We start from the raw sequence: 115,343 nt of genomic DNA on the forward strand, positions 1-115,343 counted from the left end.
AGTTTATAAATGTTTCAAATTATGCTATTTGGAATACAGAAACTGGTGAAATTCAGCTTAAAGCCTTGAAGTACGATTTGAATTTCTTAATATCTAAAATGAAGAGTCTAAAATATCCTAAGGAGTGTGTGGAATATTATACAAATAAATCAACTATTTAATGAAATTTAAAATTGGAATAACAGGAACTGGCAGTTTAGTAGGACAGGGAATCATTAAAAGCATTATAAGAAGTGAATATGCTAATTCTTATACATTAGTTGGATTCGACTATTTTAAAGATACAGTCGGTTCATTTTGGTGTGAGAAGAATTTTATTCTACCTGACATACTTAACCCTAATATTTCAACTGAAGATTGGTTGAAAGTTTTAATTGAAGTAATAACGAAAGAGTCATTACAAGTTCTATTTATTGGAGTTGACTTTGAACTACCTATATTGGCAATTGAGAGAGAAAAGATTAAGGAAGCAACTGGTTGTATAGTAATGGTAAGTGATGATAAGGTTGTAGAAATCGGAAATGATAAATATCTGACATATAAGTTTCTAAAAGAAAGCGGTCTAAATTATCCAAAAACGTACTTACCACATGAAGTGGATTTTAGTGAGTTAGAATACCCAATAATTATTAAACCAAGAATCGGAGCGAGGAGTGTTGGAGTTTATAAAATTAAATCCCAAAGTGAGCTTGAAGAAAAACTTAGATTGGTAGATGGACCCATTATTCAAGAGCTTGTTGGAGATGATGATACAGAATATACATGTGGTATATTAGTTTTAGATGGGCTATTAAAGGGTGATATAGTTCTTAGAAGGAGCCTTAAAGCTGGAAATACTCATACATCTGAATATAAAGAAGACTTCTCAGATAAGATTACTGAATATATTAAAGAAATCGCTGAAAAATTACAACCATTTGGGTCTTGCAACCTTCAGTTGAGAGTTGATGAACTAGGTGTTCCTAAACTTTTCGAGATCAATCCTAGACATTCAGGAACAACGTACATGCGAACTTTATTTGGATATAATGAAGTGATTTTTATCCTTAAATCCATATTGGAAGACGTTGAAGTTCCTTTCAATTTAAAGGAAGGTAAAGCATTAAGGTTTTATGATGAAACACTAGTATAATGAAAATATTAATAACAGGAATATCTGGATTTATTGGGAAAGAACTTTATTCTGAATTATCAAAAGCAAATGAAGTTTTCGGTCTGTCGCGCACAGAAGTTAATTTACCAAATTGTTCCACAATCGATTTTTTGAACAAGAGTCTTTTGGTAGATTATTTTAAAGAAAATGATTTTGAAGTTGTTATACATTTAGCCTCAGTTATGGCAAACGCTAATAACAGCAAGAAAATGACATTATTACTTGAAAATATAGAAATCAATAGTAATCTTATTGAAGCACTTCAAAACCATAAATCTGGAATTTTTGTTTATTTTTCAAGTTCAGCCGTGTATCCCAATGTCGACGGTGAATTTTCTGAAAACAGTCCTACTAATACATTTGAGAATACTGACTGTTTGTATGGGTTGTCTAAAATAAATGGAGAAAATCTTTTTCAATTTTTATTACCATCTACATTTAAGATAATTAATCTGCGAGTAGGATATGTATACGGGGAGAAAATGAATGAAAATCGAATTCATAAAACTTTTGAGAAGGAATTACTCGAAACTAATGTAATTTCAGTCTTTGGCAATGGAGAGAGGGTAATACCACAGATAAATATAAAGAAATTATGCTTCATAATTTCAAAATTTATCGAAAACCCTGTTCAAGGGACTTACAACGTAGCTGAAGAGAATGTGTCTTTGGCAGAAATTGCGCGGAGAATCATTTCAGAGAAAGGGAATTCTGGAAGTAAAATACAAATCGTTGATAAAGGAAATAGAACTAAATTTAAGTTGAATTTTGAAAAATTAGATAATTTTCTTAATGATTAAGCATTTAAAGTTCATATTGTCATATCCTAAGATTGGACCGGACATGTACCTGACGCATTGGTTATTGTATTTTAAACCGTTTAGAATATTATTTCAACATTATAAAATTCCCCATCTTTCAAAATCTTCTGAGATTCGACCTTTTTGTACAATTTTAGGGACCGATAATGTGGTTATCGGTGATAGGGTTATCATCCCTCCATATACTTTGTTATCAAATTATCCCGGGAATATTGAATCAACTATCACATTGGAGGATGATGTGCTTTTAGGACCAAATGTGTCGATATATAGTAGTACACATTTATTTTCAGACTATACCAAACCAATAAAAGATCAGGGATATTCATGTAAACCTGTATTGTTAAAAAAGGGTTGCTGGATTGGGATTAATTGTGTCATTCTACCTGGAGTTACTATAGGTGAAAATGCTGTAATTGGTGCTAACTCAGTGGTAACTAAAGATATTCCTGATTTTGCCATTGCTGTTGGTTCACCAGCAAAGGTTATTAAATATTCAAAACAAATACAAGAAGATGAAAAATAAAGTTTTAATTATTGCTGAGGCTGGTGTAAATCATAATGGTAGTGTTGAAAATGCTTTTAAACTTATCGATGTAGCAGTTGATTCAGGTGTTGATATTGTGAAATTTCAAACGTTTAAAACAGAAAATGTAATTTCCAAAAATGCAAAGAAGGCTGCGTACCAAATTGAAAACACACAGAATGCGAATGAAACTCAATTCGAGATGGTCAAAAAATTGGAACTTAATCATGATCAGCACGAAGAAATAATACAATATTGTAAAAAGAAAGGTATTCAATTTTTTTCCACAGCGTTTGACTTGGATTCTTTAGATTATCTTAAATCTATAGGATTAAATTTAGTTAAGATACCTTCTGGTGAAATAACTAATTTACCATATTTAAGAAAGGCCGCTAAATTATTTGACAAAGTAATTTTATCTACAGGTATGTCAACGATGGATGACATTGCTTCAGCAGTATCCGTTTTTCATCAAAATGCAGTTACCGATATAACCATCTTACATTGCAATACTGAATACCCGACTCCAATGGAAGATGTTAATCTTAAGGCAATGCTACATATTCAAAAAGAGTTTGGAACTGAAATCGGTTATTCTGATCATACTTTGGGAATTGAGGTTCCAATCGCAGCGGTTTCACTGGGGGCAAGTATAATTGAAAAACATTATACTTTGGATAACAATATGGAAGGTCCAGATCACGCGGCTTCTCTTGAACCAAACCAATTAAAAGAAATGGTACGAGCAATTAGAAATATTGAAAAGGCTATTTCCGGGGATGGTTTGAAAACTCCAAGTGATTCTGAGAGAAAAAATATTGAGATTGCTAGAAAAAGTATAGTTGCGGCTAAACCAATCAAAAAAGGTGAAACGCTGTCTGAGCATAATTTAACAGTCAAGCGACCTGGGAATGGCATTTCTCCTATGAAATGGGATGAAATTATTGGAAAAACAGCTGTTAAAGATTTTAATGAAGATGATTTAATTTCAATATGAGAATAGGTGTTCTGACAAGTTCAAGATCTGACTTTGGTATATATTTTCCTTTATTAATGGGGCTAAATGATGATTCATTTTTCGAATTGGAAATTATTGCTTTTGGCACTCATCTGTCTAAAAATCATGGATATACAATTACTGAGATTAAAAATAATAATTTTTCCAAAATCCATGAAATAGAAACTCCAGTTGAAAACCATAGCGCGGTAGATATTTCATTAAATATAGGATCGACAATTAAAATATTCGCAGATTTTTGGTCTAAAAATGAATTTGATTATATCTTCGCTTTCGGAGATAGATATGAAATGTTTGCGGCGGTTACAGCAGCCTCACCGTTTAATAGAAATATAATCCATTATTCTGCAGGCGAGACAACATTGGGCGCAATAGATAATATGTATCGTCACGCAATTAGTTTGATGTCTAAGATTCTTTTTGTATCTGCGAAAGAATATTATGAGAAAGGTTTGAAAATAAATTCAGATGCAAAAGTTTATAATGTCGGAGCGTTAAGCATTGACAATTTAAAAAAGATAAAATATTTATCTATTGAAGAGTTCAAGAATAAATTTGAGATAGATATGTCAATTCCAAGTATTTTATCCACTTTTCATCCGGAAACTATCAATTTAGAAAAGAATATAGACTATATCGCTGAACTAATAAATACTTTTAAGGATTTATCAAATAAATATCAAATAATTCTAACTCTCCCTAATGCGGATACAAAAGGTGATGAGATACGTAAAATCATATTTGATAAATGTTCTAATAATCCACGAATAAAAATAATCGAATCATTTGGAATGGTGGGTTATTTGTCATGTATGAAGTATAGCAAACTAATGATAGGCAATACATCTAGTGGTTTTGTAGAAGCATCATTTTTTCCTAAATGGGTAATAAACATTGGGGAGAGACAACAAGGGAGGATAGTTACGGATAATATTTTAAATGTACCAATATTAAAAGATGAAATCTTAAATGCTGTATCTTACATTGAACAAAATGAAAGTAAAAACTTTTCTACTATTTATGGAGAAGGAGATACAACAAATAAAATAATGGAGGTATTGAAAAAAGAAATGTAAAAGTATGGAAAATAGCATTCAAAAACATATCATAAATCAACTGAGCTCAGTTCGCGATGCCTTGATGAAATTAGATGAGTTAGGGTCTGACGCAATTTTATTTGTTGTTGATGAACAAAATAGGCTTTTAGGTTCGCTAACCGATGGGGATTTAAGGAGAGGTTTTATCAAAGGTTTAGGATTTGATAATAAATTAGAAGAGTTCATTCAAATGAACCCAAAATATATTAAATACAATGAATATAGCTTGGATAAGTTGGAAGAGTATAGGAATAATAATTTTAAAATACTTCCTATTCTAGATGATTCAAATATTGTTATCGATATACTAAATTTTAGAACTAGAAGTACTTTAATTCCAGCTGATGCGGTATTAATGGCTGGTGGAGAAGGGAAAAGATTACGTCCTTTAACAGAAACCATACCAAAGCCTCTTTTAAGGGTTGGTGATAAACCTATTATTGAATACAATATTGATAGACTTAAAAAGGTTGGCATAAGTAATATCCATTTAAGTGTGAACTATTTAGCAGAGCAACTTGTAACGTATTTTGGTGATGGATCAAATAAGTCTCTAAACATTAAATATGTTAAGGAAGATAAGCCTTTAGGTACAATAGGATCTATACTATTGGTTGAAAACTTTGCGCATGACGATATTATTGTTATGAATTCTGATTTACTAACTAATATTGACTATGCAGATTTTTTCAAAACATATAAAGATTCAGATGCAGACATGGCAGTAGCAGCTACGTCGTATCATGTAGATGTACCTTATGCTGTCCTGGAAGTTAATGATTCCAATGCCGTCAAGTCATTAAAGGAAAAACCCAGATATACTTATTATTCAAATGCAGGAATCTATATCCTTAAAAAAGAAGTATTAAAAATGATTCCTGAAGATCAATTTTATGATATTACCGATTTGATGGAAAAGATTCTAGAAATGAATTTAAAATTGATTACTTATCCAATTAATGGTTATTGGCTTGATATTGGTAAGCATGAAGATTTTAAAAAGGCACAAGAAGATATTAAACATATAAAGCTTTAGAAATATGTTAGCAATTATTCCGGCGAGAGGAGGGTCTAAGAGATTACCAGGGAAGAATATTAAATTATTAGCAGGTAAACCTTTAATTGCATATACAATAGAGGCTGCATTAGCATCACCTTCAATAAATAAAGTTGTAGTGAGTACTGATGATTTAGATATTGCTGATATAGCGCAAGAATATGGAGCTGATGTTCCAGGGTTGAGGCCAGAATATTTAGCTACCGATACTGCTAGCTCAAATGATGTAATAAAGTATAGCCTAGAAACTGCTAATAAGCAATATAATGAAGATTTTCAATCCTGTGTGTTATTGCAACCTACCTCCCCATTGAGAACTAGTAATAATATTGAAGAGGCTATTTCAATATACACGCAGATGAAGGCCGATTCCGTAATTTCACTTAACGTAGAAAATCATCCACTAAGTTGGAATAAATATATTGATGAGGATGGAATTATGCAAAGTATAGAAAATATTGAAAATAGAATTTCTTATTATCCAAATGGAGCAATTTACGTGTTGTCAAAAAAAGTAATTATGACAGGCAATTATTACACACCAAAATCGTATGCCTATATAATGAAACGTAAATTTTCAATTGACATTGATTCGCAGGATGATTGGGATTACGCAGAGTATGTGATTAAGAACCTTAATAATTAAATGTAAGTTTGATATGAAAACATTTAATATTAGATTCTCACTTCCTTTGATAATAATATATTATTGGTTATTAATTAATGTTTTATCCTTAAAGGAACTTGATCAATTGAGACTGTTTATTTTCGTTCAATTTCCAGTTCTATTATATTGTTTTTATCTATTGATCAATGGAAGAAATCTTTTTGTTAAGCGTTCAATTTGGTTTTGGGTATATTTTATTTTAGTCATTTTAGTAAATGTCATTCGAGGGGATTTTAATTTAATTTCATCTACACTGATTGATCTTCTGCCAATAATATTCATTCTGACATGTTATAAAGATAATTTGTCTTTAAAAGGCTTAAATTATTTGTTTTTAATTCAAATTGTTATTGGTCTCATAACGTATTTAAATGGCACAAATTTGTACGGGATAATTCCCTTTTTGGGTAAACTATCAGGTTCTGAATGGAAAGTGAATTTATTTGCATTTTTAACGCCTCCTTTTACAGGGGCATTTGCAATGATCGTTTTTTTGGTAAATGATCAATTGGGTTCTACAGTCTATTCAAAGAAAACTACAATTTTATTATTTAAATACTTAAGTCTATTTTTTATAATATTTTCTGGGTCTAGGACTATTTTTTTGATGCTGTTTTTTTATTTCCTGTTTAACTTCTTGAGTAAAAAAATAGATATTAGAAATAATAAATATTTTTATATATTCTTACCAGTTTTAATATTCTTTATTTCATTATTTGGTGTTGAGATTTTTATGTCTAACATTTCAAATAATAGCGTGTTATACGGAATGCTTTTTCGAGACGCTCAGGGAGGAGCTAATTTCGAAGATTCAGATCGTTATCTCATGTGGACTACATATCTTGAGGTCTTTAATTCCAACTTTTTTATTGGAAGGGGTTATTTTTTACCTAAGGAAACTATTACTGATTCAGTAGGTAGTAGTGAGACATTAATCCCTTTACAGCTAGCCTACCAAGGTCTTGTTTATTTTACCTTTTTACTAGGAATATTTAAACTATTGCATGATTCCTTACGTCAAAGGAATAAACTGGGATATTTAGTAATAGTTTTGTTTTTAGTACTCTGCTCCTTTTATGGTTCATTTATGAGAGGATATGGTTTGATATTTCTGTTATTGTTTTTTATTTATTCAAGTTCAAACAATTTATTAAAATTTAATTCAAATGGGTAAAAGATTATTTTTTTTGTTATTCACTCTCTCATTTTGTTCTCAAATTAGTTTTGGGCAAAAATTGATGATTTCTTCAGACAATAGATCAGCATCTGTAATTAATTTTCAAAATAAACATAATATAAATAATGTTATAATAATCTATGGAAAGGATATATACCCTGATGATAATAATAAAGTAAATATATCCACACTAAACAAAGCAATTATTAAAGCTTTCCCAAACAGGAATTCCTCTGGATATGGTGTTTTAGACTGGGAAGGAGAAGCTCTTCATACTCTAGCTTTTAGGCCACAAAGCTTTAAAAATTACAATCATATTTTGTCTCAATTTATCAAGGCTCTTGATTACGCTAAATCACTTCGTCCAAATGTGAAATGGGGATTCTTCAATATACCCTTTCGATATCTTTCGTACAAATCGAAGGAAGATTGGAGACGTCATAATAATAATATTTCAACATTAATAAGAAAATCTGACGTTATATATCCGGTATTTTATTCTAGGTCGCTTTCTGATAGAGTAGATCCTGAATTTGTACAGCTTGTTATTGACTTCAACAGAACTTATAGGAAAGAGATAGTTGCTTTTGTTTGGCATAGGAATGAGGGTAAAATAAATAGAGATAAGAAAATTGATAAAAAGTTATTTGTGAATAATGTGAAGCAATTAATCGCAAATAAAAATATTGATAAGGTGGTTTGGTGGGCAATGGATGAATATTATTATAAAAGGAATAATAAAGTATTGAGAACAGAATCAAAAAATATTAACGAGTTTAATTCAAATTATAACAACCTTATTATTGATTATTCTAAATCTATTTTAAACATAACCAAATAATGGAAATCAAGTTAAATTTATTCAATTCATTACCTCGGTTATTTAAACCCAATGAAGTTTTTGATCAGTTTTGTAAAAGTATAAATAAATTAAAAACTTTTTTGGTTAACACTAAATCATACCTTATATTAATAGTATGTAGTTCGCGATTAGGTGTATATCATAGAATTTTAATTGTGTTTATTTATTTTGGATTAAATTGAGGAATGTGGAATTTGTAGAAGCGAATAAAACTAGAAACTTATTAATAGTGGCATCTCCGTTTCAATTAATAAGTGCCATGGAGGCCATAGATTATTTTTCTGATTCTAAAAATAATCAAATTGTAGTCTTTTTAAGTAAACATGTAGAAACAAATAATATAATGTTGAATTTAATAAATAAATTTCAACTTAAATTAACGTGTGAGATAACTTACGTTAAATATACAAATGAGATATTCTTTTTAATTGCGAAGTTAAAATTCATCGTTTTGAATAGGCATAAGAAGTTTAATCGAATTATGTTAGGACATTTAGGTGAATTCTCTATGAAATTGATTGCTTGTAATTTAAAATTTAAACAATTGTTTTCGATAGATGATGGAGCCTCAACATTAAACTTAAACAAGGAAATTAACAAGAGTAATTACGAAATTTCCTGTTTTACCAAAATTAATACAATCAGAGAAATTTTCAAGTTTTTAATAGTGAAATTTTGTTTTCTCAAAACAAGAGAATATGTTAAGATAAATTGGTTTACAGTGTTCGATTTCCAACCTACTAATCAGGCAGAGATTTTCAGACACAATTTCGAATTTATCAAAAAGCTTTTTAAACTCAATTCTTCAGATAAAACCGGAACCTATTTCATTGGTGCAAGTTTATTTAACGTAGGTGTTATTCAAAACTTCAAGAATTATGAAAATATGTTGAAAAAAGTTTTCAATGAAATTGAAAATTGTATTTATTATGTGCCCCATCGTTATGAAGATTTATCATTATTAGAGGGTCTATTTAAAACATATAACGTACAAGTTCTAGAGACAAATGGAATGATTGAGCTCTTTTTACTTGAAAATAATTTATACCCAGAATTAATAGTTTCATTCTATTCTACGGCATTGTTTACTCTTTCAAAACTTTATCCAAATAGTAATGTATTTTTTATAGAAATTCCTAATTCATACATAAATAAAGTATACCAAAAAAATGTGGCAATTGTTCAGGAGTATTATAGAAAAAGATTTCGATTATTAAATATCCATTAATGAAGTTTTATTTTTTAAAAAATGGGTTGTTTAAATCCGCAATTATTTATACGATTATAAATTTTATAAATAAAAGCTTTCCTTTTTTTTTACTTCCATTATTTACGCGCGTTTTTAGTTTAGAATCTTATGGGACCTTTTCTCTTTATAAAGCTATTATAAACATTTTAATACCAATAATTGGAATAAATGTCTCTGAGGCCGTAGTTAGGAGATTTTATGATAAAAAAAATAGTGATTACGGTGGTTATATATCTCATGCTTTAATAATGAATTTTTTATCAACTGCCATAATAAGCATTTTGGCCTTTCTAATACCAGGGCATTTTTTTCAAGATCTTATTGGTGTACCAAAAAATTTAATTTTAATAGCGATTTTTATTTCATTTTTTACCTGTGTGAATAATATAGAGAGAGGATTATTGAGATGTGAAGACAATAATTCTACATTTGCTATATTAGTCCTTGGGCAATCTATTTTATATTTTTTATTAATATGGACACTTTACGCATTTAACACCCTAAGCGTATATTCTGCAACTATTGTGGAACTTATTTCATATTTCATATATTTTATGGTTAGTTTAACCTTGCTTCATAGAAAATATATTTTAAAATTTATTTTTCAAATTAAAGAAATTAAATCAATATTAATTTATGTCGTACCACTAGCGATTAATAGCATTTTAGCATATTTTTTCGCGTTGTCAGATAGATTCATAATAAGTGATAAATTAGGTAATGACCAAGTTGGATTATACAATGCAACTTTTCAAATAGTCTCTATATTGCAAATTCTAGCTGTTTCATTCAACGCTGCATGGCATCCTTGGGTTTTGAAAAATCTGACAAACGGTATTTCGAAATCTAAGTTTAATAAAATAAGACTATCACTTTTTTTTGCTTTTTGCTTGATTGGGGCAATATCATGGTTGTTCCTATTCAATTATTTAGAAGTTATTCTTGGTGAAAAATTTTCTGATGGAAAAAATTTAATTTTTTGGATGATATTGTCTGTGGTTTTTCAATTTGGTTATTGGTTGTTAGCTCCAGTTGTTCAATTTTATAAACGGAATTGGCTTTTAACTATTGGCTCTTTTCCGGCCTTTCTTTTTAGTATTAGTATGAATTTTTTGTTCCTGGAAAATTCTGGGTTAATTTTTGCTGCGATAGTAGGCGCTATATCATGGGCACTTATTAGTTTTTTTATCTTAATTTGTTCACAAAGATTATTTATAAAATATGGTTAGATATATATATACCTTATTTATTAGAGTGAGAGGTTTATTTTATGTTTCATTGGTTAAAAGAAAAGCAAAAGGAAGTTGTTTAAATCTTAAAGTTTGGGGTAGGTCTAATATAAATAATAACACTTATATTGGGGACTATGTGAATTTTAATGGTTTAACTATTAATGGTTTTGGGAAAGTTGAAATAGGAAATTATTTTCACTCTGGTGTTGATTGCTTATTAATAAGTAGTAATCATAATTATGAAGGTGATAAAATTCCATACGATGAAACTAATGTTCTTAAAGAAATTATTATTAAAGATTTTGTGTGGTTAGGTTCAAGAGTAATTATTTTGGGTGGAGTTACAATTGGTGAAGGAGCTATTATTCAAGCAGGAGCACTCGTGGTAAAAGATGTTCCTCCTTATGCTATAGTAGGAGGAAATCCAGCAAAAATAATAAAAATGAGGGATATAGATAAATTCAATAAATTGAAGTTGGCAAGAAAGTTTCATTAATCACGTATGCAAAAAATATTAATATTTACTGGTTTTTATACCCCAGGATATTTAGGAGGAGGGCCTATTCAAAGTATAGCTAACCTTACGAAGTTATTTTCAGATAATTTTAGTTTTTTTATTCTAACAAGGAATTATGATCTAGGAATGAAAGGAAAGGCTTATGATATACCTACAAACCAATGGATTTTTTTTGATAAAGTTCGAATAAAATATTTAACAGACATCCAATATAAAGTCTTTGTAATTTTTAATTTATTTAATATTAAGCCTGACGTTATTTATTTCAATAGTTTCTTTTCTATTGTTACGCAGCTAAATTTGATTTATGTGCGATTATATCAACTATTAGGAAATAGGGTCAAAGTTATTATCGCTCCGAGGGGAGAATTTGATGAAGGAGCCATGAAACTTTCTAACACAAAGAAGGAAATTTTTTTATTTTTTTTTAAATACATATATCATCGTGATATTGTGTTTCAAGCTACTTCAGAGAAAGAGTTTGAATTTATTAAAAATAGGTTCTCCTCTAATAAGATTCAATTAGCACCAAATATTCCTTCCTTAAATTTGCCTAATACGTCAAAAGTGAAATCATCTGGAAAAAGTAAGTTTATTTTTTATTCTAGAATCACTCCGAAGAAAAATCTGGTTTTTGCATTATCCATTTTAAAAAATCTAATTATTGAAGGGGAATTAATTTTTACAATAGTTGGTCCTGTGGAGGATAAAGAATATTTTGGCAGATGTACGTCTTTGATTCAAAACTTGCCAAGAAATATTAAAGTAGACTTTCAAGGCCCCAAGACTCCTAAAGAAATTGAAGTAATATTAAAAGATCAAGATTTTTTATTTTTACCAACTTTGGGTGAAAACTACGGTCATGTTATTTATGAGTCTTTGTCCAATGGATTACCTGTTTTAATATCTACTGAGACCCCCTGGAAGGGTGCTGAATTTAATAACGGTGTGTTTTCTGGTTCCCTTGACGATGAAAGTTATTTCATAGAAGCACTAAAAACTATGCATTTTATGGGGAATGAAAATTATAAGGAGTTAAGTGCGAATGCTCAAAGTACAGCTAGAGAAAGCTTTGATTTGGAGTTGGTTAGAAAGGGTTACACTGAATTATTTAAATCTATATGAAAATTAAAGATAAAATATTATTAATTACAGGAGGAACGGGGTCTTTTGGTACTGCCGTATTAAATCGTTTTTTGAAAACAGATCATTTCAAAGAGATAAGGATTTTCTCTCGTGACGAGAAAAAGCAAGATGATATGCGCAATCTATATAAAAATGATAAGATTAAATATTATATAGGCGATGTCAGAGATTTTGCATCTGTTGAGCCAGCTACACGTGGTGTAGACTATGTTTTTCATGCAGCTGCATTAAAGCAGGTTCCTTCATGTGAATTTTTTCCAATGCAGGCTGTTAAAACAAATGTAGAGGGAACTCAGAACGTAATTCGTGCTGCAGCATCGAATGGTGTTAAGAAGGTTATTTGTTTAAGTACGGATAAAGCCGCATATCCAATTAATGCAATGGGTATTTCCAAAGCGATGATGGAAAAAGTTGCGGTAGCAGAGGCGAGGAATCTTAAGGAAACTGTCGTTTGTCTTACTAGATATGGAAACGTAATGGCCTCTAGGGGATCAGTAATCCCATTATTTTTAAATCAGATTCAAAAAGGAGAAGCAATAACAATTACAGATCCGAACATGTCTAGATTCTTCATGTCATTGGAAGATGCTGTTGATTTAGTATTATTTGCTTTTGAACATGCGAATCCAGGAGACTTATTTGTGAATAAAGCTCCGGCTGGAAGTATTGGAGATTTGGCAAAAGCGCTTATGGATTTGACTGGTAAAGATGTGCCAGTTAAGATCATTGGTACTCGTCATGGTGAAAAATTATACGAAACGTTATGTACTCGTGAAGAGATGTTGAAAGCAGAAGATATGGGTGACTTCTACAGGGTACCTGCTGACAACCGTGATTTAAATTATGCGAAGTATTTTTCAGAAGGGGAAGAAGATGTTTCCAAAGTAGAGGATTATCATTCTCATAATACACATCAGCAAGGAGTAGATGGGCTTAAAAAATTGATTTCAAATCTACCTTTAATTCGCAAAGAAGTATTTGGCGAAGACGTAATGCAGTATCCCTATTAGTTTTGCGCAAATGATAGAAAATATACGAGGAGGAATAGCCAAAGATCATAGGGGCCAAATTCGTTTTGTAAACGATTTTGACATGTCTTTAGTGAAACGATTTTATATCATAAAGAATACCGATCTGGAATTAGTTCGTGGATGGAGGGCTCATAAAATGGAACAACGATGGTTTTATGTTTTAAATGGTTCTTTCGCTATTGATATTGTTAAAATTGATAATTGGGAAAAACCTGCAATAAACTTGAACGTTCAAAAGGAAGTGTTGAAATCTGAAGAAAATAGGGTTTTCCATTTGTCTGCAGGATACGGAACCGCTTTCCAGGCATTAGAAGAAAACAGTGAAATATTAGTGTTTTCTGATTATGGTATTGAAAATGCTGTAAATGATGATTTTACGTATCCATTAGATTATTTTATAAATAAGCAATAAAAAATGAAAGTTGGAATTACTGGCCAAAATGGATTCGTAGGTAAACACCTTTATAACAATATTTGTCTATTTCCTGATCAATTTCAGTTAATTTATTTTGATAAGAGTTGGTTTAATAACTCAGATTTACTTGATGATTTTGTAGCTAAATGTGATGTAATTGTACATTTAGCAGCTATGAATAGACATGAGAGTGATCAAGTTATCTATGACACCAATGTTGAATTGGTAAATAATCTGGTTTCTTCTTTGCTGAGAACTGATTCAAAAGCTCATGTTATTATTTCTTCGTCTACGCAAGAAGAGCGGGATAATTTATATGGACGTTCCAAAAAAGAAGGTAGAGAAATATTAACTCAATGGGCAGAAAAGAATGGTGGTAAAGTGACGGGTTTACTTATTCCAAATGTTTTTGGTTCATTTGGCAAACCATTTTATAATTCTTTTGTTGCCACTTTTTGCCATCAACTTACGCATAGTGAAACCCCAACAATAGCTACTGATGGTACTGTAAACTTGGTTTACGTCCAAGAACTAGTTGATTCAATACTGAATTTAATTAGAAATGATGAGCATCAACCATTTTACATTGTCGAACCAACTTCAAGTAAAAAGGTATCAGAGGTACTGGACCTTTTGATGGTTTTTAAAACCTTGTATCTTGATAAAGGAGAGGTGCCAATATTGAAAGATCAATTCGAGCTGAATTTATTCAATACTTTTCGCTCCTATATAGATTATAAAGATATATATCCAAGGAAATTTCAAATGCATACCGATCCTAGGGGATCTTTTGTCGAAATAATAAGGATGGGAATTGGTGGACAGTCTTCTTATTCGACAACTGTACCCGGTATTACTAGGGGCAACCATTTTCATACGCGGAAAATTGAACGTTTTGCCGTAATTAAAGGAAAGGCATTGATTCAGCTTCGCAAGATGGATTCTGATGAAAGAATGGATTTTTATCTCGATGGTACTGAACCAGCATATGTTGATATGCCGATCTGGTATACACATAATATTAAGAATATTGGTGATGAAGAATTAATAACCATGTTTTGGATAAATGAACCGTATGATGCAAACGACCCAGATACATATTTTCTGGAGGTCTAACAATTTTGGATGTTAAATAGGAATAGATTTTTATGAAAAAAATGAAAGTAATGACGGTCGTAGGTACCCGACCAGAGATTATTAGATTATCGCGAGTATTAACAGCATTGGATTCCTCTGAGGCTATTGACCATATTATTGTCCATACCGGACAGAATTATGATTATGAATTAAATCAGATCTTTTTTGAAGATTTGGGACTAAGAAAACCTGATTATTTTTTGGAGGCCGCTGGTAAAACAGCAACAGAAACTGTTGGTAATATATTAATAAAAATTGATCCGTTACTTGAGGAAGTAAACCCTGAGGCTTTTTTAGTATTAGGAGATACTAATTCATGTCTCTGTGCCATTCCTGCTAAGAAAAGACATATTCCCATTTTTCATATGGAAGCTGGGAATAGGTGCTTTGATCAAAGGGTGCCAGAGGAAACTAATCGTAAGATTGTAGATCACACTTCTGACGTTAACCTTACTTATTCAGATATTGCAAGAGAGTATCTTTTAAGAGAAGGTTTGCCGGCTGACCGAATAATAAAAACAGGATCACCTATGTATGAGGTTTTAAATCATTATTTGCCTAATATTAAAGCATCTAATGTATTAGAAAAACTAGAACTGAAGGAAAGAGAGTTTTTTGTTGTTTCTTCACATAGAGAAGAAAATATCAATAGTGAAAAAAACTTTAGAGGATTGATGGAGTCATTAAATACAATAGCTGATACCTATAAATTTCCAATCATTGTTTCAACTCACCCCAGAACGAAAAATATGATTGAGAAAATGAAAATTGAAATGCGTCCTGAAATTCAGTTCTTGAAGCCATTAGGTTTCCATGATTATAATGCTTTGCAAATGAGATCATATGCCTGTTTGTCTGATTCTGGAACCATCTCTGAAGAATCATCAATATTAAATTTCAGAGCATTAAACATACGTCAAGCTCATGAGCGTCCTGAGGCAATGGAAGAGGCTTCTGTTATGATGGTAGGCTTGTCACCGGAAAGAATATTACAAGGATTAAAACAAGTCCTTAAACAGAAAGTTGGAGAAGAAAGAAATTTCAGACCTGTTGCAGATTATTCAATGCCTAATGTTTCTGAGAAAGTTGTAAGAATAATTTTATCTTATACTGACTATATTAAACGCGTAGTTTGGTCTGAGGAGATTTAAGAAGATGAAGAATATTTTTTTGCTTTCAGAGTTGTTTTACCCTAATAAGACATCGACGGCTTATATAATGACTGAAATTGCCAAATATTTATCAAAAGATAGTAGTGTATCAGTAATTTGTTCAGATATAGCCTATGATGATAATATTAGTCTAAATTCTAATACATCGATTGAAGGCATTAATTTATTGCATGTCAAAGCACCGAAAATTAACAAAAACAGAATAATAAGTAGACTTCTTGGTAGTGTTTTTACTGCATTTGCTTTTGCGAGTAAGGTAACTACGCATGTATCTAAAAATGATGTTGTGTTTGCCGTAACAAATCCTTTTTTATTGGTTTTGACATTAGGAGTAATTAGGTCTTTTAAGAAATTTGAATATGTATTACTTGTTCATGATGTGTTTCCAGAAAATTCAATTCCTGCAGGAATGGTAAGTAAACAAAGTCTAGTATTCAAGTTAACTAAAGTAATTTTCGATTGGGCATATGCTAAAGCTGATAAGCTAATTGTGCTTGGTAGGGATATGCAAAATATCATCGAAGCGAAGATTTCAAATAAAAAATCTGTTACTGTTGTAGAAAACTGGTATGATGAAGATCTAAAAGAAATAGAAGGGTTTAATAGAAATTTATATTTGAACAAGGATTTAACAGACAAAATTATAATTGGATTTGCAGGGAATATTGGTAGAGTTCAGAACCTAACAAATTTTGTAACGGAGTTTTCAAATGTTTCAAATGATAAATTAGTATTAGTGATTGTGGGGGATGGAGCATTAAAAGACGATATCGAAGCTTTGATAAACAAAAATAACTTAACTAATGTACATTATGTTGGTCCAAAACCAAGAAATGAACTGTCATTCTTTCTGAATTCATTCGATATTGGATTAATAACATTATCTGAGGGTATGCGTGGATTAGGAGTTCCATCTAAAACATATAACTTGTTAGCTCTTGGAAAGCCAGTACTATATGTTGGAGATAAAGGTTCTGAAATTGATTTATTATTATCGGAAAATAATTTTGGATGGAGCTTTACTTGGGATCAAAAGGATGAGATTAGACTTATGTTAGAAAACCTTCGAGATTTGAACCCGAAAAAAAATCATTCGAGTAATTTTGCAAAAGAAAATTACTCGAATGACATTATACTTTCAAAAATTAAACAGGTCATTTTAAATGAAAATTAAAATCTTAGGAGCTAATGGTTTTATTGGACAACATTTATTAAAAGAGATCCAAGGTGCAACAGCAATTTCTTTGCGAGAACTAAATTGGAAGGAAAAGTTGGTCTCCAGTGATGTGATTGTTAATTTAATAGGCAAGGCACACGATCTTAAAGGTGATGCTAAAGAAGGAGATTTTTTTTATGCGAACTTAGAATTGACAAAACAAATTTTTAAAGAGTTTATTAAATCTGAGGCGCAATTTTTAATCCATATTAGTTCTATAGCTGCAGTGGAAGAATATAATTCAAAAGTTCCACTCACCGAAGACAGCGATTGCAATCCAAGCTCGTGGTATGGGAAATCAAAACGAGAAGCTGAAATTTGGTTACTCAATCAAACACTCCCTTTGACAAAAAAAATAATTGTGCTGAGACCACCAATGGTACATGGGGCTGGTGATAAGGGTAATCTTGGATTATTGTATAAGTTTGTTTCTAAGGGATATCCATACCCTTTGTCATCATTTGAAAATAGTAGATCATTTATTAGTATTGATAATTTGACTTTTATAATTAATAAAATTATTTTAAACCAAGATATAATTCCTTCCGGAATTTATCATGTATCTGATGATGATCCAATTTCAACGAAAGAAGTTTTGGACATTATGGAAAAGGTGGCAGGAAAGAGAACTTTTTATTTGAAAATTCCTAAATGGTTAATTAGCTGGGCAGCAAATTTGGGAGATGTATTGAATTTACCTATTAATACAAAGAGATTAAAGAAATTGACGTCAAATTTAACGTTGTCGAATAATAAAATTAAAAATCAATTGAATATAGATAAAATGCCAATTAATGTTAAGGATGGTTTGGAGAAAACAATTAGGTCCTTTTAATGAGTTTTATTTTTGTTAATTAATTATATAATGATCTATCTAGTTGTTTCTTTACTCTTAATAATTTCTGAGCTTATATATTTTAAGCTTGCTGATAAGTTCAATATTATTGATAAACCTAATCAAAGATCGTCCCATAGCGCGATTACATTAAGAGGTGGGGGAATAGTTTTTTATTTAGGAGCTTTGATTTTTTTTATTTATTCGGGCTTTGATTATCCATGGTTCTTTTTGGGGTTAACACTCATGACAGTTGTTTCATTTTTGGATGATGTATTTACTTTATCGAATAAGATCAGGTTATTAATTCATTTTACTTCTGTTTTGTTAATGGCGTACGAACTTAATGTATTCTCATTACCATGGTATTATTTATTTATTACATTCATCGTCGTGGTTGGAGTAATAAATGCCTATAATTTCATGGATGGAATTAATGGTATTACAGCGTGTTATAGCCTAGCAGTTGGAGGATTATTGATGATAGTTAATAATGAAATGAGCTATATAGATCAGGATTTATTGATTTTCACGATTTTAGGCGTTCTAGTATTTAGTTACTTCAATTTCAGGATAAAAGCGAAAGCCTTCGCGGGTGATGTAGGAGCAATTTCTATTGCATTTATCCTTCTCTTTGCATTAGGATCTTTAATAATTTCAACAGGAAATTTAATTTATATTCTATTTCTCTCAGTATATGGTATAGATGCTGTTTGGACAATAGTTAGAAGGCTATATTTAAAGGAAAATATTTTTGAGGCTCACCGCTCTCATTTATATCAATATTTAGGGAATGAAGCTGGAATGAATAAATTGTTTGTTTCTTTTCTCTATGGTTTTAGTCAATTTATCATTGGGATTGCGGTTATATGGGTAACTTATAAGAGTATTCAATTTCAAATGGTTTTTGCAATATTTTTGTTGTTGATATTGAGTATAATATATATGTTTATCAAAAGTTCAATCGTTAAGAAACATTTAAATTACTAATGAGTATTTTAATTTTTTTAAATAAATTAATTGGTTTTTTTAAATAGGAAAGTTTAAAAATTATTTGTTAATTGGTTTAAAACAGTACTTTTGTTAATTAAATGTAAAACTTGGACTAATTTTTGATTTGTCCTGTTTAAATAAAAAACTATTTATGAGAATATTTCTCTACCTTATTATTATTTTGAGCTTGGTGAGCTCTTGTGCTTCTCGAAAAGATATGGTTTATTTTCAACCTGATTCAACCTTACTTAATACCTCGTATGAATTAAATGCTCCTAAGTTACAACCTGGTGATATTTTAGCAATATCAGTAACTGCAGATGATCTAAGAGCTACCCAACCTTTTAATCAGGTTTCTCCATATCAAGGTACTTCTGGAACTATTCAACCTTCTAATCCATTTATTCCGACATATGCATTAGATGTGAGCGGTGAAATTGATTTTCCAAAATTAGGAAAGATTAAGTTAGCAGGAATGACCAGAACTCAAGCAATGGAATTTTTAAGAAATGAAGTTGCAAAATATATTGTTAATCCTGGAATAAGTATGGAAGTGCGTAATTTTCGAGTAACTGTATTGGGCGAAGTGAGAAATCCTGGCACTTTCCCAGTTAATAATGATAGAATAACCTTATTGGAGGCGATTGGACTTGCTGGTGATTTAACAATAAATGGGGTTCGAAATAATATATTAGTTATTCGTGAACAAGATGGGAAAAAGCAAGAATTCCGAGTTGATCTTACTAAAAGAGAGGCCCTTAATTCTCCGGTTTATTATTTAACTCAGAATGACGTCATTTACGTTGAGCCAAATGGAGCAAAAATTCAATCTTCAAAGTATACACAAAATACCTCTATATTTGTGTCAATTGCAGGAGTGATTATTACTGTTATTTCAGTTTTAACAAGAAATTAAACCTAATAAAGCATTAATTTAAATGAGTAGTCCTGTAAGCACCTATAAATCAGTTGATCCTGTTGACAAGGAGATTAATTTAAAGCAAATTTTTGAACAATATGCTTTTTACTGGAAGTGGTTTTTAATATCTATTATTTTCTGTTTGGTTTTAGCATTCGTTTATCTCAGATATGCAGATAAAATTTATAATGTCGAATCTAAAATTCTTTTACAAGATGAGAGCAAAGCAACAGGTGAATTAGCTGGTCTATCTGAATTAGCAAATTTGGCAGGCGGAAGCCCAGCTTCAGCTTTTGTTTTAGATCAGATTGATGTAATGAAATCAAGAAGAATATTTAGTAAAGTAGTCGAACAGAATCGTTTAAATATTGTCTATTTCAATAAGGGGAATGTCAAAACTTCAGAAATGTTAGAATCTCAATCTCCTTTGAGAATGATATTGTTAGATCCTAATAATCCAAGATTAGACTCAATTAAATATAGTTTCACGATTCAGAAAAATGCTAAACAATTCATTATTGTCGATAATGAAAATGGTACCAGGAATTTTGTTCTTGGGCAAAAAATAAAAAGTCCAATAGGTCCAATTATAATTTTACCTCAAGGTAATAAAAATTTTGATTCTGATTTAATTATATCATATGTTCCTTCAAATCAAATTGTCGATAATTTATTAGCTGCAGTTCAGATTTTACCCAACAAAGAAAAGCAATCCTATGTCGTGAATTTTTCTATGAAATCAGGGAATATTGGTAAAGCTGAATTAATCCTGAACTCAATAATTGAACAATACAATAATGATGTTACAGAAGACAAGACGAAATTAAGTCGAGCTACAACAGAATTTATTAATTCGAGATTAGAGTTAATTTCCAAAAGTCTATCAGATGCCGACTCAAAAGTTGCCGACTATAAAGATCAAAATAATATGGTTGATATGAGTTCTGAAGTTCAACTATATATGCAGAGTGCTTCAGAAAATGAGCGAAAACTTGTTGAATTCCAAACACAGTTACGTTTGGCAGACATGATTAGTGGGTCAGTTGATACAAATGGAGGTGAATTATTACCATCCAATTTAGGCCTTGATGATCCCTCTATTCAAGACAATGTGAGTAATTATAATAAATTGATCCTTGAGCGTCAAGATTTGTTAAAATCTGCTACTCCCGATAATCCGGTAGTTCAAAAATTAACTAGTAATATATATGAATTAAGTAATTCCCTAAAAGCGTCTTTGTCGAATTATAGAAAAATCCTTCAAAGTAATGTAGGTGCTTTAAATGCTCAGAAAAATAAGTTTGAAGGAAAGTTAAATCAATTACCAAACCAAGAGCGAGGATTTAAAGATATTTCAAGAGAACAACAGATCGTTGAGTCTTTGTATTTATTCTTACTACAGAAAAGAGAGGAAACTGAAATTAAAGCATCTGCAACTCCTGCGATTTTGAAGGTAATAGATAATGCATATGGTTCGAATATTCCAGTTTCACCCAAAAAAGCAATGATTCTGTTTGGCGCTTTTATCGCTGGTTTTTTATTACCTTTCGGTATTCTATATATAAAATTCTTACTGGATAATAAAGTTCATTCTCGTAAGGATATTGAAGAGAAATTTAATGCACCAATTCTTGGAGAACTCCCTAGTTCAGAAGATCCGGTTGTTAAGGACAACGATCGGTCATCATTAGCGGAAGCGTTTCGTATTCTTCGAACCAATATCTCCTTTATGTTAGGGGCAAAAAAAGATACATCTTCCGTTATTTATGTTACTTCCACTACCTCAGGTGAGGGAAAATCTTTTGTAGCTACCAACCTTTCTCGGATATTAGCGATGTCCGGTAAGCGAGTAGTATTAATAGGTGCTGATATACGTTCTCCTAAAGTACTAGATTATTTAGGGTTATCACATCTTCAACATACTAATATTGGGATTACTCAATATTTGATTAATCCGGATATGCCTGTGGATAATATCATTATCCATAAACCTGCCCCATATGATTTTGACATCATTTATTCCGGATATATTGCTCCTAATCCTGCGGAATTGTTGATGAATGGACATTTTCAGGAAGTTATTGAATATGCAAGAGAAAATTATGATTTTGTCATTGTAGATACTGCTCCTGTTTCCTTGGTAACAGATACCTTATTAATAGCTGAAAATGCAGACCTAACCATTTATGTAGCTCGTGCAAACTATTTAGATAAACGTTTGTTAAATGTCCCTAAGGAGCTTTACGAGGATGGTAAGTTAAAAAACATGGCTGTAGTTATAAATGATGTTGATTTTGCTCGTGGTTACGGTTATGGATATGGTTACGGCTACGGTTATGGTTATGTTGATGCCAGTTCTGTTTCCTTCAGGGCGAAACTAAAAAAACAGTTTAAAGGTGTTTTTGGGAAAAAGAAAAGATAACCTGAAATAATAAAAAATTTTCAATGCCTTCAAAATGCAACTTGCTATTGTGGGCATTTTTTATTGAATTGTTTTGCGCCTGCATTTTCCTCTTTAATTTTTCATTTTATTTTTTAAAATTAAGATATAATGTCGAATTCTCTTTTTTGTTTCCCTTTTTACCGAATAAATAAAATGGATGTTTTTTTTAGACCAGATGTATATTAACCATTTGTTAATTATAGAAAATGCATAACATAGTGGCATTAACTTTGTATGAACATCCTAAATAAGACCCTGCCTTATTAGTCTTCTAAGTTTAAGAATTAATTTTAAGATACGTTTATATATAAATAATGGATATTACTGGATTGAAAAGATACTTCAGGAAAGATAGCCCGAGGTGGGTTGTTTTTTTAATTGACATGCTCATTGTGTTGTTTTGTTATTTCCTTTCTAATTTCGTGATAAGTAGTTTTAATGGGAAGTTTGCGATTGAACTGATGGTGAAAATGTCGATTATCGTTTCTATAGTCTATTTCTGTTCCTTTTCGTATTTTAAAATTTATCTAGGTATCGTCCGTCAAACCGGTTTTCGAGATGCTTGGACTATTTTTAAAGCGGTTCTAAGTGCATGGGTGGTTTTGACTGCGATTTCATTTTTAATTCGAATTGGTTTTCAAAGCACGGCTTTAATCAGTCAATACCTAAGACTATCTTTTGCTGTATTATTCACTCACGCTTTTTTCACCATGGTGTGTTTGGTTGCTGCAAGAGTGTTTTATCGTACTATTTATGAAAATTTCTTTTTCGGAAGACGTGAAGTTGAACGGGTGCTGATTTTTGGTGCCGGAAACATGGGGATGATAACACTCAATTTACTAAGAAATGAGACCCGTAGGAAAATTAAAGTGGTCGCTTTTGCTGACGATAATCCAAACAGGATCGGAAAGTTTATCAATGGCTATAAGATTTTCAATATGGATAGGCTAACCGATCCTTTTATTAGTGAGATTAAAGTAGACAGTATTATCATTGCCTTGGATGACAACAACAAAGAGCGCCTTTCAAGAATTTCAGCGCAAATAGAACCATTGGCTGTTAAATTGAAGATCATGCCAACTTCAGCTAAATTGTTAAACGGCAAGGTTGCCAGCAGACAATTGCGTACCTTAAAAATCGATGATTTATTAGGCCGGGAATCCATTAAATTAGAAAATCCTGTGGTGCATGAGATGCTTAAAGGAAAAGTCATTATGGTTACAGGTGGCGCCGGATCAATTGGCTCAGAATTGGTTCGTCAAATTAGTTATACTGATTTTGATCAATTGATTGTTATTGATCAAGCAGAATCAGCACTTTATGACCTACAACAAGATCTAAAATGTAATTCAAAAAAGGATGGGATGTATATTGTTGGGAATGTGCGAGACCGTCAATTTATGGAATCTGTTTTTGAGCAGTACCGACCTCAAATCGTATTTCACGCGGCTGCTTATAAACATGTTCCTTTAATGGAGCAAAATCCATATGAAGCAATTTTAACCAATGTTTGGGGTTCCAAGAACATTGCTGACATGTCTGATAAATATGGCGTTCAAAAATTTGTTATGGTTTCGACTGATAAAGCCGTAAATCCAACGAATGTAATGGGTGCTACAAAACGTACTGCTGAAATTTATGTGTCGAGTTTAAACAGGCAAAGCAAAACAAATTTTATTGTAACTCGATTTGGAAATGTATTGGGCTCAAATGGATCGGTAATTCCTTTATTTGAAAAGCAATTAAAAAAGGGCGGACCATTAACAGTAACTCACCAAGATATAACCCGTTATTTCATGACTATTCCTGAGGCTTGTCAGTTGGTTCAGGAAGCAGGGGTAATGGGTTCAGGAGGGGAGGTGTTTGTATTTGATATGGGTAAGCCAGTTAGAATTATGGACTTAGCAATTCGCATGATTCGATTAAAGGGGTTTAATTATCCTGAGGATATTAGTATTGAGATAACCGGACTACGTCCAGGTGAAAAAATTTACGAAGAGCTATTGGCCGATAACGAAAATACAACCAAAACGCATCATGAGAAAATCATGATTGCCAAAGTGAATACTGATGAACTAGAAATTAAAAAGGCTAGAATTGAACATATCTGTAAACAGGTTGTTTCACAAGGAGCTGATCATAATCCAATGGTTTTAGTGGAGTTGATCAAAGAAATTGTACCTGAATATATTTCGAAAAATTCTGTTTTTGAAAGACTGGATAAAGATTTTGTTTAATAATTCCTTTGAAAATTAAATTCTAGAAGACTAAATTTTACAATATTTTAAATTATAATTATTTTAAAAGGGTGATCGTTTTATGTTCCATTTAATTATACAACTTTTTAGTATAATATGTTTTTTCTGCATATTTGAGACATTAATATGAAGTACGACCTGTTTCCCTTATGAATAAATTCGAAAATTTAAATAAACCTTCAACTCAAGCATTTTTAGAGGCTTTAAAAAGTTCACTTTGGGGACGAGATATAAAAGAAGATTATTTTGTGAATTTAAATAGGTCGGACTGGGTTGATATATTCAAACTTTCTTTTGATCATACAGTAGAAGGTATGGTTAGTTATTCTGTTCAAAGTTTACCTGAAGAGTTACTTCCTCCAAGTGATATATTACTCAAATGGGTTGTTCGGTTAGATCGAATTGAGCGGAATAATAAAAAAATGGATACTGTAATTGCTCAGCAATATAATCTTTTCAAAGAAAATAATATCTCTTGCGTCCTGCAAAAAGGAAGAGAAATCTCAAAGTATTATTTACATCCAAGCCATAGGACGAGCGGAGATATCGATTGGTTTTTCCGGACAAAGGAAGACTTTAATGCTGGGAATAAATTAATGGAAAGTTTGAGTAATGATTATCGTATTCAAACACTTTTTACTTCTGATTATTCCTTTAATGATTTTTTTGTTGAGCATCATTGTAAATTTGTTCAAATTAGAAATCCTTTTGTCCAATCATTTTTAGAAGATTTTATTAAGGAGGAATATGCAATTTCTCATTTTGTAAATATCGATGGGAAGGAAATCGAAGGGCCCTCGCCTTTATTTAATATAGTTCAGGTAAATGCTCATATTTTGAGCCATCAAGTTGGTTACGGTATTGGCCTAAGGCAGTTGTGTGATTCCGCTCGATTGTATTATACTTTTGGTAAATCAATTGATGGGAAAGAATTGGAGAGAATCTATACTCGTTTAGGGATCCTTAAATGGGCAAAAATCTTTCATAAGGTATTAAAAGATTTATTAGATCTTCCTGAAGAATTTGTTCCCATAAAAGACACGCAAAAAAGAGATTCATCTTGGATGAAAGATTACTTAATGAGAACGGGTAATTTTGGATTTTATGATGCTGAAAATCCTGATGTTTTGAAACCCGGCGGGAGAGTTAACAGCGCCATTAGACTGTTAAGAAACTTCAAGCAATATCTAGTGATTGCGCCTTTCGAGGCAATTAGTTTTCCATTCTATATGGCCTATATAAAAACATTTTATCAGATCTATCTTAAGGTATTCAAATAATTGATTGCTTTGAGGTGGACATTAAAATTTAATGTTTATACGTTCTTTTGATCAGTGTATCTTATCTTTGTGTATAGCATAGAGGAAAGAGTTTGATTAAAAAGGAAACCATAGAAAAAGTTCTGGACACGGCCCGAATTGAGGATGTCGTGGGCGATTTTGTTGATCTAAAAAAAAGAGGAACATCTTTAATAGGCAATTGCCCTTTCCACAACGAGAAGACCCCATCTTTCCATGTTTCTGTAGCTAAAGGTATCTATAAATGCTTCGGATGTGGTGCGGGGGGTGACTCTTTGAAGTTTGTGATGGAACATGAAAAATATGCCTATCCGGAAGCTATTCGATACCTAGCCGTTAAATATAATATTCCCATCGAGGAGGTTGATCGCTCACCCGCTCAACTGGCTGCCCAGGATAAACGAGAAAGTCTGTATGTCCTAAACCAATGGGCAAGTAAAACTTTCAAGCATTATTTATGGGAATCTGATTTAGGTAAATCAATTGGGCTAAGCTATTTCCGTGAAAGAGGATATCGTGATGAAATAATCAAAAAATTTGATTTGGGTTATTCTCCTGATGCCTGGACGAATTTAATAGATGCTGCTCAAAAAGAAGGATTTTCAAAGGAATACTTAGTCGAGATTGGACTTGCTGTTCAGCGTGATGATAAGTCCCTCTATGATCGGTTTAGAGGTCGTGTTATTTTTCCTATTCATAATCTCACAGGAAGAGTAATTGGATTCGGGGGGCGAACTTTAAAGACCGATAAAAATGTCCCGAAATATGTGAACTCTCCTGAGAGTGAGATATATCATAAATCCAATGTTCTCTATGGGCTGCATCTGGCCAAGAAAGCCATATCAGATAAAGACCTCTGTTATTTGGTTGAAGGATATGCCGATGTACTTTCTTGCCATCAGGCAGGTGTAGAGAATGTTGTGTCCTCCTCTGGAACTTCACTTACTACAGGACAAATCAAACTGATTTCCAGGTATACCAAACAGGTGGTCATTCTTTACGATGGTGACGAGGCCGGAATTAAGGCCTCTTTGAGAGGAACTGATATGCTATTGGAAGAAGGACTAAATGTAAAAGTTCTTTTATTTCCCGATGGCAATGATCCCGATTCTTATATTCAAAGACATGGTTCCTCTGCTTTTATAGAGTATGTTGGAAATCATCAGGAAGATTTTGTGTTTTATAAAACCAAAATTCTTCTTCGCGATGCAAAAGAGGACCCGATTAAAAGAGCTGAGGTTATTCGGGAAGTTGTAAATAGCATTGCTTTGATTCCAGATGAAATTAAGGTTTCCGTTTATATTCGGCAATGTAGTGGACTTTTAGATATAGAGGAACGGGTTTTACTGAGCGAACTCAATAAAATCAGATTAGGCAAGGCAAAGGCAGGAGATAAAAAAGATGCGGCATCAGCTATCCAGTTTTCTCAACCTTCTCCAGATCAGCCAATGGATGATTTCATTCCTGCTGAAATGTTAGCTGCAATGCAGGCTGAGGGCATTTCCCTTCCAAAGACAACCGCTACTCCTGTTTTTAGCTCTGAAGTATTGATGGAAAGAGAGCTTGTACGTGTGCTTCTGAATTATGGTAAAGAGCTTGTTAGCTGGGAGGGTGATGGCGATATTCCTGTTGCACCATTTTTGCTTGGTAGCCTAGATGATATTGATTTTGTCAATATACCATGCCTCATCATTATTAACGAGTTTAAGAGACAAGCTGAACAGTACGAAATTCCAGAAGCAAAATTCTTTTTCTCTCATCAGGATCCTGATGTTTCTAATTTGGCGGTTGATTCTATCGCCTCAAAATATGAAATCAGCCCCAATTGGAATGATGATAAACGAAAAATATTTGTTCCCGGAGAACAGGACCAATTAAAAGAACTGGTAAATCAACTGATTTACCGCATGAAAAAAAATAAAATTGAGGTGCAAATGATCAAGATCAGGGAAGAGCTGAAGATCACTCAAGATGAAGCGGATATTCAGGTATTGATCTCAAAATATCAAAAACTAAAAGAAGGGGAGAAATTACTTGGGGTGTTATTAGGGAACACCATTGTAAAATAGCGTATTCTTTCGCCCTAGTCATATAGACAGAAACAGGTCGCACACCAAAGGAACGAATTTCTCATAAGATGAGAATAAATTTAAATAAATACCTTAAATTGGGGCGTAAAGGTAGGGAATCTGCTGATAGAAGTTTCTTTCTCTCACCCCCATCGGAAAAGTTAATAATGGATACGACGTTTTTTTTAAATAATATGAAAGCTAAATTTAAGATTACGGGATTAATTGTGGCACTTTTGCCCATGTTGTTTATCGCTAGTTGTAAGTCCCAAAAAGGTAAATTCGAATTTGTAACCCCCTCAAAAGATAGTCGTGTATTAAAAGGTGACCGATTGGAATTAAAGCTTAATTTTCCTAATCCAACTATTGATTCAGTTGTATATTCTGTAGACGGTGATATTTTGGAAAGAAAAACAGATACATCATCCGTTGTTTTTGATTCCAATAGTTTTGGTTATGGAAGTAAGAGACTGAGTGCAAAGGTTTACGCTCAAGGAAAAGAAAATATTGCATACAGCGACTTGTTAGTTGTTCCCCCAGCCCCCAAGCCGTATGCGTTCGAAGTTATAAATACTTTTCCTCACGATGAGACAGCCTTTACGCAAGGGTTGTATTACGATAACGGTTCGTTATATGAATCGACTGGAATGGAAGGACGTTCCTCTATTCGTAAAGTTGAATTAGAAACAGGTAAGGTCCTGCAAAAATATGATTTAGACGCGAAGTATTTTGGAGAAGGCATGACGGTAATTGGAGATCAAGTTATCATGCTTACTTGGCAAAATAACATGGGTTTCGTTTTTGATAAAGGTAGCTTTAAGCAAATCAAGACTTTTAATTACCAAAATAGTAAATTGGGATGGGGTCTAACTTTTGATGGCGAACATTTGATTAAATCCGACGGAACAAGCAGACTTTATTTTCTAAATCCAGTAACTTTTGAAGAGACAGGTTCGATCGAAGTTTTTGATAATAATGGCCCTGTAGATAGCATTAATGAAATGGAATTTATCGATGGTAAAATATATGCCAACTTGTACCATGCGGACCGGGATGAGGTGGTTATTATTGACCCAAAAACTGGTGTTGTCGAAGGGAAAGTAAATTTTGTTGGCCTCTATGATGGCAAACGAGCTTCAACAGGTAATGAAATGAATGGCATTGCTTATAAAGCAGATAGCAAAACGTTATTGGTGACAGGAAAAGACTGGAATAAATTGTATGAAATTCGGTTGAAGGAAAGATAAATTTCTAACCAATTTTTTATTTGAAAGGGACTCTCTAAAGTAAATTTGAGCGACCACCTCCAAATAAAATTTTTAAACGTCATTAAAATCCATTGAAAAAGGATCAAATCGTCAAAAATTTGATCCTTTTCGTACTCTATCTGTAATTAATCTCTTAAGAGGGTAATATCCGAATCTGGTGATGGTAGTTGCAGAGCAGCAATTTCAGCATAAACCGATTCGCTCGTTTTAAATCCCCATTTTCTAAAGAAATCGGACAAATCTTTTTGTGTGATCTTACACGATGAAATCATAAAATATCTCATTTTTTCCTCATCAGTAGATAGGGTAGGTCTTTCTTCTCTAGTTGATGTACTTAAGCGAATGAAAAGATCATCGCCAAAAGCAAGTCCCAATTGATAGAACATGATCAATTTCAGATCGTTGTCTCCTGCGTTGTAATTTCTCTCAGCAATGGGTTTTTCGAAGTAAGTGTCAAGTTTGGGCCAAGAGTTATTTGCAGTGATCCGGCTTATTGGTAAACCAAAACCACGTTCATTTGCTAAGGAGTAGACATTAACCGTTGTTTCTGTTAAGCCTCCCCAAGTCCATGCTTTCTGCTGGTAGGTATGTCCCACTTCGTGCCATAGTCCCCATCCGTTGGTGTTAGAAAGATACTTTGGTTGCAACATTCGATACGAGAGTGCTTCTGTATAAAAAATGGCAATACTTGCTGCCATGTAACCTCCCGATGCAGAATCCCTTACTGTGATCAGGTGTTTATTGTAAGGAACGGCGTGTGTACCGCTCGTGCCTTTCAATCCACTTATATAATCAGAAAACTCAATGATAGAATCTAATCGTTCAGTAATAAGTTGTTGATCCTCATCTTTGTATAGTAGCGCTTCATCCATATTGGCGACGAGGATTGTTCGATCTGAAGAGAACATCACGTCTGGTACACTGTTTTGTAAAGAATCTAAGGTCTTAACCCACTGCTGATGGGTTGTTTTACCTTTTTGAAAATAGGGTACGGGAATAAAGCCATCTTTAAAGGAAATTTTAATTTCGCCAGTTGTACTGTAATCATTCGCCGTATAAATCACATACACTAAACCTCCATATTGATCGGTAGTGAATGTATGTGTCCCCTCAGTTAGGTTAAAATATTGCCTTATTGGGCGGATATTATCTCTAAAAGGAGTTCCGATGGCCAATCTGGCGTTTGTTTGTCCCGATTTCAGTTTCACCTTCAGGGTGATGGTACTGTTGGGTAAAACGTAAAAACCAGTCGCTTGCATGTCGTTATGGTTAGCGCGTAGCTGCATTCGATTACTTTCTGTAGCGGCAGAAGGTGTCACCTTAAAAACCTGCGCTGAATCGGCTATTGCCAGGTCTTGCGATTCAGTATTTTCCACTGGATACATTTCAGCATCACTAATTTGACATGCCACTATCAAACCGCAAAGGCAGAATGGTAGTAAATAAAAAAGTACTTTTCTCATCAGATTATAATTTAAGTTTATTAAAGGCTAATACTTATTTTCCAGTTTCCCATCCCGGATTCTGTTCTAGATTCGGGTTTAAGACTAAGTCTTCAATTGGTAAAGGGAAGAAATACATGCGTTCATCAAACGTTCTACCATTAGGCAGCGTTTGAGCATAGGGAAGGATTAATCCTTCTTGATTTAAAAAGATATCGCTTCCTACCTTAATTGTAGGGTAATCGCTTTGATTAAACTTCATGCCTTCTACTGGCATGGAAAGGAGTTTAAGTGCTTTCCAGCGCACCAAATCATCCCAACGAACATTTTCAAAAGCCATCTCAATTCTTCTTTCTCTTCTGATCTCTCTTAAGGTAGGATTTAAAGGATAGCCAACATAGGTCGTGTAGATTTGATCTAATCTGGCATCAGTTGGTTCCTGGCCAAGGAGTAATGCCGGCATCTGAACTCGGGCCCTTAAAACATTTACAGTTTGATCCAATACCCCTTGCGAAATTTGACCTAATTCGGCCTTTGCCTCAGCATAATTTAACAATATCTCAGCGTATCGCATTACAGGAGCAGCTTGCAATCCGTTGGTAGTTCGTGCCCAATCATCTGGATTATCATAGAACCATTTAGCCACTCTGTATCCGGTGACTGCTAGATTTCCATTTGCGGTATTAGAACCTTTAATCCCAGGTAATGGGTTAGCAGTAGCTCCGGTCATACCGATACCTGTTCGTAGAGTATACTCTCCCGGTAAACAAATGGTTTGTCTTAACCTTGGGTCCCGGTTTTCAAATTCCAGTTGCAGCGTGCTTTTTCCTTTATACAAATCGCTTGTACTGATTGACTCTCCATCGATACATAAATAATCGTCTATTAAACTTCGGGTTGCACTTGATCCTCCGTTTCTATTGTTTTGAGTGAAGTAGCGGCTGAATGCTGATCCTAAAGTAAGAGACGCATTGTAGCCCCTCCAATAAACTATTTCTTTATTATCGGCATAGCTTTGCTGGGCAAATAGACTATTGTATACCTGCTCTTTCTCACCTGTTAGGATAGCGTATTTTCCGGAATTGATTAAAGCTTCCGAAGCTTCTATACTTAGCTGAAGATATTTTTCATAATCTTTACCGGCATGGTATTTCCTAAAGGTTCCTTCATAAAGCCCAATTCTTGATTTTAAGAAAAGCGCAATATCTCTATTGATTCGCCCCGAGTTTGTTGAACTCTCTGGCAACAATGTAATGGCCTTATCCAGCACCATTAAGACAGAATCAATCACTTCTTCTCTTGGGTTGCGTTTACCAAACAATTCTTCAGAGTTGGTTTGTAGGTCTTTTGTCAACCAAGGAACATCACCAAATAATTTAACTTTTTGAAAGTATTCCAAGGCTTTAAAAAAGTTAATCTCACCTAAATAAGCGGCATATTCTTCTTCTTTTAGCGGAGTCTTTTTATAATTATTCAGGAAGTAATTAATATGACGTAAATTGGCCCAGTTCCATCCACCCCCACCTGAGGCTGCGGTGAGGTAATCGATGTAATCATTATTGGTAACTTTTGAATAATTGGTTGTTACCGCGTTGTCGGTGATCATATCACCATACACCATTTCGGCTTCATTTATCCCTTTGGGAGCCACATTCGCATCCTGCCACCCAGAACCGAAACCAGCTAAATATTCTGGATATAATGTATTTACAAAGAGTTCAAAATCACTTTTAGAAGACCAAAAATTAGTTTCTGAACGATCAGCATCAGGGTTGCGGTCTAAAAACTCGTCATTACATGCTGAAAGCATCGTTATGCTGAGTAGGGTTATATATATCTTATGATTTAATTTCATGATAGTTGATTAAAATGTTGCTTGAATTCCAAATGCGAAAGATTTCATAATTGGATAACTCATACTTAATAATTCCGGATCAAATGTTTTTGGAACTTTCTTAAATTCAAACAAATTGAAAGCAGATACATTAAGTTTAATCCTTTTAAACTTAATGGCCTCCGTATATTGAGCTGGAATAGTATATCCAAGTGAGATATTTTTAATTCTCAAATAGGCTCCGTTTTCGATAAATCTTGTTTGAACTTGCCTGTTTTTACCGGCATTGTAATAGCCCGGGAACTTGGCGCCAGTATTTTCTGGTGTCCAAGAATCTCTGTAAATATCATAGGTTCCTGTAGCTCCGGCACCCCAGTACAAATTGTTGCCAATCCAGACATCCCTTTTTCCAACTCCCTGTAAGAAGATATTAAAGTCAAATCCTTGATACCTCAAATTACCATTCAACCCATATGAGTAACGTGGCGTGCTATTCCCGATAATCTTACGATCTCCAGGATTATCTAGGGTATTTGTTCCAGTAGTGATTTCTCCGTCACCATCCAAGTCTACATACCTTACATCGCCTGGGTACCATAGCTTATTAAGACTTTTTTGGGATTCAGCTGGATTCGCGGCATCAATTTCAGCCTGGTTTTGAAAAAGACCATAGGTTTCATAGCCCCAAATGTCTCCTACTACAGCTCCGGAAAACAGTTTACTCAACAAGTAGTTGTCATTTCCTTTATAGGTGGTAACTTTTGATTTATAATCTCCAATGGTCAAAGCTATATCGTAGCCCAAGCCCGAAGTGGTTTCGTTTTTGTATTTTGCAATTAACTCCCAGCCTTGAGACTGAATTTCTCCAGTATTACTTACAGGCGCCAGTGCGCCAATCACTGCGGGATAGCTTGCTCCATCTGTTAGGATATCGCTTGTGATTCTTCTGTACCAATCAAAGTTGATTTCAAAGTTTCTGAACAAATTAATATCAGCACCGAAGTTAGTCGTGGTAGCGGTTTCCCAGGTATAATTAGCATCTACTAGATTCGGAGCTTTGATATAACTAGGTCTGACACCACCAAATTCATAGGCAATGTTTTGTTCTTGAGAGAGGGTTGGAATATAATCATAATAACCAACATCCTGATTACCGATACTACCATAAGAACCTCTTAATTTAAAAAATGAAATATATGGATTCCAATCTTTGGCAAAATTTTCCTCAGAGATTATCCAACCCGCTGAAAAGGAGGGAAAAAATTTAAAACGACCTGATTTAGGAAATCTTGAAGAACCGTCGTATCTGCCATTGGATTGAATCAAATATTTGCCTTTATAATCATACGATAATCTATAGAAAAGGCCTCGTACCGCCCAGTCCAAGAAATCGTCATTTCCAGTTAATTGTCCACTCGCGCCATTGATGAAATCAACTCCTTCAGAAATATCTTTTTTGTCAACCCATAAAGCATTGTAGTCATACCATTCCTGATTATACCCTAGTACACCCGAAATACTGTGTCCTGAACTGAAGGATTTACTGTAGTCTGTATAGATGTTTATGGTGTACTGGTTTGAGCGTGATCTAAAATCATAAATACTCGAAGGTGATGTATGAGAATTGACCACCTTCCAACTACCCGGTTCTACTCTGTTTAATAAGGGGATGACACGTTTATTGTGAGAGTTTACTGTTTTATAGGATAAATCAGCCTTAATATTCCACCCTGGTAACGGGGTGATGGTTGGGTTAACTAGGATTAACATATTTTCATCATTGTCTCTATTTGATGAACCATAATCCATAAAAGATAATATGTTATCCGTATACATTTTACCAACAGGGGAATCCTCAGGAGTAAATAATGGCATGTTTACGTTTCTCGATGGTTCGTGAGAGAGCGCTGTCCACCAACCACTTTTTCCTCCTGGACTTACTGGTTCACTGTATTTTTTAAAGGAATAATTGTTCCTTGTATCAATTTTAAACCAATCATTTATTTTAACTCCTAGGTTGGCAACCATGTTATATCGGTTCAACTTATCAGTATTCAATTTATAAATACCTGATTGGTTTTGGTACCCTAGAGAAGTATAATAAGTCACTTTTTCATTACCACCAGAAAAGGAAAGATTGTGTTTCTGCATAGGCGATGATGCGGCTAAAGCCTCTTCATAAGGATTGATGTTCGCAATCCAAATTGGATTCCCTTTGCTATCCAGAAAATAAGGATCTGTGGTCGTAGGATTGGCCATGTATTCCTTGATTTTTTCCAACTTGTCCAATTCCAACTGACCAGCCGTTTGACCGTTTTGAAGCGCAAAACCCTTGATATAGGCATCTTGCAAGTCGTAAGCATTCATGATATCTGGAATCGCTGTAGCTTTACTCCATTGAAAAGAGTTAGAATAGTCGACATTCGTTTGTCCCCTTTTCCCTGTCTTTGTGGTAATCAAGACTACACCAAAGGCTGCTCTTGCTCCGTAAATAGCACTGGCTGATGCATCTTTTAAGGTAGTTACTGACTCGATATCCTCAGGGTTCAAATTATTGAAATCCATTTGAACTCCATCTACCAAGATTAAAGGAGAGCCATTGCTGGATACGTATTTTTTATCATCCGTGCTGTAGCTCAAGGAAGTCGTGCCCCTTACGTTCAAACTTGTAGAGGCATTTGGTGATCCGTTTCCGACTGAAACGTTCAAATTCGGAATTAAGCCTTTTAATGCCTGTCCCAAATTTGCCACCGGCCTGCTCCCGATCTGATCAGCATTTACTTGTGTAATTGAACCGGTTAAATCTTTTTTCTTCTGTGTACCGAAACCCACAACAACGATTTCTTCCAGGACATCCTGTGAGGGTACGAGGGTAATGTTTGCGGCTGAACTGGCGGGTATCTCTCTTGTCTGAAATCCTAACGAGCTAACCGTTAAAATTGCACTTGCTGAGGGAGCCTGGATAGCGAATTCACCAGCTTTATTTGTACTGACTGAAATTGTTGTCCCTTTTACGGAAACCGTTACACCAGCAAGAGGTTGTCCCTTATCGTCTATAATTTTTCCGGTGATTGTTTGCTGTTGACTGTCATAGTTGTAGGTTATTAAATCGGAGTGTTCTATTTTGCTTGCCAGCAAATATTCCGTATTCAACAACAAGGATGACAGTAATGCAAACTTCCAATTAAACCCGATTGATTTAATCGTTAATTTGGCTTGAAAATAGTTCATTTTGTTGGTTATTAATGATTAATAGTATTTGATAAGACTAAATCAAATTCTGATTTCAGATTTATAAATTATTGGTAAATAAACGCCATAAAACAATCACTTTCAATTATTTATTGCATGAAATCGATTGCGTAAACCGTGAAAACGTTTTCGTTACAAACCGTTTTTTTGTAAAATGACCTATAGTTTTGGCTTTCTCAAAAGGGTCATATTGTTTGAGGTTGTATTCTCTTTGAAACCTTAGGTTATTCTTAAATGTTGCGAATATTTTGGCTGATTTTTGTGTTCTGATTCTGGTATGTAGGTCCTTTTGAGAAGGTTAGTTTTTAAAAAAAAATTGTATTAAAAGGGTAGTAGAATCTGGCAATTTTACACCCTTTATGTAAGACTAACAACTGGCTCTAGGACATTAATCTATCTTGTTTATTTATCCCTGAGATCGGCACTATATCTCTAGCGTCTTGCCGCCAAAGTAGCTGCCAAATGTCTACAGAGCAGCGCTCTGAAATAAAAGCAGTTCTAATTGTAATATGGATGCTTTGGAACGTATTACCGGCCCATCCAACCACCATCCACAGTCAGAATAGTCCCATGGACATAATCAGAGGCCTCAGAGGTTAGAAATAAGATTGGACCCTTGAAATCTTTCGGTTCTCCCCATCTAGCTGCAGGGATTCTCTCAAGAATGGAGTTTGAACGATTTTTATCGCCCCGCAGAGCTAGTGTATTGTCCGTTGCGATATACCCTGGTGCAATGGCGTTGACATTCACGCCTTGGCTCGCCCATTCGTTGGCAAAAGCCTTGGTTAAGGAGGCTATAGCACCTTTTGAAGCGGCATAGCCTGGGACATTTATACCCCCTTGGAAAGATAACAATGATGCACTAAATACAATTTTTCCTGATTTTCTAGCAACCATTTCTTTCCCAATCTCGCGCGTTAATATAAATTGTGCATTTTGGTTGATCTCAATAATTTGATCCCAATATTCGTCTGGATGTTCAACGGCGGGTTTGCGAAGAATATTTCCTGCATTATTGATCAGTATGTCAATAATAGGATAATCTTTTTTTACCTGAGCAATAAATCGGTACAAATCCTTTCTGTTTGAAAAATCACACTGATAAGCCGCAAACTTTCGTCCTAAGGATTCGACGGATTTCTCGACAAGGGAGCCTTTCAATTCTAAACTTTGGGATACGCCGATGATATCTGCTCCAGCTTCCGCCAATGCCTCTGCCATAGCCTTACCTATGCCTCGTTTACATCCAGTGACAAGCGCCACTTTCCCAGTTAAATTAAATGAATTGAATATAGTCATATCGTTTATTTTAAGCGAACTTTTAAGGGTTTCTGTAGATTGTTTTTATATTTCTGGACGGTTTGATTCCAAGCCTGCTGGGTCGTTATTTTTGCCGCCCGATCCCAGGCAGCGCCATTGTAGTAGGTCAATGGCTGGCCATTTGTGGATTGGGTAATCAGCAAAATTTGCTCTGCCCGGGTTTGGTCGTATTTCGCCTTACCCGCTGGGAGAATGACAGCCACACCTGTTTTTCCATTGGCATTAATTTCAGGCTCCCAATAAGCGATGGACTCGTTTTTCTTGCCTATGGTTAATAAGGGGTTTGCTTCTTTTCTTAAAACAAGTCCAATAGCGATAGGGGTAGTAGGACTTGCAGAATTTTTAAGATCAATGGTTATTTTATTGAAGTTACTTGCGGCATCCAAGCTGATGGTTTTGCTTAAGGTGATTTCTTGTCCCTGAATCACTTCGGGATCAAAATCTAACTTAAAGGTGGTTCGGATAGGCCCATTGTCTAAAATGGTATAGTGGCGATAATGCTTCGTGTACTGCAAATCGTCGTTTAGGTAGAGTCCAATATCCCCAAGTCCCAAAGTTTGGCCCACCGAATAATAGTCAAGCCCTTGGCCGTGATCTTGGTGATAATCCCCGGTTTTATACCAGTTATTTATAACCAGTTCATCGGTTCTCTTTGCCCAGAAATCTATCCCTTGGGCGTTATCCTTTCTTCCCTCTAGTGCTTTTCCATACATGCGAAAAGCAACAACATCATTTTCCCAAGCAAAATCGTCAAACCGTTCGGGTACATAGCGTGCATACACTTGAGATTCAGAGCCAGGATTGGCAATCTTGGAGACAAGTAATGAGAGGACCTCGTTTGGACTTATCTCGACCAAAATCAACACATTGATTGGATTCCTCCCACCCAATTTTTCCAACTGGTGCGAGAAGATTTTTCCCTGAGCATCCTTAATGGTAAAAATGGTATCAACTTGGAAATGTTTTTTGAATTGTACGAATGGAATAGATACGATTTCTTTTCGAGCATGCTGTGTCGGATTTTTAACCAGTATATGTTTTTGAGCGTATCCGCAAAAGGTGACTACAAATAAAAGTAAACCAACAAAAAATAAGCTTTTCATGCTATTTCAAATCATTTATTGCACACCTATCCATATCATCATAATCCATATTTTCACCTGCCATCCCCCAAATGAAGGTATAATTGCTTGTGCCTGCACCCGAATGTATTGACCAAGGAGGGGAAATTACGGCTTGTTCATTCTTTAACCAAATGTGACGTGTTTCATCAATTGGCCCCATAAAATGAGACACGGCCTGTCCTTCAGGCACCTCGAAATAAAAATAGACCTCCATTCTCCTCTCATGAGTATGCGCTGGCATGGTATTCCAAACGGAGCCCTCCTTTAGTTCAGTCATACCCATTTGTAATTGACAGGTTTGGATGACAGTATGCAATAACATCTGATTAATGATGCGATGGTTTGAGGTTTCAGGGGAACCTAATTCAATTTTATTAGCCAGCTCTTTTGTGACTTTCTTTGTTGGATAAGAATGATGAGCAGGTGTCGAATTCATGTAAAATTTTGCAGGATTTGCTGTATCCATACTGCTAAAATAGACCTCTTTTACTCCTTTTCCAATATACAACGCTTCTTTGGTCCCCAGATCAATGATCTCTCCATCTACTTCTATCTGGCCATTTCCGCCAACATTAATAATGCCTAACTCTCGTCTATTCAAAAAGTAAGGTTCTTTGAGCAAAGTATCAATTGTTTCCAGCTTCAGCTTTTTATCCACAGGCATGGCACCACCTGCCATATAACGGTCGTAATGAGTATAAACAAAATGAATTCGATCGTTCCAAAACAATGTATCAATTAAAAAGTTCTCACGGAGCCCTTTAGTCGTTAGATTTTTGGCTTCGTTCGGGCCGATAGCATACCTGCTCTCAAAAGTAATTTCCATATCAACATCAGTTAAATTTGTTTAAGATAGTATTCCCAGCGCTCTCAATGCACTTTAAATTGCGAAATCGATTTCGATTTCTAGGGTTTAATCTCATAAAATTAACGGAATTTTAGCCAAGATATCAACAATTAAAATTTCCTCGATATCCAGGCCAATCCGCCATGCTTCGAAAACGATAGCGTAACTATTGTTTTATATTTCGTGATTTAATTTATAAAATTGAAATATTATAAACACTAAAAAGATAGGTACGCTTCAAAAGAGAGTTGACTAAAAGAAAGATTTTTTTTAGTTCAAGTTTAGTCTACCTATATTTCTTAACCGTTACCATCACTTTATGAACGAGCAAAAAGCAGGAAAATATAGATGGACGATTTGTGCATTGTTATTTTTTGCCACAACCATTAATTACCTAGATAGACAAGTACTATCATTAACCTGGAAGGATTTTATTTCTCCTGAATTTCACTGGACAAACAATGATTATGGATTAATAACGGCTTTATTTTCCGTTTTCTATGCTGTGGGAATGTTATTTGCTGGTCGATTTATCGATTGGATGAATACTAAAAAAGGCTTTCTATGGGCTATTGGAGTGTGGTCTATAGGGGCTATTCTACATGCCTTTTGTGGTATTGCCACCTCAGGAATTGTTGCAGGAGAATGGTTTGTGGGATTTGAAGGCGCAAAAGAGGCTATTGCCAGGGTTCATGATGTAGGACGCGTGGTCAATGTCAGCATTGTGCTGTTTATATTTGCTCGTTTTGTTCTAGCCATAGGTGAGGCTGGGAATTTTCCAGCAGCGATAAAAACAACAGCTGAATATTTTCCGAAAAAAGACAGAGCTCTAGCCACCAGTATTTTTAATGCCGGATCGACGATTGGCGCATTAGCAGCTCCTTTGCTGATTCCTGTCATCGCCAAATGGTGGGGATGGGAGATGTCGTTTATCATCATTGGTGCTTTGGGGTTTGTTTGGATGGGATTCTGGATCTACTTGTATGAAAAGCCAGAGGAACAACCCAAAGTAAACGAAGCTGAGTTGAGGTACATCCAACAGGATGATGACTTAGAAAGAGAGCCCTCTGGTGCTGAAATTGTAGCTTCTAATGGTAAAGTCACTATTTTAAACTGCTTAAGGTTTAAGCAAACCTGGGCTTTTGCGGTAGGTAAATTTATGACAGACGGGGTTTGGTGGTTTTATTTATTCTGGATGCCTGCCTATTTAAGTTCTGTATATGGTGTCAAATCATCTGATTTAAATGGACAATTGGCTTTGTTTGTACTTTATAGTATTACGATGCTATCGATCATTGGGGGATGGTTGCCTTCTTACTTTATCAGTAAGGGAATGAATCCTTATGCGGGCAGAATGAGAGCGATGTTAATCTTCGCCTTTTTTCCATTACTAGTGTTGCTGGTATTGCCTTATGGGCATATTTCTTTTTGGATACCAGTGGTATTGATCGGTATAGGTGCGGCTGCTCATCAATCGTGGTCAGCGAACATCTTTTCGACGGTTGGCGATATGTTCCCTAAAACAGCAATTGCTACCGTCACAGGGATAGGCGGTTTAGCGGGGGGGCTAGGTTCTTTTTTTATTAATATTTACTCGGGCAAATTATTCGACTATGCCCAAATCCACTGGAGTGAGGTTAATGGAAAGCTTTTGGTGGGTCAATTTCCGGAAATCGCCAACCCAGTCTCCAAAGAGTCATTCTTAGAGCGACATAATGTAGGTAATGTGGAAGAATTTCTAAAGCAGTTATCGGATAATGGGTCTTCGGTGGTAAATGGCATTGATAAAGGGTATTTTATTGTCTTTATTTTCTGCGGTTTTGCCTATTTGATCGCCTGGTGCATCATGAAGATTTTAGTTCCGCGTATGAAGGCCGTTAAGCTTTAGTGGATTTACGAAGAATAATCGTGGTGTCTAGCATAATGGTATCGAATTCTATTTGGAATCGATTTTTGGATTCAATCAATTGAATTAGTTTCTCAACACCCTTGTATCCAATTTCCCTGGCAGGTTGGATGATGGTAGAAAGTGAAGGATTCAAGGATTCCGCAGCCTCCGTATTGGCAAAGCCGATTACCGCTACCTGATCAGGAACGATAACCCCTAAGTTTGATAAAATTCCTAGAGAACTTACCGTCAACGTGTCTGTTGTTCCTAAAAGTCCAATAGGAAGGGTATGTTTTTTAATTTTTTCTTCCAAGATCGGGCTTAGATTTTTGATCAGATCTTCCCGAGACTGTCCATAATCAACCTGAATGATATTTTCTTTTTCGTTTTGGATATAATTTGCCATTAATGCCTTTTTGTACCCCGAAATTCGCTTTTCACTAACCCCTATATTTCTACCACACAGCACCAGAATATCTTGCCGATTTAAATCGATAAGATGTTGCGTTGCATCAAAAGCTCCTTTTTCATTATTCACGCCAATTTTAAAGGTATCGATTTCAAAATCTATCCGGTCGACCAGGACCAAAGGAAATAGCTGATTGAATTGTCTTAAGGATTTTAGGTTACTGTTGGCTGAAGGACTGATGATAACCCCATCAATATTTTGTTGATGGAGAACTTCCAGAGACTCTTCTTCCAGCTTAGCATTTTCACGACTTTGCATAAATACAAGCTTATAATTGTGATCGAATGCCGCTTGATGCGCACCTTCTAAGATTTGGGATTGAAAAGGATTCGCCAAGTAGGGAATAATGACTCCAATGGTATTGCTCCGTCCAGTTTTTAGACTTTTCGCTAAGATATTAGGTTTGTAATTGTATTCTTGAGCCATCTTGCGTACCCGCAGTTTTGTCTCTTCGCTAATCTCAAAACTATCGTTTAGCGCTTTTGATACCGTAGATATCGACAGGTCTAATTTATTAGCTAATTCTTTGAGGGTTATGCGATTCATATTAGTTAAAATAACAAATTCAATTTTTTATCTGAGCAATCCGATTGAATTAAGCACATTTTTTTAAACGTTGAAGAGTTCTCTGTGCTCTAAATTAGGCATTTTAATTCAGTTCAAGGTGATCTTTCTCTTTTTCTAACACTATACGAAAACTAGAACATCCTGCTTAACGATAAGAAATCGTTTTCGTGATTATTTCATTGCTGAAAGCAATTAAGAAGTAATTTAGGGGCTACTAATATTGAACCTTTTCGGATAAACATTGAGAATAAAACGCAATCGTTAAGCAAAGAGATTCTTGTTTAATGCAGCGTGTTAAGAATTCATCCGAGATGGTATAAGGTGAGATTGAGTTTGGGGGAACCAAAATTTAAAGAGTTTCTATACAACCTACTCTTGGCACCTGATCTAAATGTATACATATACTAAAAAAAGATGAAAAGAAGGATTTGGTTACAACAGGCTGGATTGCTGCTGGGGGGATGCTCCCTGGGCGCAACCAATAGCCATGCTATCTCATCTAAAACAAAAGCAGAACGCAAACTCACCAACGATGATCGTGACTACTGGGTGTCAATAATAAGTAAAATGGCCACTCCTATCCTTGATCATATCAGCAAGGGAATGTTGCAAAAGAATATGCCCATGGTAGTCAGCGAATCTTTTGATTCTAGAAACCCACGTGTAGGTTATCTTGAAGCATTTGGAAGGCTGTTGGCGGGCATGGCTCCATGGCTGGCGCTTCCAGGGGATAAAAGTCCCGAAGGCTTATTAAGAGATAAATTTCTCAAGCAGGCTTTATTGGGTATTCAGCATGCGGTAAATCCACAATCTTCAGATTATTTTGCCTGGCGAGATCCTGCCAAACAAACCCTTGTTGATGCCGCCCATTTAGCTTTGGCTTTCTTAAGAGCGCCCAAAAGCTTATGGGAGCCTTTGCCTACTGAAACAAAAAAACAAGTGATCCAGGAATTCAAATACATACGTTGGATAAAACCAGGCGAAAATAATTGGATTTTATTTTCAGCCCTGACAGAAACATTGCTGTATGCTGTGGGCGAGGAGCCACAGCGACAAAAAATTGACTATGCTATCCAAAAGTTTGATACAGAGTGGTATGTAGGAGACGGCTGGTATAGTGACGGAGCTCGCTTTAGTTTTGATCATTATAACGGTTACATCATCCATTGTATGTTGGTGGAAACCCTAAAACATAATCTTTCTGCAGGATCTGGTTATCAAGAAAAATACGATCGTGCTTATAAGCGAATGCAACGATACGCTCATCACCTGGAACGTATGATTTCTCCAGAAGGCTTTTATCCAGTCATAGGTCGGAGCTCGACCTACCGGAATGCGGCGTTTCAACCATTAGCTGCCGTAGCCCTGGACAAGAAATTACCACAGGAGCTCTCATCAGGGCAAGTCCGGGGAGCATTAACGGCGGTGCTCAAAAATATATACAGTCACGATATCTATGATGAAAAAGGTTGGTTAGTGTTGGGTCTGACATCTGACCAGCAAGGAAATATCGCTGATTCATATACCAATGTCGGCTCATTATACGAAGCTTCTTTATCCTTTCTTCCTTTGGGATTACCTGCGAATGATGAATTCTGGACCAGTAAGAATGAAAAATGGACTTCTCAAAAAGCATTCTCTGGAGAGAAATTCCCAAGAGATTACCACGTTACATATTAACAACCAATAGTGAAAATAAAAATGAATATGCTAAAAATTACCTCAATTTCGGTCATTGTATCTGCCATCTTGTTTATGAATATGACGCCCAAACCGCCGGATTTTATAGAAAGCAGTTTCGATAAGGCGGAGAAACAATACCAATTTTTAAGTCAACAGGCCGACGCTTTAAAGAAATTTCCAAGAACACACTCAAAAACTGGACAATTGATTGGTACCGATGAGTGGGATTGGACCGCAGGATTTTTTCCAGGTTCTCTGTGGTATCTCTATCAGCAATCCAGTAGCGAGGATATAAAATCTGAGGCGATTAAATGGACAGAAGCATTGGAAAAAGCAAAAGATTTAGATCAGCATCATGATATTGGTTTCATTATGTACTGTTCGTATGGCAATGCATTAAAATATCTAAAAGATCCGCTAAAAATCAAAGCATATCAGGACATTATCGTCCATTCTTCGAACACTGCATTAAAGAGATATGATGAAAAAGTGGGCGTTATTAAGTCCTGGAATAAAACGAAGTCATGGGATGGTCGTACAGTTTGGAATTATCCAGTAATTATCGATAATATGATGAATTTGGAAATGTTATGCTATACATCCAAGTTAACGGGTGATCCAAAGTATAAAAAAATCGCCATTCGTCATGCCGATCAAACCATGAAATATCATTTCCGAGCGGATTACAGTACGTATCATGTGGTAGACTATGGTCAGGATGGAAAGCCAATCCATAGACAGACTAGCCAAGGATATGCGGATAATTCCACTTGGGCACGTGGACAGGCTTGGGCCATCTATGGTTTTACCATGATGTATAGAGAAACCAAGAAGCCCGATTACCTCAAGACCGCTCAAAAGGCTGCTAAATTCTATATTAATCACCATAATTTGCCTGAAGATAAAATTCCTTATTGGGACCTTAACGCCCAGGAAAAAGGATATAAATCAGATGTAGATTTTTCGAGACGTGGATTGAAGACGATGCCCAAAGATGCCTCAGCGGCTGCCATTGCTGCATCTGCATTGGTGGAGCTTGCCGGCTTTTCCAAAGGAAAAGATAAAGAGTTGTTCCTGAATTTTGCAGAGCAAACCCTAAAAACCCTTTCCTCGCCCGAATATTTCGCGGATTATAAAAGTAATGCAGGGTTCCTTATTAAACATTGTGTTGGTAGTTTACCACATAATTCGGAAATTGATGTTCCGCTGAATTATGCGGATTACTATTACCTGGAGGGACTAACAAGGTTGAAAAAACTAAAATAAACGATCTGCTGGATCCCTTTGCTTGAGGTAGATCTTTTGAATGCACTTATACTCATCAACTCAAGAGCGAAGAGTTCAAACACACGTTAATCTAATCGTAAAGACAGGTGAATCCGTGTATTTTGACTCACCTGTCTTTGCTTTTTACAATTTGATAGGAATCCCTGAATTAGTATTATATCTCACTATGCTAAGTTTCACTATCAGTTTTACGAACAGACATTTCTGAAAACAGAAAGGCGATCATTACATTTGATCGCCTTTCTGCTGTTATCTTTTAAATGGATTAGTTACATTTTAGCATCCATGAGTTTCTGGGTATCGGTTGCGGGTTTGCCCATTTGTATTTTGATCACAAAGGCCCTGTCTGATCTAAAATCTTTGGGAATACGAATGTCATAATAGGTGTTCTTATCCAGGTCCAGACCAATGTCAGCATGTGTTACCTCCAACTGCATGTCATTAGCCAACAAACTGGCTTTCACAGGAACTTCACTCGCCTTCTTAGAGACGGCGATTCTTGCGATATTATTGACTGGTCGATTGAAAACTGTCAGGTATAGTGTACTGTCTTTTTGTGTATAGTAGCCCAATTTTGTCTTAGGTAAATCCACATGTCTAACGCCGTATACCGCTTGCGAATTGATCTTCATCCAAGCCGCTAATTCTTGGGCAATTTTATCTTCACCAGGATGCATTTTTCCGTCTCCATCAGGACCAAAATTCAACACAAAATTTCCGTTTAATGAAACGGTATGCATGAGCATATCCAATAAATCATCGGTGGTTTTGGTATAAAGGCCTGACCAGTCTTTCATATATCCCCATCCATTAGGAGGAATCGTCATCACCGCGTCCCAATCATTTCCATCTAACCATTCAAATTCTTGAGGCAATTTTCGCTCCCAACCTTGTTCATAATCTCCTAAAATATCTCCATTGCTGTCGAAATGACGCTTGCCGAATTCATCATTTCTAAATCTGGATCCAATAATCAAGCCTGGATGCTTTTCTCGCAATTCTTTCTCTAGGTTATAGGTAAATTCGTGTGATTTAACCCAGGATTGATCCCAAGTTCCATCAAACCAAAATCCTTTTATCTGTGGGTAGTTTTCCAAAAGTTCCAATAATTGGTTTTTTGTATATTCAAGAAACCGTGCGAATTTTTTCTTTTCTTCTGGGGTCTTTGGTTCTTTAGACATGTAATTTGGATTATTCCATTCTAAAACGGAAAAATACAAATAGACATCTATACCTTGGGCCGTATAGGCATCCACCACTTCTTTTACGATATCCTTTTTATAAGGTGAATTTGATATGTTATAATCGGAGAATTTGGTAGGCCAAAGGGCATAGCCATCGTGATGCTTAGTTGTGAAAATCATGTATTTGGCCCCCATATCCTTCGCTTGTTTTGCCCAACTTGTTGCATCAAAACTCTTTGGATTAAACTGTTTATATAAGTTGTCGTAGGTTTGCTTCCAATTCTTGGGTGCATTAGGGCCGCTCCAAGTACGTATCCATTCTGATGCAGCAGCGCCTTTTCTTGCGCTTACTCCTTCCCATTCATTCCCTGGGATGGCATATAAACCCCAGTGTATAAATTGTCCCAGTCCGTAGTTTCTAAAGGCTTGCATTTGTGCATCCTCCCTATGTTTTGGGGTAATGGGGCCGTATTTAACCTCTTTGCGTACGCTAGGTTTCACTTTTGGACCTGTCCATTGTGCATGTACAACCTGGTTCATCAAAATAGTTGATAAACCAAGTAATGTGTATTTTAATATCTTTTTCATCTTTTAAGTTTTAGTGAAGTGTCCATATCATTTCATCGCTTAACACCGAATCTCCATTCTTTGCGAGCGCTTTAATCTCATTTTTTCCTTTTTGCAATTGTATATCTTCTACAACCCAATGCTTTGAATTAACACCTTGTTTAGCTGTATATTCCTTCCCGTTTACCCAAATGCTGATTGGAGCAAGATTGGAAAAGACCTGTACCTTGGTGCGGCTATTTGTACGCATGTTGTCTCTTCTTCCGGCCAGATAAATCATAGGTTCTGGATTCCAATTTGATTTATACCAATAGAACGAATCTTTTTTCCTTTTTCTATCGAAGGTAATTAAGCCTTTTAAGTTCCTTGCATTTACCCCACCACGATTCCAAGCAGGAACAGCAAATTCAAAAGCATTCCATAGATAGGAAGCTAAAATGATTGGGTTTTTCTCAATGATTGCCCATTGCTGGATATGCGTTTCAGTTTGATAATTTTCCGCAAACGCCTTTCCAGAAATTACGTCAGTGGGAGGTTCAATCGTTTCTTTTCCTATATCGATGTTTCCATCCGCCCCGTATTCTGAGAGCATGATTTTATATTCGGGAAAGTTTTGCTGTATTTTTTCTGCCCAGGGACCGAGATCATTAATCTTACCGCCATACCAGCCGAAATAATGGTTAATTCCTTGTACGTCCGTTGTTAAGTTTTCTTGCCTGTCGATTACATTATATCCCGTTACGGCTGCTGTGTATCGATCGGGGTCTAATGTTTTGGCAATATCATTCAGTTCTCTAGAGAGTACTGGAACTTGCTGATCGGCTGTTGTTGAATACACCTCGTTATGAACACCCCAAATATAGATGGAAGGATGGTTGAAATTTTGCTTAATGAGTTCGGACATTTGCTGCTTCGCATTATCGTTTTCATAGTACGATACTCGATTTACGAAAGGAATTTCTGCCCATGTCAAGAGTCCGATAGAGTCTGCCAGGGAATACATATCTGAAGACTGTTGGTAATGCGCCAAGCGTATGGTCGTGGCTCCCATCTCTTTTATTAACATCATATCTTCTTTGTGCTGTTGAAAAGACAATGCCGATCCAAACCCTTCTCGATCTTGATGTCTTGTTACGCCATACATCGGATATTTTTTTCCATTTAGGAAAACACCCTTACCAGCAATCAACTCGATCTTTCGTACGCCTAGAGGTTGTTCAACAGCATCTAGTTCCTCTCCACCGGCGACAAGCTTTGCTGTTAATGAATATAAATAGGGATCCCTTATTCCATCCCACAAATGAGGAGATTTCATCTTGATCTGCTGCGCAATATAGGTCACACCTTGTGGGCTGATTTTGACAGGTTGTTTTACAGATTGAACTAATTTCCCTCGGTGATCTTTTATTTCGATAACCAGTTCGGCCTGTTTGATACTTTTTTCTTTGGTTTCCAATTTTGCCTCAATGTGAATATCAGCCTGCTTGCTGGAAACATTTTTTTGTCTGATAAAGATTCCGGGAGACGCTTGATCAGTCACCACAAAACTGGTTTTATTCGTGCTAATGATATGTACCGGGCGATAAATTCCTCCGTAAACAGGAAACAAGAATTGATTGATTGGGATTACATCTTTTCTTGACTTATTATCTGTGATTACAGTAATGGTATTTTCTTTTTCATAGTCGATCGAGTTGCCAATCTCAAACACAAACATAGAATAGCCTCCTTTATGCTCCCCTATGTAATTTCCGTTTATAAAAAGCTGTGCTACTGCCCCTACACCCTCAAATTTGATAAAAGTTCTCCTATCCTTTTGATCAGCCGAGACAGAAAAGGTCTTTTGATAAACCGCCTTTCCTTCAAAGAAGTTTCGGTCTTTTTGCATGTCGTCCTTGTTGAAGGTATGCGGGAGGTTCACGTCTTCCCAGATTTCGAGCTTTGTCCATTGCCCTTGGCTCTCTGAATATTTTTGGCCGTTGTTGAAATCAGTAAAGAAAGTCGAATTATTTGCTTTGTAAAATTTCCAGCCATCGTTGAATGTTTTTTCAACCCTTGACTGCGCAAAAGATGCCTGGCTAATTGCCAATCCCAAAAAGAATTTGGAGCAGAATTTAAGTAGATTAATGTTCATTACTAGGTAAATAAGGACACAATATAGGTAAATATTAAAGCAATCAGATTCCACAAACGTTTGCGTAATTAGCGAAATGGTTTTCGTATAATCCCCTTCGGTAAAGGTGCCGAATTGCCAAAAACCGTAAAGCGGACCCCTGTTTAACGATGCCATCATTTAGGGTTTTATTCTCGATTCAGTGTAAATCCTGTAAATATCTCTAGCTTGAGAGGAGCTGTTTTTTCCAGAAGTTACATGCCGAGAGTCTAAAAAATAAAAAAATAAAAATAATTACTAAGGTTTTATGTAGAATTCCGTTTCTAGTCAAATACCATTTAAACCAATGTACGATCTTGAAGAAATAATAACCCTTTTGAAAAAGAAAATTGATGGAAGCATCAGTTTAGAAGAGCATACGATTCTTGAAGATTGGCGTACTCAAAATCCATATTATGACCAAATTATGGATAAGATTAAGGACGATGGGACCCTCTGGGAGGATTTAATTCGGAAAATTAATCTGGATCAATCCGATAAGTCATCATGGGAAAGGGAACTTCGAGAGAAAACTTTTTTAAAAATTAATAAACAGTCAAAGCGCACGCTCAAAATAAACAAATACACGTATTTAAAAATCGCAGGCGTTGCCTTATTAATTGGAACATTTGCCACTTTATTCTTTGTGCTTAGCCCTTCAAATGTAGGGTCTAATATTCAAGTTGTACATGAAATTTCTGCCCCCTCCTCAAACGCAATTCTGAGCTTTGATGATGGCCGTTCAATAGTATTAAATGTTTCAAAATCAGGTATAAAGGTGGGCGATGAGCTGCGGTATACGGATGGGTCTGCATTGGAAGGAAACCAGAGACTGAATGAGGCTAGGACAGCAACTCTGCTAGTTCCTAAAGGAAGTAGCTATCAAATTATGCTCTCTGATGGAACAAAAGTATGGCTTAATTCAGGCAGTACACTTAAATATCCATTGAAATTCCGGGATACGGCACGAGTTGTTGAACTCGTGGGTGAGGGTTACTTTGAGGTGATCGCTAAAAATCATCATAAAGGAGCAGTTCAGGAGCGAACTCCTTTTTATATTAAAACGAAGAATCAAACCGTCGAAGTGTTAGGCACGGCTTTTAATATTCAGGCTTACCAGGAAGATATTTCAGAAAAGACCACGCTATTGCATGGACGGGTTAAAGTACATCCTGGCGATAAAAATATCCAAGGATTATATTTATCTCCTGGTGAACAATCAGTTAACAGCAGCCAAAAAATAACCAAAGGAATAGTGAATGTAGAAGATGTATTGGGCTGGAAGGAGAATATGTTTGTGTTTAATAATACTGATTTAAGTGAAGCTTTAAAAGTCTTAAGCAGATGGTATGATTTCGAGATACGCTATGAAGGCGCGATTCCACAAACACAGTTTTTTGCAGAAATTAAACGGTCTAATAAACTTTCAACCGTATTGAAAATTTTAGAAAAAGGAGGCGTCAAATTTAGAATGGAACGACAGAATGATGCGTACAGATTAATTGTGAAAAAATAATGAAGAGATGTGCAATGCCCATTTTTTTAATCTTTTCACAAGTTATGAAAAAAAGAATTCAAGAATTTCAAAAAGAGTCCAAATAGTGCTGGAACACTACTTGGACATGATTGAAATCAATTTTTAAGCAATTGGACAATAGGAAAAAGCCAATTATTTTCAACATGATTTAAACCACTTAAAATTATGATTTTTTATTCAATTGTTAAAGGCCGATTAAGGTCTTTAGTGAAGCTAATTTTATTACCGATGAAATTAATCGCTTTATTAACGCTATTAAGCATTTGCACGGTCTCAGCAAAAGGACTTGCTCAGCAGGTCACCTTGCAGGGTAAAGGTATAAGCTTGATTCAGGCGATGCGTAGCATTCAGAAACAAACAGGCAAACAGTTTTTTTTCAATGGTCGTGCCCTAGCTGAACTTCGCGTGGATATAGATGTTCGAGCCATGGACTTAAAACTGGCTATGGGCACTATGTTGCGGGGTAAGGGTGTGGAATGGGAACTTCAAGATGATATTATCGTTATTAAGCCTATGCAAGAAGTGGCCGTAGGGAATAATAATTCTCAGAATCAGCCGAGTGAAGGGAGTAAAAACCAACAAAAAACAGTGAACGGTGTGGTCAGTGGACAACAAGGAAACCCCCTGGCAGGAGCAACTATACGTATAAAAAATTCGCAAATCGCAACGTCCACCAACGATAAAGGTGAATTTGTGGTATCGTACGAGACGCAGAACCCTGTCCTTGTTATTTCATTAATGGGATATACAAGCCGTGAAATTCCTGTAAATAATAGAACAGCGGTTAATGTTTCGCTGGTGGAACTGGTCGACGATCTGGATGAAGTAGTCGTGGTGGGATATGGGACGCAAAAGAAAATCAACCTTACCGGATCTGTTGCGACTGTAAGTGGCGAAGAAATTGCACGAACGCCTACCAATAACCTGTCCAATGCGATTGGAGGACGTATGCCTGGAGTTTCCTCGGTGAACAGCGATGGTAGACCCGGTAACGGTTCTAAAATCAGTGTCAGGGGATTGAGTACATTAAATGATAATAATCCATTGATCGTGGTGGACGGAATCATCCGCTCGGATGGTTTTGGAAATATAGATCCAAATGAGGTTGCAAGTATTTCGGTATTGAAAGATGCCTCGGCGGCAGCTGTTTATGGAGCCAGAGCAGCAAATGGCGTGATCTTGATTACCACAAAACGAGGTAAAATCGGAAAGCCTCTGCTTACTTATTCAGGGATGGTTGGTCTGCAAGAGCCTACTCAATATCCGACGTTAATGAATGCCCATGAGTATGGAACTACACGTAATCAAGCATTCTATAACCAGGGATATGACCCTTCTAACCCCGCCCAGGCTAATTTTTTCTACACTGATGATGAACTAGAAAAATTCAGACAAAGGAGTACAGATTGGTATGCTGAAACTTTTAAAGAGCGTAGTCCGCAGAACCAACATAATTTATCCCTCCAAGGGGGTAGCGAATCCGTTCGTTATTTCGGATCCTTCGGCTATTTAAATCAGACCGGAATTTACGATAATATTGGTTTCAAAAGATATAACATACGATCCAATATTGATGCATCCATTACCAACAGCCTAACCGTCGGGTTGAATCTTGAAGCAAGGCAGGAATTATTTGATTCTCCAAGTTGGGATGCATCCGATATCTTTCACCGAGTAATCAATGTTTCTCCAACCAGGGTGGCTTATCATCCGAGCGGAAGACCAGCCAACACCACAGCGTCTCATCCAGTAGAAATGATCAAAAATTCTGGTTATAAGAATCAAGAATACGATATATTTCAAGGGACCTTATTTTTTAATCAAAAATTGGACGTATTGACCTCAGGCTTGACCCTAAACGGGAACTTTTCCTATTATAAGCAACATAGCCTGAACAAGATTTTTGCTATGCCTTATACGATGTATGACGAAGATGAGCAAGGCAATATTACCAATGAAAAGATGGTGGGTAGTCGAACATCATTGAGCGAAGGTTTTGACGCACTGACCAATACAACGTATAATATTTCGTTAAATTATGCACGAGATTTTAACAACCACAATATCTCCGGTATGTTGCTTTATGAACAGTATGGCTCAAAGGGTAAAAATTTCAATGCGCGAAAAGAGGACTTCATCTCGAATATTAAAGATGAGTTTTTTGCCAGTGGTCCAAACAACCAATCCATTGATGGTCGGGGATATATTACCGATGCCAGAAAATCTGTGGTTGGTCGTGTAAATTATGCTTTTGATGGAAAATATCTTTTTGAGGGAACATTTCGATACGACGGTTCCTATCGTTTTCCAAAAAACAATCGATTTGGGTTTTTCCCAGCGGTTTCTGCGGGATGGCGTATATCAGAAGAACCCTTTTTTAAGAACAATGACCGCTTAAAGTTTATCAACAACTTGAAACTGAGATTGTCTAAAGGCTTAATCGGAAACGACCGGGTGAGTGCCTATCAGTTTATAGAAAGCTATTCGATTATCACAGGTGCAGGTCCGATTGTAGATGGTCAGGCGATTCCTCAAATAGATTATGGTGTCTATCCAAATTATAATATTACTTGGGAAAAACAAGATAATACGAATATTGGACTAGAGTGGAGTTTATGGAATTCAATGTTAGATTTCGAGGTTGATTATTTCTATCGAAATACACGCGATATTCTTTGGAGCAAAGATCGGTCGGTACCTGGAACCTTTGGAAGGCAATTGCCTGATGAGAACTATGCAAAAGTAAAAAGTAAAGGAGTTGAATTTACAATTGGTCATCAAAATTCATTCAACGACTGGAAATATACTATACGATTGGTAGGCTCTTATGCAACGAATACTGTCACGCAAATAGATGACCCGGCGAATGCTCTGGAATTTAATAAACAATTGAACAGACCAATCGGATACCGGGCAGGGTACGATGCAATAGGGTTGTTTCAATCCAAAGAGGAGGTAGATGCCTGGTATGGCGGTTACCAATTTGGGTTGAAAAGCTTACCAGGAGATATTAAATATTCAGATATTGATGGTGACGGCAGCATTACTATTCAAGATCAACAGGTTATTGCAAACTATGGTAATGAACCTCGAATTATGTATGGTATCAATGGTTCACTCTCTTGGAAGAAATTGGATATGAACTTCTTTTTTCAAGGGGCGGCTCAACGGAATATTATGCTAACTGCTGCAGGTCGAGTGATGTATCTGAATGGAGGATCAAGCAATAATTTCTCTTATTTGGTCGATTCATGGACACCGGAAAATTCAGGAGCGAAATACCCGCTGGCTTGGGTTGATTCCAGATCTATCAATAACCGGGATTCAGATTTCTGGCTCCGTCGTGCAGGATATGTGCGCTTAAAATCGATGGATATTGGTTATAATTTTTCCTCTGATTGGTTAAATAAAGTCAAGATTAACAAAATGAGACTCTATGTTTCCGGGTTTAATCTGTTTACGATCAGCCAAATTAAAGAGTTAGATCCTGAGGCTGCCACTGGGGCAGGTAATTATTATCCACAACAACGCAATTATAATTTAGGAGTAATGTTATCCTTTTAATCAAAGAAATTATGAAATTCAATACATATATCCCCATCCTTATTACACTGTTCATCGTAATGAGCGCTTGTGAATCCAATTTTCTTGATCCAAAGAACCCGTCGGCAATTTCTGAAGACGATGTTTGGTCAGACCCCAATTTGATTGAGTTATTGGTCAATCAACTTTATAATGATCGTCCTGGATATGAATATTCAAATACACAAGATAATATCTCTGACGAAGGCAGGTGTAATTATACAGGAGACGCACCAAACCAGATTTTGCGTGGGCAATGGGATCAGATTTCAAATCCCCTGGATTTTTGGGCCTATCAACAAGTGAGAAAAACGAACGAATTTTTGGCTAAAATCGACCAGGCACCACTGGATGAGGAGGCCAAAACACGAATGACCGGAGAGGTACGATTTCTTCGGGCATTTCTTTATTTCGATATGGTCAAACGATATGGTGGGGTACCCATTATAAGTGAACCTCAGGGTTTGGATGATGACCTTCAAGTAAAACGGAATACAACCCAAGAAACCTTTGATTTTATCGTTAGCGAACTGCGTAAAGCAAAAGAAGAACTGCCCCAGAACGCACCTAGAGGAAGAGCATCAAAAGGGTCCGCGATGGCATTACTGGGAAGGGCTTTGTTGTTTGCCGCGAGTCCTTTATATAACGAGAAGAATGAGCAGGGCTTATGGGCAGAGGCTGCCCTGGCCAATAAGGAATTAATGGATTTGAAACAATATAGTTTGCATCCGGATTTGAATAAAATATGGTTGGACAGAAGTGCAACACATTCCGAATCGATTTTCGAGATTCAATATAAGCTTCCTGAAAAGCAGCACAGTTGGGATGCGGGATTAAGGCCATTGATTTTAGCCAATAACAATGCTGGACAGTTATCTCCTTTGCAAGAGCTGGTTAACTCTTTTCCGATGAAAAATGGAAAAAAAATCAATGATGCAGGATCAAATTATAATCCTGCGGACCCGTATATCGGAAGGGATAATCGGTTCTATGCATTTATTGCTTTCAATGGTTCGAAAATGAAAGGCACTACGAGTGGTCCTCCTTTAAGAGAGATCACCCTGGAAACCTACCAGGGTGGGAGAGATTACGATGCTTCCAAAGAAAATACTATTTATAATACCATTACTGGGTATTATACACGAAAGGCGACTAATCCTGAAAATACAATCTATACAGGCAGTACTGGGAGTGATCAGCCTTGGATAGAACTTCGTTATGCGGAGGTCCTATTAAATTATGCGGAGGCGCAAAATGAGGCCTTATCTGCTCCCGATGCTTCAGTGTATGCCGCTCTCAACACTTTGCGTAAGAGAGCGGGAATTACGACAGAATTGGTGAGTGGATCCCTTAATAAAAACCAGATGCGGGATTTGATTCGGAATGAACGGTACATAGAGCTATGTTTTGAGAAGAAAAGATATTGGGACTTAAGACGATGGAAATTAGCAGAAACAGTATTGAATGGCAAGAAATTTCACGGAGTTATCATCACAAAACATCCAAATGGTACTTTTAGTTACGCTTATCATGAAATTGATCCGACACCGGTCCTGTTTGATAACAAAATGTACTATATGCCTATCCCTCAGGTTGAAATTGACAAAAATGGAAACCTGATTCAGAACGCTGGTTGGTAGGCCAAGAGGTTCTTCTAAATAGGAAATTATGAGATATGAATTAATGATTCCTGCGCAAATTCGCAAGGCAATTAACGAAAATATTCCAATTGTTCTTCCGTTGGGGGTATTAGAATATCATGGAGAACACTTATGCACAGGTGTTGATACGTTGGTCATCACGCAAACCCTAGCGCAAATAGAAACAGAAGTTCCCTTTATTAGTCTACCCGCATTTTATTATGGTGCGGCAAGTTATGCGGTTGAGGCTCCCGAGGGCCGTGGAAGTGTACACGTCCGGCCTGAGGTTCTCCAGCCCTTAGCAAGTTCATTATTCATGAACTTGCTAAGGATTGGGTTTCGGAACATTCACGTTATTGTTCACCATCAAAGTGAAAATTTTTCCGCGGGTATGCCAACCGATTTATCTTTCAAATTAGCTGCCCGACAAACCTTATTCGATTTCTTGGAACGTGAAAGAGGGGAAGGCTGGTGGGGCAAGGTTGATTCTTCCCAATATTATGAGGGTCATCAGACGGGCGATAATCCATTTAACTGGATTCAGATATATCCTTTGTTGTCGCCGGATATTCAACAACATTTCCCAATTGATCATGCCGGAAAATTAGAAACAGCGTTGATGATGGCTGTGTGCCCTGAAGGGGTCTATATGAATCATTTCAGCGAAAATCAATGGTACACGCAATCGGCTAAAGAAGCCACTTTATCATTTGGTCAGCAGGCCTTGGATAGAATCAAGTTGTATTTAACAGAAAAACTATCCGTATAGCACTTAACTAAAAACATGCACACGCAAACAGTAAGAAATTATAGGTTGTACTTATTCATCATTGGGTTCATGTACGCCGTCCTCGGTTTTTCAATCGGGATAAATGCATATTTTATTCCGTTTGTTCAAGAGGCTTTTGCCCTAAACACATCCACTTCTTACCTGATCATGACAGCTACATTTTCAGCCTATGTTGTCTTTGCAATTCCTTCGGCAATATTGATAAAAAAAATAGGGTATAAGCGTTCTATTTGCACCTCCTTTATCATATTGGCTATTGGTTTCACATTGGTCGCTTTTTCGGCTAGTTCCGTTAGTTTCATTTTGTTTCTGGTAGCCTTATTTATATTGGGAATTGCCCAGGCTTTGCTTACTGATTCTATCAATACCTATGTAACGATTTTGGGGCCATCTGAATCAGCTGCCAAACGGATTAGCGTGATGGGCATTGCTGATAAATTAGCCTTAGCTGGTGCGTCCTTTATTTTGGCACTTTTTCTGGATCTTCAACATGTGGATCTTCAACACATTGAAATACCTTTTTACAGTATTGCCGGATTAGCTTTATTGGTAGGTCTTTTGATTTACGTATCTCCTTTGCCTGAAATCAAGGCTCCAGGGGAGGGGAATGGAGTTGAAAATAGGTTTGATTTATCGATATATGGAAATACAAAATCCTCAATTTTTCAGATCCCCCACCTTTATCTAGGAGCCATTGCTATATTTTTTGATATAGGCGTGGAAATTATTGCCTTAGGATCGATTAACGATTACGCGAAAGCCCTTGGACTCTCAAACCCTGAAAATTATGTTTGGTATACAACCTTAGGCATGGTGTCTGGGTATTTGTTCGGGGTCAGCTTAATTCCGAAATACATGTCCCAAAGGCAAGGGTTAGCGATTTGTGCTATTCTTGGCATGTTGACCGTCTTGGTATTGGTTTTTTGCCCGCCCGGGGTGTCCATTTATCTAGTTGCTGTATTGGGAGTTGCCAATTCACTACTTTGGCCAACTATTTTTCCATTGGCATTAAAAGATTTGGGCCGTTTTACTAAAAAAGGAGCTTCTTTGTTGGTGATGGGCATTATTGGAGGAGCTGTAATTCCACTGATGTTCGGGTTCTTAGCCGAGCAGATCGGACACCAATCCGCCTACATTATCTGTATTCCTTCCTATGTCTACTTATTATTGTATGCTATTTGGGGTAGTAAACTGAGACCATAAACCGATGAAAATGAAAAAGCTTTTTAAAATTCATGCAATAGACAATGTGTATGTTGTAAAAGACCCTTTACAAAAAGGGGAACCTTTAGGCATCGCTGGGATGAAGGTATCCGCTCCGTGCGATTTGGCTCGAGGACATAAAATTGCCGCCCAGGATATAGCTAAAGAAGAAAAAGTGATCAAGTTTGGCTTGTCTATAGGATCCGCTACACAGGACATAAAAGTAGGTGATCATGTTCATATACATAATTTAAGAAGTGATTATTTGCCAACATATTCAACAAATGACAGATTTACAAAATAACAATTCAGGCATCCCTTTAGGATCAGGGTACTTACGCGTCGATGGTAGAATCGGTATTAGAAATGTCGTCCTTGTGGTATACTTGGTCGAATGTGCAAGACATGTCGCTCAAAGAATTGCGACAAGCTTCGATGAACAGGTGGTTCAGGTGATCGGATTTAGCGGTTGTTACCCGAATAAGTACGCCCAGAAAATGATGGATGCGCTTTGTACCCATCCTAATGTTGGTGCAGTATTATTGGTTTCCTTGGGTTGCGAAAGCTTTAACGGAAAGGCGTTATTAGACTCTGTTGAACATTCAGGCCGTCCTGTTGAGTTTGTTGGGATCCAGCAGATTGGTGGTAGCCAAAAGGCAATTGACCATGGTAAACGGTTTATTAGTAAGGCGATAAAGTTGATCAAAACGGTTCCAAGAGTCACTATTGAATGGAAGGATTTAATTATAGGTGTTGTATCTGGCGGTAGTGATGCAACGAGTGGAATTACAGCAAATCCCGCAACGGGTTTAGCATTTGATACTATTGTGAAACTAGGAGGAACGACTATTTTTGAAAACACCGGGGAGATGATAGGCCTTGAGGAAGATCTTCAACGCCGAGCATCAAGACCTGAATTGGGACTCATTCTAAAACAAATCATTTCAAAAGCAGGGGCCTACTATGCGGCAATGGGCCATGGAAGTTTCGCACCAGGAAATGCGGAAGGAGGATTAAGTACCTTAGAGGAAAAATCAATTGGAGCTTATTGTAAGAGTGGGTCTTCTCCTATTGTTGGTTTATTGAAACCTGGCGATAGACCAACCGTTCCGGGATTGTATTTAATGGACATTGTTCCGGACGGTGATCTAACTTTTGGTTTTCCCAACCCCAATGATATTTCAGAAATAAATGAACTGATAGCCTCAGGTGCGCAATGTGTTTTGTTTACTACAGGCAGAGGATCAGTAGCTGGTTCTGCAATTTCTCCTGTAATTAAAATTATGGCCAACCCTGAGAACTATAATCGCTTAATTGAAAATATGGATATCAACGCAGGGAAGGTATTGAACGACGAATGTAGTTTGGCAGATGTGGCAAGCGAAATTGTTGAAACCATTCGTTCAACCACTTATGGAGAAAAGACCTGTTCGGAGAAGCTGGGCCATTTCGAATTTTCTTTGGGGTATAAGTTCTTTGAACCAATCAGTCCTTCGTGTTTAGCATAATTAGATCACATGAAAATAGACAGTCACATTCATTTCTGGGAATATCATCCCATTAGAAATGCCTGGATTACCGATGAGATGCATGTTTTAAAGCAGGATTTTAAACCACAGGATTTAATACCTCAACTGGTATTATCTGAGATAACCTCCGGTGTCTTGGTGCAGGCAGATCAGTCCGAACAAGAGAACGAGTTTCTATTGGGTCTGGCGAATCAATACGAAAATTTTGATGCTGTTGTGGGATGGGTGGATTTTAAAGCCGAAGATATCGAAGACAGACTGGCCTATTATTCTACGCACTCATTGATGAAAGGTTTTCGACATATTGTACAGTCGGAACCTGATTTGAATTTTTTGATGAATACTGAATTTTGCCATGGGATCTCCTGTTTATCGAAATATGGTATGACCTACGATGTTTTAATTTATCCCAAACATTTGGATGTAGCTATCCAATTCTGTCACACTTTCTCTAATCAGAAATTGGTGATTGACCATCTCGCTAAACCTGATATAAAAAGCACTAATATTAGCGATTGGAAAAAGAAAATTCAGGCATTCAAGTCAATGGATCATGTGTATTGTAAGCTAGCTGGTTTAGTTACACAAGCTGATTGGAATCTATGGAGATTAGATGACTTTAAATATGTAATTGACACTTGTTTAGAGGTATTTGGCCCGGAACGCTTGATGTTTGGCAGTGATTGGCCTGTTTGTTTGCTCGGAGCTAGCTATCCAGAGGTTTGCGAAATTATAAACGCACATATTTCAAGTTTATCAGTTAGAGAACAACACTATATTTGGGGAGAGAGCTGTCAATCCTTTTATAACATAACTTTAAGTCAAAAATGATGAAAGCATTTCATCGTCTTTAGACAATAGATTTCTAACCGAGCCGAACAATTACGCAGTCCGTTCTGTTTCGATCTATTCCTTGAGAACGATTACATAACTAATAATTTAACCAATATGAACCTAATTTCTCCCATTAATAGACGTAAATTTATAGCCAATAGCGGGCTTGCCGTTGGCGCATTTTTAACTTTAGGAATGTTTCCTTACGATACACCTGATTATAAGCTAGATGCGGAAGGTCCTTTGGCCTTAATTCCAAGTCATTTTCCAAGTAATTTGCATGCTTTGGTATGGCGAAATTGGAATTTGGTTCCGACAGAGCGGATTGCAAAAACAGTCAAGGCTTCTTCAAGAGAAATAAGAGCATTAGCCCAGCAGATGGCATTACCTGAAGAAAGAGCGGTGCCCGAATCCCAATGGGAAAGAAGTTATCTCACTGTAATTCGTCGAAATTGGCATCTGCTCCCGAAATCTCAATTGTTGGTTTTAATGGACTGGACTCCGGAGCAGCTGGAGTTTACATTAGTAGAAGATGATTTCTTCTATATCAAACTTGGTAGTTTGAAGCCCCAATGTGATCCGATTGATTATAAAGAAACGATTGCGAAATTGGATAAAGGAAAGTTGGAGCAATTCAAACAACGGTTGCGTTCTATTTTTCCACAGGGATTACCTTTACAAAAAGAACCATTTTTCAATTTTGTAAAAGAGTTATCGCAGCAAGTAGAAGAAAAGGAGTATAGCGGAGAGCATAGGTCAATGTTTTCGCCAAGACTTGCCTATCCTTATTTTGCCTTGTTTGGCGACCCGCTACTTTCCCAAAGCGACGATTCCTATCCAGATGCCTATCTAAAAAAAATACAGACAAAAGGAGTTGATAGTATATGGATGCACATTGTGTTGAGCAAAATATCTCCTTTTCCATGGGATGAAAAACAAAGTAAAAATTGGCAAAAAAGGCTTCAGAATCTAGCTAAATTGGTAGAGCGCGCCAATAGCAAAGGAATAAAGATATTTTTGTATCTGAATGAACCTAGAAACCAAACTGAGGAATTCTTTGCCAAACATCCACATTTGAAGGGGAGCGGAAATTCATTGTGTACAAGTAAAGTTGATGTTCAAGAATATCTGAAGAGATCGTTAGCCCTAATCAGTGAAAAAGTCCCTGGCTTAGGTGGCTTCTTTTCCATTACTGCCTCAGAAAACCCGACGCATTGCTGGTCCCATAACAAAGGAGATCAATGCCCCGAGTGCGGGCCTAAAGGTCCAGGCGAGGTTATTTCCGCATTGAATAATCTTTATCTTGAAGCCATAAATGCAGGTTTTGAAAAGCAGAAGGAAACCGCGAGTGATACTATAGGTAGTCATGAGAAACCTCGTTTAATCGTGTGGGACTGGGGCTGGCAGGATGGGGTAGCTGATATCGTTTTACCAGGTTTAAAGAAAGAATCGGTCAGTTTTATGAGTGTTAGTGAATGGAATTTGCCTATTGAAAGAGGAGGGGTAAAGAGCCAGGTAGGAGAGTATTCGATCAGTAGCATTGGCCCTGGACCACGAGCGACCAAGCACTGGGAAATCGCAAAAAAGAACAACATTCCATGTGTGGCAAAAATTCAGGCTAACAACAGTTGGGAAATTGGCGCTGTTCCTTACATCCCGGCTCTTTATAACGTTGGAGAACATGTGTCAAATTTAAGAAATGCCGGTGTTACTGGTTTGATGCTTGGATGGAGTCTAGGAGGATATCCTTCTCCAAATCTGGAGTTGGTGGATATGTTGGGTAAAAATAAAGACATGCCCTTTGAGCAGGCCATAGTAGAGGTGGCAAACAACAGATATGCAGAATATGGTCAAATTGTTGCCCGGGCCTGGAAGCTATTCAGTACAGCATTCCGAGAATTTCCTTATCATGTTGGGGTTGTTTATAATGCACCGCTACAAGCAGGTCCTTCCAATTTATTATGGTCCAGCCAGACGAATTATAGGTCGACCATGGTTGGCTTGCCATACGATGATTTATCGAGTTGGCGCAGTATATATCCAGAATCTGTATTTATCGATCAGTTACAAAAAGTCTGTAATGGATTTGCTCAAGGAGTGGAACTATTGAGGGAGTCAATAGCAGGGAAAAATGGCAGTGAATTGATTAAACAGGTACAATTCGAATTAAATATTGCAGAGTCAATTTTACTACATTACCGAAGCATAATTAACCAATGTAATTTTATCATCAATAGGCGTGATGTATCCGGGTCCCGCTCTTCTGAAATAAAAGCGGATTTACGAAAAATTTTACAATCCGAAGTGGTTATTGCTTTAAGGCTGGCTGAAATCCAAGGATCCGATTCGAGAATCGGCTTTGAAGCATCAAATCAATATTTTTACGTACCTCAGGATTTGTTTGAGAAAGTATTAAACTGTACTGATTTGATTGATTTTTATAAGGTTTAACATGCGGAATATGCTCATTTAAAAGGTGTTATTTTAAACAAAAGACATTATAAATTTTTTAGTTATCATGTTATTTGTTAATTTCAAGACTAAACCTAAGTCAAAATATGAAGCCGTCTTCAGTAGCGTTGCTTGATTTACAGAATGGAAATGAAGCTGGATTGAATTCCTATATGGTGAAATATGGGAGTTCGTTACGCTTTTTTGCCTTTTCTATTGTTAAGGACAAGGGGGCGGCTGAGGAGATAGTTTCGGATAGTTTTTATAAATTATGGAAAGGTAAAGATAAGGTAAAAACTGAAGATAACGTTCGCGCTTTCCTTTATTTAGTTACACGAAATGCATGTTACGATTTTTTAGACCTCACGATTAACAAGGTGCATCACGATTCAAAAAGCTTAGATTTTCTGGTCCACCCAGATCAAGATTTAGAGGCTCAGATAATTTACAATGAGCTATTGAATGCCATTTCAAAAGAACTCGAAAAAATGCCCGAAACCCAGGCGAAGGTTTTTAAATTATCTTATATAGAAGGTTTAAATACCACGGAGATTTGTGATCTGTTAAATACAACCCCCAGTACAGTATATTTCGCTAAATCCAAAGCTGTTCAAACCTTAAAAGCGGTGTTTAAAGCGAAAAACCTTAAATATTACAGTATTCTATTGGCCCTATTAGGGCCACAATAAAAATTCAATTTATAAATTTTTGGTTTGTACCTTGATAAGATTTTTTGCAATCGTAGATTACAGCAAAGTTGGTCTGAAATTTATGAGTTTCTTAAACAAAAAAATGCTGGATGTAATCAACATAGTAAATTATTACCGGTATCCTTCGGACACACTCATAGAATTTCGGGATAATTTAAATGAAAAAATCATCTAGGCGCGAATATCCTTATGTTTCATAAGGATTTTTATAATACGAAATTGACCTTTTGAGAAAGTGGTTAAGTTCCTTTTCCTCAAAGAGTTTGTGTGTTAAACCAAAAAGAAATATGGCATGATTTGTGTGCGTAAATAGCGATCAAATGCCTTAAAAAGTTTAATTCTTTAGCAAAATAGTTTAACCTACCATTTCATGTCGGACGGATCGAGATTAAGATGGATTATTGGAATTTTGGACCAGTCCCCACAGGCTACAGCTATTTATGAGGGTGAAGAGCTATATATAGCCTATGCGAACCAGCAGATGTTGGAGATTTGGTGTACTACAGATAGTATTATAGGGACTAAATTTAGCGAAACATTTCCCGTTTTTAAGGAAGATGGTTTCGCCCAGATTCTTGAAGATGTATGGAAAACCGGAATTTCTTATTCTGCAACCGACACTCCTGCAGAGATTCAGGATGGAGAGCAGAAACATGTACGTTATTTTGATTTTGAATACCGCGCATTATTGGATGAGCATCAAAAGACTTATGCAATATTGCACACTGCGGTGGATGTAACAAGCAGGGTGGGTGACTTTCATATTGTTCGCCAAAAACACCAACAGTTATCTTTTAATAAAGATTTGCAGCTTCTATCAACCATTCTGTCTCATGATGCAAAAAACCCGTTATCTATCGCTAAATTAGGAGTAAAGGCACTCCTGGTCAATCGGAATATGGAGGAAGACCTGCAGCTGCGGTGGCTAAAAATAATCAACAATGCTATGGTTAATTTGGACAATATCATCGAGAAAACTGTTCAGCTTGGTCATGCTAAAGACTATACTCAATCTAAAATTCCTATTCATTTAGAAAAGGAAATTCAAACATGGTTCAATCAGGCCGCAAGGCTCCAAGAGATTTCCAATGCTGTTCTTCATTTGGGTACACTTTATCCAGTGTACGGAGATGTAGGAGGGATTTCCATCGTTTTTCTCAATGTGCTTGGAAATGCAATAAAATATACAGCATCGAATGCCGCCGCTGAAATTAGGGTGACCAGTGAACAATCAGCGAAAGGAACAACGTATTTCATCCGGGACAACGGTATTGGTATTCCACCGGAAGACTTGAGCAACATTTTGGCCTATTCAATAAGGGCCTCCAATACGGCTGGATTTTCCGGACAAGGGCTTGGCTTATACATTGTACGTAGAATAATGGAAAGGCTTAAGGGCTATATTCACATATCAAGCAAGGTAGATATCGGAACGGAAGTTATCTTGTTTTTCCCCCGCCCTGGCAAATAATTTCTCCCCCTGAGCAGAACAGGTGAACTGCTAGGTAGTCTCTACATTTTTTCCGAGGTAGCAAAAGATTTACACCGCGTGTAAAATAAAGTGAACTATTAGGGCCCTTTAAGGTTTCAACTACTAGAACGAAAAAATTAATGCTTGAGGGCTTAAACTATACGTGTATGTTTTTATCCATTTTATTCGGAATCTTATTTATTGCCTTAGCGATCGCTATTGTGTCGCTGGTGAAATACCGGCGAAGGAGATAAATCAAGATCCCATCAGAAATTAGTGTCTAAGTTTCCATGAAACCCCGGACTGCCTAGCGCGGATTGGGGTTTTTCTAATTGTTGAGCTTTGGAAAGAATCTGAACTCAGTAGTCTATAAAGGCGAATCCCTAACTAGGGGATAGCCAGGGACTCGCGCGAACTTATGGTGTAAAATATAGAGTGAAAAATTACATTAATATTCTTTTTATCAATGAGTAACAAAGATCTGCCTTATTCGGCGTCTCTAAGTTCCTTTATGTGCAAATGGGCACCATCTTGCAGAGCAGATTGGGATTGTAAAATCTTTGCAATGTCCGGATAACGATCAAAGGATTCTTCAATGAGGGATTTATAAGCATTGCGAAACTCGTCCTCACCTTTCTCACAACTTTGCAAGACTGCTTTATAGGTATATGGGGATACGAGTGATTTAATATCCATCCACAATCTGAAAAATTTTCCGCTTAACATAGTTCCCTCTTCCGGAGTTTCTCCGTAGGTGGTTACAAATGGTCGTAATTCCGAAATGAACTGTTCTGATTGTGCTTTATATTGCAAAAAAAGGGTCATCAATTCTGGCATTTCGGTATCCTGAATGATTTCAGCTGCCTTCTCATATCCCGCTATTCTGTCATTGTTAACTTCGATGGCATTATTGACCAAATCTATTTTTTTTTCAACGCTTTCCATAATAATATCTTTTATCTAATGATCTCTTGTAACTGCGAACACGCTCGATGGCTAAAAAGTTGATTTTTTTTTAAATTAAGTATTCGCCAGTTTAAAGAAGTAGGTAAATCAGCGTTCCCGCCGTTATCCTTTCTGAATCTCAGATACCTAAATGCGAACCCTATAAAATATTCAGCAGGTTAGACTGGCCGGTAGTTAAGGATCCCGAACCCCTTTCATTTTTTTTTGCGCTCCTGATCATCGGGTCCCATGCCCTTAGGAATATTACTGTGCTCGCCCTTGGGAATGGTTGTCTCCTGATCGAAGGCAGGCGAGTTCACTTGGCATCCTGTGTATTCAGTGTTCTCATTGGAATCCGCTGGGTTTGAACTGGATTTTCTTTCCTTTTCTTTTTGCTCGACTTTACTTGATTTCATCTTTCTGGTTTTTCTTGATGAACACCTGATGGCTTCTCTTGGTTGGATTTTTTTCTTCTTGAGCGCTATCTGTTATATTTTTTCAACCATATTTCTTTCCAGGTGTTCATTCAATGAGTAGGGGAATCATGATAAATTTAATGAGACAGAATGATGTTGGAAAATGAACGCTATAATAAGGTTTTTCTGAGTGGTGGAACAGCAGGCATTGGAAGAGCGATTACCTTGCTGCTTGCCCAAAATGGGTATGAAGTATGCATTTTGGGCAGAGACCAAGCTAAAATGGAAGAGGTCTTAAAGAGCGCCGAAGATTTGGGCTTGTCTCATCGCATCACACCTATAATTCATGATTTGAGTGAAAAACATCGCACCGCTGCATTGCTGGAACAAACATGGCGGGATTACGGACCATTTGATGTACTCATAAATAATGCTGGAATAGGATTCAAAACAGTAATTGGGGCGGATAGAGAAGAGCTCGACTATCTGATTAACACCAATTTGCTCTCGTATATGCAACTCGCAGCTTTCTTTGCCGGGCAGATGATAAAAGCCGGAATCCAGGGAGATATCTTCAATATTGGTTCAATGAGCGCGGGCACAAGGGAAGCCCAAAGCTCCGGATATGTTGCCAGTAAAGCCGGGATTCAGGGATTTAGTGAGGCCTTTCGAAAAGAAGTCAATCCGCACAATATTCGCGTTGCCTTGATTGAACCTGAAGCAGTCAGCACTGATATGCAGCCTGGGGACTCCAAAGAAAAACGAGAACTTCAGCAGAAACAGGAAATGCTTGAGGCCGATGACATTGCAAACCTAGTGGCCTATATCCTGGGGCGACCTCGGAGCGTATCTATCGTGGAGGTGAAAATTAAGCCTTTGAAACAGATTATCTGAAATTCTTTTAAACGGAATTTATTATAAACAAAGCATCATGAAAAAGAACTTTTGGTATCGCAACGGACTCTCGCTAGTCTTTATTTCTTTATTTATTCTTACGCTGCTAGCTCAAATCTATTTCGGATGGAAGCAAGAGCTTACCGAATATCAACAGCGTGGACTTACTCTTAACTTAAAGGAATACCTGGGTAGCGGGCACTTTATCTCCGCTACCTTTGAGAATTTCCAAAGTGAATTCTTACAGATGTCATTGTATGTAATCTTGACCATTTCGCTCAGGCAAATTGGTTCAGCTGAATCTAAAAAGCTCGATGGCAAAGAAGAGGTGGACCGCGAACCTGTGTATAGTCCAGGTGCTCCCCTGGTGGTGAAAAAGGGAGGATGGCGGCTATCACTATATAAAAACTCACTCTCGATCGCCTTTATTTTGCTATTCCTAGCATCCTGGGGTATGCACCTGTATGGTAGCTATCGTGGAAAAATGGAGGAAAATATATTACAAGGAGAACCGCTGATAACATTGGCAGAATATATTGGTGAATCCACATTTTGGTTTGAGACCTTCCAGAATTGGCAGAGTGAATTCCTATCGGTAGCATCGATCGTTATCTTGAGCATCTTTCTCCGTCAAAAGGGTTCCCCAGAATCCAAGCCCGTGGATAGTCCGCATACAGAAACAGGAAAGTAAAGCCTCGAGCAGATCAGAGAGATAGGATCAGAAATGATACACCGATTTACCCTTATTCTTGTATTTCCTAAACGGTAACATGGGTAGTAGCCTTACTATCGGTTCTTTCAAGGCAGAGATAAACTCTTTTCATAAAAAATGAACGGTTTTCTTTTTGGTCTGTTCTATAGGTAGAAAATTCAAACTAATAACAGCAAAAAAACACGTATTATGGCACACAAAAAAGGAAACGGCGGAATGCCCAACGAACATTTACACGAACTTTTCGTGGATGAACTTAAAGACATACTGGGTGGAGAGCGCCAATTGCTCAAAGGACTCAAAAAATTAAAAGAGGCCGCCCAGGGAGAATCCCTTCAGAATGCTTTTCAAAGCCATCTTGAACAGACCCAAGGTCACATCGATCGGCTCAAATCAGTCTTCGAGGATATAGGTCTTACTCCGAGAGCTAAAAAATGCAAGGCTATGGAAGGGCTTCTGGCTGAGGCAGAGGAAATCGTTGAAGAATTTCAAGATAGTCCAGAGATACTCGATGCGGCTCTTATTGCTGCTGCCCAGAAGGTAGAACATTATGAAATTGCCAGTTATGGCTGTTTGGTAACCTACGCCGAATTGATGGGACATGATCAGGCCAAGGATACGCTGGCCATGACTTTGGCTGAGGAAAAAGACACTGATGTTCTTTTGACTAAAATTGCGATGAAAGAGGCTAATTGCGAGCCCGCTTAATTCCGGGGGCAAAATTGTAACAATCGCGACCATTAGCTGAACTTGGGCTGAGCGCAGGGGAAGGTAATGGTCGCGCTGATTTCAGGCGAAAGTTCACACATTCGATAGTTAAAAGCATATGGAAAGAGATGGAAGAAATGAGAGTGCCTGGCAAAACATTGATCTGGCAACAAAGCTAATCTCCAAGATGACACAAGATACGTACGATGTACTGATAGTGGGCGCGGGTATTACAGGGATAAGCACAGCCCTCGCCCTACAGAAACAAGGGATGAATTGCCTGCTTTTAGATAGCTCAGGAATAGGTTTTGGAACTACCGGAGGAACCTCAGCTCATCTTAATACGGTTTTGGATACGCCATACAACGAAATAGAAAAATTCCACGGAAAGAAAAAGACAAGAAGGGTTGTTCAATCCGTTCAACAGGCTATGGACAGTATTCATTCCCATATAGAAGAATACGCGATCGACTGCGATTACCATTCATGCATCGGGTATATGTATGCTAAGGATGATAAACAGGCACAAGAACTTCTCGAAATTCAAGAAACCTTAGAAGAATATGGTATACCCTGTATGGGCAAGTCAGAGGTTCCTTTGCCTGTATTTAGTAGTTATGCAATCGAGTTTAACAAGCAAGCTCGATTTCATCCACTAAAATATATATCGGGACTTCTCTCGGCCTATCTGGATTTGGGGGGTGAGCTTAGCCTAAATGTACGAGTGCTTGGGACCAGCGAGCGTGAGGAACACATCCAGGTACACACCTCTTCTACGCAAAACATCCAGGCCAGATATGTGATTTATGCGACCCATACCCCACCGGGTAAACAACTCGTCCACCTCAAACTGATCCCATACCGTAGTTATGTTCAACTTTGGGATCTGGGATATAATCCCGCTATGGGACATAGTTTAGTCTATGATATGGATGATCCTTTCCACTATTGGCGTACAACCGAATATCAGGGTAAGAAATGCATCCTGGTTGGAGGACAGGATCACAAGACAGGACATCATCAGAACGAGCCCTATAACTTTTTAGAATTGGAAGCTTATGTACTGGATCTTTTTCCTGCAGGAAAGAAAATGCTGGAATGGTCTTCTCAATACTACGAAAGTCCTGATGCTCTTCCTTTTATCGGACCACTATCCCATTCTTCAAAAATTTTTATGGCCACAGGTTTTAGTGGAAATGGGATGATTTTCGGTACACTTTCAGCCAAGATACTCTGCGATTTGGTTCTTAAAGGAAGTTCCACTTATGCAGACCTATATTCTCCTTCGCGAATTGGACCTATTTCCAGTTTATGGGCGACCTTTAAGGAAAATATTGATGTAGGTAAACATTTCATACTGGACCGGCTAGCGCTCCAAGAACTAAATGAACTTGCCTCGCTTTCTCGGGGAGAGGGTCGGGTAGTGGATTATCAGGGTGAGCGCGTTGGATTGGTAAAAGATAGTTCAGGAGAACTTTTTGCCGTAGACCCGGTCTGCAGGCATGCTGGCTGTATTGTCAAATGGAATGCGGCCGAGCAAAGCTGGGACTGCCCCTGTCATGGCGCGAGATATGATCAAACCGGAAAACTTTTAACAGGTCCGAGCACAGAAAATCTTCATAGATGGGAATTCGATACGGAAGAATAAGGGCTTATTAATGCCAAACAAGAGAAAGAGACTAGGGAGTTTGCCCAGTGTCCCCACACATAAAAATTAACGCGATGGATAAGACGATTAGCACAAGTGCACATGCATTGTTAGACTATGCAATTAGTGCAGCCTTAGTAGGCGGGCCTTGGATATTTGATTTTCAAGATGACCCAAAAGCAAAAATGGTGAGTATACTTACTGGGATAGCAATTGCTTTACTTTCTTTTTTCACGCATTACGAGGGTGGAGTATTCCGGCTATTACCGCTATGGTTTCACTTGAGAGTCGATATTCTGTTGGCTTTGTTTCTGATGAGCGCAGCGTGGATATTCGGACTCTCGCAAACGGCAATGACCTTCTTTATCATTCTAGGGATAATAAGTTTGGCTGTAGGATTCTCAACCAAACCCAAACCTCCGCGAGAAATTCAAAAAGCATAAACAAACTTGGGCATCTGTACACTCGTTCTCTTTCATCCGAAGTATCCGCTCTGGGTGCGTTATCTAACCGAGTTTGTGAGAGATGAGCAAGAGCAAATAGACCCAAAAGAAGAGTTCACCTTAACAATCTTTGCATAGTTCAGCGACCATCACCCCGCCGTAAAACAAGAATTGAGTACGAAAAAAAGGCGACATAGATTTGAATCACGTTGTCGCCCATATATGCAGTTCTTATGAAAAAAACCATGACCCTTTCCTCTGCTAAAACATATATAGGTTCATTCAGCGCGAAACTGATTTTCCTTTTTTTAGTACCTTATTCGATCTTCGCAGCAAGCCAGCCATTGAGCTCGCAGAATACGCGCGAGACCCGGGGTACCACTATCCGAAATCAACCCGCACAAACTTTTTTAAAACAAAAAAGAGAACAGCTGGATAGTTTTAAACGACATCAGGCATGGCAACGGGAATTGATGAGCCTTGAGATGGTGGATAGTGCGCTCTTTTTTTTGCAGAATATGCAAGAACATTTGTTGGTCTTTCAGGCTTCCTTAAGAACCGTTTCCCAAATACCTATTCTCGAAGAAAGTAAACAGGGACAGGATAGCAGCGCTTTGCGCCTAGAACTCGGTGATTCCTCTGCGCAATCAGCGCAGATTCAAGACACAATCAATCTGATTGAAGAACAACTCACGAGTTTGCTTAGGGAAGTGGGGTATCAAATTTCATTAGCTCAGAAAACCAAAGAAGAAATCAATACCAGAGACTCGGTGTCCCTGAAGCAAATATCCTGGTTTTCACAAATGAAAACGCTCATGCAAAAGAACATGATTAAGGATGGCGTAAAATTTCCATTATTGGATATCTCAGCATGGAAAGGACAGTTCTTTTTAGTTTTGGTCAGTTTATTGTACCTGTATTGGACGATACGGCTGGGCCGGCCACTCAGGCGAGAGAAACGGACAGCTAAAAAATTCCACCAACATCAACCCGTATACATAGCTGGGATAAAGACCTGTATTCTTTTTCTGGTTTTGTTCCCCCTTTCTTATTTTGTTATACCGGTTTGGGCGCTTGAGCTTATTTATTTGCTGCTGATTCTTTTTGTCTATTTCTTGTTGTATAACCAGCAACGGTCTTTTCAGCGCAAAGTGATGCACATTGTGCTGGTTTATTATTTATTTCTGGTCCTTAGCAATTTGTTTTTATCTCCGGAGTGGTGGATTAGAGTATTGTGTATTTCGGCCGACTTGTTTGGTATGGTCTTGCTTTGGAAACTGGCTAAGAGAAGCCAGGCCGATAATCCGGCCGGTTATCTCCCTAAATGGATCAGTTACCTATTGATCGGGGTTCATTTTTTGGGTATACTTTTTAATGTGTGTGGATACCTTAATATTTCAAGGATGGCTAGCCTGAGTGCTGGGTTAGGGGTTTTACAAGTGATTTCTTTACGTGCCTTTCGAGAGATGATTCTAAAAGATATCAATGCGCAACTGGCTATTTTTAAACCAGGCTCAACGCTCTCTAGCTTGGATAGCGCGAAACTTTTGAAGGGGGCTGACCTTTTGATCTTGGTGTGTAGCACACTTTTGGTGATGGTTGTATTGTTTGCGAATTTGCATTTAAGCACCGAGGTATGGAGCGCTATACAAAGATTCTTACATACCCAGGTTTCATTGGCTGGTTTGAAATTTGGTTACGGGGATGTGCTGGGAGCGCTCTTTGTTCTCTGGTTAGCGAACCGCATACAAAAGACTTTAAGAGATCTCTTTAGTCATCAAGGTTTCCAAAAGCAAAGTTCCACCGTCGCCCTACTACCTTTGTTCCGCCTTTTAGTTGTGATCGCAGGTCTGTTGTTCTGTTTTAGTTTGTTGGGTCTGGGAATGGATAAATTAACAGTAATCATTGGCGCTTTGAGTGTGGGGATAGGTTTAGGGCTACAAAATATAGTGAATAATTTTGTGTCAGGAATTATCTTGATTTTCGAAAAACCTTTCAAGTTGGGGGACTATCTCGAACTTGCGGATAAAAAAGGACAGGTTTCGCAAATTGGCATACGTTCCAGCACGCTTTTAACAGATGCAGGAGCACAGGTGATTATTCCTAATGGTGACTTACTCTCGGGGAGACTAGTCAATTGGACCATCGGTGATTCGGATATACGTTTTAATATGCAAATGTATGTGGATTCATCTGGGGATATCGGCGCCTGGAAGGATTGGTTGCTGGAGACCGCGAAATCATTTGAAGAAGTCGACCCCACCATTCCTGTTATCATTTTAACGCGGGATATTGACCCCGAGCGTTATCTGATTTCCCTTCAAATCGGCATCAATAATGTCCAGTATATTGCGCGCTTCAGAAGTAAATTTCTGGAACGTGTAAAGCAGGAGGCGACCAAAAGAAATCTAAAAGTTACCTCCGTTCAGCTTTAAATTTTTATCCCTAAAGGGTAAGATCCGGATTTTCCTGAATATGACCACATACTTAGTTATACACTATACACCCTGAGTTTTTTTCGTAACATTTTTCGGATGGTATGAATGCGGGTCTTTACTGTTCCTTCTTTTAAATTCAGATAAGAGGCTATTTCGTGGTATTTATAGCCCTCCATATACATGCTTATAATGGTGTAATTTTCCTCTGAAAGTGTCTTCATAGTACGCTGTATGTCTTCCATAACAAATTTTGATTCAGCATAGTTATTTGTTTTACTACGCATGGTTTCTTGTCTGGTTATTTCCTGTTCTGCTACTCTCAACACACCCCTTCTTCGGTATTTATTCAGGTAGATATTTTTCATGATAACGTACAACCAAGCCACAAGACTAGGGTTATTAATAAACTTTTCTAGCGATTTGAGAGATCGAACAAAGGTTTCTTGTACCAGGTCGTCTTTCTCGAGAGGGTCGGAAGTAAATTTTGAGGCTAAATTCTTTAAAATTGGTGTATTTTCGATAATGGTAGTGTCTACGGCCGTTTTCATGACTAATAGTTTAGAGTTTGTGATTGTCTAGTATAATAACGTGCCCAATTGTAATAAGTTTGTGATGTTCAACCAGATAAATGGCAAACGGGTATTTTTACTCATCCCCCCGATTTTTATCCAAAATGTGCCCTACGAATCTTATAAAGCGTGTTTTTGAGTAGATCTATACTTAATAGGTCGACTATTGGAAAATACGAAAATAGGTATCTTCCACATAGCAGAAATAAACGTTGCTTTTTCTCTTACAGAAGCGTTATGTATAAAAATCAAAAAATATGAACTTTTCAAGGAGTTGTTGTTTCAGTAATAAAACAAGGAGATGCATCTCCATAAACAGAATTTTTTACAAAACAGAACCGCTATGGAACATTCAACAGAAAATCCAAATTTTAAAGAGGGAAAAACGACTGAAGCCATTGAAAACAAGACCGCTCAACTTCCTTCAAAGGTATATTTATGTGCCGCATTGAGCGCTATGCTAGGCTCTGCTGTCCTAAAGTGCATGGGACATAAACATGCTGCTTTGTTTCTGGGACAATGGGCCGCACCGTTTTTACTTTTTGGCGTTTATAACAAAATCGTTAAGACTCATGGCCATGATTGATGGACTGAGGAAGAACAAAAAGACATCTTTCCTTGAGCAAACAAAGCAAACTTGGACACTCTGATCGAGATGTTCGAAAATAATTTTTATGCAACAGCCATTTCCGTTTTAGATAATTAAACAGTTGTAAAGCCCTTCTTTACAACTGTTTAATTATCTTTTAGCCAAACTATTCGGTGACTCGGTTTGTTTTTAAAAAAAACAGCATATGCCGAATCTAGGGAAATACAATAAAAAAAGAGACTTTACACAAACAGCAGAACCAAAAGCTCAAAACAGTACTGCAAAATCCTCAGGTCATCGTTTTGTCGTCCAGCGTCATCATGCAAGCCGATTGCATTATGATTTCAGATTAGAAATGGACGGTGCGTTAAAGAGTTGGGCGGTACCTAAAGGACCCTCGTTGAACCCAAAAGATAAAAGGTTGGCCGTTCAGGTCGAAGACCATCCACTAAGTTATGGTTCTTTTCAAGGCAGGATCCCTGCAGGGAATTATGGAGCAGGTACGGTCACTATTTTTGATCACGGCCAGTATCATCCTCTTGAGGTAAAAACGGATAAAGAATTCTTGAAGGCATGGAAGCAGGGTTCTCTTAAATTCCGTTTAGAAGGGGAAATCCTTAAAGGAGATTTTGCGTTGGTGCGAATGAAAACAGATAGCGACGAAAATTGGCTACTGATCAAGCACAAAGATGATTTCTCTACAGATAAACCCTTTGATTCAGAAAAATTAGTTGATCCACAGATCATCAAACAAGGAAAAGAGTTTAAAGCGAGCGAATCAAAAAAAAAAGTAGTTCCCAGGGTCGTTGAAAATACAGCTAAAGATATCTGGCAGGAACAGGCAAGTCCTATGCTAGCCAAATTGGGTCATCTCGTTCCCGAGCAGGAGGAATGGCTTTATGAAAAAAAATTTGATGGATTCCGGGCTATTGCAAGAATAGCTAAAAATCAAATTGATTTGATTTCAAGGAACGGAAATAAACTAAATAGTAAATTCCCATCCATCCTTAAAGATCTTCAGAACATTAAAAAGGAGTGTATTCTGGATGGAGAAATTGTGATTGAAGATGAAAATGACAAGGTTTATTTTCAATTGCTTCAATCTGGAGAGCCGATCCCTGGGAACCTAAGGTTAAGATATTATGTTTTTGATATTCTTGGACTTCAGGAAAATGACTTGCAATCTTACTCCCTTTTAGAGCGAAAACAAGTATTGGATTTATTGCTCAAAAAATACAAAAGTTCGCACCTCCATTATGTGGCCGGTCTGCAGAAAAAGAAAAATGAAATTCTGGAATATGCGGCAAAGAATCAGTGGGAAGGTATTCTTGCAAAGCTCAAGGATAGCACCTATCAGCAGGGGAAAAGAAATGGAAACTGGTTAAAGATAAAGCTAAGAAATACGCAAGAAGCCATTATTTGTGGTTTTACTAAACCACAAGGCGGCCGTTCTTATTTTGGAGCCTTGGTCCTGGGGGTGTTTGATGGAGGGAGATTAACCTATATCGGGAATTGTGGTACGGGCTTTAATGAAAAATTATTAAAACAATTACATGAATTATTCGTCCCCTTGATTCAAAAAGATAAGCCTTTCCAGGGCCAGGTAGTCGTAGCCAAAGAACGGCAAGTTACCTGGATAAAACCTGAATTGGTCTGTGATGTTTATTATTCAGAATGGACTAGCGATAAACACTTAAGACATCCGGTTTTCAAGGGATTAAGAACGGATAAACCCCTTGAGCAAACTCAAATAGAAGATGTAGAAGGCATTGTTATGGAAAAAGATAAAGAATTAGAATTTGGAAGGAAGATATTAAACCTCACCAATCTGGATAAATTGTACTGGCCCCAGGAAAAGATCACAAAAGGAGATCTTCTGGAATATTATGAGAAAATAGCAGAATACATTCTCCCATACCTAAAAGATAAGCCCATCTCCATGAATAGGTTTCCCAATGGCATTGAGCAGGAAAGCTTTTTTCAGAAAGATGTTGATCCTGAGAAAATTCCAAGCTGGTTAAAGACGACCCAGGTGTATTCCAAGAGTACAGATAAAACAATCGATTATTTAGTTTGCAACGATTTGCCAACGCTTTTGTACATCGTGAATCTGGGTTCTATTGAAATTAATCCTTGGCTGTCCAGTTACAAAAATCCTGAGAAACCAGAATTTGTCGTCTTGGATCTAGACCCCAATGGCGCAAAATGGGAAGATGTAATTGCGGTGGCTCAAACAGCAAATGCTGTGCTGGAAAAGGCCGAAGTAAAGAGTTTTATTAAAACTTCCGGATCTACGGGACTCCATATATTGATGAATTTAGGTGCTAAATACGATTATGAAATTGCGCGAAATTTTGTGCAATTGATTGCAGAAATCATCCATCAGGAGCATCCCCAAACCACCAGTCTCATCAGGGATCCTAAAAAACGAAAAGGATTAATTTATTTGGATTATTTGCAAAATAAGCAGGGTCAAACCATTGCAGCCCCTTTTTCTGCCAGGCCCAAACCTATGGCAAGCGTCAGTATGCCCATAAGCTGGAGGGAAGTGAATGAAGATCTATCCATTCAGGACTTTACGATTTTTACTGTCTTCAAGCGGCTCAGTAAGACAAAAGATCCTTGGGAAGATATCTGGGAAAGTCGGGTTGATATCAAAAAAGCACTGGCTAAATTTTAAGTGCAGCAGGGGAGCGGTTTGTTTTTTTAAGTGTTTACTAAGCGAATTAAGTGCATTAAAGAATGATAAAAATAAATGAAAAAAAACTAAATAGATTGGGCGAGATTATCTCATGAAAAGGATATACGCTATCGCTAGCGGAAAGTATGCCTGCTGGTTTTTTTACCAGTATCTGGAGTCTGCAGACCGAATCTGGCGACTATTTACAAGGCGGTATAGTCTGTTATCACGAAAGGGTAAAACTAGATCTGTTAAAGGTTTCCCCCTCACTCATCGCTCGGTTTTCAGCAGAATCCACCGAGGTCACCCAGGCCATGTTGGCCGGTCTGGCTCATGTAATTCCTGCTGATATACATATTGCCATTACCGGAAAGGCTTTTGCAGATTCCCAGAACCGAGATAAAGCCAAACCAGGAGATGTCTTTTTATCCGTTTCCGTCCTTGGGAAATTGAGGTCTGAAAAACACCATTATTCCTTTAAGAATGCCTCCGAAGTATTTATCCAAGCCTTTAATTCCTGTTTGGATCTGCTGGAATCGCTCTTAATGCCGGATGAAAAGCTTAAATCGTAATTCTTCCGCCGGTTGCGGGAATGGTTGCTCCTGAAATATAGGATGCGGCATCTGAGGCTAGGAATACATAGATGGGAGCCATTTCTGCAGGTTGTGCTGGTCTACCTAGCGGGGTATTATTGCCAAATTTTTCATGGTTCGGAATCGTACTGGGAATTAACGGTGTCCAGACTGGTCCCGGAGCAACGGCGTTAACCCGGATTCCGGTGCCTTGCTGCAAGAACTGTTGCGCTAAATTAGCCGTAAAATTCTGAATGGCGGCTTTGCTGGCCGCATAAGGCAAAAGCGTTGGGTTCGGCTCATAAGCATTTACAGAGGTTGTATTAATAATGCTGCCACCAGCTGGTATATATTGTTTTGCATGTTTTACGAGATAAAACATCGCAGTTAAATTCACTTCAAAGGTTTTGTTCCATTCTTCACCGGTGATATCCTGAATATCTTTATAGCTCATTTGATAGGCTGCATTGTTCACCAGGACATCAATTTTACCAAATTTTTTAATGGTTTGCTCAATCAGCTTTTCGCAATTTAATTCGTCTCTCAAATCTGCTCTGAATAAAAGCGCTTCACTTTCTGCTTTTTTTACCCATTCTTCTGTATCCTGGGCATCCTGGTCTTCGACCTCATCTTTGTAGGCAATCACGATATTTGCCCCTTCGCGAGCCATAGCGATTGCCGTAGCCTTTCCTATTCCTGAATCTCCACCGGTGATCAGGATCGTTTTATCTTTCAAAAGGCCATGTCCTTGGTAACTGCTCTCGCCATGATCGGGTAGCGGGTCCATTAATTTGGTGACTCCCGGGGGAGATTGCGGCTGTCTTATAAAGGGTGGTTTAGGATATTTAGTTTCCGGGTTTTCTGAGTTGTTGCTGTTCATAATGATTTTGTTTAAGGATTCGCATGAATATGGTATGTTGCATACACTGAACAAATTTGCGCTAAAATCGTTCAGAAAAAAGCAATAACGCAGCGAGAACGATGTGCTATTAAAATCTAATCGGAAAAACTTAAGGGGTGTTTGTTTTACAACAAGGGGGCAAAAGAATGTGTTTTTAAAAAGAAGATGGTTTTTGAGAGAGACCGCCTTATGAACGCTATGCCCCGCTGAATGAAATGGGGTAAATCCTTTTCCCTTTGTAATTCTTTAAAAGCCATTAGTATAACGCTCAACATCTTTAGGCTTTTTTTCCTCTTTATTCGAATATCAGGGAAAAGGATTCTACCATTTTTTACATATTTTTAAATGGATTATTCCTGATGGCATGGATTAACTGACCTTTGCGCATCTGGTGCCTTCCAGTAATGCCAATATCTCGAGCCTGTGCTATTAACTCTGATTTTGTTTTCTCCTCTAGCAGGTCAGGAATTTCCTTTCTTTTTTTAGAGGTGGATCGCGTATCATTTTTTCCATCAATGGGAAAATTAGGTTCATTCTCACTTTTCATATCTCATCTCCTTTCGATCTTAATTGACCTTTTAGCAAATGAACAATTCCAAATTTAAATGGTTTAATTTTTTTTATATTTTCTTTGGATTGATTTTGCGGGTTGAGAAAACGTCCATATCTCCTTAAAAAGAACCGGGTAAGGTCCAACGAAAGAAATCACTTTTGTCAAACCTTACCCGGTTCAAAGTCCGTTAACTTTTTTTTCTTGATTTATCCTTATTGTTTAGGAAAATCAGGATGTGATTTCACCTCCTCTATCTGTTTGGTATGGCGGGCGCTATGGGCCGCTATAAAGAGTAAATTTTGGTACCCATCGGAAATGCCTGTAGGATGCTCGATGATGTGGTTGCGCAAATTATTAAGATCTGCACTATCAATGTAGTCCATTACGGGCTGTCTAGTCGCGTTGAAATCAATCAGCGCCTGATCGGCATTCTCGTATTTGCCTGCGGGTTGCAATTCTTTGGGTGCATTGAACTTTTCAGAACGATCTGTAATCATAGCAATCAGCGCTTCATCAGTTGTTTTAACCTCGGATCTGCGGGCTGGCTGAGCCGGTTTCGCGATTTCGGTTTTAGCCATCTCAAAAAGCATTTTTTCAGTTGCTATGATATGTTCCAGACACTGTCCTACAGACCATTTTCCTTCTGCCGGCACAAAGGTTAGTTGCGCTTGGGAGAGCCCTTTGACTGCATCGGTGAGGTTTTGTGTGGTTTGATGATAATATGAATTTAAAAAAGCAATGCTTCCATCAGGCACCGGTGCCTGGCTTTCCAGATGCACTTTCAACTTGTCTAATCCTGTTTGCAGATCATTACCGATCATTTGCTCCATTTTCATGAACAAGGACATCAGGTTATACGGATAATCCATTTTTCCTTTGAATCCCCATTTCACCGTAGTCTGGTTGTTTTCTGTGGATTCGGTTGTCATATAGGCCTGCTCGGTGGATTCAAAAGGTTCTTCGAAGCGCAGTTCAAAATCGATCCGTTCACCTGGGGTGATCTTTTTGATTTCTTGTTCGCCTATACCTACACTATCGGATTTGCTCTCCCAGCGAGAGATAAACCCAGGCGTACCGTCTACACCTGTATAGGATTTTTTCATGCTGGGGTCCATACTCGCCCATTTGCTGTAATAATCCTGGTTTTTAAGGTGCTTGATGTATTCGAAGACTTCGGCTTTGGGACGGTTAATAGTTACCTGCCGCTCCACGGCGTATTCTTTTTTGACAAACAAGGCCACGATTAATGGAATGGCTATCAAAATGGCCACTACCAGTAGGATTTTCTTTAGAATTCTCATAATATTCTTTTTTAAAATTGGCTGAAATTAATTCGCTCAAGTGCCACAATTTTCATTCCTAAAGCTTAATTTTTCGTGTTAAATTAACGATTATTTGCAAGTGGGTCAATTTGGTGGTTCTCGGTAACCCTTTGAGAGCTGGCGTACTCGTGTTATGGTCAGTTTTTGATTCCTCTGATTAGAACTCCTGTTTTTCTTCTATCCGCCTTTCTATGCGCTTTTTGTCGTGATTTCTTCTCTATTTTTTTCATGGAGGAACAGACTGTTTTAAAAATAAGTCACGTTTAAAAAAATTAAGACAAGGATTAATTTCTTATCTTATGCGAAGCTTTTTTAAAAAGATAGCCCTTACATTTGTCATGCAAACAACGGTAATCAATCTTTAAACGAATCGGCAATGCGCTCTAGCCACTTATTTAAAGGATGTTTACTAAAAAAATTACCTAAAAATAGAACACGATGAACCCTAAATTCGAAGCTGGAATTAACATTGCCATTAAAATCCCTAAAGGCAAATACGAGCAAACAGTTGCTTTCTACCGCGATACACTAAAACTTGATGTCTTAGAAAAACCGATTACCAATCCTACGGTATCCCGCACGCACCAGGTTCTCTTCGGAAATAATGTGATATGGCTTGATTGCGTGGATAATTATACGCATAGTGAAACCTGGTTACAGCTTACCGTTCCTGATGTGGAACAGGCAACAAAGTACTTACAATCCCAGGGGACCCAAACCTGCGATGAGCTGGAAGAATTGCCTGAAAATATGCACTGGATAATGGATCCAGCGGGGACCGTTTTTAATTTGCAACAGCGCGAATCGGACTAAAGAAATTTGCCTGCTTTTCATCTATCAGGGTAAAGATTCTGTTGTGAAAACACAATAACAATTGCCTTAGGTTTAGCTTTAGTCAGGACTTAAAACTAAACCTTTGGAAGATCGGGCTATGCCTGAAAACATAAAGGCCTAGGTGTGCATAACGCTGAGTTTACCAAGCCAAGATTCTCTCTTTTCCGTGCTGAAAACCCTCCCATTTTGATTGGAATGTCCCTAAACTATCAGGAAACTCCTTCAATAAAATTAATCTGAATAGCTGTTCCATATTTAAGGGCCATCTTTAGATACATTTTTTCTTGTTATCTAGAGAAGGATGGCCGGTTATTGCGCTAAATATATTGGGTGAAAAATAGTATTAGCTTTCTAAATAAATACATTGGTTATTGGTCTATGCTTCCATTAGTTTTGAAGAATTAATATCTGAAATTATGGAAAAGAGAAAAGTAGTACATCCAGATCGAGACCCTAATTTTGTTACAGGCGCGTATTCGGATGCTGTACAAGTTGGGGATTTTGTTTTTGTTAGTGGGCAAGCAGCCGTAGATTTCAAATCCTCAAAATTTATTTTAGGGACCATTCAGGAAGAAACAATCCGAACGATGGACAACATCAAATCCATTCTCGAACAGGCTAATTCGGGTATGGATGATATCGTCAAATGCACAGTCCATCTAGCAGATATCGCTGATTTTGATGCTTTCAATCAGGTATACGGTGGTTACTTCGACCATATAAGACCGGCAAGGACAACTGTCCAATCTGTTTTGGCTGAAGGGATAAAGGTGGAGATTGACTGTATTGCAAAACTAAAATAGAATCCATGTCGGAAAAGCTACACATCATTGGAGTTGTTGGTCTTGGATTAATGGGTAGTAGCATTGTTGTGGCCCTGTTGAAATCAGGCTGCCAGGTCATCGCCCTGACCCCTTTGGTTGAGGAATTGGAAGCAGGAACTCAGCGGATAGATGAACAATTCAAATTAGCCGATGACATGAAGCTGTTCAAAGAGCAGCCGCAAGCCTATCTCAAAAACCTCTTGATCTCTAAAGACTATCAGGATTTGAGTGCCTGTCAATTGGTTATTGAATGCATTATTGAATTGGAGGAGATTAAAAAAACAGTCTATCAGAAAATCGAAGCTGTAGTCTCGCCAAGTTGTGTTATTTCAAGCAATACCTCGGCCATTCCCATCAACATCCTTCAACAGTATGTACAGTATCCGGAGCGATTTATGGGTATTCATTGGGCAGAACCAGCGTATGCAACCCGTTTTCTGGAAATCACCTGTGGAGAGAAAACCGATGTTTCCCTGGCTGAAATGGTTCAACAAGAAACCATACATTGGGAGAAGGAACCAACCTTGTTGTACAAAGATATTCGCGGATTTATCACCAACCGATTGATGTATGCAGTTTATCGGCAAGGGTTTGAATTGATCAATCAAGGGTCAGTGGATATGGCGGGACTGGATAAATGTTTTCAGTATGATATTGGCTCCTGGATAACTATAATGGGTATTTTTAAACGGATGGATTATGTAGGTTTAAATCATTACCTGCAATCCTACCAACAAATCTTTCCAAAATTAACGAGAAGTCCTGAGGTGCCTAGCCAAATGCAAAAGATTTTGCAACAGCAAGGACGGGGGATTCACAATTTAACGGGTCTATACCCACACACCCAGCAATCTGCCAAACAAATGGAGCATAATTTCTCGGTCTTTAATGAGGAAATTTATCGGTTGGCCGATCGCTATAGAACGAGATTGAAGGAATTAAACTTAGCAGAAACAAATGGAAAACAATAGATATACCAAGTCTAAGGAATTATTGCATCGGGCAAGTAAGGTTTTAGCTTCGGGGGTCTCTTCCGAATTTAGAAAATACAATCATCCGCATGCTTTATTCTATGATTATGCCAAGGGAAGTATAATCCGGGATGTGGATGGAAATGAATACATAGATTTTACCTTAAGTCAAGGTCCTTTGATCTTGGGGCACTCCAACCAAAAGGTATTGGATGCAGTAGATGCTTATTCAAGAGAAGGGCAGTTATTTGCCGGACAGCATCTCAAGGAAATTGAATTGGCTGAAAAGCTTCAACAGATCATTCCAACAGCGGAGCTTATGCGCTTTTGTTTGGATGGTTCAGAAGCCGTGCAAACTGCACTACGCGTTGCGCGATCGAAGACTAAAAAGAATCTTTTCTTAAGATTTGAAGGACATTACCACGGTTGGTTGGATAATGTAGCTTATGGTATCTCGGTACCTCCTGAGGGGTTTGGTAGCCGGGAAAATCCGAATGTTTCACCGTGGTGCCAGGGCCTGGCTGGTTCAAGCTCATCGGAGTTTATTGTGATTCCATGGAATGATGCTGAGCTTCTGCAGCGGACCATCGAGAAATACAAGGATGATCTGGCGGCCGTGATCACCGAGCCGATCATGTGCAACAATGGTTGTATCCTACCAAGGGAGGGCTATTTAGAAAAGATGCGGGAATTATGTAGTCAATACCACATTGCTTTAATATTTGACGAGGTGATTACGGGTTTCCGGATGAGTCTTTCGGGAGCTCAAGGCTATTTTAACATAGCGCCAGATATGTCTATCTACGCCAAAGCAATGGGTTCAGGATATCCAATCAGTGCAATTGTCGGAAAAAGCGAATGGATGCAGGAGATCTCTTCCAGCAGGGTTATCCATGCGGGAACCATGAATGCCAGCAACCCAACGGTTGCCGCTTCGCTGGCTACCATTGAAGAGCTGCAGGCAGATTCGGGAGTTTATGAACGTTTGTTTAGATTGGGAAATCAGTTAAAAACCGGCCTGCAGGAATTAGCGAAGAAATACCATCAGAATCTAGTGGTACAAGGTCCGGGTCCAATGATCAACACTTCTTTTACCGATCTGCAAATGCAATATGAATACCGGGATTTGCTACAGAATGATAAAGCAAAACTAAATCAATTCATCAGTGAGTTACACGATAGGGGTATCCGTGTGATTGGAAGAGGATTATGGTATATCAGCGCTGCAACGCGTGAACAAGATGTGAAAAAGGCGTTAACTGCCGCAGATAAAGTGCTCAAAAAGTTGTAACTTACCCTTGCCTAAACGAATGAATAATACTTCTAATCTACAAATTATTGTTGCCGGTTATTCTCGGATTTCCCAGGCTTTGTCTGATTTTTTGAAAGAGAAATCATTTTCTGTTTTTAAGATCGATACCGATACCAGCTCCTTGTCAGCACAACAAGCGGATTTAATCTTTGTCTTTACAAGCGATGATCAGCAAGAGAAAATAAATTTGGTGAACAGGCTAAAACCCTTTTTAAAAAAGGATGGTTTAATGAGCATCAATTTAGATTCGGTGAATCTTGGGGACTTGCAGAAAAAAACCCAAGTATCTCTTTTAGGTTTGAACTTGAACTTCCCTAAACACAAGTCCCTGTTTATGGAGATTATATCCACCAGTGAGAATTCCGAAAAACAAATTCAGTTTTTAAAGGAGTTCGGGGAGCATATTTTGGAAAAGGATCCGTATGTTGTAAAAAACGGCATTAGTGCGCGAGCGTATATGCTTGCCGCGATGACCAGAGAAGCCTTTTACCTGGTGAATAATGGATATGCGAGCATAGAAAGTATCGATAGGGCTTGCCGGAACGATGCAGGTTATTATATGCCATTTACAGGAAATTATTTGTACATGGATTTGATGGGAACGGCTGCCTATGCTTTGGTGATGAAGGATCTTAATCCAGAACTATCCAACTGTTCGGAATTACCAAATTGGTTTTTAGATAAAATAAAGGCAGGAAAAACAGGGATGCGTTCCAATGAAGGATTGTATCCTTATCAACAAGGGGATTTTGAGAAATGGGAAGAGATTATGTCAGATTTTACGACGGAAATCAATGCCTTGATCGAGAAAAATATCCAACATTATGAAAACAGACTGAATTATGAGTAAACGACTTATCTTTGATGCTCACCTGGATTTAGCCATGAATGCGATTGAATGGAATCGGGATTTAAGTAAAAGTCTTGATGAGATTCGTCAGCGCGAATTGTTTATGCCCGATAAACCGGATCGTGGAAATGGAACGGTGTGCTTACCAGAGCTTCGAGCGGCCAATATAGGCGTGGTGGTGGCCACTCAACTTTCTCGGGTTGCGCCCATGGGTAGCGCCTTGCCAGGATGGAATTCCCCTCAGCAGGCTTGGGCGATGACTCAGGCTCAACGGGTATGGTACCAAGAAATGGAGAAAGTTGGGGAAATGCGATTGATTCAAAACCTAACAGACTTAGAAAATCACCTTGCCCAATGGAATGCCTGCCCAAATAAGGAGGGTTTACCGATTGGTTATATTCTGAGCTTGGAGGGAGCGGATTCTTTGGTGAATGTGGATTACCTGTACCAGGCATATGCCTATGGCTTAAGGGCATTGGGCTTATCGCATTTCGGTCATGGACGTTATGCTCCTGGCACTAGAAAAACCGGTAAACTAGATCCCAAAGCTTATGAGCTGATGCGCGAGATGAGCAAACTGGATATGATCCTGGATGTTACCCATTTAACCGATGAGGGGTTTGATGAAGTCATGGATTTTTATGAGGGCCCTATTTGGGCAAGTCACCATAATGTGCGTAAAATCGTTCCGAATCAGCGTCAGTTGAGTGATCATCAGATTAAGCGGCTTGTGGAAAGAGGAGCAGTGATTGGTGGCATGTTGGATTGCTGGGCAATGGACGTCCGATTTATCGATACCGTATCTGATCCCTGGCAATTGGACATCAAATTGGACATGTTGATCGACCATTGGGATCATATCTGCCAGATTGCTGGCAACAGTAATCATATTGGTATTGGAAGTGATTTGGACGGAATTTTTGGCACCGAACAATCTCCTTGGGATATGGACTCCATTGCCGATTTACAGAAATATGAATACTTGCTTCAAAACCGGGGCTATTCCAATCAACAGATTGATGGTATCTTTCATGGCAATTGGCTTCGTTTTTTAAGAACCAACTGGAAATAATTATGGTATACGGAAATACGGCCCAAATAGACATTACCCCTTCTTTAGGAACGCTGATTAATGGTGAATTCACAACCAGGTATGCAAACAAAATTGCAGATCCTTTATTTGCAAAAGCGATCTATCTGAATGATGGACAAACCAAGCTGTTGATTCTAGTTGTAGACATCTGTGTGATGAAGAGAGATTTTTTAGATCCATTGAAAGCTAAGATTTTTCAGGCAACAGGTATCAAGGCTTCCAATCAGTTGATTTCCAGTACGCATGCCCATTCCACAGGGAGCGTTGCTGACCTATTGATGGGACATGTTGATTTATCCTATAGAAATGTATTGGCGGAAAAATTATTGGAATTAGCTCAAAAGGTTATTCAGCAGGAGCAAGGTATACAGGTAGCCTTTGGAAAGGTCCTTAAAGCAGAACATGTAACCTCAAGAAGGTATAAGATGCAAGATACCTATCAACCCCGGAATCCTGTTTTAAAAACAACGGACGCTGTAAAGACCAATCCTTTTGGACACGAAAAGGAAATTATCGAGCGAACAAGCGTTCCAGATCCTGAGGTGTGCTATCTTGGCTTTAAGAATCTGCAGGATCAATGGATTGGCTTATTGGCTAATTATGGATTGCATTATGTTGGGGATTGTGAAAGAGGAACGATTACGGCCGATTATTTCGGCTATTTTTGCAATAAAATAACGGCTTTGACCGGGTCCAAGGATCTGGTCAGTATGATGAGTAACGGCACCAGTGGCGAGGTAAATATTTGGGATTTTATTCATGGAGATCGTTATCCGAAAGGGTTTCACCAAAAGAGCAAATTAATCGGGGAAGATATTGCTGATGCGGTCTATGCTTCTTTTGATGAATTAGAATGGGACAGCTCGGTGGATTTGGAGGTGCTCTACCAGGAACTCCCTTTAAACAAAAGAGCAGTGTCCCCAGAAATACTCGCTGAATCCTATAGCATACTTGCCGCTACTGATTATGAAGCTGTGGCTTATACGGATCAGGATCTGTATGAAAAGGTTTATGCAAGAGAGCAAGTGCTGCTGGAATCGGTTCCCCAGATCGTCTTGTTTCCTGTTCAATGTTTGCGCATCGGTAAGAATATACTTGGGGCAATGGGTGGAGAATTCTTCAGTGCCTCGGGAAAAGTCTTGAAGCAAGGAACTGACGCTTATTTCAGTATAACCATGGCCAATGATTATCTCGGGTATGTTCCACCCGCTCAGGAGTTTGCTCAAGGAGGATATGAAACTTGGCGGTGCCGCAGTAGCTTTTTGGAGGAAGATGCTGAAGAAAAAGTAGTGAATTGCCTAAAGGACATGATTAAAAAACTAAAAAGCAATGACGCTTAAATTTAAAGATACGTATCACGTTATAAATACGTCCCAGTTAGCTAGTCCTAGCTTATTGGTCTATCCGCAGCTGGTTAAATCCAACCTGGAAAAAATGAAAACCCAAATTGATTTGGATCGTTTTAGACCACATATCAAAACCATAAAGTGCAAGGAATTAATTCACATGCAATTGGAGGCAGGCGTTAACAAATTCAAATGTGCTACCCTAAAAGAAGCTGCCTTATTGGTGGAATCTGGAGCAAAAGACATCCTAATTGCTTACCCATTGGTTTCTTTTCAGATGCGGCAATTCCTGGAACTGATTCAGCAGCATCCTGAGGTTAAACTGCAAAGCTTGGTTGACCAGATTCAGGCCGCCCGCTGGATGAATGAACAGGCTAAAGAGCTAGGAATTCAGGCTTCCGTTTTTATGGATGTTAATCTGGGTATGGGAAGAACGGGAATTGAAATACAGGGTTTAGAAGATTTTTACGAAGAATTACGTGGCTTGAAGAATTTACATCTTGTCGGATTCCATGGGTATGATGGACATATTCGAGAGATTAATCTGGCTGAAAGGACGAGTGTTGTGGAACGCTATTTTCAAGAATTCCTTACCGTTTTTAAACGGATCCAAGAGCAAGCAAATAAAAAGTTTAGCTGCGTATTTGGGGGGTCAAATACGTTCCCAATTTACAGGCAATATCCATTTGTTCAATGTAGTCCAGGCACCTTTATGCTCTGGGATTGGGGCTACCAGCAGACTTTGCCCGAACAGTCATTTGATTGTGCAGCGCTAGTCTTTACCCGGGTCATTTCTAAACCTGCAAAAAATAGGCTGTGCTTGGATCTAGGATACAAAGCGATCGCATCAGAGAATCCAATAGAACAACGTTTTCATTTTCCAGAGTACCCAAACTGGGTACCGAAATTTCAAAGTGAAGAACATTTAGTAATGGAAGTTCCAGACCAGCAGTGGGAAGAAATCAATCTGGGAACAGGGGTATATGTGATTCCATATCACATCTGTCCAACGGTGGCATGGTATCCCTTTTACCAGGTTATTCAAGATCAGAAAGTCCAATCTTTCTGGCCGATTGCCAGTCGGTATTAATTCGTAAAACCTTCTGAAATATTGTATTGGTAATCTACATAAAAGTAGTAGATAAGGGAGCGCTTTAGGTCTAATTTTGATTCTGTTATAATACTTAACAATCAATTTCCTCACAATTATGATAAAAAATATACAATTGAACGTAAGTAAATCATGGTCCACTAGGGTTGCCATGAGTTGCAGCATGCCGCTCGGTCGGATGACATTGCTGCTGTTTTTTGTTTGTCTTAGCTTTCTGGCCTATGCGCAAACGGCTGTTACCGGGACAGTGATAGATCAGGATAAAAATCCTATATCAGGCGTAACGATTACAGAAAAAGGGACCCAAAACGGAACATCTACTGAAAAAGATGGAACCTTTAGCCTTCAAGTGCAATCCAGACAAAGTATATTGGTCATTACTTCCATCGGAAAGAAAACCATCGAGGTCGTAGCCTCAAGTGCTAAGCTTGCAATCGCCCTTGAAAATGATGATACCAATATTGACGAGGTGTTGGTGGTCGGCTATGGTACCCAGTCCAGAGAGACCTTAACAACAGCGATTTCCAAACTGGATGAAAAGGTGTTGGAGAATGTTTCCTTTGCCAATCCTGCCTCTGCTTTACAGGGGACGGTATCCGGGGTTCGGGTTCAAAGTACCTCAGGTCAACCTGGCGCGGCTCCCCGCGTCATTATCCGTGGGGGTACATCGATTAACAACCCCAATGGGGCGAGTCCTTTGTACATCATCGATGGGGTTATCCGCTCGAACATGAACGATATCAATGCTGATGATATAGCGTCCATGCAAGTCTTAAAAGATGCCGCATCGACCTCCATCTATGGGGCTAGAGGATCTAACGGGGTGGTGATTATCACCACAAAGTCTGGTGATTCTAACCGCACTAAAATTGAGTATTCGTATAATTTATCCTCCTCTAAAGTAGGTCAGCTTTACGATATGGCCTCGGCGAAGGATTACATCTATTATGCCCGTGTTGGTGCTCAGGTTGCCGAACGTAAGGTGCCAGGATCCATCAATGCATTAACGCAGCCAATTGGTTTTGGAACAGGGAATGACCTGACCAACAATACCGGTTTTACCACCCAATATTTAACCGAGGCGAATAAGCATAAATTGAATGAGGGCTGGCAATCGATGGCCGATCCCATTGACCCAAGTAAAACCCTTATTTTCCAGGAAACCGATTGGCAGGATATTTTGTTTCAAAACAGTATTTCCAATGATCATCACCTGGCCGTCTCCGGCGGGACAGATCGCGCGAGGATAAATGCGAGTGTTGGTTACATGAAGAGTAACGGTATTGCCATTACCACTTTCTACGACCGTTTATCAGCAAACTTAAACTCGGACTTAAAAGTAAATGATAAATTAACGGTTAATGGCAAGATGATGTATAGTTATTCATCCAATAATGCCGTTTATAGCGATACTGAATTGTTTTTTCGGGCGGCTGGTTTAGCGCCAACGGCCAAATATACTTTTGAAGATGGAACCTTATCACCAGGACAAGCTAGGAATACAGGAAATCCGGTTTATTATTTGAATAAAAGAGATAATAAAAATGCGAACGAAAATTTAACCTTAGCCTTTTCAGGCGACTGGAAACCAATCGAGGGTTTAACCATTTCGCCTCAGGTCTCCCTGTATAAAGTAACCGGAGATAATTATGCCTTTATTCATGCCTACATGAATGGAGTGGGAAGTGTGAACACCACCAGGCCAGCCTCCTCAGCCTACAATAAAACGATGCAAACACAAGCGGATCTTATTGCAAATTATGCGAAGAGCTATGGTCAGCATTCCCTGGATGCTATGGTTGGTTTCTCTTATTTCAGAAGGTATGTATTTGGTTTGAGCGCCTCTGGTCAAGGAGCGGCTACCGATTTGATTCCAACACTGAATGCCTCTTCCATACCGGTTTCGGTAGGGGGTAATGAGAGTTTATTTGCGATGGTCGGTTATTTCTCTCGCCTGAACTACAATTATGCACAAAAGTACTTACTTTCCTTAACGGCGAGATACGATGGTGCATCGAACCTGGGAACGAATTACCGCTGGGGTTTCTTCCCTGGGGTTTCCCTAGGATGGAATGTTCATAAGGAGGATTTCTTAGCCGCTGCCCAGCCTTACCTGTCAACTTTAAAATTGAGAGCGAGTTATGGTGTAAATGGAAATATTTCCGGACTCTCTGACTTCCATGCGCAAGGGTCCTACTCAGTAGGGAGTCGTTATTTGGATGAATCTGCTGTGCAGAATACGGTACTGGCTAACCCTAACTTGAAATGGGAGCAATCCAAAACATTAGATTTTGGGGTAGACCTTGGTTTTATGGACAACCGGTTCAACATCTTATTCGATTACTACAATAGAACAACAGATGATCTGATCACCAACCTGACTTTACCTCCATCTACGGGATTCTCAAGCATTTCAACCAACTTAGGAAGCCTCCAAAATAAGGGTATTGAATTGGAACTGAATGCAGATATTTTACCAAGAACATCGGAGTTAAGCTGGAATGTGGGATTCAACATTTCAACCACTAAAACTAAGATCCTGAAACTTCCGGAAAATGGTGTGCTAAACAATCGAGTGGGTGGTGTGCGTGTTTGGGATCAAACGGTGAACGATTACCTGTGGATGGGTGGTTTGCAAGAAGGCGGCCGTATCGGGGACTATTACAGCTGGCAACAAGACGGAATTTACAGCACCAATGCCCAGGCGGCAAATGCTCCAGTCGATTTAACCATGCCGTTTGCCAATAAAACCAAATATGGTGGTGACGTAAATTACCGTGATTTAGACCGTAACGATACCCTGGATACCCGCGATTTGATGTACCAAGGGAATCCCTTTCCAACGGTAACAGGTGGTATCTCAACCTCGGTAAACTACAAAGGGTTTTCCTTGTATGCCCGTATGGATTATACCAAAGGACACACGATTTATAACTACGCAAAAATCTTTTTAAGTGGAATGTGGGCTCCTAACTTGAATATCCCTCAAGAAATGGTTGAGCAGGGTTGGAAGCAAGAAGGTGATATTGCTGAACGTCCTCAATATTTTCCAGGAACAGCCAATTACAGTTACTGGAGAGGGAGTGCTTATCATTTATCCTCAACAAATTCGGAGTTCTATGAAAAAGGTGATTACCTAACGCTACGCGAGGTGAGCTTAGCCTATCAGGTTCCCTCCGCATGGACTGAACGTATTAAATTAAAAAATGTACGGGTGAATGTGACCGGAAGTAATCTCTATTATTTCACCAAATACACAGGGATGAATCCCGAGGATGGAGGAACCGATCAAGGACGTTACCCGATCCCCCGTAATTTCTCTGTTGGAATCAAGGGAGCATTTTAATTAGCACATTTAAATTAAACAAGGTTATGAAAAAATCAATCATAAAATTAGGTCTATTAGTAGGGGCGCTTTCTTTTCAAACTGCCTGTAATACATCTTTGGATTTGGATCCTACCAGTGTGATCACCAATGCCTCCTTCTGGAAAACTCCGGATGATGCAAAGGGAGGATTAACAAGTTTATATGTCAAGCAACGTAGTTTAGCAAGTTTAAACTTATTCATCTGGGGAGAGGCTCGTAGTGAGGTGATGGAATGGGGGAAGGTAAGTGGTACCTTAGATTACGACCGGTATTACCTGAACACATTAAACAGTGTTTCTGCGGGACCATCCTGGCAATCGGTCTATTCGGCGATTAATGATGCCAACTTGATCTTAAAATATGTTCCAGGTATTGCCTTTTCCAATGAAACTGACAAAAATAACGTATTAGCACAAGCCTATACTTCGCGCGCTTTTCTGTATTTTGTGTTGGTAAAAACCTGGGGAGCGGTGCCCATCCGCATAGAGCCTGTAGAAGGGGCAGATCCTGAGGTGATCCAAAAGGTAAGATCCTCTGAGCAAGAAGTTTTCACGCTTATCAAAGAGGATTTAGAAAAAGCGAATTCTTTATTTGGAAACTATAGTTTTATTAAAAGCAGAAACTATTGGTCCAAAGCAGGGCTACAAGCGTTGAAAGCGGATGTATACTTGTGGACCGCTAAGCGCTTAAATGGTGCGAGTGCAGACTTTCAAACCGCGCTTGCTGCTTGTGATGAGGTGGCTAAAGCAGACGTTTCTTTATTGCCTAATTATGCGGATCTGTTCAAATACGGTAACAAAAACAACAAAGAGGTGATCATGGCCATAGGCAATAAAGAGCTAGAGGCAGGAAATAATTATTTCTTTAATTTGTATTCTTCGCGATTGCCGGGTGAGATTGACCCTACGACCAATGAGATTATTGGACAGACTGCAGGAGGTGTAGTTTGGACTGTAACGGATCTGGCAAAGAACCAATTCAAAGCTGGCGATTTAAGAAAGGCAGCTTCTGTATTGGATATGCCTGCTCCGGGATTTTACCCAACTTTGATTTTAAAGGGAAGAGGAACCGTTATTTCTGGTGTGCGCTATTTCACTAGTGATTTTGTGATCTACCGCTACGCAGATGTCCTGTTAATGAAAGCCGAGGCGAAAAACGGTTTGGGACAAGATCCTTCAACGGAGATGAATCAGATAAGACAAAGAGCCTATGGTACTTCCTTTGATGCGAATAAATTTGTAAATGGCAGTAAAGTTCAGAACGATCAAGCTATTTTGCAAGAAAGATTAGTGGAGTTGATGTTTGAGGGCAAGCGTTGGTGGGATTTGGTCCGCTTTAGTAAGGTTTTTGAATTGGTACCTACTTTAGCCGGAAAAGAAAATCAGAAACATTTGGAATATTTTCCAATTTCCGAACAAGTATTAAGTTTGGAACCTTTGGTTCAACAAACGGACGGTTATTAATATATATTGAACAACATGAAAAACACTAAAATACTCGGATTAATCTCTATGATGTTGCTTTGCGGGCAATTGGGATTCGGACAATCGAATGCAGTCAAGAAGATTAAAGACATCGTGATTTACCAGGATAGCTTGTTTTATGCTAGCTTTCCTTCGGTCATCAAAACCAAAGACAACAAGTTCATGGTTGCTTTTCGACGGGCGCCGGAACGCAGAGCTTTTGGGGAGAAATCCACTAACCACGTAGATCCAAATAGCTATTTGGTAAAACTGGAATCGAAAGACGGTCATAACTGGACCAAAAATCCGCAATTAATCTATGCTCACGCTTTTGGAGGATCTCAGGATCCTTGTTTACTGACCCTAAAAGATGGAACTATTTTATGCGCCAGTTATGGTTGGTCATTTCTGAATGAGGAAGGGTTGGAAAAACTTAAAAAACCATATTTTCAATCTTCGGACGCCACCTTTTTGGGAGGATATCTCGTTAGATCAACTGATAACGGAAAGACCTGGAGCGATCCGGTTTACCCACCTTCGATCAAGCAAGAGGTGAACTACGATATGTATGGGAATAAGGTTCCTGTATATAACCGAGGAGCTTTGTATGAATCTAAATCGGGAAGGATATTTTGGGTGGTCGCAGCGACAGATAATGCGCAAAGCAAGAAAACCTCCAACTACTTAATGTATTCCGATGATAAAGGAAAAACATGGAATTACATGTCGGTTGTGGCAGAGGATCCAAAGATTTCCTTCAACGAGACCTCAATCTATGAAACACCGAAAGGCGATTTAGTGGCCTTCCTGAGAACAGCGAAATACGACGATCAGGCCTGTATTGCCCGTTCAACAGACGGTGGAAAAACCTTTAAATGGGAAAGTATGGGATTTAAAGGACATCCTTTACAAGCCATGCGGTTGCCTGACAACAGGGTGTTAATTGTGTATGGTTATCGCCATCAACCTTTTGGGATCCGCGCCAGAATCTTAAATGCCGAGTGTACCGATTTTGCAACTGCTCAGGAAATCGTGATTCGTGAAGATGGAGGAGGAGCAGATATTGGATATCCTTGGGCTGTTATGCTCAATAATAACCAAATCCTAGTTACCTATTACTTTAACATCAACAACGGATTAAGACATATTGCTGGAAGTATTTTGGAGCTAACGAAATAACATCAATCAACCTATATCGGTATACTAGACGATCGCCGATTGTCTAGTATATCACTTTCTAATCAAATTAACGCCCATGAGAATAAGGTCCGTTTTACTGCTGGTTTTCTGGATAGCATTCGGGTTTTGGGGGTATGCTCAGCAAATAGATTCCCTAAAAAGGCCGGATATTTACCCCGCGCAGGTGGCCTTGCATGAATCCTTTAAGAAATCCAGGAAGGATATTATATTTTTGGGCAACAGCATTACTTTTTGGGCGGATTGGGCAGAATTGCTTCCCAAGCATAAAGGGCTAAAAAACCGAGGAATTCCGGGAGATAATTCCTTTGGCGTTTTGGAAAGATTGGATGATATCCTTTCAGGAAAACCTAAACAGCTGTTTCTGATGATAGGTATCAATGATTTAGCTCAGGGTATTCCGCCGGAAATTGTACTGAGTAATATCAAGAAAATTTGTGAGCGGGCGCATGCATTGAGTCCACAGACCAGGGTCATATTACAAAGTATATTGCCCACCAATAAGACATTTAACAAGTTGAACGGACACTATAAAGCGCAAGATAAATTACCTGCGGTCAATCAGGAATTGAAAAACCTGGCTGAAAAGCAAAAAGTAGAATACCTTGAGTTGTATGCACACTTTATAGATACAACAGGTTTATTAAAAAAAGAATACAGCTGGGATGGGGTTCATCTCACGGTAGCCGGTTATCAGAAATGGGTTGAGGTTTTGAGAAAAAATGGATACCTCAAAAAATAGAATACATGAAAAAGCTTTTCAGATTTGTCCTATGTGCAGCATGCTTAACACCTGTACTACTCTTCGCTCAGCAAAATAAGCAGGGGAGTCAAGTTATTTCCAAAGGAGGAACCGCGGGAGAATATCAGGCGTTTACAGATGCAGCCATACTAAAAAATGGCGATATACTCAGTGTATTTTATGCAGGAGAATCACATGTGACTTACCCAAGTGAGGCGTATCCCAAGACTGGCCGCATTTGCATGGTGCGATCGAAAGATAAGGGTAAAACATGGTCCCTACCGGTAACCATTTACGATGATCGGGCGGATAATCGGGATCCACATATTAGTCAAATGACGGATGGCACCTTGGTGGTCACCTTTTTTAATACGCTTTTTGGAGAGGTGATTGAACCTAAAGGGGGCAATCGTAAAACAACTCTGGCACATTATAAAGGACAAACCCGGCAAACAAAGAATGGAGGAATCCATTACATCACCTCCAAGGACAACGGAAAGACTTGGTCAAAAATACGGACCATAAACACCGGTAAATTCACCAATGCTTGTTCTGCACCTATGCGCGAATTGCAGGACGGAACTTGGGTATACCCAGCTTACCATCAGGGGAGTCAAGAGGCTTTTGGCACAGTTTATTTATCTAATAACCAAGGAAATAGTTGGTCTGATCCTATCGCTATCGGGCAAGGCCAGGGTAACTATTTGCCAGCCGAAACTGATATCATTCAATTGAACAATGGCGATGTCTTAGCGGCTCTGCGCGGTGATATCAAGCGGGATGATAAAATGCATTTTTCGATATCCAAAGATGCTGGAAAAACCTGGGGTAAGGTTTATAGTTCAGGGTTTCAGGGCCACTGTCCACATTTTACCCGGTTATCCATTGGTGCTATTGTCTTGACTTACCGCGCTTTTAGGGATGATTCAACCGCTGAATCAGGGTATACAGGTCTACGGATTTCGTACGATCAGGGGAAGACCTGGCAAGGACCATATATGGTTGACACCTTTTGGGGAGCTTATGCTTCCACCGTCGAGCTAGCAGATAAAAGCCTGTTGATTACCTACTATGAGGAAGGTAGCCATAGTGCGGTTCGCGTGATCAGAACCAATGCGCCTGGACGAACTGATGAAGGAATAAAGTATACAGCACCTGTTCAACTGACCAGACTTCCCTTGTAATGCGGACCACCATGAAATTTTACCATTCTATCCTGATATTATTTTTAATGGTTTCATGCCTTACACATTCTGAAAACACCGGCAATGCAATGGAAAAGACGAAAATAGAAGAATTAAAAAGCATTTTAACTACCCAGCAGAAATGGGTAAAGGTACATGCAGCGGAGTTTTTGATTTGGGAAAATCATGCGCTTGACTTGGTCAGGGATACTTACCTGAAAGAACAAGAAGCCTTCGATACGGTTTCTCAGTATCGAGTAGGCATATGGAGGGTACTTAATCAAGCGTCTACTCGTAGTGAAGATAAAGACAGGTACGTAAAAAAAATAATTTCCGCTTTTCAATCTGCTCAGGACACCTTGCACGCCTTAGAAACACTCGCTAAGTTAAAACTTCCTGTAACAAACATAGAGCCTCAGTTTGCAGATCAAATATTTTCAGCGGCACCGCTAACCTCCTTCGAGATCTATGGGCTCTGGAATCTCTACCATGATCCAAAAATAGATAAGGCGAAGATTACCGGGCGTTTACTTGCTCTATTAAAAGATAACAAACAATCCGATGTAAACAAAACAATCGTATCGTATGTTTTGCGGTTTATCGAGATCCCCAAAGTAGAACAAGAGAAGATTTTGCAAGTAGATCTGAGCTCTTTTTCGGATGCAGTCCAATTGCAATTTTTGGCCTCAGTATTAAGTAATTTTGATTTAGAATCTCAACAATATCAGGTGTATAAGGAGAAGCTGTTGGGTTTAGAGCAGCAGCCAAATTATTATCCATCGGCAATCCTCGCTTTAGCTGCCAGAGGAATCCCTGAAAATGCGCCCGAGATTGAAAAATATGCTTCTTTATTATCTGATTCCAGCTTAAGTAGCTATAGCGCTGATAATCATGCTACTGCAAACTATGCTTGGTTAAAGTACCATCGTTTAGCTAAAAAATAGGCTGCTCTTAAGATGGAAGTTATCCTTTATTTGAAAGATAGTATAAGGATTAGGGTAATTTTCATTTATAAAACTTAGGTGCTACTTATAAATTTGAGTATCTTAAAAACGCATTTTCCATGCACCTAAATTTATGTAGATGATGATCAACAAAAAGTCTTTTTATCCCTGGTTACTCGTTGCCATGCTTTGCGTGGTTGGCTGTTTAAATTACCTGGATAGAATGATGATTACCACGATGCGTACCAGCATCATGGATGAAATCCCAATGACAGAAGCTCAGTTTGGCTTATTAACCTCAGTCTTTTTATGGATATACGGCATTGCAAGTCCATTTACAGGCTATTTGGCCGATAAGTTCAATAGAAGTAAAGTGATTATTGGCAGTCTTTTTATTTGGTCTTTGGTGACTTGGCTGACTTCCATGGCCTCAAATTTTGAGGAATTGTTGTTGGCAAGGGCGCTCATGGGTATTAGCGAGGCCTGTTATATACCAGCCGCATTAGCCTTGATTGTGGATTACCATCCAGGAAATACCAAATCCACGGCAACTGGTTTACATATTGGTGGGGTGTATATAGGGCAAAGTTTAGGATTCATAGGAGGTTGGATAGCAGAAACACATAGCTGGCATTATGCCTTTCATATCTTTGGCATCATCGGGATAATCTATGCATTGATCCTGGTCTTCCTGTTGAAGGATAAAACGGCTCCGGTCTCAGATTCAGAAACCGATTTACCCGTTAAACCATCGGTCAACTTAAAGGAAGCTTTTAGATCCCTATTTAGCAACAGGTCTTATACCATCGTTTTAGGCATGTGGGGATTGTCTGGGGTGGTGTCCTGGATGATAAATGGATGGCTGCCAACTTACTATAAAGAGAAATTTCATCTTAGTCAAACAGAAGCCGGGGTATATTCAACGGTATACTTCTTTACAGCGATGCTGCTCGGAGTGATCTTGGGAGGAGCCATGGCGGACCTTTGGGCAAAAAGAAATAAGAACGCGCGTATTCTTTTACCGGCCATAGGCTTCTTGGTTGCGGTTCCCGGAGTAATCCTAGCGAGTTATACGGATCTGATCTGGGTAACGGTCATAGGATTCATCCTTTTTGCTTTCACACGTCCGTTCATCGATGCGAACATGATGCCTATTTTGGAGAAAATAATCGATAAAAGGTACTTAGCCACCGGTTATGGTTTGTTGAACTTCTGTTCCTGTATTATCGGCGGAATCGGTATTTATGCTGCGGGGGCCTTAAGGGATGCACAAATCAACCTGAGTACCATATTTCAGGTAGCAGCACTCTCTATGGTCGTCTGTGCAATAGCCTTATTTAGTTTAGTATCAAAATCTAGCAAAAAAGTATAACGATATGAGAAGAAGCAGAGTGCTTGAGAAACTTCGCAATGGAGAGAAACCAAGTTGTTTCAAAGTAAATTTAAAAGACGCACAAGTAACAGAATTAGTCGCTAAATGTGGTTTCGACTGCGTTTGGGTGGATCAGGAACATATAGGGCAGGATTGGTCTATACTCTCTTCCCATGTTTGGGCATCCAAGTCTCAGGATGTGGACCTGATGGTTCGGGTAGCCAGAGGAAGCTATAGTGACTATATCCGTGCGCTGGAATTGGATGCTACGGGAATTCTTGTTCCTCATATAATGAGTTTGCAGGACGCTAAGGATGTTGTGCACATGACCAGGTTCCATCCCATTGGAAGAAGACCGATAGACGGAGGAAATGCAGATGGAGGATATACGTTGGAGGATTTCACGAGTTATATTCAGCAAGCTAATCAGCAGCGGTTTGTCGTTCTTCAAATTGAAGACCCGGAACCTTTGGATGAATTAGAGCAGATCGCTCAGCTGGAAGGATACGATATGTTATTTTTTGGACCCGGAGATTTCAGCCAGGGTATTGGTACTCCCGGAGACTTCACGAATCCCTTGATTGCCCAGACAAGAAAGAGGATAGCTGAGCTCGCCAATAAGTATGGAAAGTTTGCCGCTACCGTTGGAACCCTTGACAACCTTCAGGAATTGCACGATATGGGCTACCATTTTGTTAGCGTGGGAGCAGATGTGATTGCCATTAAGAACTACTGCCAATCCATTAGCAAGGCCTTTAATCAGCAAGGGGATGACAATCAAAACACATCTTATCTAGAGAAAAGCTAATGCATTATACTTTTTTAGGGAATACAGACTTAAAGGTTTCTGAGGTTGCCTTTGGAGGCGTGGAAATAGGCATGCCTTATGGCTTGAACATGTCTCAGGCGAAACACATGGTACAAAAAAATGATGCCATCGACTTAATACACCATGCCCTAGATAAAGGAATTAACTTCTTTGATACGGCCCGTTTATATGGTGAGTCTGAGGGTGTCATGGGAGCGGCTTTTTATGGTAGGCGAGATCAAGTTATTTTAGCCTCAAAATGTAAACATTTTAGAAATGCAGATGGGTCGTTGCCAGAAAGGTCGGCTTTAAAGCATATTATCGAGGATTCCATTCAGGAATCATTAAAAGCCTTGAAAACCGATTACATTGATGTTTTTATGTTGCATTATGCGGACACGGAGATTCTAGGAATGGAGGAAGTGTATGAAATCTTTTCCGATCTTCAAAAAAAAGGCTTAATTCGCTACCCTGGTGTATCGGTTTATGAAGAAAAGGAGACTAAATTGGCTTTAGATAAAGGTTTTTGGAAGGTGATTCAACTTCCATTCAATCTTATGGATCAGAAACAAGGCATTCATTTTAAACTAGCCAAAGAACAGGGGGTTGGTATAGTGGTACGTTCGGTGCTGATGCGTGGTTTGCTTACCCAGAAGTCATTCCAATTGCATCCGGCATTGAAAGCTGTTCAAGATCATATCCAGCAGTATCGTCAGCTCTTGAATACGGATATCAGTACATTGGCCGCATTAGCCATGAAATTTGCTGCTTCCATACCTGAAATATCCTCTGTATTGGTGGGGTTTGACAAAATAGAATTTGTAGATGATGCCCTTGAAATCTTTAATGGCAAGTATTTAAATCAAAAACAGTTAGTCTTAGCAAGATCCTTGAGTTACCCTGATCAAGGATTCTTGAATCTAGCGCAATGGGATAAAAACGGTTGGTTATGATAAAATTAGGAATGATTGGAATGAGTGTAGGAAACGCTCATCCGTATTCTTGGGCAGCCATCATAAATGGTTTATTTAGTCGGCAAGAAATAGATCAAGCAGGATTCCCTGCTGTTTCGGATTACCTAGAGGCGAACCGAGATACTTTAGGTATTGCAGGAGCGCGAGTGACTCATCTGTATTGCGATGATCAGGACGTTGCTCATAGTATTGCAAGCTCAGCAGGAATAGATATTGTTGTGCAACGAATTGAGGATATGATTGGTCAGGTGGATGCGGTAATCCTTGGAAGGGATGATCCCGAGAACCATCTAACTATGGCAAGACCTTTATTAGAGGCTAAGGTTCCTGTTTTTATTGATAAACCACTTACCATAGATTTGGAAGAGCTTAAGGTTTACGAACAGTACGTTCACGATGGAGGTTTCCTGATGTCTTGTTCCTCTATGCGTTATGCCCCAGAGGTATTGGCTGTTAAATCGAACTTGAAGAAACTGGGCGATATTCAGTTATTGACTGTCGTTGGGAAGAAAGACTGGAAGAAATATGGCGTACATATGGTTGAAGCTTGCCTGAGTTTATTAAATGACCCAAAGCCAATCAGCGTACACTATCTGGGAAAAGAGCAATTTGATATAGTTCAATTGGAGATTGGCCCGAACTGTTTTGCAAGCATTCACCTAATAGCCGATATTTCGCCTACTTTCCAAATGAACGTATTCGGTACTCAGGACTGGGTACATATTGATATCAGGAATTCCTATGCCATGTTTAAAGAGAATATTCTGGAATTTATAAAAGGATTAAACCAAGGTAAACCCACACTGAATTTCCAAAAGACCAAAAATGTAATACACATAATCGCTGGCGCTTTGGAAAGTAAAATGAAGGGGAATATTAAAATTGACTTATAGATTATGCATATCAATCAATTATTTGATTTAACAGGACGAGTTGCCGTAGTAACCGGAGGAGCCGGAAATTATGGAAAATGTATCGTTGAAGGATTACTCCAGGCAGGCGCCAGTGTCATTGTGAGCTCACGGGATCAGCATCGAGCAAAATTAGATCTGGAGGCTCATTTTGGAACGACCAATAACTTAACAGTGATGGCCCTGGATCAAGAGCACTTTCAAAGTATTGATTCCTTTCTGGATACGTTAAAGAATCAATATCAAAGAATAGATATCTTTATTAATAATGCTGTTGCACGACCCATGAAAGGATATGCCGGCGAGATCGAACAATTTAGGCAGTCTATGGAAATCAACGCCACCGGAATGTTTCATCTCTTGAGAGGAATCTCGGATTGGATGGGGGAAACGACAGGGGGATCTGTTATCAATATAGCCTCCATGATGGGAATGAAAGGACCTGATTATTCGAATTACAAAGGTACACCTATGGGAGATTTGCCTCCAGATTACTTCTTTCATAATGGGGGATTGATTAACCTAAATAGGTTTATGTGCAAGAAGTTTGCGGGAAAGAACGTTCGTTTTAACTGCATCTCGCCAGGTGGATTGTTTAACGATCAACCTGAAAAGTTCTTAGAGAACTATTGTGAGAAAGTACCTTTGGGCAGAATGGCAAACCCAGATGATATCAAGGGATTAATCGTCCTGTTAGCCTCCGATGCCGGGGCCTACATTAATGGTGAAAATATTCTAATGGATGGTGGGCTTAATGCATAGAGCCCATTTTTAATTAATCTCTACGGTTCTTTTAAACTCCGAAGGGGACATTCCTTTGACCTTTTTAAACTGGCGGTTGAAATTCGCAATGCTATTGAATCCGCAGGTATAAGCAGCCTCTAAAATAGATTTATCGTCCTCGGAAATCAACTTGCAGAAATGTCCAATACGAATCTGTGTCACGTATTCCACAAAGGTCATCCGGTATTGCTCCTTGAAAAAATTACAAAAGGTGGTTGTCGCCATATTGGCCTCATCTGCCACTTCTTTTAGGGTAAGAGGTTTGTGATAATTCCTTAAAATATAATTATTAATTCTACTGTGCCTGCTGTTGATATATGTTTTGTTGGCTATGAAATTAGGACTTGCCAACAAATCATAATTTTTCATCGAACACAAAAGATCAAAGATCTCGAAGATAGAAGCCAAACGCTTCAAACCACTCTCGAAAATCATATTGTTCATGATATCCGCGATGGCCTTACTTTCCTTCCCTTTGATATGAATTCCTCTAGAGGAAAGACTCAGTATTTCGATCAGTGAGGAGAACTCCGGAATGTTAAAGATATCCTGTCCGATAAAATTTGGCGTAAAATGAATAACTGTTGCATCAGCTGCTTCATGAGATTTCTTCTCCAAATAGCTATTGTCATTCACCCAGACATGTGGTAATTCCGGTCCCATAAGTACCAAATCTCCTTCTTTAAAATAACCGATATGGTCTCCCACCATTCGCTTCCCGGTACTTTGATTGACCAAGACAAATTCGAATTCAGGATGATAATGCCACGGACATGGAAAATGAGTCCCTTTTTCATTAAATACTATGAATGATTTATCGAATTCTTTGGGAAGTCTATATTCTATTGCTTTCATAAAGTGGCTCTATAATTGATTTAATTTACAAATATTAACTTAAATCACAAAGTGCATGTTTTTTTTATGAAAAATAGGTATAGTATTTTGTAAAATAGGATAGTTCTCTTTCGGGTATGTAGGCTATAGTCTCAGATTACCGCTAGGTATTATGTTGAGAATCAAGAAATAAATCAACAGGGATTATATTCCTATTAGCCATTCATCCTCTCTTTAGCGGCATTTATGACAAAAGGAAGTAAGCGCACGAATAAATTGTAGTTTTGGAACTACAATCGGACTGTTGTTGGGAAAATCGAATAATTCAAAGTATTGATAATAAACTATCAACATGGATCATGTGGGCTTTAACTATCGTTCTACATTCCGACTTTTTAATATCGATTTAACAACCAGAATGATAAATATAATACACAGAGGAATAGATAAGATGATCAATTCGGTGGTGCCAATAAATGATAATACCATAGCGTTGAGGTTTAAATAATTGTAATCAAATATACTTATTATTTATTTTCTTCAATGATTCAGACCAATTCGCCTATAGAAGTGATTGGAAGCACTTTTTTAATAATTTTCATTATATTGTTTGATGTGTGTAAACAAATTTATGATATTGCCAATCAAAGTTCGGGTATCCGGTAACTGCAAGCTTAGATGAATTGATGAAACAAATGGATACCTATAGCTACTACCGGGTGAACAGGCAATTGCTGGTCCATATAAATGCAAATCAATTAAAGCTGATCACTGAGCCGCAATTTGATGAAGATGTTTTTTTTTACTAAAAACGAAGTCGCCGATTTTAAAAAATGGCTAGATAGGTGATTCTTGGACCTAGCGTTTTATTTGAAGACGTGATTAGTAAATCAACTATTATGGCAAGGAAAATACGTGTGGTCAATGCTGAATCAGATTTTGTAAAAAAGTCTTTTGATCCTATTTCGACGTCCGAAACAACAGTGCTTATTTTGGGCTCTATGCCGGGCGATAAATCCTTGGAGTTGGGAGAATACTATGGGCATCCCAGAAACCGTTTTTGGAGAATTCTTTCGGCTATAACGGCTACGGAATTGCCAATATCCTATTTAGAGAAAAAAGCTTTTTTGAATAATATGAATATAGGTGTATGGGATATAGCCCGTCAAGCAAATAGAATGGGCAGTCTTGATACTGCCATTAAAAACGAAGTTCCCAATGATCTCAATGGCTTTATCTCGAATCATAAAAACTTGAAAATAATTGCTTTCAATGGGAAGAAATCGGAGGCTCTTTTTAACAAGTACTTCAATAGAAAAGACGAGCTAAGATATATTTCCTTGCCAAGCACAAGTCCAGCAAATGCAGGCATAAGTTTCGAGCAAATGTGCGAACTATGGAAAGAAATATTGCTCAAATAAGCGATGATGTTTCATTTTATACATTGATCCCAAAAAATGTCCTTCCCTAGGCTATTATTGTCAAGCTGGGTTTATTATTCTCTCGCTATTTTCTTTAAAATTATTTTCTATATTTGGTACAGCTCTTTTTTTAGGGTTTAAAAATACTATTAACCACTATTTTACTTATTTATTCAAACAATATTTCTCCACCATCTATTACCGAAAAGAAATTAACCTTTTATGGGATTTCAAGTGATCGTGATTAGAGAAACTGCTGTAGCGGATGCTACTTACTCAAACGACAGAATTTGGGGCTCTAGTAAAAGCATGTCCTTAAGGGAGTACATGCCGCCGCCTGCCGTTTAAAGGTGAAAACAGGCTTAGTGTAAAAAGATAGCGGGTTAGAATTTGTTTGAGGTTTTATTGATAAAGAAAAATGAAATTCTATTTACCAAAAAAGGCAAACGGCCTAGCCGTGCTGGTGATGCTATTCGCCGGTTTGCTGATGCAAAGATGTGCTAAAGAAAAACAAGAACCTCAATCAGGGGGAGAGCTCACTAAATTAATAGTGAATGTGGCAGGAATTCATGAGAAAGAGATCGAAAATCCAGGTAAACTTAAAGCAAGTTCCGCGCTCGAGAATTCAACTATACAAAGTGGAAACCTTTCTGGGGAGCTTCATAAGTATGATGGTTTTGATGCCTTGGTTTCCGTTAAACAAGATGTACAACATTCTAAGGGACCGGCTAAGCTGAAAGCCTCTTCGGCCAGAGGCTCCCGGAATTTACGCATGTCAAGTCCGGTTGAGCAGGGGGTAAAATACCGCTTATTGATATACACCAAGCAGGGAAGCTTTGTAAGTTCACATCTGTTGAGCTCAGGCACAGCCTCGGTAATTAATGTAGACCAGGACGAGGATTATAACTGGTATGCGCTTTCCTACAATAGCACCCAGGATGTACAAGATGTAGACCCTACTAATCCGGTTCTTAATCTTCCGCCCGATAAAGATGTTTTATATGCTAGTGGCGAGATTCTTTTAGCCTCAAGTCCGCAAAACGGGAGCGTTCCATTGGACATTATTTTTAAACACAGTCTTGCCCGGATCGTTGTCGAATTGAATACAATGGGGATGTTTGCCGATATGGTCTCAGCGGTTGTTAGCGTATCAGGTGCAGACACTAAAAGCGGAACAATGGATTTGAGAACTGGTGTTATTTCAAATTTGAGTAGCACAACCCAGAATATTGATTTTTCAAACTTCACGAATGTTGAACCTCTCTTTGGCGATCGTAAAAGCGTCTCCTTTTACACCGCAGCAGAAACAGCCATAACTGATCTTAAAGTAACCATTAGTGGCTTGGAATTAGCAATCGATGATGGCTCTACGCGTTCTTTCACCAATTTGATAAACACACCTTCTATTTTTACTTTTGTATTGAATCCCGTATTGGGAGCCTCTCATACGGCTCAAATTAATCTGGTGGAATCTACTCTGTTCTTTCAAAACAGAAAATGGGCACGTCAAAATCTATATTACCACGGTGGTCATAATCCTTACCGTTTCCATCATACCTACGCGCATACGAATGCACCAAATACCTACTTTTCTTTTAAAGGTCTTGTCCCAGGACAGTATGGTAGTGATTTAGGCAATGACCCTTGCGCTTTGGTTTATCCAGAAGGTTTATGGAGAACAGCCGGATTTAATGATTATTCTTTTTTGACTCCTATATATCCTACTGAAATATTTGGAACCGAAAATGGGCTAGGTTATATTGAGTATGATGTAACAACGGGACCTGAAGCACCATACCCGGGCAATAATCTGCGATTCAACATGAATGGTACCGCTACTGCTAACGGAGTTGTCGGTGGAATTATCGCTATTGATTTGGGCAATACGTATGGATATACTGCAGAATTATGGACATCCTCACAGTATGTGGACTATGATTCACCTGACAAAGGGGGGTACTATTATAAAGGAGCGCTCGGTTTTGGAGATCATGTGAATAAGCAAGTATTTAATGAGCCGGTACCCGGTTCGCAAGATTTTGAAAGCGATTTCAAAAATATCCGCTGCGTGCGATGAAAAGTGAATAAATTTTTCTTGCGGGAAAACTGTTTACATTTTTATGGGACTTGTTGATCTTGCTTTCCCATAGATAAGGCCACCTGATAATTTTTTTCACGAAATTAGCTAGGCGGCCTTTAATCCACCAAGAGGATTGACGCATAAGGCCAGCAACAGGCTATTTTAGACAAACAAAAGGAAACGACAAATGAGCAGCGTCACAAAAAAATCATGTTTAACTGTTTCAAGGATCTATCCTATTTGGACATGCCATTCAATACCCATACGCTGATGCTTTGAGCGCTATTCTTTACGGAATGGCCCCATCTTTCAAGACATACTATTTTGCATATAAAATAAATTACTCCTACTTTAGCCCTACCTATATTTGATCACCATGTTCAATTCACATACCATCCTCGAGCAACTTGCCAAAGGGAATCAGTTCGCCTTGCGATGGATTTATGATGAATATGCAGCCTCGCTATATCAATTGGCAATGCACATCTTAAAAGAAGAAGAACACGCGCAAGAAATCGTTCAGGATAGCTTTTTACAGTTATGGAAGAATAGGGAAGACCTGCAGAAAGATTCCAATATCAAGGCTTTTTTATTTGTAATCTGTAGAAACTACAGTTTCAATAGGCTTAAAGTGATTCACTTGCACCGTTCGCGCTTCATCGCCTTGGGCGAGAATGAAGCAGAATCTTACTACCACGAGCAGGAACCTTTGGCAGAACAGGATCTAAACGATGTTTTAGATACCATTATCTGTAAACTTCCCAGCAAACAACAAACGGTCTTTAGATTAAGCCGGATGGAAGGACTCTCGCATAAGGAAATTGCAGAGAAACTTCACATCTCTAAAAACACCGTAAAAAATCATTTAGTTTCAGCCTTAAAATCGGTCCGGGAAGAGCTACAGCAGGCTAGAACGAAGTCTTCTATCTATGCCCTGCTTTACTTTTATCTGTTTTATTAAGCACATTCATTGTAAATAAACATTTTTTTACATTCCACTAGTCCCTTTCTCATTCGAATATTGTTTTTAGTGTAGAAACCTTATATTATGAACAGAGTTAGGCTGGAATATCTAGTTAAGCAGCTTTTAGCAGCTAAGCTATCAGAAGAACAGGAGCAGGAGCTCATTGAGCTGATGACTAACAATCCTGATGAACAAACCCAGGAAATCTTTGCTGCTGTTTATGAAAAGAATAAAACCTTTATTCCCTTCACACAGGACAAAAAAATGTCCATCTGGAATAACATCCATCAAAAATTACCCACTCGAAAACCGATCTGGAGTTGGCCTATAGGCATTGCTGCTGCTTTAATTTTGTTTTTTAGTGCTTTAGCTGGTTTTTATCTATACCAACAGAAATCCCAGAGAGTTTTACTTGAAACTGCTGACCAGCAAGCCATTTACCTAAAAAAAGGTCAGGCCAGTATTTTGCTTGAAGAAGGGCCAAAACAGCGTCAACTCTTACTAAATTCTCCGCAATTGCTGGACTATGGAATTTCCATCGATACCGCTGGGATTATTCGTATTGCTGATCAACAGCAGCCTGTATCCTTGAGACAATTTGCCAGATTAACGATTAAAAGTAATCTGGGACAAGTCCAGCCCATGGTATTACCAGACGGATCCAAAGTATGGTTGAACAGCAACTCAGCAATTACGTTCGCCAACCACTTTTCTGGCCTAAAAAGAGAAGTTCACCTACAAGGAGAAGCATATTTTGAAGTCGCTAAGCTAAAATTCAAACCTTTCCATGTAAAGGGAGGAGAACTTGATACAGAAGTTTTGGGGACACACTTTACAGTAAGCAGTAGCAAAGGACAGCAAACCAAAGTAACTCTTTTAGAAGGGAAGGTTAAGGTTTCTAACAGCAAAGACTCATTGCTTTTAGCAGCAGGACAACAGGCCATAGGAAGTCAGGCGTCCCTGCTCAAAAGAGATGTTGATACCTTAGATCTATTATCCTGGAAAGATGGGTATTTTAAGTTTGAGAATGCAAGTACCCTGGAAATTATGAATCAAATTAAGGATTGGTATGATGTAAAATACGTGAAAATCCAGGCGACCAACAACGAACGTTTTTCGGGAACCTATAAGAAAACAAATCAATTAGCCGATTTATTACAGAATTTAGAAAAGGTCTCAAATATCACATTTAGAATCAAGGAAGGGGGAGTACATGTGGTAGATAAATAAGCCTAGACTATGAAAGATATAAAAATAAGGAGGTGCTGCCACACCTCCCAAGGATAATAAATAACCAATAACGACTATTTTACTAATCATTTTATACCCTACTCAAATGTATAAAACTTATCAATTAATGTCGCATCCTTTGCGAAGGAATGCACGTAAAATTATTCTGCATATGAAACTGATTATCTTATTGCTGTGTATAGGCAGCATTCATGTCAGTGCATCTACTTACGGCCAGAATGTCTCCATTAATGCAAAAGGCGAGCGTTTTAAAGAAGTATTGGCAAAAATAAGGAAGCAAAGCGGACGAGATTTCCTCTACAACGCGAGACTGGTGGATGAAAATAAGCGCGTGAATTTATATGTTCAGGACAAGAACTGGACAATAGCCTTGGGTGCGCTTCTGAAGACCCAGGACCTGAGTTATGAGCTTGGTACAAATAACGTTCTCATTTTTCCAAAAAATGCAGATAAACTTGCCAGCAACAAACCAAATTCAAGCTTTCAAGAGAACCTTAGCGGAAACGTTATTCTGCAAAATAATTCTCCTGCTGTGGGAGCAACCGTTAAATTAATGCCTTCTGGTCAGACCATTAGCACCAATAGCTCAGGAGGTTTTACCTTTGAAAACGCGCCTGCTAAAGGATCTGTAGTTGTGAATTACATAGGCTACATGGAGAAAAGAATCGATTATACCAATTACAACGCATTGACCATTGTTTTGGATCCTTCGATCAAAGAAATCGATGAAATTGTCGTGGTAGGTTATGGGACCCAGATGAAATCAGACTTAACCGGGTCCGTTGTGGGCGTGCAGGCCAAGGATTTTACCCAGGGGGCCAACACCAATGCACTTCAATTGCTTAATGGAAAGGCGCCCGGAGTTACCATCAGCCAGACCAATTCCGCTCCAGGAGCTGGGACGAAGATTCAGATTCGTGGTGCTGGATCTATCAACAGCAGCAATGATGCTTTAATCGTAGTAGATGGCATGCCAGGAATTGATCCATCCAGCTTAAGTCCCGATGATATTGAGTCTGTTGACATTTTAAAAGATGCTTCTGCGGCAGCTATTTATGGAACTCGTGCTGCCAATGGTGTCGTTTTGATTACCACCAAAAAAGGAAGATCTGGAACGGTGATTACCAAATACGATTCGTATGCTGGTCTACAAAGTATTTCAAAGAAAATAGACGTGTTGAATGGCCGGGAATACATGGAGGTGTTGAATGGCATTCGCAAAGATGCGGGACGTGATGTCATTTTCAGTGAGGATCAAATTGCCGAAATGGGTGAGGGTACGAACTGGCAAGACCAGGTTCTTCAGAAAAATGCGATGGTTCAAAATCACCAATTGAGTTTCTCAGGCGGAGGAGAAAAAAGTTCTTTCTATACAGCATTAAATTATTTTGATCAGGACGGGTTAGTGAAAAATTCCGGATTTAAGAAAATAAATTTCAGAACTAATTTAGAATTCAAGCCGAAAGATTATATCAAGTTTACGATTAATGGGAATTATACCCGTGGAAATCAGCAAGCAATTTATACCTCAAATGGTGTCAATGAAAGCGCAGGACCTTTAAATTCTGCCATCCAATTTGACCCGACTTTGTCTGCAGAAAAGGATGCAAACGGGCGATATTATCTAAATAACTTTATCGCTTTAGATAATCCGCTCGCCTTGGTGAATGGCATCGATAACCGGAACCTGAGCAATACCTTTTATGGCTTGGCATCTGCAGAGATAAATCCACTCAAAGGACTTACCGGAACCATACGCATAGGCGGAAGTGCAGCCAACAGCATGAGCTCTAGTTATACCGACCGCTCTACAATCAATGGTTTAGCAAATGGTGGAATAGGGTCAAAAGATGCCTCCTCAGGGTATCAATGGCTGGCGGAGTTTTTAGTGAACTACCGCAAAGAAATTGCTGATCATAGTTTCAATATTATGGCGGGGACAACCTTTGAAGAGTTTGGTGCCGAAGGAGTGGGGGCAGGCTCAATGAGATTCTTGTCCGACGTAACTTCCTACAATCTCTTGCAAAGCGGTGATGGAGACGAAAGCGACAACGTAAGTTCGAGAAAATCCAGAAACCGATTGAATGGATTATTAGGAAGAGTGAATTACAATTATAAAGGAAAATACTTAGTAACGGCCTCCGTAAGGGCGGATGGAACTTCTCGGTTTTCTGATGCGCATAAATACGCCGTATTTCCCTCTGGTGCTATTGCCTGGAAGATTAGCGATGAAAACTTCCTTAGTGATTGGCGAGATAAAGGCAATAGTTTGAAACTCCGGATTGGTTATGGCCAATTGGGAAATCAAGGAATTTCCAACTACCAAACGATTAATACGCTGATCGCCTCTGGAAACGCTGTGTTTGGAAACAACATTTATCAGGGCGTAATTCCTGCACGTTTACCAAATAGAAATCTACGCTGGGAAAATACAGAAGAAGTGAATATTGGTTTGGACTTTAGCTTGCTTCAGGGCATTTTAAGTGGATCAATCGACGCCTTTAAAAGAAACACTAAAGATCAATTGTTCAGTAAACCTCTCCCCTCTGTTGTCGGCTTTAGCAGCTATATGGTGAATTTTGGAAATGTTGAAAATAGAGGTATTGATTTCCAATTGCGCAGTAAAAATGTACAGAAGGAAAATTTCAATTGGGAAAGTACCTTCAATCTTTCTTTACTAAAAAATGAAGTCAAAGAACTGCCCGATTTTATTCCACAACTGATAACAGGAAGTATTGCTAGTTTTATCTCGAACTATCAATTGGTTGAAACGGGGCAGCCCATGCTATCCTTTTATGGATTTCAGACCGATGGAATTTACCAGAATGCTGATGAAATTGCGAGTTCGGCTCAACCGGGTGCAAAGCCAGGTCATATCCGTTTTGTTGATCAGAACAAAGACGGAAAAATTGATCTTGAAGATCGCACGATTTTAGGGAAACCGTTCCCTACAGCGAACTTGAGTTTAATCAACAGCTTCAGGTATCAAAACTTTTCCCTTGACTTTTTAGTACAATACGTTGGTGGTATCAGCATGTTGGATGCAAATATAGCAGAGACTCTTTATCCAACTAATGAATATAGAAATCGTTTATCTGAATACCTTTTGAACCGTTGGACTCCTGAAAATCCAACAAATACATACCCAAGTGGGGTGAATCCTACTGCTTATGGTGGTGACTATATCATTAATTCCATGACGATTCAAGATGCTTCATTTCTTCGTTTAAAGAATGTCAACTTGAATTATGAAGTGTTTAATAATGGAAAGAAAATTAACCGGTTGAATGTCTTTTTGGCAATGGAAAACCTGGCTACCTGGACAAAATATAAAGGATACGATCCGGACGCCAGTGTTACAGGTACCGGTTCCACCTCTAAGGTAAGCTATAACAGTTATCCATTAGCGCGCACGTTTCGTTTAGGAATTAATCTTACCCTTTAATCTGTATTATCATGTCAACAATAAAACTAAAATATATCTTATTGCTTATCCTTCCTTTTCTTACAACTGGTTGTAAATCGTTCTTAGAGGAGGAAGTTTATACCGAGTATGATCCCAACGGGTTTCTGAATGATGAAAGTGGGATTGATGCATTACTAACAGGAGCTTATGCCAGATCGCGAATTATTGCTTACGATCATCGGAATTATACCTATATGATGAATGAATTCAACACCGATATTTCCTTTGAAACCGGAGGTGGATTGGAAAAAGACGCAGCTCCATTCATTCAATTTGACTGGGCAGTGAACAATAGTTTTCTCAACTCCTTCTGGCGCAAAATGTATGAGGCTATTGCTAGTGCAAATTCTGTTTTAGTATTGTCTGCTCAATTAAATAATTTGGATCAAGAAAAAACAAACAGGATTCAGGCGGAGGCCAGATTTATCCGAGCTTCCTCTTATTATTTTTTATTCAACTTATTTGGACCCACCCCTTTAATTGATATTCCTGCGGGTGCAACGCCAGAGGAAATTGAAGAAATTGGTAAAAATACACCAAGAGCTACCTCTCAAGATTTTGTAAGCTATCTTGTCGCTGATTTAGAATTCGCTGCACAATATCTTCCCCTGGAAGAAAATCCCATAGGCCGCGCAACAAAAGGAGCAGCCCTGGGTTATTTGATGAAGCTTTATCTTAAGGAGAAAAATTGGCAAAAAGTAGCCGATGTAACCAAGCAAGTTATCGAGAGCAAGCAATATGAATTGTATCCAGACTATTCTAAATTGTTCAACGTTGTCGGGGAAAACAATCGGGAGTTTATTTTCAGAGCCCCATGTTTGCCTCAGGCCGGCTACCACAACAACTACATGGCGCATGCTTTTCCGCCAAATTATCCAATTTTAACCAATCAGGTAAACTTTGGAGCTCAATTTCGTACGTATTCAGCGTTCTACAAGACCTTTGATGCGACAGACAAACGTCGCGAATTATTAATCCGAAGCTATAAGGACAATGCTGGTAAGACCGTAGAACTTTTAGAAGACCAGAATGGAAAGGCTTTAAATGATGTGCGAAGTTTCAAATACTGGCCGGATCCGAATGCGGTTGGAGAGGCTATGGGTAATGATATTGTTTATATTCGGTATGCCGATATCTTGCTCAGTAGGGCAGAAGCATTAAATGAACTATCTGGTCCTAGCGCTGAGGTACTCGGATTAATCAATGCAGTGCGCCAACGGGCAAATGTTTCTAACCTTACATTAGGTACCTATTCCAGTAAGGAGGAACTTCGTGAGTTTCTACTGGCTGAAAGAGGACGTGAATTTTATTCTGAAGGGTTGCGCCGGGAAGATTTAATTCGCCATGGGAAGTTTATCAGCTCAGCTCGCCAAAGAGGCCACGCGGCAAAAGATCATCAAGTACTTTACCCGATTCCCCTGCAACAAATTGATGCAAATCCTAATTTAGAACAGAATGAGGGGTATTAGTCAATTTTGGTCGTTTTTTTTGCTTGTTGCCATTTTAATAAGTCCAGCCTTATTGGCTGCACAAGATGTGCCCAAACCCAATAAAGCCCAACTGGCCTGGCAACAGGCCGAACTGGGCATTATTTTTCATTATGACCTGCACGTATTTGATGGGAAAGCCTACAATCAACGAGAAAATAGGCAAACTCCTATTCAGGATATTCATATTTTTAAGCCGAGCCAACTGGATCTCGAACAATGGGTAATATCAGCAAAGGATGCGGGGGCTAAGTTTGCCATGATTACCGCGACCCATGAGTCTGGTTTTGCTTTATATCCTTCAAATGCAAATCCGTATAACACCAAAGCTTTAGGATGGAGTGAGGAAAAACAGGACATAATTGGTAACTTTATCAAAGCCTGCCATAAACATGGTCTGAAACCCGGAGTATACCTAGGAATTCGTTGGAATTCCTATCTGGGAGTACATGACTTTGTCGTTCAGGGAAAGGGTGAAATGCAGGTGCAACGGCAGCAGTTTTATAATCAAATGGTTGAAGAAATGGTGAAAGAAATCTGTACCTGGTATGGCCCGTTGTTTAAGATATGGTTTGATGGAGGGGCGAGCCATCCGGATAAAGGGGCACCAAATGTTCTACCGATCGTGAAAAAATATCAACCCGATTGTTTGTTTTACCACAATGATCAGCTTGCAGAAGCCCGTTGGGGAGGTTCAGAATCCGGTACGGTTAATTATCCTTGCTGGTCGACTTTCCCTTACCACTTTACGGGCTCAGGAGAAAGCGCGCCGGAGGCCATTTGGAAGGATAACTATAGATTATTAAAAACCGGAGATCCGGATGGAAAATATTTTATGCCAGCGATGGCAGACGCCCCATTACGGGGGGCTAATGGGCGGCACGAATGGTTTTGGGAACCAAATGATGAACACAGTCTATTTAGTGTTGCTGAACTTACCCAGATGTACCATCAATCGGTAGGACGTAATGCTACCCTTGTTCTGGGGGTAACCCCCGACACTACCGGGCTGGTTCCGCATCAAGATCGCGTGCGACTTAAGGAATTTGGGGATCATGTGAAAAGATTATATGAATTTCCGATTGTTCCTTCTGGGAAAACACAAAACCAACTTACTTTCAGACGCCCTGAATCCATCCAGCGTATTATGCTAGGAGAAGATCTATCCAAGGGACAAAAAATAAGGGCCTTTCGCATTCAAATGCTGTCTGGTGGAGGATGGCGCGATATTTATTCAGGGACTTCTATCGGGCATAAACACCTGATTGTGTTGGAAAACTCTCTGATTACCAAAGGCATCCGGATTGTCCTCGATCGCGCTGTGGGGACTCCCCAGCTCAAAACCTTTAATGTATATGAAACAACTAAAAATGATTCTTAAAACAAGCTTCCTTCTAGGCTGTCTTTTGATGGCACATTCTGCCT

92 protein-coding genes and 1 pseudogene (2 of these 93 only partly in view) are annotated in these 115,343 nt (G+C 38.3%); 77 read left to right on the forward strand and 16 right to left on the reverse strand.

Features of this window, described 5'->3' with window-relative positions; all coding sequences use genetic code 11:
• The 27 genes from AC6CHH_RS01195 to AC6CHH_RS01325 form a co-directional block, all read left to right on the forward strand.
• Nucleotides 1–161, forward strand: partial view of a metallophosphoesterase family protein gene (locus tag AC6CHH_RS01195; RefSeq protein WP_498278875.1) — the 3' end only. Its footprint begins 478 nt before the window's first position; 161 of the gene's 639 nt are visible here — the last part of the coding sequence; the start codon falls outside the window, past its left edge; its stop codon occupies nt 159–161.
• Nucleotides 161–1,132: an ATP-grasp domain-containing protein gene (locus AC6CHH_RS01200; protein WP_498278877.1), complete on the forward strand. Its 972-nt coding sequence runs from the start codon at nt 161–163 to the stop codon at nt 1,130–1,132. The genes AC6CHH_RS01195 and AC6CHH_RS01200 overlap by 1 nt, the downstream gene beginning before the upstream one ends.
• Entirely contained in the window at nt 1,132–1,953 is an 822-nt protein-coding gene (locus AC6CHH_RS01205) for an NAD-dependent epimerase/dehydratase family protein (protein ID WP_498278879.1), read from the forward strand. The genes AC6CHH_RS01200 and AC6CHH_RS01205 overlap by 1 nt, the downstream gene beginning before the upstream one ends.
• Nucleotides 1,946–2,500, forward strand: coding sequence for an acyltransferase (locus tag AC6CHH_RS01210; protein ID WP_498278881.1), 555 nt, complete (start codon nt 1,946–1,948; stop codon nt 2,498–2,500). The genes AC6CHH_RS01205 and AC6CHH_RS01210 overlap by 8 nt, the downstream gene beginning before the upstream one ends.
• Nucleotides 2,490–3,497 carry an N-acetylneuraminate synthase gene (neuB, locus tag AC6CHH_RS01215; RefSeq protein WP_498278883.1) on the forward strand — a complete coding sequence of 336 codons (1,008 nt, stop codon included), beginning with the start codon at nt 2,490–2,492 and terminating at the stop codon, nt 3,495–3,497. The genes AC6CHH_RS01210 and neuB overlap by 11 nt, the downstream gene beginning before the upstream one ends.
• Nucleotides 3,494–4,594, forward strand: a complete 1,101-nt coding sequence (gene neuC / locus AC6CHH_RS01220) for a UDP-N-acetylglucosamine 2-epimerase (protein WP_498278885.1) — start codon at nt 3,494–3,496, stop codon at nt 4,592–4,594. Before neuB ends, neuC begins: the two co-directional genes overlap by 4 nt.
• 4 nt (nt 4,595–4,598) lie before the next feature.
• Entirely contained in the window at nt 4,599–5,651 is a 1,053-nt protein-coding gene (locus AC6CHH_RS01225; protein ID WP_498278887.1) for a nucleotidyltransferase family protein, read from the forward strand.
• Between the two features lie 4 nt (nt 5,652–5,655).
• Nucleotides 5,656–6,318 carry an acylneuraminate cytidylyltransferase family protein gene (locus tag AC6CHH_RS01230; protein WP_498278889.1) on the forward strand — a complete coding sequence of 221 codons (663 nt, stop codon included), beginning with the start codon at nt 5,656–5,658 and terminating at the stop codon, nt 6,316–6,318.
• A gap of 502 nt (nt 6,319–6,820) precedes the next feature.
• A complete protein-coding gene (locus AC6CHH_RS01235; protein ID WP_498279111.1) occupies nt 6,821–7,513 on the forward strand; it encodes an O-antigen ligase family protein in 693 nt (230 codons plus the stop codon).
• Nucleotides 7,506–8,357 (forward strand): hypothetical protein, encoded by an 852-nt coding sequence (locus AC6CHH_RS01240; RefSeq protein WP_498278891.1) that lies wholly within the window; start codon nt 7,506–7,508, stop codon nt 8,355–8,357. Before AC6CHH_RS01235 ends, AC6CHH_RS01240 begins: the two co-directional genes overlap by 8 nt.
• 208 nt (nt 8,358–8,565) lie before the next feature.
• Nucleotides 8,566–9,606, forward strand: a complete 1,041-nt coding sequence (locus tag AC6CHH_RS01245; protein WP_498278893.1) for a polysialyltransferase family glycosyltransferase — start codon at nt 8,566–8,568, stop codon at nt 9,604–9,606.
• A complete protein-coding gene (locus AC6CHH_RS01250) occupies nt 9,606–10,856 on the forward strand; it encodes a lipopolysaccharide biosynthesis protein (protein ID WP_498278895.1) in 1,251 nt (416 codons plus the stop codon). The genes AC6CHH_RS01245 and AC6CHH_RS01250 overlap by 1 nt, the downstream gene beginning before the upstream one ends.
• Complete coding sequence (locus AC6CHH_RS01255; protein WP_498278897.1) at nt 10,849–11,355, forward strand: acyltransferase; 507 nt, start codon at nt 10,849–10,851, stop codon at nt 11,353–11,355. Before AC6CHH_RS01250 ends, AC6CHH_RS01255 begins: the two co-directional genes overlap by 8 nt.
• A 6-nt stretch (nt 11,356–11,361) precedes the next feature.
• Nucleotides 11,362–12,501: a glycosyltransferase family 4 protein gene (locus AC6CHH_RS01260; RefSeq protein WP_498278899.1), complete on the forward strand. Its 1,140-nt coding sequence runs from the start codon at nt 11,362–11,364 to the stop codon at nt 12,499–12,501.
• Nucleotides 12,498–13,532: a polysaccharide biosynthesis protein gene (locus tag AC6CHH_RS01265; protein ID WP_498278901.1), complete on the forward strand. Its 1,035-nt coding sequence runs from the start codon at nt 12,498–12,500 to the stop codon at nt 13,530–13,532. Before AC6CHH_RS01260 ends, AC6CHH_RS01265 begins: the two co-directional genes overlap by 4 nt.
• 10 nt (nt 13,533–13,542) lie before the next feature.
• Nucleotides 13,543–13,965 carry a cupin domain-containing protein gene (locus AC6CHH_RS01270; protein ID WP_498278903.1) on the forward strand — a complete coding sequence of 141 codons (423 nt, stop codon included), beginning with the start codon at nt 13,543–13,545 and terminating at the stop codon, nt 13,963–13,965.
• 3 nt (nt 13,966–13,968) lie between these two features.
• Nucleotides 13,969–15,084, forward strand: coding sequence for a polysaccharide biosynthesis C-terminal domain-containing protein (locus AC6CHH_RS01275; RefSeq protein ID WP_498278905.1), 1,116 nt, complete (start codon nt 13,969–13,971; stop codon nt 15,082–15,084).
• A gap of 32 nt (nt 15,085–15,116) precedes the next feature.
• The gene (wecB, locus tag AC6CHH_RS01280) at nt 15,117–16,256 is read left to right on the forward strand and encodes a non-hydrolyzing UDP-N-acetylglucosamine 2-epimerase (protein WP_498278907.1); all 1,140 of its coding nucleotides are present in this window, start codon (nt 15,117–15,119) and stop codon (nt 16,254–16,256) included.
• A gap of 4 nt (nt 16,257–16,260) precedes the next feature.
• The gene (locus AC6CHH_RS01285) at nt 16,261–17,451 is read left to right on the forward strand and encodes a glycosyltransferase family 4 protein (RefSeq protein WP_498278909.1); all 1,191 of its coding nucleotides are present in this window, start codon (nt 16,261–16,263) and stop codon (nt 17,449–17,451) included.
• Complete coding sequence (locus AC6CHH_RS01290; protein WP_498278911.1) at nt 17,441–18,328, forward strand: NAD-dependent epimerase/dehydratase family protein; 888 nt, start codon at nt 17,441–17,443, stop codon at nt 18,326–18,328. The genes AC6CHH_RS01285 and AC6CHH_RS01290 overlap by 11 nt, the downstream gene beginning before the upstream one ends.
• 30 nt (nt 18,329–18,358) lie before the next feature.
• Nucleotides 18,359–19,318, forward strand: coding sequence for an MraY family glycosyltransferase (locus AC6CHH_RS01295; RefSeq protein ID WP_498278913.1), 960 nt, complete (start codon nt 18,359–18,361; stop codon nt 19,316–19,318).
• Between the two features lie 154 nt (nt 19,319–19,472).
• Entirely contained in the window at nt 19,473–20,237 is a 765-nt protein-coding gene (locus tag AC6CHH_RS01300; protein WP_498278915.1) for a polysaccharide biosynthesis/export family protein, read from the forward strand.
• 22 nt (nt 20,238–20,259) lie between these two features.
• A complete protein-coding gene (locus AC6CHH_RS01305) occupies nt 20,260–22,662 on the forward strand; it encodes a GumC family protein (protein WP_498278917.1) in 2,403 nt (800 codons plus the stop codon).
• Between the two features lie 335 nt (nt 22,663–22,997).
• A complete protein-coding gene (locus AC6CHH_RS01310; protein ID WP_498278919.1) occupies nt 22,998–24,920 on the forward strand; it encodes a polysaccharide biosynthesis protein in 1,923 nt (640 codons plus the stop codon).
• A gap of 170 nt (nt 24,921–25,090) precedes the next feature.
• The gene (locus tag AC6CHH_RS01315; RefSeq protein WP_498278921.1) at nt 25,091–26,221 is read left to right on the forward strand and encodes a nucleotidyltransferase family protein; all 1,131 of its coding nucleotides are present in this window, start codon (nt 25,091–25,093) and stop codon (nt 26,219–26,221) included.
• A 92-nt stretch (nt 26,222–26,313) separates the two neighbouring features.
• The gene (gene dnaG, locus AC6CHH_RS01320; protein ID WP_498278923.1) at nt 26,314–28,308 is read left to right on the forward strand and encodes a DNA primase; all 1,995 of its coding nucleotides are present in this window, start codon (nt 26,314–26,316) and stop codon (nt 28,306–28,308) included.
• 194 nt (nt 28,309–28,502) lie between these two features.
• On the forward strand, nt 28,503–29,555 hold the full coding sequence (locus AC6CHH_RS01325; RefSeq protein WP_498278925.1) for a glutaminyl-peptide cyclotransferase: 1,053 nt from the start codon (nt 28,503–28,505) through the stop codon (nt 29,553–29,555).
• A gap of 146 nt (nt 29,556–29,701) precedes the next feature.
• Here the strand turns inward: AC6CHH_RS01325 and AC6CHH_RS01330 are convergent, their stop codons facing one another.
• The 6 genes from AC6CHH_RS01330 to kduI all read right to left on the reverse strand — a co-directional run bounded on the left by AC6CHH_RS01330 (nt 29,702) and on the right by kduI (nt 39,374).
• Nucleotides 29,702–31,039, reverse strand: a complete 1,338-nt coding sequence (locus AC6CHH_RS01330) for a M60 family metallopeptidase (RefSeq protein WP_498278927.1) — start codon at nt 31,037–31,039, stop codon at nt 29,702–29,704.
• A 34-nt stretch (nt 31,040–31,073) separates the two neighbouring features.
• Nucleotides 31,074–32,873, reverse strand: a complete 1,800-nt coding sequence (locus tag AC6CHH_RS01335; protein ID WP_498278929.1) for a RagB/SusD family nutrient uptake outer membrane protein — start codon at nt 32,871–32,873, stop codon at nt 31,074–31,076.
• A gap of 9 nt (nt 32,874–32,882) precedes the next feature.
• Nucleotides 32,883–36,083 carry a SusC/RagA family TonB-linked outer membrane protein gene (locus AC6CHH_RS01340; RefSeq protein WP_498278931.1) on the reverse strand — a complete coding sequence of 1,067 codons (3,201 nt, stop codon included), beginning with the start codon at nt 36,081–36,083 and terminating at the stop codon, nt 32,883–32,885.
• A gap of 549 nt (nt 36,084–36,632) precedes the next feature.
• Nucleotides 36,633–37,403, reverse strand: coding sequence for an SDR family oxidoreductase (locus tag AC6CHH_RS01345; protein ID WP_498278933.1), 771 nt, complete (start codon nt 37,401–37,403; stop codon nt 36,633–36,635).
• Nucleotides 37,404–37,408: 5 nt separating this feature from the next.
• Nucleotides 37,409–38,527 carry a BT3233 family polysaccharide utilization protein gene (locus tag AC6CHH_RS01350; RefSeq protein ID WP_498278935.1) on the reverse strand — a complete coding sequence of 373 codons (1,119 nt, stop codon included), beginning with the start codon at nt 38,525–38,527 and terminating at the stop codon, nt 37,409–37,411.
• A gap of 1 nt (nt 38,528) precedes the next feature.
• A complete protein-coding gene (gene kduI, locus AC6CHH_RS01355; RefSeq protein ID WP_498278937.1) occupies nt 38,529–39,374 on the reverse strand; it encodes a 5-dehydro-4-deoxy-D-glucuronate isomerase in 846 nt (281 codons plus the stop codon).
• 340 nt (nt 39,375–39,714) lie between these two features.
• Here kduI and AC6CHH_RS01360 point away from each other — a divergent pair, with 340 nt between their 5' ends.
• Complete coding sequence (locus AC6CHH_RS01360; protein ID WP_498278939.1) at nt 39,715–41,283, forward strand: MFS transporter; 1,569 nt, start codon at nt 39,715–39,717, stop codon at nt 41,281–41,283.
• Here the strand turns inward: AC6CHH_RS01360 and AC6CHH_RS01365 are convergent.
• Entirely contained in the window at nt 41,273–42,298 is a 1,026-nt protein-coding gene (locus tag AC6CHH_RS01365; protein ID WP_498278941.1) for a LacI family DNA-binding transcriptional regulator, read from the reverse strand. The genes AC6CHH_RS01360 and AC6CHH_RS01365 overlap by 11 nt on opposite strands.
• Before the next feature lie 435 nt (nt 42,299–42,733).
• Here AC6CHH_RS01365 and AC6CHH_RS01370 point away from each other — a divergent pair, with 435 nt between their 5' ends.
• Nucleotides 42,734–43,999, forward strand: a complete 1,266-nt coding sequence (locus AC6CHH_RS01370) for a DUF2264 domain-containing protein (protein ID WP_498278943.1) — start codon at nt 42,734–42,736, stop codon at nt 43,997–43,999.
• Between the two features lie 21 nt (nt 44,000–44,020).
• Entirely contained in the window at nt 44,021–45,268 is a 1,248-nt protein-coding gene (locus tag AC6CHH_RS01375) for a glycoside hydrolase family 88 protein (protein WP_498278945.1), read from the forward strand.
• Between the two features lie 290 nt (nt 45,269–45,558).
• Here the strand turns inward: AC6CHH_RS01375 and AC6CHH_RS01380 are convergent, their stop codons facing one another.
• Both AC6CHH_RS01380 and AC6CHH_RS01385 read right to left on the reverse strand, forming a co-directional pair.
• A complete protein-coding gene (locus AC6CHH_RS01380) occupies nt 45,559–47,061 on the reverse strand; it encodes an alpha-L-fucosidase (protein WP_498278947.1) in 1,503 nt (500 codons plus the stop codon).
• Nucleotides 47,062–47,071: 10 nt separating this feature from the next.
• Nucleotides 47,072–49,174 carry a glycoside hydrolase family 2 protein gene (locus tag AC6CHH_RS01385; RefSeq protein WP_498278949.1) on the reverse strand — a complete coding sequence of 701 codons (2,103 nt, stop codon included), beginning with the start codon at nt 49,172–49,174 and terminating at the stop codon, nt 47,072–47,074.
• Nucleotides 49,175–49,499: 325 nt separating this feature from the next.
• Here AC6CHH_RS01385 and AC6CHH_RS01390 point away from each other — a divergent pair, with 325 nt between their 5' ends.
• The 11 genes from AC6CHH_RS01390 (at nt 49,500) to AC6CHH_RS01440 (ending at nt 64,939) form a co-directional block, all read left to right on the forward strand.
• Nucleotides 49,500–50,708, forward strand: coding sequence for a FecR family protein (locus AC6CHH_RS01390; protein WP_498278951.1), 1,209 nt, complete (start codon nt 49,500–49,502; stop codon nt 50,706–50,708).
• A gap of 186 nt (nt 50,709–50,894) precedes the next feature.
• Entirely contained in the window at nt 50,895–54,293 is a 3,399-nt protein-coding gene (locus tag AC6CHH_RS01395; protein ID WP_498278953.1) for a TonB-dependent receptor, read from the forward strand.
• A gap of 11 nt (nt 54,294–54,304) precedes the next feature.
• Nucleotides 54,305–55,951 (forward strand): RagB/SusD family nutrient uptake outer membrane protein, encoded by a 1,647-nt coding sequence (locus AC6CHH_RS01400; protein WP_498278955.1) that lies wholly within the window; start codon nt 54,305–54,307, stop codon nt 55,949–55,951.
• 28 nt (nt 55,952–55,979) lie between these two features.
• Entirely contained in the window at nt 55,980–56,720 is a 741-nt protein-coding gene (locus AC6CHH_RS01405; protein WP_498278957.1) for a creatininase family protein, read from the forward strand.
• A gap of 15 nt (nt 56,721–56,735) precedes the next feature.
• The gene (locus AC6CHH_RS01410; protein ID WP_498278959.1) at nt 56,736–57,944 is read left to right on the forward strand and encodes an MFS transporter; all 1,209 of its coding nucleotides are present in this window, start codon (nt 56,736–56,738) and stop codon (nt 57,942–57,944) included.
• 10 nt (nt 57,945–57,954) lie between these two features.
• A complete protein-coding gene (locus AC6CHH_RS01415; protein ID WP_498278961.1) occupies nt 57,955–58,248 on the forward strand; it encodes a UxaA family hydrolase in 294 nt (97 codons plus the stop codon).
• On the forward strand, nt 58,229–59,452 hold the full coding sequence (locus AC6CHH_RS01420; RefSeq protein WP_498278963.1) for a UxaA family hydrolase: 1,224 nt from the start codon (nt 58,229–58,231) through the stop codon (nt 59,450–59,452). Before AC6CHH_RS01415 ends, AC6CHH_RS01420 begins: the two co-directional genes overlap by 20 nt.
• Nucleotides 59,453–59,461: 9 nt before the next feature.
• Nucleotides 59,462–60,304, forward strand: a complete 843-nt coding sequence (locus AC6CHH_RS01425; RefSeq protein WP_498278965.1) for an amidohydrolase family protein — start codon at nt 59,462–59,464, stop codon at nt 60,302–60,304.
• A 117-nt stretch (nt 60,305–60,421) separates the two neighbouring features.
• Nucleotides 60,422–62,758, forward strand: a complete 2,337-nt coding sequence (locus AC6CHH_RS01430) for a hypothetical protein (RefSeq protein ID WP_498278967.1) — start codon at nt 60,422–60,424, stop codon at nt 62,756–62,758.
• Nucleotides 62,759–62,865: 107 nt separating this feature from the next.
• Entirely contained in the window at nt 62,866–63,447 is a 582-nt protein-coding gene (locus AC6CHH_RS01435) for an RNA polymerase sigma factor (protein ID WP_498278969.1), read from the forward strand.
• Nucleotides 63,448–63,838: 391 nt separating this feature from the next.
• Nucleotides 63,839–64,939, forward strand: a complete 1,101-nt coding sequence (locus AC6CHH_RS01440) for a sensor histidine kinase (protein ID WP_498278971.1) — start codon at nt 63,839–63,841, stop codon at nt 64,937–64,939.
• 486 nt (nt 64,940–65,425) lie between these two features.
• Here the strand turns inward: AC6CHH_RS01440 and AC6CHH_RS01445 are convergent, their stop codons facing one another.
• Together AC6CHH_RS01445 and AC6CHH_RS01450 are read right to left on the reverse strand one after the other, a co-directional pair.
• Nucleotides 65,426–65,884, reverse strand: a complete 459-nt coding sequence (locus AC6CHH_RS01445) for a ferritin-like domain-containing protein (protein ID WP_498278973.1) — start codon at nt 65,882–65,884, stop codon at nt 65,426–65,428.
• 215 nt (nt 65,885–66,099) lie between these two features.
• Nucleotides 66,100–66,300: a hypothetical protein gene (locus AC6CHH_RS01450; RefSeq protein ID WP_498278975.1), complete on the reverse strand. Its 201-nt coding sequence runs from the start codon at nt 66,298–66,300 to the stop codon at nt 66,100–66,102.
• A gap of 153 nt (nt 66,301–66,453) precedes the next feature.
• On the opposite strand from AC6CHH_RS01450, the gene AC6CHH_RS01455 reads away from it, so the two are divergent.
• The 6 genes from AC6CHH_RS01455 to AC6CHH_RS01480 all read left to right on the forward strand — a co-directional run bounded on the left by AC6CHH_RS01455 (nt 66,454) and on the right by AC6CHH_RS01480 (nt 73,140).
• Nucleotides 66,454–67,194, forward strand: coding sequence for an SDR family oxidoreductase (locus AC6CHH_RS01455; RefSeq protein WP_498279113.1), 741 nt, complete (start codon nt 66,454–66,456; stop codon nt 67,192–67,194).
• A gap of 37 nt (nt 67,195–67,231) precedes the next feature.
• Nucleotides 67,232–67,885 carry a DUF6766 family protein gene (locus AC6CHH_RS01460; protein WP_498278977.1) on the forward strand — a complete coding sequence of 218 codons (654 nt, stop codon included), beginning with the start codon at nt 67,232–67,234 and terminating at the stop codon, nt 67,883–67,885.
• A gap of 210 nt (nt 67,886–68,095) precedes the next feature.
• Nucleotides 68,096–68,614 carry a YciE/YciF ferroxidase family protein gene (locus AC6CHH_RS01465; RefSeq protein WP_498278979.1) on the forward strand — a complete coding sequence of 173 codons (519 nt, stop codon included), beginning with the start codon at nt 68,096–68,098 and terminating at the stop codon, nt 68,612–68,614.
• A gap of 118 nt (nt 68,615–68,732) precedes the next feature.
• Nucleotides 68,733–70,262 (forward strand): FAD-dependent oxidoreductase, encoded by a 1,530-nt coding sequence (locus AC6CHH_RS01470; protein WP_498278981.1) that lies wholly within the window; start codon nt 68,733–68,735, stop codon nt 70,260–70,262.
• Nucleotides 70,263–70,336: 74 nt separating this feature from the next.
• The gene (locus AC6CHH_RS01475) at nt 70,337–70,705 is read left to right on the forward strand and encodes an SPW repeat domain-containing protein (RefSeq protein ID WP_498278983.1); all 369 of its coding nucleotides are present in this window, start codon (nt 70,337–70,339) and stop codon (nt 70,703–70,705) included.
• A gap of 233 nt (nt 70,706–70,938) precedes the next feature.
• Nucleotides 70,939–73,140 carry a mechanosensitive ion channel family protein gene (locus AC6CHH_RS01480; protein WP_498278985.1) on the forward strand — a complete coding sequence of 734 codons (2,202 nt, stop codon included), beginning with the start codon at nt 70,939–70,941 and terminating at the stop codon, nt 73,138–73,140.
• 56 nt (nt 73,141–73,196) lie between these two features.
• On the opposite strand, the gene AC6CHH_RS01485 is transcribed toward AC6CHH_RS01480, so the two are convergent.
• Complete coding sequence (locus tag AC6CHH_RS01485) at nt 73,197–73,691, reverse strand: RNA polymerase sigma factor (RefSeq protein WP_498278987.1); 495 nt, start codon at nt 73,689–73,691, stop codon at nt 73,197–73,199.
• Nucleotides 73,692–74,055: 364 nt separating this feature from the next.
• On the opposite strand from AC6CHH_RS01485, the gene AC6CHH_RS01490 reads away from it, so the two are divergent.
• The 3 genes and pseudogenes from AC6CHH_RS01490 to AC6CHH_RS01500 all read left to right on the forward strand — a co-directional run.
• Entirely contained in the window at nt 74,056–74,298 is a 243-nt protein-coding gene (locus AC6CHH_RS01490; RefSeq protein ID WP_498278989.1) for a hypothetical protein, read from the forward strand.
• Between the two features lie 208 nt (nt 74,299–74,506).
• Nucleotides 74,507–76,981, forward strand: coding sequence for a DNA ligase D (gene ligD / locus AC6CHH_RS01495; protein WP_498278991.1), 2,475 nt, complete (start codon nt 74,507–74,509; stop codon nt 76,979–76,981).
• 128 nt (nt 76,982–77,109) lie between these two features.
• Nucleotides 77,110–77,553 (forward strand): annotated as a pseudogene (locus tag AC6CHH_RS01500) (CinA family protein); the annotation flags it as partial.
• On the opposite strand, the gene AC6CHH_RS01505 reads toward AC6CHH_RS01500, so the two are convergent.
• The 3 genes from AC6CHH_RS01505 to AC6CHH_RS01515 all read right to left on the reverse strand — a co-directional run bounded on the left by AC6CHH_RS01505 (nt 77,543) and on the right by AC6CHH_RS01515 (nt 80,308).
• Nucleotides 77,543–78,433, reverse strand: a complete 891-nt coding sequence (locus AC6CHH_RS01505) for an SDR family oxidoreductase (protein ID WP_498278993.1) — start codon at nt 78,431–78,433, stop codon at nt 77,543–77,545. The pseudogene AC6CHH_RS01500 and the gene AC6CHH_RS01505 overlap by 11 nt on opposite strands.
• A gap of 352 nt (nt 78,434–78,785) precedes the next feature.
• Complete coding sequence (locus AC6CHH_RS01510; RefSeq protein WP_498278995.1) at nt 78,786–79,001, reverse strand: Rho termination factor N-terminal domain-containing protein; 216 nt, start codon at nt 78,999–79,001, stop codon at nt 78,786–78,788.
• 218 nt (nt 79,002–79,219) lie between these two features.
• Nucleotides 79,220–80,308: a DinB family protein gene (locus tag AC6CHH_RS01515; protein ID WP_498278997.1), complete on the reverse strand. Its 1,089-nt coding sequence runs from the start codon at nt 80,306–80,308 to the stop codon at nt 79,220–79,222.
• 459 nt (nt 80,309–80,767) lie between these two features.
• Here AC6CHH_RS01515 and AC6CHH_RS01520 point away from each other — a divergent pair, with 459 nt between their 5' ends.
• The 19 genes from AC6CHH_RS01520 to AC6CHH_RS01610 all read left to right on the forward strand — a co-directional run bounded on the left by AC6CHH_RS01520 (nt 80,768) and on the right by AC6CHH_RS01610 (nt 102,394).
• A complete protein-coding gene (locus AC6CHH_RS01520; protein ID WP_498278999.1) occupies nt 80,768–81,142 on the forward strand; it encodes a VOC family protein in 375 nt (124 codons plus the stop codon).
• A gap of 437 nt (nt 81,143–81,579) precedes the next feature.
• A complete protein-coding gene (locus tag AC6CHH_RS01525) occupies nt 81,580–81,966 on the forward strand; it encodes a RidA family protein (protein ID WP_498279001.1) in 387 nt (128 codons plus the stop codon).
• Between the two features lie 5 nt (nt 81,967–81,971).
• On the forward strand, nt 81,972–82,958 hold the full coding sequence (locus AC6CHH_RS01530; protein ID WP_498279003.1) for a 3-hydroxyacyl-CoA dehydrogenase family protein: 987 nt from the start codon (nt 81,972–81,974) through the stop codon (nt 82,956–82,958).
• On the forward strand, nt 82,945–84,249 hold the full coding sequence (locus AC6CHH_RS01535) for an aspartate aminotransferase family protein (RefSeq protein ID WP_498279005.1): 1,305 nt from the start codon (nt 82,945–82,947) through the stop codon (nt 84,247–84,249). The genes AC6CHH_RS01530 and AC6CHH_RS01535 overlap by 14 nt, the downstream gene beginning before the upstream one ends.
• 19 nt (nt 84,250–84,268) lie before the next feature.
• Nucleotides 84,269–85,120 carry a 3-hydroxyacyl-CoA dehydrogenase family protein gene (locus AC6CHH_RS01540; protein WP_498279007.1) on the forward strand — a complete coding sequence of 284 codons (852 nt, stop codon included), beginning with the start codon at nt 84,269–84,271 and terminating at the stop codon, nt 85,118–85,120.
• Nucleotides 85,113–86,192 (forward strand): dipeptidase, encoded by a 1,080-nt coding sequence (locus AC6CHH_RS01545; RefSeq protein WP_498279009.1) that lies wholly within the window; start codon nt 85,113–85,115, stop codon nt 86,190–86,192. The genes AC6CHH_RS01540 and AC6CHH_RS01545 overlap by 8 nt, the downstream gene beginning before the upstream one ends.
• A gap of 2 nt (nt 86,193–86,194) precedes the next feature.
• Entirely contained in the window at nt 86,195–87,553 is a 1,359-nt protein-coding gene (locus tag AC6CHH_RS01550) for a hypothetical protein (RefSeq protein ID WP_498279011.1), read from the forward strand.
• Nucleotides 87,543–88,649 carry a D-TA family PLP-dependent enzyme gene (locus AC6CHH_RS01555; RefSeq protein ID WP_498279013.1) on the forward strand — a complete coding sequence of 369 codons (1,107 nt, stop codon included), beginning with the start codon at nt 87,543–87,545 and terminating at the stop codon, nt 88,647–88,649. The genes AC6CHH_RS01550 and AC6CHH_RS01555 overlap by 11 nt, the downstream gene beginning before the upstream one ends.
• A gap of 118 nt (nt 88,650–88,767) precedes the next feature.
• Nucleotides 88,768–92,016, forward strand: a complete 3,249-nt coding sequence (locus AC6CHH_RS01560; protein WP_498279015.1) for a SusC/RagA family TonB-linked outer membrane protein — start codon at nt 88,768–88,770, stop codon at nt 92,014–92,016.
• Between the two features lie 26 nt (nt 92,017–92,042).
• Nucleotides 92,043–93,500 (forward strand): RagB/SusD family nutrient uptake outer membrane protein, encoded by a 1,458-nt coding sequence (locus AC6CHH_RS01565; protein ID WP_498279017.1) that lies wholly within the window; start codon nt 92,043–92,045, stop codon nt 93,498–93,500.
• A 15-nt stretch (nt 93,501–93,515) separates the two neighbouring features.
• A complete protein-coding gene (locus AC6CHH_RS01570; protein WP_498279019.1) occupies nt 93,516–94,679 on the forward strand; it encodes a sialidase family protein in 1,164 nt (387 codons plus the stop codon).
• A 76-nt stretch (nt 94,680–94,755) separates the two neighbouring features.
• Nucleotides 94,756–95,439 (forward strand): GDSL-type esterase/lipase family protein, encoded by a 684-nt coding sequence (locus AC6CHH_RS01575; RefSeq protein WP_498279021.1) that lies wholly within the window; start codon nt 94,756–94,758, stop codon nt 95,437–95,439.
• Between the two features lie 5 nt (nt 95,440–95,444).
• Entirely contained in the window at nt 95,445–96,623 is a 1,179-nt protein-coding gene (locus AC6CHH_RS01580; RefSeq protein ID WP_498279023.1) for a sialidase family protein, read from the forward strand.
• A gap of 89 nt (nt 96,624–96,712) precedes the next feature.
• Nucleotides 96,713–97,567 carry a hypothetical protein gene (locus tag AC6CHH_RS01585; RefSeq protein WP_498279025.1) on the forward strand — a complete coding sequence of 285 codons (855 nt, stop codon included), beginning with the start codon at nt 96,713–96,715 and terminating at the stop codon, nt 97,565–97,567.
• A 139-nt stretch (nt 97,568–97,706) separates the two neighbouring features.
• Entirely contained in the window at nt 97,707–98,939 is a 1,233-nt protein-coding gene (locus AC6CHH_RS01590) for an MFS transporter (RefSeq protein WP_498279027.1), read from the forward strand.
• A 4-nt stretch (nt 98,940–98,943) separates the two neighbouring features.
• Entirely contained in the window at nt 98,944–99,747 is an 804-nt protein-coding gene (locus AC6CHH_RS01595; protein ID WP_498279029.1) for an HpcH/HpaI aldolase family protein, read from the forward strand.
• Nucleotides 99,747–100,700: an aldo/keto reductase gene (locus AC6CHH_RS01600; protein ID WP_498279031.1), complete on the forward strand. Its 954-nt coding sequence runs from the start codon at nt 99,747–99,749 to the stop codon at nt 100,698–100,700. Before AC6CHH_RS01595 ends, AC6CHH_RS01600 begins: the two co-directional genes overlap by 1 nt.
• Entirely contained in the window at nt 100,697–101,614 is a 918-nt protein-coding gene (locus AC6CHH_RS01605; protein WP_498279033.1) for a Gfo/Idh/MocA family oxidoreductase, read from the forward strand. Before AC6CHH_RS01600 ends, AC6CHH_RS01605 begins: the two co-directional genes overlap by 4 nt.
• 3 nt (nt 101,615–101,617) lie before the next feature.
• Entirely contained in the window at nt 101,618–102,394 is a 777-nt protein-coding gene (locus tag AC6CHH_RS01610; protein WP_498279035.1) for an SDR family oxidoreductase, read from the forward strand.
• Between the two features lie 9 nt (nt 102,395–102,403).
• Here AC6CHH_RS01610 and AC6CHH_RS01615 read toward each other — a convergent pair whose 3' ends face one another.
• Nucleotides 102,404–103,270 carry an AraC family transcriptional regulator gene (locus AC6CHH_RS01615; protein WP_498279037.1) on the reverse strand — a complete coding sequence of 289 codons (867 nt, stop codon included), beginning with the start codon at nt 103,268–103,270 and terminating at the stop codon, nt 102,404–102,406.
• An 878-nt stretch (nt 103,271–104,148) separates the two neighbouring features.
• On the opposite strand from AC6CHH_RS01615, the gene AC6CHH_RS01620 reads away from it, so the two are divergent.
• From AC6CHH_RS01620 to AC6CHH_RS01655, 8 genes are all read left to right on the forward strand, one after another.
• Nucleotides 104,149–104,670 (forward strand): DNA-deoxyinosine glycosylase, encoded by a 522-nt coding sequence (locus AC6CHH_RS01620; RefSeq protein WP_498279039.1) that lies wholly within the window; start codon nt 104,149–104,151, stop codon nt 104,668–104,670.
• Nucleotides 104,671–105,088: 418 nt separating this feature from the next.
• Nucleotides 105,089–106,747, forward strand: a complete 1,659-nt coding sequence (locus AC6CHH_RS01625) for a fimbrillin family protein (protein WP_498279041.1) — start codon at nt 105,089–105,091, stop codon at nt 106,745–106,747.
• Nucleotides 106,748–107,126: 379 nt separating this feature from the next.
• The gene (locus tag AC6CHH_RS01630) at nt 107,127–107,711 is read left to right on the forward strand and encodes an RNA polymerase sigma factor (protein ID WP_498279043.1); all 585 of its coding nucleotides are present in this window, start codon (nt 107,127–107,129) and stop codon (nt 107,709–107,711) included.
• 87 nt (nt 107,712–107,798) lie between these two features.
• On the forward strand, nt 107,799–108,944 hold the full coding sequence (locus AC6CHH_RS01635; RefSeq protein WP_498279045.1) for a FecR family protein: 1,146 nt from the start codon (nt 107,799–107,801) through the stop codon (nt 108,942–108,944).
• A gap of 106 nt (nt 108,945–109,050) precedes the next feature.
• Nucleotides 109,051–112,410, forward strand: coding sequence for a TonB-dependent receptor (locus AC6CHH_RS01640; RefSeq protein WP_498279047.1), 3,360 nt, complete (start codon nt 109,051–109,053; stop codon nt 112,408–112,410).
• An 11-nt stretch (nt 112,411–112,421) separates the two neighbouring features.
• The gene (locus AC6CHH_RS01645; RefSeq protein ID WP_498279049.1) at nt 112,422–113,900 is read left to right on the forward strand and encodes a RagB/SusD family nutrient uptake outer membrane protein; all 1,479 of its coding nucleotides are present in this window, start codon (nt 112,422–112,424) and stop codon (nt 113,898–113,900) included.
• Complete coding sequence (locus AC6CHH_RS01650) at nt 113,887–115,299, forward strand: alpha-L-fucosidase (RefSeq protein ID WP_498279051.1); 1,413 nt, start codon at nt 113,887–113,889, stop codon at nt 115,297–115,299. The genes AC6CHH_RS01645 and AC6CHH_RS01650 overlap by 14 nt, the downstream gene beginning before the upstream one ends.
• Nucleotides 115,274–115,343, forward strand: the start of a protein-coding gene (locus AC6CHH_RS01655; RefSeq protein ID WP_498279053.1) for a sulfatase. 1,478 nt of this gene lie beyond the right edge of the window; 70 of the gene's 1,548 nt are visible here — the first part of the coding sequence; the start codon lies at nt 115,274–115,276; its stop codon lies off the right edge, out of view. The genes AC6CHH_RS01650 and AC6CHH_RS01655 overlap by 26 nt, the downstream gene beginning before the upstream one ends.

This window comes from Sphingobacterium sp. GQ94 (assembly GCF_059758715.1).

Bases quoted from the DNA above. Each gene is read 5' to 3' on its own strand.
- AC6CHH_RS01200 (WP_498278877.1), top strand. From the start codon at position 161: ATGAAATTTAAAATTGGAATAACAGGAACTGGCAGTTTAGTAGGACAG.
- AC6CHH_RS01205 (WP_498278879.1), top strand. From the start codon at position 1,132: ATGAAAATATTAATAACAGGAATATCTGGATTTATTGGGAAAGAACTT.
- AC6CHH_RS01210 (WP_498278881.1), top strand. From the start codon at position 1,946: ATGATTAAGCATTTAAAGTTCATATTGTCATATCCTAAGATTGGACCG.
- neuB (WP_498278883.1), top strand. From the start codon at position 2,490: ATGAAAAATAAAGTTTTAATTATTGCTGAGGCTGGTGTAAATCATAAT.
- neuC (WP_498278885.1), top strand. From the start codon at position 3,494: ATGAGAATAGGTGTTCTGACAAGTTCAAGATCTGACTTTGGTATATAT.
- AC6CHH_RS01225 (WP_498278887.1), top strand. From the start codon at position 4,599: ATGGAAAATAGCATTCAAAAACATATCATAAATCAACTGAGCTCAGTT.
- AC6CHH_RS01230 (WP_498278889.1), top strand. From the start codon at position 5,656: ATGTTAGCAATTATTCCGGCGAGAGGAGGGTCTAAGAGATTACCAGGG.
- AC6CHH_RS01235 (WP_498279111.1), top strand. From the start codon at position 6,821: ATGATCGTTTTTTTGGTAAATGATCAATTGGGTTCTACAGTCTATTCA.
- AC6CHH_RS01240 (WP_498278891.1), top strand. From the start codon at position 7,506: ATGGGTAAAAGATTATTTTTTTTGTTATTCACTCTCTCATTTTGTTCT.
- AC6CHH_RS01250 (WP_498278895.1), top strand. From the start codon at position 9,606: ATGAAGTTTTATTTTTTAAAAAATGGGTTGTTTAAATCCGCAATTATT.
- AC6CHH_RS01255 (WP_498278897.1), top strand. From the start codon at position 10,849: ATGGTTAGATATATATATACCTTATTTATTAGAGTGAGAGGTTTATTT.
- AC6CHH_RS01260 (WP_498278899.1), top strand. From the start codon at position 11,362: ATGCAAAAAATATTAATATTTACTGGTTTTTATACCCCAGGATATTTA.
- AC6CHH_RS01265 (WP_498278901.1), top strand. From the start codon at position 12,498: ATGAAAATTAAAGATAAAATATTATTAATTACAGGAGGAACGGGGTCT.
- AC6CHH_RS01270 (WP_498278903.1), top strand. From the start codon at position 13,543: ATGATAGAAAATATACGAGGAGGAATAGCCAAAGATCATAGGGGCCAA.
- AC6CHH_RS01275 (WP_498278905.1), top strand. From the start codon at position 13,969: ATGAAAGTTGGAATTACTGGCCAAAATGGATTCGTAGGTAAACACCTT.
- wecB (WP_498278907.1), top strand. From the start codon at position 15,117: ATGAAAAAAATGAAAGTAATGACGGTCGTAGGTACCCGACCAGAGATT.
- AC6CHH_RS01285 (WP_498278909.1), top strand. From the start codon at position 16,261: ATGAAGAATATTTTTTTGCTTTCAGAGTTGTTTTACCCTAATAAGACA.
- AC6CHH_RS01290 (WP_498278911.1), top strand. From the start codon at position 17,441: ATGAAAATTAAAATCTTAGGAGCTAATGGTTTTATTGGACAACATTTA.
- AC6CHH_RS01295 (WP_498278913.1), top strand. From the start codon at position 18,359: ATGATCTATCTAGTTGTTTCTTTACTCTTAATAATTTCTGAGCTTATA.
- AC6CHH_RS01300 (WP_498278915.1), top strand. From the start codon at position 19,473: ATGAGAATATTTCTCTACCTTATTATTATTTTGAGCTTGGTGAGCTCT.
- AC6CHH_RS01305 (WP_498278917.1), top strand. From the start codon at position 20,260: ATGAGTAGTCCTGTAAGCACCTATAAATCAGTTGATCCTGTTGACAAG.
- AC6CHH_RS01310 (WP_498278919.1), top strand. From the start codon at position 22,998: ATGGATATTACTGGATTGAAAAGATACTTCAGGAAAGATAGCCCGAGG.
- AC6CHH_RS01315 (WP_498278921.1), top strand. From the start codon at position 25,091: ATGAATAAATTCGAAAATTTAAATAAACCTTCAACTCAAGCATTTTTA.
- AC6CHH_RS01325 (WP_498278925.1), top strand. From the start codon at position 28,503: ATGAAAGCTAAATTTAAGATTACGGGATTAATTGTGGCACTTTTGCCC.
- AC6CHH_RS01330 (WP_498278927.1), bottom strand. From the start codon at position 31,039: ATGAGAAAAGTACTTTTTTATTTACTACCATTCTGCCTTTGCGGTTTG.
- AC6CHH_RS01335 (WP_498278929.1), bottom strand. From the start codon at position 32,873: ATGAAATTAAATCATAAGATATATATAACCCTACTCAGCATAACGATG.
- AC6CHH_RS01340 (WP_498278931.1), bottom strand. From the start codon at position 36,083: ATGAACTATTTTCAAGCCAAATTAACGATTAAATCAATCGGGTTTAAT.
- AC6CHH_RS01345 (WP_498278933.1), bottom strand. From the start codon at position 37,403: ATGACTATATTCAATTCATTTAATTTAACTGGGAAAGTGGCGCTTGTC.
- AC6CHH_RS01350 (WP_498278935.1), bottom strand. From the start codon at position 38,527: ATGAAAAGCTTATTTTTTGTTGGTTTACTTTTATTTGTAGTCACCTTT.
- kduI (WP_498278937.1), bottom strand. From the start codon at position 39,374: ATGGAAATTACTTTTGAGAGCAGGTATGCTATCGGCCCGAACGAAGCC.
- AC6CHH_RS01360 (WP_498278939.1), top strand. From the start codon at position 39,715: ATGAACGAGCAAAAAGCAGGAAAATATAGATGGACGATTTGTGCATTG.
- AC6CHH_RS01365 (WP_498278941.1), bottom strand. From the start codon at position 42,298: ATGAATCGCATAACCCTCAAAGAATTAGCTAATAAATTAGACCTGTCG.
- AC6CHH_RS01370 (WP_498278943.1), top strand. From the start codon at position 42,734: ATGAAAAGAAGGATTTGGTTACAACAGGCTGGATTGCTGCTGGGGGGA.
- AC6CHH_RS01375 (WP_498278945.1), top strand. From the start codon at position 44,021: ATGAATATGCTAAAAATTACCTCAATTTCGGTCATTGTATCTGCCATC.
- AC6CHH_RS01380 (WP_498278947.1), bottom strand. From the start codon at position 47,061: ATGAAAAAGATATTAAAATACACATTACTTGGTTTATCAACTATTTTG.
- AC6CHH_RS01385 (WP_498278949.1), bottom strand. From the start codon at position 49,174: ATGAACATTAATCTACTTAAATTCTGCTCCAAATTCTTTTTGGGATTG.
- AC6CHH_RS01390 (WP_498278951.1), top strand. From the start codon at position 49,500: ATGTACGATCTTGAAGAAATAATAACCCTTTTGAAAAAGAAAATTGAT.
- AC6CHH_RS01395 (WP_498278953.1), top strand. From the start codon at position 50,895: ATGATTTTTTATTCAATTGTTAAAGGCCGATTAAGGTCTTTAGTGAAG.
- AC6CHH_RS01400 (WP_498278955.1), top strand. From the start codon at position 54,305: ATGAAATTCAATACATATATCCCCATCCTTATTACACTGTTCATCGTA.
- AC6CHH_RS01405 (WP_498278957.1), top strand. From the start codon at position 55,980: ATGAGATATGAATTAATGATTCCTGCGCAAATTCGCAAGGCAATTAAC.
- AC6CHH_RS01410 (WP_498278959.1), top strand. From the start codon at position 56,736: ATGCACACGCAAACAGTAAGAAATTATAGGTTGTACTTATTCATCATT.
- AC6CHH_RS01415 (WP_498278961.1), top strand. From the start codon at position 57,955: ATGAAAAAGCTTTTTAAAATTCATGCAATAGACAATGTGTATGTTGTA.
- AC6CHH_RS01420 (WP_498278963.1), top strand. From the start codon at position 58,229: ATGACAGATTTACAAAATAACAATTCAGGCATCCCTTTAGGATCAGGG.
- AC6CHH_RS01425 (WP_498278965.1), top strand. From the start codon at position 59,462: ATGAAAATAGACAGTCACATTCATTTCTGGGAATATCATCCCATTAGA.
- AC6CHH_RS01430 (WP_498278967.1), top strand. From the start codon at position 60,422: ATGAACCTAATTTCTCCCATTAATAGACGTAAATTTATAGCCAATAGC.
- AC6CHH_RS01435 (WP_498278969.1), top strand. From the start codon at position 62,866: ATGAAGCCGTCTTCAGTAGCGTTGCTTGATTTACAGAATGGAAATGAA.
- AC6CHH_RS01440 (WP_498278971.1), top strand. From the start codon at position 63,839: ATGTCGGACGGATCGAGATTAAGATGGATTATTGGAATTTTGGACCAG.
- AC6CHH_RS01445 (WP_498278973.1), bottom strand. From the start codon at position 65,884: ATGGAAAGCGTTGAAAAAAAAATAGATTTGGTCAATAATGCCATCGAA.
- AC6CHH_RS01450 (WP_498278975.1), bottom strand. From the start codon at position 66,300: ATGAAATCAAGTAAAGTCGAGCAAAAAGAAAAGGAAAGAAAATCCAGT.
- AC6CHH_RS01455 (WP_498279113.1), top strand. From the start codon at position 66,454: ATGTTGGAAAATGAACGCTATAATAAGGTTTTTCTGAGTGGTGGAACA.
- AC6CHH_RS01460 (WP_498278977.1), top strand. From the start codon at position 67,232: ATGAAAAAGAACTTTTGGTATCGCAACGGACTCTCGCTAGTCTTTATT.
- AC6CHH_RS01465 (WP_498278979.1), top strand. From the start codon at position 68,096: ATGGCACACAAAAAAGGAAACGGCGGAATGCCCAACGAACATTTACAC.
- AC6CHH_RS01470 (WP_498278981.1), top strand. From the start codon at position 68,733: ATGGAAAGAGATGGAAGAAATGAGAGTGCCTGGCAAAACATTGATCTG.
- AC6CHH_RS01475 (WP_498278983.1), top strand. From the start codon at position 70,337: ATGGATAAGACGATTAGCACAAGTGCACATGCATTGTTAGACTATGCA.
- AC6CHH_RS01480 (WP_498278985.1), top strand. From the start codon at position 70,939: ATGAAAAAAACCATGACCCTTTCCTCTGCTAAAACATATATAGGTTCA.
- AC6CHH_RS01485 (WP_498278987.1), bottom strand. From the start codon at position 73,691: ATGAAAACGGCCGTAGACACTACCATTATCGAAAATACACCAATTTTA.
- AC6CHH_RS01490 (WP_498278989.1), top strand. From the start codon at position 74,056: ATGGAACATTCAACAGAAAATCCAAATTTTAAAGAGGGAAAAACGACT.
- ligD (WP_498278991.1), top strand. From the start codon at position 74,507: ATGCCGAATCTAGGGAAATACAATAAAAAAAGAGACTTTACACAAACA.
- AC6CHH_RS01505 (WP_498278993.1), bottom strand. From the start codon at position 78,433: ATGAACAGCAACAACTCAGAAAACCCGGAAACTAAATATCCTAAACCA.
- AC6CHH_RS01510 (WP_498278995.1), bottom strand. From the start codon at position 79,001: ATGAAAAGTGAGAATGAACCTAATTTTCCCATTGATGGAAAAAATGAT.
- AC6CHH_RS01515 (WP_498278997.1), bottom strand. From the start codon at position 80,308: ATGAGAATTCTAAAGAAAATCCTACTGGTAGTGGCCATTTTGATAGCC.
- AC6CHH_RS01520 (WP_498278999.1), top strand. From the start codon at position 80,768: ATGAACCCTAAATTCGAAGCTGGAATTAACATTGCCATTAAAATCCCT.
- AC6CHH_RS01525 (WP_498279001.1), top strand. From the start codon at position 81,580: ATGGAAAAGAGAAAAGTAGTACATCCAGATCGAGACCCTAATTTTGTT.
- AC6CHH_RS01530 (WP_498279003.1), top strand. From the start codon at position 81,972: ATGTCGGAAAAGCTACACATCATTGGAGTTGTTGGTCTTGGATTAATG.
- AC6CHH_RS01535 (WP_498279005.1), top strand. From the start codon at position 82,945: ATGGAAAACAATAGATATACCAAGTCTAAGGAATTATTGCATCGGGCA.
- AC6CHH_RS01540 (WP_498279007.1), top strand. From the start codon at position 84,269: ATGAATAATACTTCTAATCTACAAATTATTGTTGCCGGTTATTCTCGG.
- AC6CHH_RS01545 (WP_498279009.1), top strand. From the start codon at position 85,113: ATGAGTAAACGACTTATCTTTGATGCTCACCTGGATTTAGCCATGAAT.
- AC6CHH_RS01550 (WP_498279011.1), top strand. From the start codon at position 86,195: ATGGTATACGGAAATACGGCCCAAATAGACATTACCCCTTCTTTAGGA.
- AC6CHH_RS01555 (WP_498279013.1), top strand. From the start codon at position 87,543: ATGACGCTTAAATTTAAAGATACGTATCACGTTATAAATACGTCCCAG.
- AC6CHH_RS01560 (WP_498279015.1), top strand. From the start codon at position 88,768: ATGATAAAAAATATACAATTGAACGTAAGTAAATCATGGTCCACTAGG.
- AC6CHH_RS01565 (WP_498279017.1), top strand. From the start codon at position 92,043: ATGAAAAAATCAATCATAAAATTAGGTCTATTAGTAGGGGCGCTTTCT.
- AC6CHH_RS01570 (WP_498279019.1), top strand. From the start codon at position 93,516: ATGAAAAACACTAAAATACTCGGATTAATCTCTATGATGTTGCTTTGC.
- AC6CHH_RS01575 (WP_498279021.1), top strand. From the start codon at position 94,756: ATGAGAATAAGGTCCGTTTTACTGCTGGTTTTCTGGATAGCATTCGGG.
- AC6CHH_RS01580 (WP_498279023.1), top strand. From the start codon at position 95,445: ATGAAAAAGCTTTTCAGATTTGTCCTATGTGCAGCATGCTTAACACCT.
- AC6CHH_RS01585 (WP_498279025.1), top strand. From the start codon at position 96,713: ATGGAAAAGACGAAAATAGAAGAATTAAAAAGCATTTTAACTACCCAG.
- AC6CHH_RS01590 (WP_498279027.1), top strand. From the start codon at position 97,707: ATGATGATCAACAAAAAGTCTTTTTATCCCTGGTTACTCGTTGCCATG.
- AC6CHH_RS01595 (WP_498279029.1), top strand. From the start codon at position 98,944: ATGAGAAGAAGCAGAGTGCTTGAGAAACTTCGCAATGGAGAGAAACCA.
- AC6CHH_RS01600 (WP_498279031.1), top strand. From the start codon at position 99,747: ATGCATTATACTTTTTTAGGGAATACAGACTTAAAGGTTTCTGAGGTT.
- AC6CHH_RS01605 (WP_498279033.1), top strand. From the start codon at position 100,697: ATGATAAAATTAGGAATGATTGGAATGAGTGTAGGAAACGCTCATCCG.
- AC6CHH_RS01610 (WP_498279035.1), top strand. From the start codon at position 101,618: ATGCATATCAATCAATTATTTGATTTAACAGGACGAGTTGCCGTAGTA.
- AC6CHH_RS01615 (WP_498279037.1), bottom strand. From the start codon at position 103,270: ATGAAAGCAATAGAATATAGACTTCCCAAAGAATTCGATAAATCATTC.
- AC6CHH_RS01620 (WP_498279039.1), top strand. From the start codon at position 104,149: ATGGCAAGGAAAATACGTGTGGTCAATGCTGAATCAGATTTTGTAAAA.
- AC6CHH_RS01625 (WP_498279041.1), top strand. From the start codon at position 105,089: ATGAAATTCTATTTACCAAAAAAGGCAAACGGCCTAGCCGTGCTGGTG.
- AC6CHH_RS01630 (WP_498279043.1), top strand. From the start codon at position 107,127: ATGTTCAATTCACATACCATCCTCGAGCAACTTGCCAAAGGGAATCAG.
- AC6CHH_RS01635 (WP_498279045.1), top strand. From the start codon at position 107,799: ATGAACAGAGTTAGGCTGGAATATCTAGTTAAGCAGCTTTTAGCAGCT.
- AC6CHH_RS01640 (WP_498279047.1), top strand. From the start codon at position 109,051: ATGTATAAAACTTATCAATTAATGTCGCATCCTTTGCGAAGGAATGCA.
- AC6CHH_RS01645 (WP_498279049.1), top strand. From the start codon at position 112,422: ATGTCAACAATAAAACTAAAATATATCTTATTGCTTATCCTTCCTTTT.
- AC6CHH_RS01650 (WP_498279051.1), top strand. From the start codon at position 113,887: ATGAGGGGTATTAGTCAATTTTGGTCGTTTTTTTTGCTTGTTGCCATT.